The sequence below is a fragment of the Streptomyces kanamyceticus genome (genome assembly GCF_008704495.1).
GTDB lineage: Bacteria > Actinomycetota > Actinomycetes > Streptomycetales > Streptomycetaceae > Streptomyces > Streptomyces kanamyceticus.
In genome coordinates this window covers 9,472,466-9,587,808 of the sequence record NZ_CP023699.1, presented here as the reverse complement: position 1 = coordinate 9,587,808, position 115,343 = coordinate 9,472,466, and the positions used below count along the sequence as shown (strand labels likewise).

Below are 115,343 nucleotides of genomic sequence, written 5' to 3'. Positions count from 1 at the left end.
CTGCGGATTCGGCTTCGTCGAGCAGCGGCTGCCCGGCCCCAACCGGCCCAACGGCCTCAGCGGCCATGTGACCGGTGTGGTCACCGATCCGGCGTTCCGGCGGCGCGGGCACAGCCGCGCGATCATGCGGGGGCTGCTCGACTGGTTCCGGGAGCGCGAGGTACCGCGCGTGGACCTCTACGCGTCGCACGACGGCGAACCGCTCTACCGCGCGCTCGGCTTCGTCCCGCACCCCGACCCCGCCCTGTGCGGACGCCCGTGAGGCGGCGCCCGGGGCGTCGCCGCCCCGCCCGGCGGGCGGGGTGCGGATGAGCGCGGAGACCCTCGCGCACCGCGCCGCCCGCTACCGGTGGGTGATCCTCGGGATCGCCACGTTCGCCCAGGCCACGTCGGCGTTCTTCGTGCAGGGCATCGGGGCGATGGGCGTCCAGCTGCGGCGCGATCTGGACCTGAGCAACGCCGAGTTGGGGCTGCTGCTCTCGGCCGCACAGCTGGTCCCGCTGGTCGGGCTTGCGGTGGCCGGGGAACTCCTGGACCGCTTCGGCGAGCGCCGGGTCGTCGGTGCGGGATCCTGCCTGATCGCGGTGGCCCTGTGCGCGGGCGGCGCGGCGCCCGGGTACGTCGCGCTGCTGCTGGTCCTCCTCGTGGTCGGCGCGGGGTACAGCACCGCCCAGCCCGGCGGCAGCAAGGCGGTGGCGTCCTGGTTCGACGCGTCCCGGCGGGGTGCCGCGATGGGAGTACGACAGGCGGGGCTGCCGCTCGGCGGCGCGCTCTCGGCGGCCGTACTGCCCCTCGTCGCCGGGGCGTTCGGCTGGCGGGCCGCGCTGGTGACCGGCGGGCTCGTCGCATTGCTCGGCGGCGCGGTCTTCCTGGCCTGGTACCGGCCACCACCCGCCGACGCGCTCGCCGCGCCCGCCGAAGCGCCACCCGCCCCGACCGCGCCACGCGCCCCGGTCACCGCGCGGCTCGCCGCCCGCCTGGCCATGCTCCGCGAACCGTCCATGGTGCGGATCATGCTCTCGGGGACGAGCCTGATCTCCGTGCAGTGCGGTGTGCTCGTCCTGACCGTGCTGTACCTCCACGACACGACGAAGCTGGGGGCCGGTCCGGCGGCGCTGGTCCTGGTGGCGGCGCAGGCGGCGGGCGTCGTCGGGCGCGTCTGCCTGGCGGCGTGGAGCGACCGCGCCGCGTCCGGGCGGCAGGGTTCCGTCGTAACCTGCATGGCCGCCGTGATCGCCGGGATGACGGCGCTGATGACACCGCTCGGGCAATCCCCCGTGGCGGCCTGCCTGTTGTTCGTCTGGCTCGGGTTCTTCGGCTACGGCTGGTACGGCCCCTGGGTCGCCCAGGTCGCGGAAGCGGCGCCACCGGGCAGGACGGGCTTCGTCATCGGCCTTGCCATGTCCGTCAACCAGATCGCCATCGTCGTGGTGCCGCCCACGCTCGGCCTGCTCAGGGACGTCACGCACAGCTTCGCCCCGGCCTGGGGCCTGTTGTCCGCCCTGACCGCCACCGCGCTGACCGCCACGGCCCTCATGGGGCGAAGTCCCCGCCCGGGGCGAGCCCTTCGATCGCCCTGACGACGTACGCGGCGTGCGGCGCCACCTGGGGCAGCAGGTCGTCCCAGCGCTCCTCCTCGTCCCCCAGGTAGACGGCGCGGGCGCGCGCGAGCACGGGCCTGTGCTCGGCGGGCAGACGCTCCAGGGCCCAATCGGCCGCCGCGTCCTTGGACTTGATGTCGCCGGTCGCCAGGGTGGTCCAGATCCGGGCGAGGGTCAGCAGGACGTTGCGGGTGTCGGTGTCGCGTTCGGCGAGCAGTTCGGGGACACCGGCGGTCATCGCGCGGGCGAGGTCGGCCGTCGGGACCGGGTCGAGCACGTCGCCCGGCGCGGGGCCGAGCAGCGGGGCCCGGCCGTCGAGCACCATGGTGACCAGGAGCGCGAGGTCGGGACTGGGTCCTGGCTCGGGCATCACGCCGCGCAGATAGGTGTCGCGGAGCCATTCGCCGTACTGGAATTCGCATCGGGGCGGGTACATCCAGGGGCGGATGTCGTCCTGCACGGCGACGGTCAGCTCGACGGGTCGCAGGGGCGTGCCGTGGTCCGGATGGCCGGAGACCGCGAGCAGCCCTTCGGTGAGGGCCCGGCGCCGCGCGGCCGTCGTCGGCCGCCGCACGACGGCGAACACGTCGATGTCGCTGTGCGGTCGCAGGCCGCCGAGCACGGCGGATCCGTGCAGGTAGGCGCCGATGAGGCCGACCGGTTCGAGCACCTCGCGCACCAGGCGCACGACGTCGTCGGTCTGGGTCACTGCCCCTCCAAGTCGGGGTGTTTTCGTGGGGGACTTCGAGTCGTTTTCGGGTGGAGACGAGCAGTTTCTCATCCGCAACACCTGGCCCACGAACATCAGTTGAAGGGTTGACGGAGATCAGACAACGCGTAAGGTCTAGGCCAATGAGTCGACCGAGGCGCCCGGTTGTCTCTGCCCTCGTCCCCCCACCCAGAGGAAGCAGAGATGAATACAAAGCGGAAGCTGGCAGCCGTCGTCGGCGCGGGATTCGCACCCGTGCTCGTCCTCGCCTCGGTCACCCCGGCCGGTGCGCACGGCTACGTCTCCACACCGCCGAGCCGTCAGGCACAGTGCGCGGCGGGCACCGTGTCGTGCGGCGAGATCACCCACGAGCCGCAGAGCGTGGAGGGCCCCAAGGGGCAGACCACCTGCAGCGGCGGCAACGAGCGGTTCGCCGAGCTCGATGACGACAGCTTGGGCTGGCGGACCACAGACGTCGGCTCCTCCCAGGAGTTCAGCTGGAAGCTGACGGCCCGTCACAGCACCAGCACCTGGCAGTACTTCGTCGGCGGCAACAAGATCGCCGAGGTCGACGACGGGGGCGCCCAGCCGGGTTCGACCGTCACGCACACCGTCGACTTCGGCGGGCTCAAGGGCAAGCAGAAGGTGCTCGCGGTGTGGAACATCGCCGACACCACCAACGCCTTCTACGCCTGCATCGATGTGAACATCACCGGCTGAGGCCCCCGGCCGGGACAGCACCGGCGACCCCGAGGCGGCCCACCCCCCACACCTGCCGCCTCACCCGACCCGCCGGACCGCTCACGGTCCGGCGGGTCGGACCTTTTCCCCCTGGTCGGGCTCGTCCGGCCGCGGTCACCCCTCGTCGGCCGCGTCGTCGAGCAGGACGGTCGAGGCCAGCTCGCTCAGTGCCGCCCGGCTCGGCCTGCCCGTCTTGAGGATGAGGCTCGCCACGTGCTTCTCGACGGTGCGCGGTGAGATGTAGAGGCGGTCGGCGATGTCCCGGTTGGCGGGCCGCGGCGCCATCAACCGGAACACCTCGTACTCCCGTACCGTCACACCGAGCTGACGCAGCGGACGCGGCACCAGGTCGGCGCCCCTGCGCCGCTGCCGCACCGGCACGCCGTTCTTGCGCAGCAGGCCGCGGCAGGCGCCCGCCACCGCGGGGACCGACGCCTGGTGGAAGAACTCCTCGGCCCGGTGCAGCCACACCGTCGGCTCGCCCCAGCCGTCCCGGTGGGCGGCCTCCGCGACGAGCCGCAGACCCAGGTGGTAGGCCACGGGGAACGGCGCCGCGACGTTGTGCGCCGCCCCCATGACCGCTGCCGCCTCGTCGCCGTGGCCACTCCTGCCGAGACGGACCGCGCGGGCGAGCAGGACGAAGTGACGGTTCCAGCGGAGCTGGGCCAGGGGGGCTTCGTCGTTCCCCTTCCCGGTCGGCGTCGTCCCTTCTTCCCCCCACGTCGGCGCCCCCGCCGTCCACGTGGACTCGCCCTCGTCCTCGTCATCGTCCTCGCTCAACGCGTCGAGCAAGTGCAGGAGGCCGTGCCGCCCGTCCAGCGGGTGTCCCGCGCCGACCGCGCCCGGCGCGGCTATTCGGGCCAGTTCCTGGTGGGCCCTCGGCCGGTCCTCCTCCAGGAGCGCGCAGAACGTCCTGGCGAGCCCGGTGGTGAGTGTGGCCAGCGGCGAACGGTCGCCGTCCCAGCGGTGGAACTCGGCGACGGCCTGCTCCATCCGCGCCCGCTTGCCCCGGTGCGCGGCGAGCACGGCATCGGCGGCGAGCAGGTGCCTGGCCCGGTCGGCGTCGCGCTGCCCGGCACCCCGGGTCCAGCAGGCGTCGATGAGCTGGGCCGCGGTGCCGAACCTGCCGCTGAGCACCAGCCACAGCGCGAGGTCCGCCTCGGCGGCGCCGCCGATGTCCCCCGCGCCGAGCCTGGCCGCCTCGCGCCGCGCGTGTTCGAGCCGCGCCACGTCCCCTTCGGTGAGCCAGTCGTCGCCGCCGAGCCGGAACAGCGCGCGCAGCCGCCAGAACGGCATGCCGTGCCGTTCGGCGATGGTGCGCACCCGGTCGAAGCAGCCGGTCGACTCCGCCACGTCACGGGTCCTGGCCAGCACGCCGAGGACGTCCCAGGCCTGGCAGGCCGCTTCCGGGTTCCCGGCGCGCTCGGCCGCCGCCGCGGCCTTCCGCGCCCGCTCCTCCTCCCGCGCCGAGACCGCGCCCGACTGCAGGGCGAGCGCGGCACCGGCCGCGTCGACGGCGCCCTCGGCCTCGCCTTCTGGCCCCAACAGGCGTCGCCCCTCACTGAGTTGGGCGCGTGCCTCGTCCGTCCTGCCGGTCACGGAGGCGGCCCGCGCGAGGCGTACGTGCAGTGCGGCGGCGCGTTCAGGCCCTGCCGCGGCGGGGCACACACCGTCCACCGCCCCGGCGAGGTCCCACGCGCGTTCGCTCTCGCCCGCCTCGGTCAGCGCGGCAAGGAGCGAGTCGAGTACGTGGGCGTACAGGGGAACGTGCCGCGGGTCCGAACTCGCTCCGGCGGCCGCCGTGTCCTGCCCCGCGAGCAGGGCGCGGGCCCGGTCGAGCGCCTCGGCCGCGTCGACCGCGGCCCCGTGCGCCAGGGCGCGGGACCCGGCCCGCGCGTACAGCCCCGCCGCGGTGTCCCGCTCCCCCGCCGTCTCCCACAGGCGCGCCGCCACCAGGCACCAGTCGGCGGGGAGTTGGGGGTGCAGATCGGCCACGGCACCGGCGCAGTCGCGGGCGATCCGTGCTTGTTCCTTCGGGGCGAGCGTGCGCAGCAGGGCCCGTGCCGTCAGCGGGTGCCGGAACGTGAACCAGTCGGGCGCGGGCTCGGCGGCGCCGATCAGACCTCCGGCGAGGGCGGCGTGCAGATGGCCGAGCGCCTCGTCGTCGGCCATGCCGGTGGCCGCCTGCACCACCGGCGCGGGAAAACGGGTGCCGACGACCGCCGCGGCCGCGAGCAGTTCCCTGCCGCGCGGGCCGAGCCGGTCCACGCGGCGCGCGACACCGGCGACCAGCGCGTCGGGCACGGACGCGGCGCAGGGGCGGCCGGACAGACGCCAGCCGTCGGCGTCGTATCCGAGCAGCCCCTCGTCGACCAGGTGGGTCAGCAACTCCTGGGCCGCCCAGGGGTTCCCGTCGCTCTGCTCCCAGATCCGGTCGACCAGGCCCTCGGGCAACTCCTCTGTTCCCGAAGACAGTTGCCCCGCGATCAGTGCGCGCACCTCGGACCTGTCGAGCCGGTCGAGGCCGATGAGGGTGCCGCTGCCGCGCCGGGCCAGCGCACGGGCCAACTCCAGGGCCTGGCACGGCTCGTCGCGCAGGGTGAGGAGGAGGGTGACCGGCTCGCGCGCGATGTTGTCGGCCAGGAACTCGACGAGCGCCGGGGTGCCGGGGTCCGCGTCGTGCAGATCCTCCAGGACCACCAGACAGCCGCCTGTACGCCCGGCCTCCGCCACCGCGCGCAGCACGGCCTCGCCGAGTACCACGAGCGAGGAGGCGCAGGACGTGGCGTCGCGCGAAGGCCCCGGCTCGCGCAGCGCGGTCAGCCCGGCGAGCGCCGTCCCGCACAGTCCCGCCGCTTCGGGGCCGAGCCGTCGGTCGCGGGAGAGTTCGAGCAGTGCCTCGGTGAGCGGCCTGCACGGCACGCGCAGCCCGATCGCGCTGGCGCGTCCCCGCATGACGCGCATCCCCCGGGCCGCCGCCCGCTCGGCGACCTCCGCGGCCAGCCTCGACTTGCCGACCCCGTCCTCGCCCGTCAGGAGGACGACCCGCCCCGCGCCGGACCGGGCAGCGGCCAACGCCCTTTCCAGCGCGCCGAGTTCCCGTTCCCGTCCAATGATCGATGTCCGGTGTGTGTCCATGGCGTCCTGTCCCCCGTGCTCATGCCACTACGACCCTCGTCCGAGCCGCATCCGCGCCCGGACGCCTTTGGGTGGATACGCGCGAGGAGGCCCGCGCGTTCAGCGATTCCGGGATTTCCGACAGTGATTCCGACGGGGGCGATCGGTGGAGGTCAGCGGTCCGGTCGACCTGGGGAATCCGGGGGTCGGGCCCCCATGCCGCGGGGCGCCGCACCCCACCACTGTTGCGGCGGGCGGGCCTCTCCCGGAGGCCGCCCGTGAACACGAAGGGGACTCCCGTCATGAAGCTGATCACTCCGTACCGCCCGGGCAGCACGATCCGGCTCAGCTCGTACGCCGCGTACGTCCTGCCGCTGGCCTGAGCGGGGTGCCGGGCGCCGCGGCGGGCCCCGGCACCCCGTTTCTCTCGGGAATCACCAAGCGCCTCTCGGGAATCACCACGCGCAGACGCGATCGCTCCCGCCTCTCGGTGCGGAGCTCGGCAACAGGACTCACATCAGACCTGATCTGATCACGTCAGATCAGGTCAGGACAGATCAGGACAGGAACAGCGGGATGAGCACGACGAGCACACACCTGTGGCTCACCGGACCGGAATCGGAACCCTTGTCGCGGCCGCGACCGCAGCCGCAACCACCACTGCTGCCGCCATCACGACCGGAACCGCAGCCGGACATCACGGTCGACTGCCACCGGCGGCTGCGCGGCCCCTACACCGGAGCGGGCGGCCTGCTGCGCGCCCTGCTCCCCCTCATACGCCTGGCGCAGCCGGAGTTGCCCGACCGGCACCGCGTGGAGATCCACGCCGTCGCGCCCGAACTGCGCGGCCTGGTCGCCGACCCGCTCCCGACCCTCACCGACCGCGCGGCGCCCGCCGAGCGGACCCGACTGCATCCGCGTACGCGTACGCGGCGCCTGGCGCACGGCATCGTGGAGCTGCTCCTCTCCTACGCCAGGGCAGCGGACCGCACGCGGCCGCTGGTCCTCGGCTTCACTCGGGTCACCGACGCGGATCCGGCCGACCAGGAGTTCCTCGCGCTGCTGCTGCGCCGAGCGGCGCCCGACCAGATCACCCTCGTCGTCCACACGCGGGACGACGAACCGGAGTGCCTGGAGGAGGAGTTGGCGTCGGCGCTGCGCCGGTACGCGAGTCGCCGGGCGCTGCCCGTCGCTCCGCCGCTCCGCTTTCCGCACCGGACCCACCCGTACGCCCTCGTACGAGCCTTCGTCGCGAGTGACGGCACATCGACCGATCCCGCCGAGTCGGCCGCGTACGAGAGGGCCGACGAACACGTCCGCGCGCGCCTGCACGACGCGCGGGCCACCGAACTCCACGCACGGGTCGCACAGGGCGAGTTGACGCTCGGGCTCGGCGCGCTCCCCTACCACCTGGAACGCGGCAGCGACCCCGCGGCGGCCGCGCCGGTGCTCGCGTCCGCCGCCGAGCACGCCCTCGCGACGGGGTGCTACCACGCGCTGCTTGACCTCGCGCGGCGCGCGCAGGCCGTCACGCCCGACGACGCCCCCCTGGGCGCGGAGCTCGCCCTGCACACCAAAGTCACCACGGCACTCGCCCTGTTGGGGGACACCGCCGAGGCGGAGCGGTTGCACCTGCGGATGCGCGAGCGCCACACCGACCCGCTGGTGCGGCTGCTCGGCGACTACGCCCTCGCCATGCTGCACGCCCGCTTCCACCCGCCGGGGCGCCGCGACCTCAGCGCCGCCAAAGCCCTGCTCACCCGCACGGTCGCGCTGGCCGCCCGGCTGCCCGACCCCGGACAGCGCGCCTTTCACACCGCGTTCCAGGAGAACGGCCTCGCGCTCATCGAGCTGCGCCTGGGACATCCTGCCGACGCGCTGCGCCTGATCGAGAGCGGCCTCGGCCGGCTGCGACTCCATCTCCCGGACAGCGCCCATCTGTTGCACCGTTCGGTCCTGTTGCGCAACCGGGCCGAGGTGTACGCCGCACTCGGGCACCTCGACGCGGCGCTCGCCGATCACGACGCCGTCGTCGCGATGGATCCGCACCACCCGGAGCACTACTTCGACCGGGCCGACGTCCGACGGCGCCTCGGTGACACGGCAGGGGCACTCACCGACTACGACCGGGCGATCGACCTGGCCCCGCCGCACTGGGAGCTGCACTTCAACCGCGCCGATCTGCGCCTGGAGTCGGGCGACACCGAGGGGGCGCTCGCCGATCTGCGCCAGGCCGCCGCGCTGGAGCCGGACCGTGCCGACATCCGGGCGAGCCTGGTGGGGACGCTGCTCGGGATCGGAGACCTGCCGGACGCGCGGGCCCAGGTCACCGAGGGGCTGCGGCACCATCCCGACGACGCGCACCTGTTGTGCGAGCGGGGCCTGATCGCGTTGCGGGAGGGCGCGGACACCTCGGCACGGGCGGACTTCGACCGGGCGCTCGCCCTCGCCCCCCACCTGGTGAGCGCGCTCGCGGGCCGCGCCACGCTCGCGCACGCGGCGGGCGACGACCACGCGGCCGTCGCCGACCTCACCCGCGCCATCACCCTGGAACCCTCCGACCCCGACCTGCTCTACAACCGCGGCTACGCCCACCAGCAGGCGGGCCGCGTCGCCGCCGCCCACGCCGACTACACCGCGGCGCTCCGGCTGCCCGGCGCGGACGTGGCGGGACTGCGGGCACGGATCGAGGAGTGCGACCGGACGTCCTGAGCCCCGGCGCGTGGCGCGCCGGGGCCGCCACGTCCCCGGAAAGCCACGACCCGCGCGCGCCGCCCGCCGAAATCCGGCTGCGGATCCGCGGCCCGTGCTGGACACTCCGGACATGCCGATCATCGAATCCTCGCCCGGAGTGTCCCTCGCCCACGAGACCTTCGGCGACCCCGGCGATCCGGCCGTCCTGCTCGTCTCGGGCTTCAGCGCCCAGCTGATCTCCTGGCACGAGGACTTCTGCCGTGCCCTCGCGGCCCGCGGCCGCCACGTGATCCGCTACGACAACCGCGACTGCGGCCTGTCCACCACGTTCGACGAGCATCCGGTCGACATGGGCGACTTCATCGCCGCCGTGAGCTCGGGAGACGTTCCGACCGCCCTCGCGATGGTGCCGTACTCGCTGCGGGACATGGCGGACGACGGGCTCGGCCTGCTGACCGCGCTCGGCATCGAGCGGGCCCATGTGGTCGGCTCCTCGATGGGCGGCATGATCGCCCAGACGATGGCGATCGCCGATCCGGCGCGGGTGCTCACCCTGACGTCGATGATGTCCTCGACCGGCGAGCCCGGGTACGGCGGATCGAGCCCCGAGGCCCAGGCGGTGCTCCTCGGCCCGAGGCCCGCCGACCGCGCGGGGTACGTGGCGGCGGCGGAGCGGGAGATGGTGTGGGCCTCCCGGCGGTACGGCGACCCCGCCGCGCTGCGTGATCTCGCCGCCGCGAGCTACGACCGCGCCCACCACCCGGCCGGGGTCGGGCGGCAGATCGGCGCGATGGTCCTCGGCGGCTCACGCGCCGACGCCCTGCGCGAGCTGCGCGTGCCGACCCTGGTGATCCACGGTCTCGACGACACCCTGATCGACCCCAGCGGCGGCGAGCGCACCGCGGACCTGGTGCCCGGGGCGGAGCTCCTGCTGATCCCCGACATGGGGCACGACCGCCCCAGGGAACTCTGGCCCGAGCTCATCGACGCCCTGGTGGCGCACACCGGGCGGGCCGGGAGCGACGGCGACCGGGGCTGAGCCGCGACGCCCGTTCAGACGCCGGGCAGCAGCCCGACGTCCCTGGCGTGCAGCACCGTGGCGAGGCGGTCGGCCGTGCCGAGCTTGCGGTACACGTTCTCCAGGTGCTTGTGCGCGGTGCGCGGCGAGATGCCCAGTCTGCGGCCGATGGTGTCGGCGGTCAGGGACTGCGCGAGCAAGGTGAGGACCACCGTCTCGCGCGGCGTGAGCCCGTATTCGGCCGCCCGGTCCAGGGTGTCCTCGGGGCCCTCGCCGGGCACCGGCGGCAGCAGGCGGCTCGCGTGGGACATGTGGTCGACGACGGCCGCGAGGAGCGGCTGGATCCGCCGGGCGACCTCCAGATCGCGCTCGCCGTACAGCTCGCCCCGCCTGCCGAGCACGATCAGGTGGCTCGCCCCCTCAGGCGCGGGCAGCGGCAGCGCCATCTGGTGATCCGCCTCGAACGCCTCTTCAAACACGTGCCTCGCTGCCTCGTCGGGCCAGGGCGGCGCACCCCACACCTGACGGTCGGTGAGCGGCGACCTGTCGCCCGTGCGCCGGTAGTGGCACACCAGCGGATGTTCGTGCAGCGACTCGTCCAGGGCGCGCATCCTTGGGTCGACAGGCGCCGAGGGCGGCGGGCAGGGCACCGGTGTGTCCGGCCAGCCCCGCGACGCGAAGAGGATCTTCGCCGGGCTGTCCAGGACGTCGCCGAGCTCCGCTCTGACGAGTTCCCAGGGCAGCGTGGACTGACGGCTGTTGAGGATGGCGACGGTCAGGTCGAGCACCCGCTGGTAGTCGTGTGCGGACATGCAGGCCACGGAAAGCCCCCTCCCTCCGCACTCTCCGGATTAGAGGACCAGGCCCCGGCCTGTCAAGCGCGGGGACGGTTCGTCCGCTACGCAGAGGTACGCATATCGCCCACGGCCCGCCCGGCGGCACTCTGACAGGGCGGCCGAGAGCGCGCCGCGTTCCGTCTCGCGGGGGTGAGGGGCATGGACGAGTTCGGCTGTCTGCGTACGCCGGACATCGTGACGCCGGTCGTACGGCGCCACCCGGGTGCCTGGCTGCACTTCGGGGTGGCGCCCGCCCGGCGCGGGCAGCGCGAGCTCTACGCCGAACTGCACGACCTGAGCCGGGAGTTGCTCGCCGACGGCCGGGCGCAGGAGTTCTTCTTCCTGCACAAGCACCCCGGACTGCGGGTGCGCTGGCAGACGGCGCGGCCTCACCGCCCCGACGTCGAGGGCCTGTTGCGGCAGCGGCTCGTGGCCTGGCAGCAGGAGGGCCTGATCGAGGCGTGGCACGCCGGAGTGTACGAGCCGGAGGAGTATCTGTTCGGCGGTCCGGTCTCGATGCGCAGCGTCCACCGGGTCTTCACCGCCGACTCGCTTGCCTGGCTCGGCTTCCACAGCGAGCCCCATGACGGCCCCGCCGGGCGCAAGGACGCGGGAGTGCGCCCGGCGTGGGCCATGTCGCTCCTCATGGTGCGCGCGCTGCTCGACGCGTTGGAGGTCCTCGGCTGGGAGGACCTCGACGTGTGGGACCGGCTGCGCCGCCAGACGGGGCGCCGGTACGCGGCCGATCTGCGCGCGGCGGGCACGGCGGGCCCCGCGGCGCAGGTCGGCCGCATCGAGGCCGCGCTGCGCGCCGCGTGGGCGGACCTGGAGTCCCTGGCCGCCGCGCTGCCCGAGGCCGTGCGGCGCCACGCCGAGGAGTTCCGGGTGTCCGTGGCGCTCGCCGGGGAGCGGTGGCTGCGCTCGTACTTCACCGCGGGCGACGCGCTCATCGGACCGCGCGAGGCCGCCGCGTTCGCCATCGTCTTCCACTGGAACCGGGCGGGGCTCTCCGTGCTGCGCCAGGCGCTCATCGCGGAGGCGCTGACGGCACGACCGGGAGGGGAGCCGCGGTGACCGGGCGAGAGACACGGGGCCCGTTCGACGCCGAGTCGGCGCAGGGCGCGGAGTCGCCACAGGGCGACACGGTGCTGCTGCGCACGGCGGGGCTTCCGATGCGGCTGTGGTGCGCGGGCGGATCCCCTGGACTGTTCCGGCTCATCGCCGAACTGGAGCGTACTGAGGGCGACTTCGCCCGGATGAGCGCGCGGCTCGCCGACGCCGTCGGCGCGGTCCTTGTCCCCCACCCGGCCCTCACGGTCCCCGAGCGCCGTCTCGCGCTCTCCGCCCGGCGACGGCTGTACCGCGGCAGGCCCCTCCCTGACGCGGACCACCGGCGGCTCGTCGCCGTCGCCCGGCGCGTGGCGCCCGAGGGCTCCCTGGCTCAGGTGCTCGTGGGCGCCCACGCGTCGGCGGCGCAGCTCAAGCGCGCCAGGATCGCCGTCGGGCGCCGGTACGAGGAGGAGAAGCGCCGACTGGCCCCGGCGGGCCACGCGCTGCTGACCGGCTCCCCCGTCGGCGGCCGTGCCGTGCGCGACGGCACGTTACCGGTCGGCATCGAGATCGCCGAACGACTCGCCGCGGGACGTCCCTGGACGGACCGTCAGATGCGCAAACGCGCGGACTACCTGTGGCGCATGATCGCCCGCGGCGCGGTGAAGGTGACCCCGCGCGGCTGGCTGGGCCAAGTGGCCGTGGTGAGCGTGACGGACGACCCGGCCGCGCCGGATCGTCCGCTCACGCTCACCGACGAAGTGGCGACGGACTGGACGGAGAACATTCAGGCGGGGGCGGACGCGACGACCGCCGGAGGGCCGGAGGGCGCGCCGTCGGCACTGACCGGCACCACGGACGCCGCAGGACCGAAGAACGCACCATCGGCGCCGACCGACACCACGGACACCACAGGACCGAAACACGCACCATCGGCGCCGACCGACACCGCAGGACCGCAAGACGCGCCGTCGGCGCTGAGCGACACCAGGGACCCTCAAGCCGCCGTGCGCGCGGAGTCCGCGGGTGGCGGGCGTCCCCTCCCGCCCGCCACCCGCGTCTCCTTCAACCCGTTCCTGCGCGTGACACCGGACCGTCTGGAGGCCCTCGCACTGGAGACCGGCAAGGACACCCTCCTGACCCCCGTACGCATCCGGCGCACCCCGCTCGTGAACCGCCTGCGCGAGTTGCTGCGCGGCGGCGCGCTGTCCCTCGTCGAGCTGGAGGCCGCGCTGGCCCCGCCGTCCGGGGGCGGGATCCGGCCCGATGTGCTGCGTCAGTTCCTGCTGCGGCTCGCCGAGTTGGACGTCGTACAACTGCGGCGGCCCACCCCGCGGCGCTGGCACGGGTGGCACGGCCCGCTGAGCGGTGCCGGGCCTGACGCGTCGTCCGAGCGCGTCGACGGCGGCTACCTCGACGTGTACCGCCGCACTCCGGACGCGCTGCGCGCCACCGATCTGGCGATCCTGCGCGCGGCGATCGGGCAGGCACTGCGCCTGCACGCGCTGATCGACGAGGACGCGGCGACGGGCCTGGTCAAGGCCGCGCCCGCCTTCGTGTACGGGCAGGACAGGCCGGTCCTCGACATCCTGCGCGACCGGATCGACGCGCAGGGCGACACCCCGGTGAGCGTGCACGTCCCCGCCGCCGAGTGGCCCGAGCCCCGCTCGCCGGGATCGGGGTACGCCAGGCTCGTCGACTGGCTCGGCAGCCGGATCGACGCCGCGCCCGGGGCCCGCGCCATCGACATCGGCCCTGCGGTGCTCGACCGCTTCGGCGCCCCCGAGGCGCGCCCCGACTGGCCGCTCGACTGCGTCGTACGCACGTTGCCCGGCCGGAGCTGGGCCTTGGACATCGTGGCGCCCGCAGGGGTGTACGACGCCCGTTTCGTCGGCGCCCTGGAGCGGCTGCACGGCCCGCTGCCGCACGTCGACGCGTACCGCGACTTCCTGCGGCGCCTCGACCGCGAGAGCGGCGTGCCCTCCGTCGAGCTGCTCTTCCCCGCCCTTTCGCGGTTCGCCGCCAACGCCGTGCGCAGGCCCCTGTACACGAGCGCCTGGACCGGCGACCCGGATCTGCCGGGGTACTGCGAGGGGACGTACGGCGGCCACCCGCGCTTCGTACCGCTGGACGAACTGAGCGCCCGGTGGACGGGCGGCCGGGTCGTGGTCAGCGACCGCGCCGGACCCGTCCGCCCGCTCTACCACTCGGCCCGCAACGCACCGCTCCCCTGGGACCAGGTGGCCTCCCTGCTGCTGCGCGACGCGCCGCAGCACGCCGCGCGGCGCCGCAGGCTCCGGCACTCCCTGACGGCACTGCCCAAACGGGAGTACGTCCCCCGGATCACCGTCGCCGGATCACTCGTGCTGTCCGCCGCACAGTGGCGGCTGCCCGTCACCGCGCTACCCCTGAGGGGCGCCGCCGAACTGGAAAGGGCCGGGCAACTGACGCGGCTGCGTGCCCGCTTGGGGCTGCCGCGCTGGGCCTTCCTCTCGGCGGCGCCCGGCGCGGACTCACCGCTCCCGTGCGATCTGGCGAGCCTGGGGGCGCTGCCCGTCCTGGAGCGGACGGGCGACCTCGCCTTCGTCGCGGGCGCCGCGGCGGTGGTGGTCGAGGAGATGCTCCCCTCGCCCGCCGAACTGACCGTCGCCGACCTCTCCGACCCCGTCGCCGGGCCTGTGACCGCGGAGCTGCTCGTCCGCCTCCCCCGGTCCGCGTGAGCGGATCCCCGAACGCTGCCACGGCACGACCGGTGGCAGCCCGGCAACTCCACTCGCAGGGAAAGGAGGTGACAGGTGATGGACGGTGAGGTGACCGCCGCCGACGCGTACGTGGTCGACGAGCTCGACGACGTGGACGCGCTGATCGACCAGCTGGAGACGCAGTTCGACGACTCGCAGCTCCTCAAGGTCGGCATCGTGGGCACGACCCAGGGATGCACCCAGGTCGGCGGCTGCACGGGCAGTTGTCCGTGCAACCAGTAAGCACGTGAGTCCTGTTGACAGAAGGGAGGTGACAGCAATGGACAACATGACGGACGGCACCGAGGGCTTCGCGCCCGACAGCCTGGACAGCGTCGACCAGGTGGACGCGCTGATCGACCAGTTGGAGACGCAGTTCGACGACTCGCAGCTCCTCACGGTCGGCATCGTGGGCACCACTCAGGGGTGCACCGCGGCCACCAAGTGCACCGGCTCCTGTCCGTGCGCCCAGTAACGACAAGGTGACTTGTCCTCCATGTCGGGGTGACCCGTCGGCCCACGCCGGAGTGGCCGTCCGTACCTCCCCACCCCGCCCATGACGGGCCGCCGGAACCGCTCATGCCTGCGGCACCGGCGGCCCGTTCCCCTTCGCCGACCAGTCGACCGGTCGCCTCACCGACTCATCGACTCACCGGCTCACCGGCTCACCGACTCACCGGCTCACCGGCTCACCTGCTCACCTGCTCCGGAAACCGATACGCCGCCCGTCCGCCACCGCGAAAGGCCGCCGCCCCATGACCACCACCCACCGGACCCCGGCTCCGGCCACCGATCCGCAGCGCTCCCCCTCCCCCTCCCTCTCCGACTCCGTCGCCATCTCCACCCGCGTCCTGACGGCCTTCGCGGACCTCGCTCCGAAGGGCGCGCGGGGCGCGGAGTACAGCGTCGACTTCGGGCCCGCGGTCCTCGCCGCCCTCACCGTCGCCGCCCACGGCCCCCGACGGCCGCCCGAGGCCGCTCCGCGCGCTGTCGCGGCCTGGCTGCGGCAGTTGCGGCAGGGCTGCACCCATCCGGGCCTGTTCGGCTGGGGTCTTGGCGGCTATCTGCTCGGCCTGCGCACCGCGGCGGCGGCCTGGCCACGGCTCGGCGGGCTCGCGGACACCGCCTTCAGGGAACTCGCGGCCTGCTCGGGGAGGTGGCGTACGGAAGGTCTCGCCTGGTCCGACTACGACCTCGTGACCGGGACGGCGGGCAGCCTCCTGGCCCTCGCCGCGGACCCGGCGTGCACACGGCAGGACGTCGCGCACGCGGTGGGGCACCTCACCGCGCTGTGCGCGAACGCCGATCTGGGGCGGCTGCGAGTGGGCCGGTACAAGGACGAGGAGATGCGCGGCTGGAACCACGACCGGGTCAACTCCGGCGCCGCGCACGGCGCCGCCGGGGTCGCCACCGCCCTGTGCGGGGCGGCCGACGCGACCGGTCTGACGCAGGAGATCGCCGCGTCCCTGGAGCACCTGGCGTCCTGGTACCTGACGCGGTACGAGTCGGGGGCGCGGTCCGTCATCACCTGGCCGCCCGCCGGGGGCATGACACATCTGCCGAGCCGTCCCCTGACGTGGTGCTACGGCACGCCGGGGATCTCCTGGGCGCTCTGGGAGACCGGCCGGGTCCTCGACGACGCGCCGCTGCGCGAGTTCGCGCTGCACGCCGCCGCCTCGTTCCTGCGCGGATACGACGAGGAGGCCGACCGGCCCGATCTGAGCCTCTGTCACGGGATGCCGGGGCTCGCCTTGCTGTGCGACGCCTTCGACCGGCACGCGGGCCTGGCCGGGGCCGCGGCGCTGCGCGACCGGCTCGTCGCCCGTGTCCTGGCGCGGCTCGACGAGGTCACGGATCTCGCGGCGCACGACGGCACGCTCCTGACCGGCGCCACCGGGGCCTGCGCCGCACTGCTCACCCTGGAGTCAGGGACGTCGGGGGACCGGTCCTGGCTGGCCGCGTTCGGACTGCGGTGACCGGCGTGGCCGAGCAGCGGGGGGTACGGAGGACGAGGCCGAAGGACCGGGCAGGGCGCGGCCGTACCGCATCGCCGGTGGGCGCCCTGCTGCGGCTGCTGCCCCGGGCGTCGCTGCCGCTCACCGCCGCACTCACCGCACTCGCGCTGCTCGACGCCGCCCTGGCGCCCGCGCTGATGCTGAGCGTCGGTGTCCTCGCGGGGCGGCTGCCCGGGGCGGGCGCCGGGCTCGGTACGGCCGCCGGGCACGGCGTCCTGACCGCGTTCGCCGTGCTGTGCGGCGTCTATCTGGCCGGTCTGCTGGTGGAGCCAGCCATCGAGGCGACCGCGGGGCGGCTCGGCAGGCGGGTGGCCGCGTACACCGCGCGGCTCGTCATGCACGGTTCGCTGCGCCCCGCGGGGGTCGCCGCCCTGGACGATCCCGCGGTGGCCGACCGGCTCACCCTGGCGCAGGGGCAGGGCACCGGCATGCTGCCGGTGGCGCGGGCGGTGACGGCGCTGCCCGCGCTGTTCTCGGCCAGGGCCGCGGGGGCGACTTCGGCCGCGCTGCTCATCGGCTTCCACTGGTGGGCGCCGCTGCCGCTGATCGCCGCCTGGACGGTGTCGGGGGCCTGGCGGGACAGGGAGGTGCGGCGTGCGGTGGACGTCCAGGCGGGTTCGACGACCGAGCTGCGGCGCGCGGAGTACCTGCGCGCGGTGGCTCTCGACGGCGGGGCCGCCAAGGAGATCCGGGTCTTCGGGATGTCGCCGTGGCTGGTGGACCGGTTCACGCGCGCGTGGCTCGCCGGGGTGGGCAGGGTCGGCGGGAACCGGCGCCGGGCGGCGGTCCGTGACCTGGTCGCGGGCGTGTCGCTGGTCGCCGCGCACGCGGCGGTCCTGGTGCCGCTCGCCGTCCAGTCCGCGCACGGCGAGGTCGGGGTGGCCCGCACGACCGTGTACCTCCAGGCCGTCCTGGGCACCGCGGCCCTCGGCTGGCTGGGCGATCTGCAGTGGACGCTGGCCAGGGCGAGCGCCGCCGTGCCGCCCGCCCTCGAGGTGGCCGCGCTCCCGGAGCGGGACACGGTCGTCAGCGGCCCGCTTCCGGCGGCAGGGCTGCCCGCGTCCGGGATCCGCTTCGAGAAGACGGCGTTCGGCTATCCGGGCAGCCGTCGTCCGGTGCTCGACGGGCTCGACCTGTGGCTGCCCGCGGGCGGTTCGCTCGCCCTGGTCGGTGCCAACGGCGCGGGCAAGACCACGCTCGTCAAGCTCCTCGCCCGGCTCCACGACCCCACGGCGGGCCGCGTCACCGTGGACGGCACGGACCTGCGTGACCTCGACGTCACCGCATGGCGCCACCAACTCGCCGTGGTATTCCAGGACTTCGTCCGCTACGAGCTGCCCGCCAGGGACAACGTCGGCTTCGGCGCGGTGCGCGCGCCCCGGGACGACGAGGCCCTCGCGCGCTGCGCGCGGCTGGCCGGGCTCGATCCGGCCGTCGCCGGGCTCCCGCACGGCTGGGACACGCCGCTGTCGCGCCGCTTCACCGACGGCACCGACCTGTCGGGCGGTCAGTGGCAGCGCCTCGCGCTGGCCCGCGCGCTGTACGCGGTGGAGCACGGGGCACGCGTCCTGGTCCTCGACGAGCCCACCGCACACCTGGACGTGCGGGCCGAGGCCGAGCTGTACGAGCGGTTCCTCGACCTCACCAGGGGCCTGACCACCGTGCTGATCTCCCATCGGTTCGCGACCGTGCGGCTCGCCGATCGCATCTGCTACGTCGAGGGCGGCCGCGTCGTCGAACAGGGCGGCCACGACGAGCTCATCGCCCAGGACGGCCGCTACGCCCGGGCGTTCGCCCTGCAGAGTGCCGCGTACGCCGGAGGAACCCATGCATAAGCCCCATGAACCCTCAGCTGTCCGGGAGAAGCCCGGGCGCGCCCTGCTCGCCCGGGCGCGGGCCGCAGCCCTCCTGATCGCCACCGCGTTCCGTGCCGACGCCCGCAGGGCGCTGCTCGTCCTGGTCCTGGCCCCGGTCGTCGGCGGCTGCGGCGTCGTCAGCGGGCTCGCCATCCGCCAGGCCACCGACGCCGCGCTGCGACACGACTTCGGGGCCGCCCTGACGGCGGCCGTGCTGCTCGTCGCCGCGGTCGTCACGACGTACACGGCGGGCGCGCTCGTCTCCGTCCTGCGCATCCACCTCCAGCAGCGCGTCGGACTGCTCCTGGACCGGCGCCTGATGGAGCTGACCGGCGGCATCCCCACCCTCACCCATCACGAACACCCCGACTACCTGGACCGCATGGAGCTGCTGCGCACCCACCGCGGCGAGCTCGGCGGGGCCTTCGGCGCCCTGGTGGAGAACCTGCGGGCGCTGTTCGGCCTCGGCACCACCCTGGCGCTGCTCGTCACGGTCCATCCCGCGCTGCTCACGCTGCCGCTCTTCGCCCTGCCCACCGTCTTCGCGGCCCACCGCGGCAGCGTCCTGATCGGCCGCGCCGAAGGGGAGAGCGCCGAGCGGGAACGGCTGCGCCGCGCCCTCCTGGAACTGTCCTGCTCCCCCGCCGCGGCCCGCGAGATCCGCGTCTACGGCCTGGCCGACGAACTCACCCGGCGCCACGACGCCCTCCAGGACACCGTCCGGCGCGCCCGCGACCGGGCCGACACGCGGGCCGCCGTGTGGTCGGGCGGCGGCTGGCTGGTCTTCGCCACCGGATATCTGGGCGGCGTCCTGCTCTCCCTGATCGCGGTGGCGCGGGGCGAGGGCACCCCCGGCGACGTGGTCCTGACCCTGGTGCTCGGCGCGCAACTCCTCGGCTCCGTATCAGGGTTGGTCGCGCTCGGCTCGTGGCTGCAGCACGCCCTGCGCGCCGCGGGCCACTTCCTGTGGCTCTCCGACCACGCGGCGCTCCCGGAGAACTCCCCCGCCCGCCCCGGCGCCGACCCGGCACCGCCACCGGGGCCCGGGGCCGAACTCGTCCTGGACCACGTGTCGTTCACCTACCCGGGCACCCGGCACCCCGTCCTGGACGACGTCTGCCTGCGCGTTCCCGCGGGCACCGTCATCGCGCTCGTCGGTGAGAACGGCGCGGGCAAGACCACCCTGGTCAAGCTCCTGTGCCGACTGTACGAGCCGACGTCGGGCACCATCTCGTACGGCGGCGAGGACATCGCCACCCTGGACGTGGGCGCCTGGCGAGGGGCGCTCACCGCGTGCTTCCAGGACTTCCAGCGCTTCGAGCTGACGCTGCGCACCGCCGTCGGGCTCGGCGACCTGCCCCGCGCCGACGTCACCGACGCGGTCACCGGGGCGCTCGCCAGGGGCGGCGGCGCCGGGCTCCCCGGGCAGCTGCCGCACGGCCTCGACACCCAGCTCGGCCCGACCTTCCCCGGCGGCGTCGACCTGTCCACCGGCCAGTGGCAGCAGACCGCGATGAGCCGTACGACGATGCGGGAGCGGCCCGCGCTGCTCATCCTCGACGAGCCGACGGCGAGCCTGGACGCGGCGTCCGAGCACGAGCTGTTCGCCCGCTACACGGCCGCGGCCCGCGCCTCCCGCACGCCGCCCGTCACGGTCCTCGTCTCGCACCGCTTCGCGACGGTGCGCGCGGCCGACCTCATCGTGGTGCTCGAAGGACAGGGCGTCCGCGAGGCGGGCAGCCACCCGGAGTTGATGGCGCGCGATGGGCTCTACGCGGAGCTGTACCGGCTCGGCACGCGCGGCAACTCCTGACCCGGCGGGAGCGGCGGGGCCGAAGGGAACCACCGCTTGTCACCCGGATGCCAATTCCGCACGCGAGGACACGCATCCTCGGTCGTAGTGAGCGGTCCAGAGCTGAACTATGGTGCCGGGCCCCGGATCGCTTCCCGATCCCCGCCCGGAGGAGAACGCTCATGCGGATGCCCGCACAGCATCGCACCGCGGCGGCGGCCGTCGCCGCCGCCTCGTTCGCCGCTCTCGGCCTCGGCATCGGCACGGCACCGGCCGCCGCCGACACGGCGGACCCCCTGCGCTACGTCGCCCTCGGCGACAGCTACAGCGCGGGCTCCGGCGTGCTGCCCCTCGATCCCGGCGCGCCCCTGCTGTGCGCCCGCACCTCGAAGAACTACCCGCACCTCCTCGCCGCCTCGCTCGGCGCCACGCTCAAGGACGTGACCTGCGGCGGCGCCCAGACCAAGGACTTCGCCGAGTCCCAGTACCCGGGCGTCGCCCCGCAGTTCGACGCGCTGAGCGCCGACACCGATCTGGTGACGCTCACCATCGGCGGCAACGACAACGGCACGTTCATCAACGCGATCCTCGCCTGCGGCAGCGCGGGCATCGTCACGGGCGGTCAGGGCAGCCCCTGCAAGACCCTCCACGGGAACACGTTCAAGGACCAGGTAGAGACGAAGACGTACCCAGCGATCAGGACCGCGCTCAACACGATCAAGGCCAGATCCCCGAAGGCGAAGGTCGCGATCCTCGGCTATCCCTGGATCACCCCGGCCAAGGCGGTGCCCGGCTGCTTCCTGAAGATGCCGATCGCGCAGGGCGACGTGCCCTATCTCCGTGACCTCCAGGCCACCTTGAACGGCGCGGCCGAGCGGGCCGCGGCGGAGAGCGGCGCGACCTTCGTCGACATGGCGGCGGCCTCCGACGCCCACGACGCCTGCCGTCCCGCGGACCAGCGGTGGATCGAGCCCGTCCTGTTCGGCACCAACTTCGTGCCCGTGCACCCGAACGCCGCGGGCGAGGCGGGCATGGCCGCGCGCACGGCCGAGGTCATCGGCCGTCGCTGACCCGTCCCTGCCCCGTCGCCGACCCCGAACAGACCCTGGGCCACCCCGTCCCCCGGCCCGGCCCGGGGTCCTGCCGAAGGGTCCGCGCGGCGCGGCTGCGATCCTTGATCCGTGAACGGCATCAAGTGGCGTACCCGCACAAACCGCTCCGCGCGGATCCTTCGAGCAGGCGTCGGCGGCGCGCTGCTCCTCACCCTGCTCACCGCGTGCTCCTCCGACGGATCCGGCGGATCGGCCGGGTCCAGGGAGCCCGGCGCGTCCGGCGACGCGAGCGGCTCCGCGGGCGCGGTCCGGCAACCGCCGGTGGACGCGCCCTTCGACTACCAGCTGGGCGGCCCCTACCCGCCCCCCGCCAAGGTCCGCGCCGTCTCGCGCGACCGCACCGCGGACCCCGTGCCCGGCCGCTACAACATCTGTTACGTCAACGCCTTCCAGGCCCAGCCGGGCGCCGACGCCGCGCGCTGGTGGCAGCGCGAGCACCCCGACCTGATCCTGCGGGACGACGACGGCGATCCCGTCGTCGACGAGGACTGGCAGGAGCCGCTGCTCGACATCTCCACGAAGAAGAAGCGCGCGGCGCTCGCCGAGGTCGTCGGCCGGTGGATCGACGGCTGCGGCAAGGCGGGATTCGACGCGGTGGAGCCCGACAACCTCGACTCCTACGAACGCTCCGACGACCTGCTGACCAAGGATGACGCGGCGGCGTTCGCCCGGCTGCTCGCCGAGCGCGCGCACGCCAAGGGCCTCGCCATCGCGCAGAAGAACACCACCGACCTGATCGGCGAACACCGCGGGATCGGCTTCGACTTCGCCGTCACCGAGGAGTGCGCCCACTACAAGGAGTGCCCCGCGTACGAGAAGGCGTACGACGGCAAGGTCTTCGACATCGAGTACGAGACGAAGGACTTCGACGACGCCTGCCGCAGGTGGGGCGAGAAGCTCTCGATCACCCTGCGCGACCGTGATGTGAGCGCCAAGGGCGAGGACGGGTACGTGTACCGGCACTGCTGAGCGGCCGCCGGATATTCGGACGCGTCCGCCCGGAAGCGAAAGGTACGGTCTCCGGATGGCTGATGACGACGGTTACTTCGGAGAGAGCACCGCGGCCACCTACGAGGACTTCGTAGCGCACAGGTTCAGGCCGGAGGTGGTGAGCCCGACGGTCGATGTGCTCGCCGGGCTCGCCGGTGACGGGCAGGCCGTCGAACTCGGCATCGGGACCGGTCGGATCGCACTGCCGCTGGCCGCGCGCGGGGTACCGGTGCACGGCATCGACATGTCCCGGGCCATGGTGACCAGACTGCGGGCCAAGCCGGGCGGCGACGCCGTGGGCGTGACGATCGGCGACTTCGCGACGACCCGCGTTGCGGGCGCCTTCTCCCTCGCCTACCTGGTCTTCAACACCATCAACTGCCTGACGACGCAGGACGCCCAGGTGGCCTGCTTCCACAACGCCGCCGACCATCTGCTGCCCAGCGGCACCTTCGTGGTGGAAGCGGGGGTCCCCGAGCTCCGCAAGCTGCCCCCGGGGCAGACCGACGTGCCGTTCCACATCAGCCCGACGCAGTGGGGGGTCGACACCTACGACGTCGCCACGCAGGCGATGACTTCGCACTACGTCACGCTCGTCGACGGGCAGGCCGAGCACTCCTCCACACCCTTCCGGTACGTGTGGCCCGCCGAGCTCGACCTGATGGCCCGTCTCGCCGGACTGCGACTGCGCCACCGCTGGGCGGACTGGTCGCGGGCCCCCTTCACCGCCGAGAGCGGCGGACACGTCTCGGTCTGGGAGAAGCCGATCGACTGACGCGCGCGCCCGTGCTCAGCCCCTGTCGCCGTCCGGCGGCGGGGGCGGCGTGGGTGCCCCGCGCGGCGGCGCGATCTTCGCGTACGTCACCGGGGCGCCCTCGGCGCCGGTGCCCGTGGCGGCCGGGGTGAGCGTCTCGACGGGCGGCAGCAGCGCGTCGCGCCTGGCGCCGGGGTCCCAGCCCGTCTCCACGACCCGCTTCTGCACGACGATCGCGCCGAACAGGATGACCGCGCCGATCAGCAGCATCAAGACGATGCCGATCGCGTCGCCCGCCTTGGCGGAGTACCCGATGAGCGTGCCGAACCAGCCGAAGTCGGCGTCTCCGAAGGTGGTGTTCTCCTCGCCGAAGGCGCCGAGGACCTTGAGGAGCAGCGCGGGCAGGAACGTGATCAGGACGCCGTTGACGAACGCGCCGAGCGCCGCGCCGCGACGGCCGCCGGTCGCGTTGCCGTAGACGCCCGCGGCGCCGCCGGTGAAGAAGTGCGGGACCAGGCCCGGCAGGACGAGCGCGAGCCCGAAGGCGGGGTGGAAGACCCAGGCGAGGAGTCCGAGGCTGATCAGACCGCCGACGAAGCTGGAGATGAAGCCGATGAGGACGGCGTTCTGGGCGTACGGGAAGACGATCGGGGCGTCGAGGGAGGGGACGGCGCCGGGCACGAGCTTGCGCGCGATGCCCTGGAAGGCGGGCACGAGCTCGCCGAGGATCGTCCGGACGCCGAAGAGGATCACGGCGACCGCGATGCCGAACTGGAGTCCCTGCATGACGGACTGCATGACGTAGTCGCCGACGCCGCTCGCGCCCGCGGCGCCGTCCTCGCCGAACGCCTTGAACGCCGCTTCCTTGCCGACCTTGGCGAGGAAGACGAGCGACATGATCAGGTAGATGAGGACCATGGACAGGGCGGTCGCGACCATCGAATCGCGCAGGAAGCGCAGCCCTTCGGGCAGGTTCATCTCCTCGGTGCTGCGGCTGCGGCGGCCCACCAGCTGCCCGGTGGCGCCCGCCGCGATGTATCCGGCCGTGCCGAAGTGGCCGATCGCCACGCTGTCGTTGCCGGTGACGCGCTTGGTCCAGGGGTGCGCGAAGGCGGGCATGGCCACCAGCAGGATGCCGAGCAGCACGCCGCCGACCACCACGACGATCCACGAGGGCTGGCCCGCGATGGCGAGCACCATGGTCAGCAGGGTGGCCATGAACAGCATGTGGTGGCCGGTCAGGAAGACGTAGCGCAGCGGTGTGAAGCGGGCCAGGAGGAGGCTGATGGCGAAGCCGAGGATCATCAGCCAGGCGACGCGGGCGCCGTACTGCTCCTGCGCGATGCCGACGATGGCCTCGTTGGTGGGGATCACGCCGTGCGCCCCGGTGGCGCCCTGGATCATCTCGCCGAGCGGGGCGAGGGCGCCGACGACGAGCGTGGCGCCCGCCCCGATGAGGAGGAAGCCGAGCGTCGCCTTGATGGCGCCGCCGACGACCTGTCCCGCCGACTTCTTCAGGGCGATGAGACCCGCGGCGGTGATGAGGCCGATGAGGTAGGCGGGTTGGCTGAGGATCTCGTTGACGAGAAACTCGGCGATCGACACGAGCCAGTCCATGGTGGTGTTCTCCTTGCCCGCGCCGTCAGACGTCGTAGGTGTCTCTGAGCACGCGGTCGGCCTCCGCCGCGCTGGTGAAGTCCTCGACGACCTTCACCGGGACGCCGACGTCGCCGAGCGTCCGCGCGATCTCCCGGGAGGTGAGGATGGCCACGGCCTCGTTCGCCTTGCCCTTGGCGGAGATGGTGTCGGTGGCCTCGACGGTGACGTATCTGCCCCAGCCCCACCGATCCAGGACGCCCTCGACGGTCTGCTTCAGGAAGAGGCTGGTGCCGACGCCGTTGCCGCACACCGTCAGGATCTTATGGAGCTCGCCGCCCCCGCGTGCCGCGGCCTGCCGCGGGGCCCCGGCCTCCTGACCGCCCCTCAGGATGTCGTGCACCGCCTGCGCGGTGGGCGCCTCGCGCAGCGCGCGTGCCGTGTCCTGGTCGGCGAGCAGCCTGGCGAGCGCGCCCATCGCCGCCGTGTGTTCGGAGGCGTCCTTGGCGGCGAGGCCGACGACCAGCTCGACGGGGTCGTTGCTCTCGTGCCCGAACACGACGGGCCTGGCGAGCCGCACCCACGACATGCCGGTCTTCAGTACGGCCGGTGAGGGTCTGGCGTGCGCGAAGGCGAGTCCGGGCGCGATGACGATGTAGGGCCCGTTCCGCTCGACGTTCTCGATCATCTCGGCGGTGTACGTGTCCGTGGCGGCGCCCGTCGCGACCATCAGGTCACCGGCGCGCCGGACGGCCTCGCGCCAGTCGGCCGCAGGGGCGTCGACGGTCACGGCCGCCACGGGGAGGAGTTCGCTCAGCGCTGCCATGACCATGATTCTCGCGGACGCGCGCCGCTCGGCACGTCCTGGGCGCCGTTCGGGGGCCCGCGCGCCCGTCAGCGGACCGCGTGGACGTCCAGATCGACGTGGAGACGGCGGCCCGTCATGCCGTTGGCCTTGGTGACGCCGAGCGCGTACCGGTCGACGGTCGCCGTGCCCCGGACGGCAAGGCGTCGCTCGTCGACGGTGACCGCGTCGACGCTCACCTCGACGGGCCCGCTGACGCCACGGACCGTCAGCTCACCCTCCAGTACGGCCAGTGGACCGGTGAACCGGATCCGGTGGCCGCGAAAGACGATCTCGGGGTGCGCCGCCGCGTCGAGGTAGTCGGCGGACCTGACGTGCTCGTCGCGCCGCGCGAGACCCGAATCGAAGCTGTCCGCGCGGATCGCGACGTCCACGGTCGACTCCTCGACCGCGTCGGCGACGGTGACGGCGCCCCGCGCGACGGCGAAGGTGCCGCGCACCGGGACGAGGCCGAAGACCGAGCGGGTGCGGAAGCGCACCGCCGATGCCTTCGCGTCGATGACGTACGTACCGGGCTCGGGCGTCGGGCCACGCGCTTCGCCCCCGGAAAGAGTGACGCGCGCCGGTTGGATGGCCCCAGCCGTGATTGGCCGGGGGTCTTCGCGAGGTAGTACTGCGCCTGCCGCACCGCGGCGACGACCGGTTCCCCGCAGGGACCCGTACGGACACGAATGGAGACGCCGCGATGGCAGCAACGACACAGCGGGCCGCCCGCAGCACCCGGCTCCGCGCGACGGCGCTCGCGCTCGCCGCGACGGCCGCGCTCGCCGTGGGTGCCGTGGGTGCCCCTTCCCACGCGACCGCCCCCGCGCGAGGGGACGCGGCGCCGCACCGCGGCCCCTCCCCGTTCACCGGCCTGACGGCACCTCAGGGCCCGGTCCTCGCGGTGAAGTTCGACAACGCGCGCGGGGCCCGCCCGCACACCGGTCTCGACAAGGCGGACATCGTCTATGTGGAGAAGGTCGAGGGCGGCATGAGCCGTCTGATGGGCGTGTACTCCAGCAAGCTGCCCAAGACGGTCGGTCCCGTGCGCAGCGCGCGCGAGTCCGACATCGAGCTGCTCCGGCAGTTCGGCCACCCCGCCCTCGCCTACTCGGGGGTGCGCAGTTCGCTGCAGAAGGTCCTCAGGGACTCCCCGCTCTACGCCCGCCCGCACGGCCGCGCCCCCGGCGCCTACTTCCGCAACGGCTACCGGACCGCCCCGCACAACCTCTTCCTACGACCCGCCGCACTGCTGCGCACCGCGCCCAGGGCCTCCCGCCCCACCGACATCGGCTTCCGCTTCGGCCCCGCCCCCAAGGGCGGCACCCCCACCGAGCGGCGCACCGTCAGATACGCCTCGGCCAGCCACACCTTCCGCTGGTCGCCCCGGCAGGGCCGCTGGCTCGCGTCCTTCGACGGCGCCCCGGCCCGCAGCACGTCCGGGTCCAGGCTCGGGGCGAGAACCATCGTGATCCAGTACGTCACCATGCGTCCCTCGCGCTACAAGGACGTCAACGGCGCGGTGACGCCGTACATCGAGACGGTCGGCAGCGGCAAGGCGCTGGTGCTGCGCGACGGCAAGAGGTACGCCACGCACTGGAAGCGGTCGGCGGCCACCGGAGGCACGTCCTTCACCCTCGCCAACGGCCGCCCGATGCCGTTCGCGCCCGGGCAGGTCTGGATGGTGTACGCGGACCGGCGCTGACTCAGGCGCCCTCCTCGTGGCACGCTGACACCTGCTGGAGAGTGCTCAGCCGCAGAGTGACGGCCATGGGGGGCTGCTGTGGGACCGCGCAGACTGCTGTCGTTCGGAGACGCGTTGGTGCTGCTCGGCGGGGATCCGCCCGCCATGGCGGCGCTGGACCGGGTGCTCAGCGGAGCGCTCAACCTGGCGACCGGCGGCCTGAGCGGCGAGTTGCTCACCATGCTCGGCGAACGCGGGCGGATCCTCGGCCTGGGCCGCACGGCCGCCCGTGGCCTCGGCGAACGTCTGGGTCGCGCCGAGGGCCGGGCCGACCGGGCCCACGTCCTGGAGGCGGCGCACACCGTCATCGTCGTGCTCGCCTTCTTCGAGGCCCTGGAGCAGGCGGAACTCCCCGTATCCCTGGACGACTTGGAGCTGACCCGCCGGGAGCAGATCACCCTGGCAGGCGGTCGGCTCCCCGCCGACGAGGGGTTCGTGCCCGCCATGATCCAGGTGGACGCGCCGCGTCCGGCGCCCCACCTCCCCTACGAACTCCACATCGCCGAACTCCGCGACTGGTACCGGCACCTGGCGTCCCGCACGCACGACTTCCTGCAAGGCCTCGCCGTGTGGGACCAGTTGGACGACGCCGCTCGCACGGCTGCGGCGGACACCGTGCGCGAGGCGGTCCCCCGGCACGCCGTCGAGCAGTACGAAGCCCTGTACGCGCGGCTCGCCACCGAAGCACCCGAATTCCGCTTCTGGTCCGAGCAGACGGAGCACCAGGCCACCCGCGGCGAGATGCGCCGCGCCCTCGCCGGGCTCGAGGCGCACCTCGCCGCGTCCGCCGCGCTGCGCCGCCAGCCGGTGAGCATCGCCGACGCCCTGTCACGGGCCCACCGTTCGGCGCTGACCCGTCGCGTCCTGGACGCCGAATCGACCCCTGAGGGGATACGCGTCCCCACGCTGGCCGAGGTGTATCTGGACCCGGACTTCCGCGTGCGCCCCGTGGACGGGCAGGGCGGCCCGGCGAACGAGGAGTGGTGGGCGGGGGCTCCGGTGCGCCAGGACCTCACGGACTATCTGGCCGGGGCGCTGACCTCGGAGGGATTCACGTCGGCCCCGCTGCTGGTGCTCGGGCAGCCGGGAGCGGGCAAGTCGGTGCTCATCCGCATTCTCGCGGCGCGTCTGCCGGCCGCCGGATTCCTGCCGGTGCGGGTCGCGCTGCGCGACGTACGCGCGGACGACGAGATCCAGGACCAGATCGAACAGGCCATCCGTGACACCACCGGGGAGCAGACCACGTGGCCGGAGGTGGTGCGGTCCGCGGGCACGGCCATGCCGGTCGTCCTGCTCGACGGCTTCGACGAACTGCTGCAGACCACGGGGGTGCACCAGAACGACTTCCTGGTCCGGGTGGCCCGGTTCCAGGAACGGGAGCGGGAACAGGGACGTCCGGTCCTCGCGGTCGTCACGAGCCGCACCGCGGTCGCCGACCGGGCCCGCTACCCGGAGGGCACGGTGGCGCTGCGCCTCGAACCCTTCCGGCCGGCGCAGATCCAGGCGTGGCTGCGCTACTGGAACCTGGCCAACGCCCTGCACTTCGCCGCGGTGGGCCTGTCATCGCTCACCTGGGACGCGATCGGGCCGCACCGGTACCTGGCCGAGCAGCCCCTCCTCCTCACGATGCTCGCGCTGTACCACGCGGCGGGGAACGACCTGCGCGGCGCCGACGAACGCCCGCTGGACGAGGCCGACATCTACGAGGCGCTCCTCAGCTCGTTCGCCCGCCGCGAGGTGGGCAAGGACGCCAGGGACACGGCCTCGGCCGCCCAGCTGGACGAGCGCGTCGAACACGAGCTGGAGCGGCTCTCGTTGGTCGCCTTCGCGATGCACAACCGGCGGCGCCAGTGGGTCTCGACCGCCGAACTCGACGACGATCTGGCGGCGCTCTTCGGCCGGACCCCGACACGGCATTCCGGATTCCGCGCCCCGCTGGGGCAGGCCGAAGTCGCCCTGGGGCGCTTCTTCTTCGTCCAGCGCGCGCAGTCGATCCGGGACGGGCAGCGGCTGTCCACCTATGAGTTCCTGCACGCCACGTTCGGTGAGTACCTGACGGTCCGGCTGACCGTGCAGCTCGTGAACCAGCTCCTCGGCCACCGGCCGGTGCTTTCCCTGGGCCGCGAACCGGTCAACGACGATCTGCTGTTCGCCCTGTTGTCCTTCGCGCCGCTCTCCTCCCGGCAGTTGCTGCGCTTCGCACGGGCCCGCGTCGGGCAGATCGCCGACGACGAGCGGGAGCGCCTGGCCGAGCTCGTCATCCGGGTACTCGGGGAGCGGGAACTCCGCGCCGAGCAGCCGCACTCGGCGTACCTTCCCCGGCGGATCCGCACCGCTTCCCGGCACGGGATCTACAGCGCGAACCTGGTCGTCCTCGCCCTGCTGCTCACCGGCGGTACGACGGCCGGTGCGCTCTTCCCCTCCGCGAGTGATCCGGGCAGCGCCTGGCACCGGCACGCGCTGCTGTGGCGGTCCTCGTTCGAGGAGTCGCAGTGGACGGACTTCGCACTGTCGCTGACGGTGCGGCACACGAGGGACAGTCGGCAACGCGACGTAGAAATCGCGCTCAGGGACGGTGAGCGGACCGCTCCCGAGCTGGTGGACGGCCACTGGCTCTACCGCATCCCGCGGGAGGAGCGGGAGGTCTTCTGGTACCGCCCCTACTGGGAGGAGATATGGCACAAGATGGATATCTCGTCCGGGACGAACGACGGGTCGGCGCTCCAGGCGTTGCGTCCGCTCTTCGAGCACCTGGGGCCGCTGGTCACCCTGTTCAACGGCGGCGGAAGCCGCAAGGCCACGTCCGCCGCACACGATCTGCTGCGGCTGTGGCTGGACGAAGGTGAGGGGACGTCCGCGGAGGACCTCGCGGAGCTGTACCGCCGGGTCGGCATGGCCTTCAACGTCCTCGAACGGAATGACCCGATCGCTCAGCGCCTCGGTTCCCTGTTGCTCGACCTGCTCGACCGCGACCTGCCCCGCTTCAGCCTGGAGGAAGCCGTCAACGTCATTGCCTCGTTGTCCTACGAGGCGGGTGCCGAGTTCGGGGAACGGATGCTCCAGCGCGTCGAGTCCCACTCTCCCGACCTGTACGAGCGCCTCACCGACGACCGCTGAGCGCCCGCGCGTACGCCTCCACCGCGGACCGCGGCGCCCGCCCGAGCAGCGCCCGCAGGGCGTTGTCCCCGACGGACGTGCCGTCCAGGAACCCCCCGGCGATCGCCGAGTACGTGCTCAGCAGCATCGGGACCTGGAAGGGCAGCGCCTGGCCCGCCCCGGCGATCGCGGCGCGGGTCTCTTCGAAGGTGCCCGGTTCGTACGAGCCGCCGGTCGCGGCCGCAAGGTCGGCGCCGCCAAGGCCATCTTCGCCGACGAGCTCGTAGGTGCGGCCCGCGTGCGCGTCCGGCGCCGTCGCCACGCGCACCGCGACCTCGGCGAGGTCCTCGCGGGCCACCGCGGCGAGGCGGCCCCTGCCAAGCGGCGCCGCGATCGTCCCGTCGGGGCCCGGCGCGGCGATCGCGGCCAGGAACTCGGCGTACAGGCCGTTGCGCAGCACGGTCCAGCGCAGCGCGGAGGCGCGCAGCCTGCGCTCGGTCCAGCGGTGCGCCAGGGCGTACGTCAGGTGGTCGCCGTCACCGCTGAGGCTGGTGTAGACGAGGTGGCGCACCCCCGCCTTCTCCGCGGCGGATATCGCGGCCTCGTGGCGGGCGATGACGGTGTCGTCCTCGGCGGCCCCCGCGGAGATCATCAGGAGCGTGTCGACGCCGGTGAAGTCCAGGGACGCCGGGTCGTCGAAGTCGACGCGGCGCTCGCCGGGCGCCGGGTGGCGGGTGGCGAGGACGACGTCGTCGCGGTCGGCGACGCGGGCGGTGACGAGCGTGCCGAGGGCGCCCGTGGCACCGGTGATCATGAGCATGGGAAGGTTCCCCCGTGGTGGATGGTTGCGCTGTGGCGGCCCCGCGGATCGGGCGGCGGCCTCGGAACCATCATGATCGGCGGCGCCCGGCCGCATAAGGAGGCACTTTCATGTCAGCAGGGCACACCGCGGTAACCACCGTCGGCGCGGCGGCCGACGAGCCGGTGATCAGCTGCGAGACGCCGCAGGACGAGTGCGGGGTCAGGGACGTCCTGGACCGGCTCGGCGACAAGTGGTCGGTGTACGTGGTGGTCGAACTCGCCTCGGGCGTCCTGCGGTTCAAGGAGTTGCAGCGCAGGATCCACGGCGGGATATCGCAGCGGATGCTCACCCTCACCGTGCGCCGCCTGGAGCGGGACGGCCTGGTGAAGCGCACGGTGTACCCGACCGTTCCGCCGCAGGTCGAGTACGAGCTCACCGAGATGGGGCACAGCCTCACGCATCTGGTGAAGGCGCTGGCCGACTGGTCGATCGCGCACCGGCCCGCCATCACGGCCGCCCGCGCCTCCTACGACGAGACCCAGGACGCATAACCGCCCGCAGGCCCGGAAACGGCCGAGCGGGCCGGGCAGGACCGCCCCGAAGGGTGTCCCGCCCGGCCCGCTCGACGCTCGGGGGCCGCAGGCGCGTCAGCGCACGCCCTCCAGCTCCCGCTCCTCCTTGACACCCGGCGTCATGTCGTCGCCGAGGTCCTTGTGGAGCTTCTCGCCCTCCACGTCGACGTTCGGCAGGATCTTGTTCAGCCAGCGCGGCAGCCACCAGGCGGACTGGCCGAGCAGTGCGAGCACCGCGGGCACGATCGCCATGCGGACCACGAAGGCGTCGAAGAGGACGGCGATGGCGAGACCGAAGCCCATCATCTTGATCATGTCGTCGTTCTCCATGATGAAGCCGGAGAAGACGCTCATCATGATGATCGCGGCAGCGGCCACGACCCGGCCGCCGTGCGTGAAGCCGGTGACGACCGCCTCGTCGGGGCTCGCCCCGTGGACGTACGCCTCACGCATCCGCGTGACGAGGAAGACCTCGTAGTCCATCGCGAGACCGAACACCACGCCGATCATGAAGATCGGCATCATGCTCATGATCGGTCCTGGCTGGTCGACGCCCACGATGTCCGCGAGCCAGCCCCACTGGAAGACCGCGACGACGGCGCCGAGCGCGGCGGCCACCGAGAGCAGGAAGCCGAGCGCGGCCTTGAGCGGCACGAGGATCGAGCGGAAGACCAGCATCAGGAGCAGGAACGCCAGGCCGACGACCAGGCCGAGGTAGGGCAGGAGCGCGTCGTTCAGGGTCTGCGAGAAGTCGATGGTCATCGCGGTCTGGCCGGTGACCAGGACCTCGGAGTTCGTCTCGGCGCCGACGCCGTCGGCGGTCGAGCGGAGCGACTTGACCACTTCTTCGGTCTTGTGGTCGCTCGGCCCGGTCTTCGGGACAACGTTCATGATCGCGGTGTCGCCCGCCTTGTTGGGCTGGGCGGGCGTCACGGCGGCGACGCCGTCGACCTTGGCGAGCTCGGCGCCGACGGTCTTGGCGGCAGCGGCCACGTTGGAGTCCGTGCTGACCGTGACCATCAGGGGGCCGTTGAAGCCCGCTCCGAAGGACTCGGACAGCATGTCGTACGCCTTGCGCTGGGTGGTGTCCGGCGCGGAGGTGCCCTCGTCGGGCAGGCCGAGCTCCAGGCTGGCGGCGGGGACCGCCACGGCGCCGAGGCCGACGACGGCGACGAGCAGGACGGCCAGCGGGTGGCGCAGCACGTAGCGGGACCAGCGGGTGCCGAGCTTGGGCTTGGCGTTCGGGTCGTTGAGCGCGCCCGCGGGCTTCTTGCGGTCCTTGCGGCGCAGCACCTTGCGGCCCGCGAAGCCGAGCAGCGCGGGGATCATGGTGAGCGCGATGAGGACGGCGATCACGACGGTGCCCGCCGCGGCGAGGCCCATCTTCGTGAGGATCGGGATGTTGACGACCGCGAGGCCGGAGAGCGCGACGACGACGGTGAGACCGGCGAACACCACGGCGGAGCCTGCGGTTCCGGTGGCCCGGCCCGCCGCTTCCTCCGGTTCGCGTCCCTCGGCGATCTCCGCCCGGTAGCGGGAGACGATGAAGAGGGCGTAGTCGATGCCGACGGCGAGGCCGATCATCATCGCGAGGGTCGACGTCGTGCTGGAGAGGTTCAGGACGCTGCCGAGGGCACCGATGGCGGAGATGCCGATGCCGACGCCGATGATGGCGGTGAGCAGCGGCATGCCCGCGGCGACCAGCGAGCCGAAGGTCACGATCAGGACGACCGCGGAGATGGCGATGCCGATGAGTTCGGCGCTGCCGCCCATCTCCTGCTCGGCCATCACCGCGTCGCCGCCGGTCTCGACGGTCAGGCCCGCGTCACGGGTCGTGTCGGTGGCCTTGGTCAGCGCGTCGTGCGACTTGTCGGTCAGCTCGGTGGAGGGCACCTTGTAGGTGACCGAGGCGTAGGCGGTGGTGCCGTCCTTGCTGACGGTCTTCGCCTTGTACGGGTCGTCGACCCCCGCGACCTGCGACCCCTTGCCGATGGTCGAGATCATCTTCTCGACCTCGGACTTGGACTTGGCCGAGGTGATCTTCTCGCCCTCGGGGGCCCGGATGACCACGCGGGCGCTCGCGCCTTCGGCGCTGGCGGCGGGGAAACGCTTCTCCAGGACGTCGAAGGCCTTCTGGGACTCCGTTCCCGGCATCGAGAAGGTGTCGGCGGGCGGTGCGGGAGCGGCCGAGGCGGCGACACCCGCACCGACGAGCAGCGCTATCCAGAGCAGCGCCACATAGCGGCGTCGCCGGAAGGCGAGGCGGCCTAGTTTGTACAGGAACGTAGCCACGGCGAAAGGGACTCCCGTCGGGTTGAGCAGGCAGGGGCGACCTCCCGGCTGTGCGAACGTGCACGTCAGGAGGTCCAGCAGGATTCCCCTCAATAGTCACTGCCGATGTGGGTCGGGAAGTCAGCCTGCGAGCCGGAGTCTTGGCCCACGGCCGGTGTACTGCGCCGCGCGGGGTGTCATCCTCCGGGAGGAGAGCGAATCGCCCTGTCTAGTTCACAAGGTGCAGGCACGTGTCAACAGTTGCGTCGTCATTAGCGCGGAACCTTTCGATCCCTTTCACCGCCCGCCCTCCCGCGACCCGGTCGGGGGCCGCGGGAGGGGACGCGTCAGCCCGCCACGTACTCGCGCAGGTGCTGGGCCGTGACGGTCTCACCGCCCGTGACGAGCTCGGCGGGCGTCCCGGTGAACACCACGCGTCCGCCGTCGTGGCCGCCGCCGGGCCCGAGGTCGATCAGCCAGTCCGCGTGTGCCATGACGGCCTGGTGGTGCTCGATGACGACCACCGAGTTGCCGTCGTCGACGAGCCGGTCGAGCAGGGCGAGGAGCTTGTCGACGTCGGCCAGGTGCAGTCCGGTGGTCGGTTCGTCCAGGACGTACGTCGAGGACTTCTCCGCCATGTGGATGGCCAGCTTCAGTCGCTGGCGCTCGCCGCCCGAGAGGGTGTTGAGCGGCTGGCCGAGGCGCAGATAGCCGAGGCCGACGTCGGCGAGGCGGCCGAGGATCGTGCGCGCCTGCCCGGTGGGGAAGAAGTCGTGCGCCTCGGCGACCGACATCCCGAGGACCTCGCTGATGTTCTTGCCGCGAAGGCGGTAGGTGAGCACCTCGGCGGTGAACCGCTCGCCGTCGCACTTCTCGCACACGGACGCCACCCCGGCCATCATCGCCAGGTCGGTGTAGATGAGCCCGAGCCCGTTGCAGGCCGGGCAGGCGCCCTCCGAGTTGGCGCTGAACAGGGCCGCCTTGACGCCGTTGGCCTTGGCGAAGGCGGTCCGGATCGGGCCGAGGAGCCCGGTGTACGTGGCCGGATTGGAGCGCCGCGAGCCACGGATCGGCGACTGGTCGGCGACCACCACGCCGTCCCTGCCGGAGAGATAGCCGTGGATCAGCGAGCTCTTGCCCGAGCCCGCGACGCCGGTCACCACGGTGAGCACGCCGAGCGGCACGTCGACCGCGACGTCCTTGAGGTTGTGCAGGTCCGCGCCCTTGATGGACAGCTGCCCCTTGGGCGTACGCACGGTCTCGCGGAGCCGGGCGCGGTGTCCCAGGTGGCGCCCGGTCAGCGTGCCGGACGCGCGCAGGCCCGGCACATCGCCGCTGAAGCAGATCCGCCCGCCCGCCTCGCCCGCGCCGGGGCCGATGTCGACGACGTGGTCGGCCCGCTCGATGACCTCGGGCTTGTGCTCGACCACCAGGACCGTGTTGCCCTTGTCGCGCAGCCGGAGCAGCAGGTCGTTCATGCGGCGGATGTCGTGCGGGTGCAGCCCGATCGTCGGCTCGTCGAAGACGTACGTCACGTCGGTGATGCTGGAGCCGAGGTGGCGGACCATCTTGACGCGCTGCGCCTCGCCGCCGGAGAGCGAGCCCGATGTGCGGTCCAAACTGAGATAGCCGAGGCCGATCTCGACGAGGGATTCCAGGAGCTCGCGCAGGCTCGCTATCAGCGGGGCGACGGCCGGGTCTTCGAGGCCCCTGACGAACGCGGCCAGGTCCCTGATCTCCATCGCCGAGCACTCGGCGATGTTGCGCCCGTCGATCCTGGAGGAGAGCGCGGCCCGGGTGAGCCGGGTGCCTTCGCAGACGGCGCATCGCGCGAAGACCACGGCCCGGTCCACGAAGGTCTTGATGTGCGGCTGGAGCGACGCGCGGTCCTTGGCGAGCCAGGTCCGCTGCATCTTGGCGACGAGGCCTTCGTACGTGAAGCCGTTGGACCCCACCTTCACCTTGACCGGGGCCTTGTGGAGCAGGTCGGCCCACTCCTGCTCGGTGAAGTCCCTGAGCTTCTTGTCGGGGTCGTAGAAGCCGGAGTTGACCATCACCTGCCAGCTCCAGGAGTCCACCGCGTAGTACGGCACGGTGATCGCGCCCTCGTTCAGGGAGAGTTCGCGGTCCACGAGCTGGTCGGCGTCGACCGTGGAGACCTCGCCGGTGCCCTCGCACTCGGGGCACATGCCGTCGGGCAGGTTGAAGCTGAAGGCCCCCGACGTACCGATGTGGGGGACGCCGAGGCGGCTGAAGATGATCCGCAGCATGGTGTACGCGTCGGTGGCGGTGCCCACCGTGGAGCGCGAGTTGGCGCCCATCCGCTCCTGGTCGACGACGATCGCGGCGCTGAGATTGCGCAGCGCGTCGACGTCGGGACGGCCCAGGCTCGGCATGAACGACTGGATGAACGCCGTGTAGGTCTCGTTGATCAGACGCTGCGACTCGGCGGCGATGGTGCCGAAGACGAGCGAGGACTTACCGGATCCCGAGACTCCGGTGAAGACGGTGAGCCGCCGCTTGGGGATGTCGACGGAGACGTCCCTGAGGTTGTTCTCGCGGGCTCCGCGCACCTGGATGACGTGGTGACTGTCGGCGGGGATGGCCGTCACTGAGCACTCCTTGTCGGTGGGGCGAAGGAAAAGCGTACACCGTACCCAGTGTGGTTCCCGACCGTACGGAGGGACGGCGGAGACTGCGCGGAGACGCGGACGCCCCCGCGGTCGGTGACCGCGGGGGCGTCTGGTGTGCGGATCGGCCCTGCGCCTCGGGGCCTCAGCGCTTCTACCTCAACGGGCGGAAGAACGCGCGCAGTTCGCGCGCGACCTGCTCGGGCTCCTCGTGCGCCATGAAGTGACCGCCGTTGCGCGGCGTGCTCCAGTGCCGCAGGTCGGTCAGGACCCGCTCGGCCAGGCTCTTGGGGTAGTGCGCGAAGGCCGGTTCATGGCTGAGGGTGACGGCGCCGGGCACGGTCACGGGCGGCACCCTCCGGTTGTGCCGTACGTAGTCGTAGTACTGCCGGAAGGACGAGCCGATGCTGCCGGTGGCCCAGTAGAGCGTGGCGACGGTCAGCAGGGTGTCCCGGTCCCAGCGCGCCTCCAGGTCGCCGCCGCAGTCGCTCCAGTCGCGGTACTTGTCGCTGATCCAGGCGAGCAGGCCCGCCGGGGAGTCCCGCAGCGCCGCGGCGATCGTGTCGGGCCGGGTGCACATGATCTCGCTGTAGCCCTGGTCATCGGCGTCGTACGCGGCGAGGTGGTCGAGGTAGGCCTGCTCCTCGGCGGTCGGCGGCGCGGCCTCGAAGTCGGCGGAGACCACCGCGGACGTGAGGTGCACACCGGCGACCTGACCGGGGTACAGCGCACCGAGCCACTGCGTCACGCCTCCCCCGATGTCCCCGCCGAAGGCGCCGAAACGCCGGTGGCCGAGGTTCCCCGTCATCAGCTCGTGCCAGATCCCGGCGACGCGCTCGCGGGTGAACGGCCCGTCGGGCAGCCCGGAGTGGAGGAATCCGGGCAGCGAGGGGACGACCACGTCGAAGGCGTCGGCGGGGTCGCCGCCGTGGCTCCCCGGGTCGGCCAGCAGCCGGGCGACGGGCAGCATCTCGACGTAGCTGCTGGGCCAGCCGTGGCTCAGGACCAGCGGCAGCGGCGCGGGCGCCCCCTCGGGACGTACGCCCCGCACCTGGACGAAGTGCACGCGCGTGCCCGCGACGTCGGCGATGTGGTGCTCGAAGCCGTTGAGCATGTCCTCGGCGGCGCGCCAGTCGAAGCCGTCCGCCCAGTAGGAGACGAGGTCGCGCAGGTGGTCGGGGTCGGTGCCCGCGGCCCAGTACGTCGGGTCGGAAGCGGAGGTGAAGAGGGTGCGCCGGAGCCGCGCGCGCAGGTCGTCCAGGACGTCGTCGGAGACGGAGACCTTGAAGGGTGTGGTGTTCACGGGTGGTTCGGATCCTCTGTTCAGGAGTGCTCGGCTCTGCTGGTCGGGCACTCCTGAGCGGCGGCGGCGTCGATTCAGCCGTGGGCCGCGGTCAGGAGGGCCCGGAAGGGGTACTGCTCACGCATCGGGCTCACCTCCTCGAAAATCCCTCGTACCGTGCGACATTGGCCGCACGACGGGCCGTGCGGCGCGTCGTCGGCGACTATATCCACGCGGGCATCCGGGTGTCACCCGTGATGTCGACTCCGGCGGGTGAGCGCGGGAGTGGGCGGCCCCGTCGCCGTGGCCCCACCGCCCCACCAGACTGGTCGCATGCACTCCGAACAGCTCGACGCCTATCTGCGGCGCATCGAGGCCGACCGCCCCGCCGCACCCACCGCGGGGGCCCTGCGCGACCTGCACCTAGCGCATCTGCGCGCCGTCCCCTTCGAGAACCTCTCCATCCACCTCGGCGAGGAGATCGAACTCACCGAGAAGGCCCTGGTGACGAAGGTCGTCGACGCCCGCAGGGGCGGCTTCTGCTACGAGCTCAACGGCGCCTTCGGCGCCCTGCTCGGCGCGCTGGGCTTCGACGTCGCGCTCGTCCAGGCCCGGGTGTACGGCGACACGGGACAGCCCGGCATCCCCTACGACCACATGGCGCTGCGCGTGCGCACCGATGACGGCGGCGACTGGCTGGCGGACGTCGGCTTCGGGACGCACAGCCAGCTGCCGCTCGCCTTCGGCGACCGGGGCGAGCAGAGCGACCCCGGCGGCGTCTTCCGGCTCCACGACACCCCGGAGGGCGATCTGCGGGTCGTCAAGGACAACAAACCGCAGTACCTCCTGGAGACCCGCCCGCGCGAGCTGGCCGACTTCCGGGTCGGCGCCTGGTACCACCGCACCTCGCCCGCCTCCCACTTCACCCGGTCCCTGGTCTGCTCGCTGCTCACCGGGAACGGCCGCGTCACCCTCAGCGGGCGCACGCTCACCACCACCGCGGACGGCGAGCGGCAGGTCACCGAGCTGGTCTCGGCGGCGGAGGTGCTCGCGGCCTACGACCGGCACTTCGGCATCCGGCTCGACCGCGAGCCGACCGTCGGCGGGACCGGATGAGATGTGGCGATGAGTTCCGGGCGGTGCGACGGTCCTACTGAAGAGCGGACAGGACCGCCGCACCGACGACAGGAGTCAGTCATGCCCCGGATCACGCCCAACCTCTGGTTCGACACGCAGGCGGAGGACGCCGCCAAGTTCTACGTCTCGGTCTTCCCGAACTCGGAGATCAAGAACACGTCGTACTACGGAGAGGGCAGTCCGCGCCCGGCGGGCTCCGTCCTCACGGTGGAGTACGAGCTCGACGGCAACCCGTACCTGGCGCTCAACGGCGGCCCCGAGTTCACCTTCGACGAGGCCGTCTCCTTCTCGATCTCCTGCGCCGACCAGGACGAGGTCGACTACTACTGGGACAAGCTCTCCGAAGACGGCGAGGAGGGCCCCTGCGGGTGGCTCAAGGACAAGTTCGGGCTGTCCTGGCAGGTCGTGCCCACGGCGCTGGTCGAGCTCCTCGCGGACCCGGACCCGGGGCGTGCGCAGCGCGCCATGCAGGCGATGTTCGGCATGAAGAAGCTCGACGTGGCCGCGCTCAGGGCCGCCGCCGACGGCACGGCGTAGCCAGGCACCTGCCCGCAGCAACAGGGGGGCCGAATTGGCACACGGCCGCGGCTGGTGATTGGCCCAGCCACGGCCGGTACCGCCTGCCTACCGTCGACGCGTCGGACCAGGGGCGGCCGCGTGGCCGCCGACACCGGGGAGCGTCGTGTCGATTCGTATCCTTCTGCCGCGCGGGGCACCGCGCGTGCTCGCCGCCGCGCAGCTGAGCAACTCCGTCGGCGACGGCGCGTACTACGTGGCGTCGGCGCTGTACTTCACCCGCGTCGTCGGCCTCTCGCCCACCCAGATCGGCCTCGGCCTCACCGTGGCCTGGGCGGTCGGCTCGGTGGCGGGGGTGCCGCTCGGCGCGCTCGCGGACCGGCACGGGCCGCGCGGCACCTCCGTGCTGCTCGCGCTGGCCACCGGCTTCGCGGTCACCTCGTTCCTCTTCATCCGCACCTTCCCGCTGTTCCTCGTCGCGGCGGTCGGATACGCCGTGGCCCAGTGCGGTCTCGCCGCGGCCCGCCAGGCCCTGCTCGCGGGGCTCGTGGCCCCCGCGGACCGTACGGGCGTGCTCGCCCACCTCCAGTCGACGCTCAACGCGGGCCTCGCGGTCGGCGCGGCCCTCGGCGGCCTGGCGCTGCGCTTCGACACCGCCGGGGCGTACCGCGCGGTGTTCGCGCTGGACGCGGCGGGCTTCCTGCTCTGCGCCGCGTCGCTGCTGCGGCTGCCCGCGGTGGCGAAGGTCCCGGCCGCGCGCGACGGCGGCGAGCCCCGGCTCGCGGTGCTCCGAGACCGCCCGTACACGGTGATCACTCTGCTCAACGCGGTGCTCCTGCTGCGCATGCCGCTGCTCAGCCTGGCGATTCCGCTGTGGATCGTGGAGCGCACCGGGGCGCCGGGCTGGCTGGTGTCCGCGCTGTTCGTCCTCAACACCCTTGCCGTGATGGCCTGTCAGGTCCGGCTGGCCCGCGGCGTCACCGGGCTGCGCACGGCCACCCGCGCCGTGCGCCGCTCCGGTCTCGTCATGTTCGCCTCCTGCGCTGTCTTCGCGCTGTCGGCGGCCGGGCTCTCGCCATGGGCGGCCGCGGCGGTCCTGGTCGCGGGTGCGGTGCTGCAGGCCGTCGCCGAGATGCAGCAGTCCGCGGGCTCGTGGCAGATCGGCTTCGCGCTGGCCCCCACCCATCAAGTCGGCCAGTACCAGGGCTTCTTCGGCACGGGCGTGCCCCTCGCCCGCACGCTCGGCCCGCTGCTCCTGACCTGGCTCCTGGTGGTGTGGGGCATACCGGGCTGGCTGCTGCTCGGCGCGGTCTTCCTGGCGGCCTCGCTGGCCATGGGGCCCGCGGTGCGGTGGGCGGAGGGCGTCCGCGCCCGAGGAGCCGGAGGGGCCCGGGGAGTGCGACACAGCGAAGGGTGATCGATAGGCTCCGCTGTGTGACGAAATTAATCATGGTCGTACAGCGCCAGCTGCTGGGGCTGATGATCGGCTGCTACGTACTGGCGGGCGTCTGCCCCGCCCCCGGCGAGGCACTTCGCGCACTGACTCTGCGGATCCCGGGGAGTACGGCCGAACTGACGCTGCCCATGGCCCTGTTGGCGGTCATGCTGTTCAACGCCGGGCTCGGCGTGCGCATCGCCGATCTGCGCGTCGTGCTGTCCCGGCCCTGGCGGCTGGCCCTGGGTGTCGCCGCCAACGCCCTCCTGCCCCTGTTCCTGCTCCCCTGCATCGCCCTGATCCTGCGGGGCTGGCCCGATCCGGCGGAGACCGAGGGCCTGGTGATCGGGCTCATGCTCGTCCTGGCGATGCCGATCGCGGGCGGCGCCGTCTCCTGGGGCCAGAACGCCGGGGGCAACGTCCCGCTGGTCGTCGCGATGGTGATCGGCTCCACCCTGCTCAGCCCGCTCACCGTGCCCCTCGGCATGCGCATGGCCGGTCAACTGGTCGGCCCCTACGGCGCGGGCGCCCTGGACGACACGACCACCGTCGACACCATCGCCGAGACAGGGGCGGGGCTTTTCGCGCTGGTGGCCGTGGTGCTGCCCTGCCTCATCGGCATCGCCGTACGGACCGTGCTCAGCGAGGACCGGGCCAGCCGGACCCTGCCCACGGTCAAGGCCGTCAACCTGGTCAACATCCTGTCACTCTGCTACATCAACGCCGCGGGCGCGCTGGGGCAGGCACTCGCCCACCCCGACCCCGACCTGCTCGCCGCGGCGGTCGCGCTGTCCGGCGCGGTGTGCGCTCTGACCTTCTTCTGCGGCCGTTGGCTGTCCCGCTGGACGCGGTGCGACCGGCCCGACGGGATCTCCCTCACCTTCGCCACCGGCATGAACAACAGCAGCGCGGCGGCGGTGCTGGCCGCCGGGTCGTTCGCCCACCGCGCCTCGGTGCTGCTGCCGATCCTCTCCTACAGCCTGCTCCAGAAGGTGGTGGCGGGCACGGCGGGACGGCCGCCCCGGCTCCCGCCCGGCGTCACCGGCGTCGCCCCGGTCCGGGAGTGAGCAGCGCCCCGCCGCACGCGATGACCACGAGCACCATGGCCAGCCACTGCAGGAGGGTCAACGACTGGTCGAGGACGAGCAGTCCGGCCAGCGCCGCGGCGGGAGGCGCGAGGCTCATCAGGACGGAGAAGACGACCGGCCCGATCGTGCGCAGGGCGATGAGTTCCGACGCGGTGGGCACGACCGAGGACAGTACGGCCACGGCGAGGACGAGCCAGACGTCCCCCGGCTCCGGCAGGGTCACCCGCCCGAACAGCAGGCCCACGGGAACGCTCGCGGTGGCGGCGACCGTCATCGCGACCGCGAGCCCGTCGAGCCGCTCGAAGCGCGCGCCGGTCCGCGCGCTGAGCTGGATGTAGCAGGCCCACAGGACGGCGGCGCAGAGCGCGAAGGCCACCCCGGCGGGCTCCAGGCCGCTGAAACCGTCCTTGCCGAGCAGGAACACGCCAGCGAGAGCCAGCAGCGCCCACAGCGGGTCGGCGGCGCGCCGGGAGCCGAGCAGCGTGAGCGCCAGCGGGCCGAGCAGCTCCAGCGTCACGGTCGGCCCCAGCGGCATGCGCAGGATCGCGAGGTAGAAGCAGCTGTTCCAGGCGCACAGCGTCAGACCGAGCAGGCCCGCCACCGCCCAGTCCTTGGAGGTGTGGCCCCGGAGCGTCGGACGGCAGATCGCGAGCAGCAGCACCGCGGAGACCGTGAGGCGCAGGACGAGTACGCCCCAGACGCCCACTTCGGGTATCAGCAGCGCGGCCGCCGCCGACCCGAACTGCACCGCCACGTCGGCGCCGAGCAGCAGGGCCAGGGCGCTCGCCCTGCCCCGGACGGGCGTGGCGCGCTCGCCCAATTCGGTGGCGTCCACCGTCACGCCCGACCGACCACAAAGACACGCCCGAGTGAACACATAGTGACGTCCGTCTCGTTGTTCCGAACCTGCGAGTCGAGGCCTCGGCAAAGGGGAATTCGGTGACGTCTGCGGCTGATGATGGCATGGACATGTGTTGGGGCTGATGACACTATCTGACGGATGGTCGACGACAGTAGAAAGCATTCCTCGATCTGGCGCAATCGCGAATTCCTGCTCTTATGGAGCGGGCAGACGGTCAGCGAGATGGGGACGCAGATCACCGTTCTCGCCCTGCCGTTGGTCGCGGTCGTGCTGCTGGATGCCACCCCGTTCCAGGTCGGCCTGTTGGCGGCCGCGGAGACGAGCGCGTACCTCCTGGTCGCACTGCCGGCCGGAGCCATCGTGGACCGGGTCGCCAAGCGACGGCTGATGATCTGGTGCGACGTCGGACTGTTCCTGGTGATCGGCTCGGTGCCCCTGGCCCACGTCCTCGACTCCCTGACACTCGTCCACCTCTATGTCGTCGCGCTGGTCTCCAGCGTGCTCTCGGTCTTCTTCGCGGTCGCCTACCAGGCCTATCTGCCCGCGGTCCTCGAACACAGTCAACTCCTCGACGGCAACGGCAAGATCGCCGCTTCCCGGTCGGTCGCGCAGGTCGCGGGCCCCAGTTCCGGTGCGGGTCTGGTGACGCTGATCGGCGCCGCGGGGGCGATGGCGGCCGACGCGGTCTCCTTCGCCCTGTCGGCCAGCGCGCTGTCGGCGATCCGCACCCCGGAGCCGCGCCGCAAGGCCGATCCGGGGCCGCGGCCGACGATGCGGTCGCAGATCCGTGAGGGGCTCGACTACGTCCTGCGCGACCGCATCCTGCGGAACTCGGTGGCCTTCAACGGCACCGCCAACTTCTTCGTGATCATCGTGGAGACCCTGGGCCCGGTCTTCCTGATCCGCACGCTCCACCTGCGACCCGGCCTGGTCGGGCTGCTCCTCGCGCTGGGCGCCGTCGGCGGTGTGGCGGGCGGCGTGGCGGCACGGCACCTCGCCCGGCGCTTCGGCTCCGCGCGGATCAGCTGGATCGCGATGACCGTCCTCTCGCTGCCCGGACTGCTGATCCCGATGGCCGGATCCGGCTGGTGGGTGCTGCTCTTCGGCTTCGGCTGGATCTCGTGGACCTTCTCCTCCACCGTCGCGGGCATCTCGCTGACCAGCTACCGCCAGGCCGCCTGCCCGCCGGAGCTGCTCGGCCGGGTCAGCGCCGCCGCGCGCTGGATCACCTGGGGCACCCTGCCGGTCGGCGGCCTCGTCGGCGGCGGACTCGCCACGGTCTTCGGCGTCCAGACCACGTTGTGGATCGCCGTCATCGGCGGTTGCTGCGCGGGTCTTTGGCTGTTCTTCTCGCCTTTGCGGGGCATGCGCGACATTCCTCTCAACGAGCCCGAGCCGAGGCCCACGGCCGAAACCGAGGCCGTGGCCGAAAAGCCGTAGGAAAGAACGCGCCAAGAGGACCAGGCGTCATATCGCCATCGGATGGGGGAACCAATGATCCCGCTTTCCTACGCCCAGCGCCGACTGTGGTTTCTGTCCCGGCTCGAGGAGCACGGCGCGGCCTACAACGTGCCGCTGGCCCTCCGGCTGACCGGAAGCCTCGACCGCGATGCGCTGATACGCGCCTTCACCGACGTCGTCGAGCGGCACGAGGTGCTGCGCACCGGCTATCTGGAGGTCGACGGCGAGCCCTACCAGCAGGTGCGCGAGGGCGATCTCGCCCGGCCCGTCTTCCTGGTGCGGGAGAGCGCTCCGGAGCGGCTTGCCGCCGACATCGACGACGCGGCCCGCCATGTCTTCGACCTCGCCGCCGAACTCCCCGTCCGCTGCTGGCTGTTCGTGCTCGGCGAGCACGAGCACGTGCTGCTCGTGCTGCACCATCACATCGCGGCCGACGGCTGGTCGATCGGCCCGTTGACCACCGATCTCGCCACGGCGTACGAAGCGCGATGTGACGGCGAAGAACCGGAGTGGGACGAACCGCTGCCCGCGCAGTACGCGGACTACGTGGCCTGGCAGCGCGACTTCCTCGGCGATCCGGACGCCCAGGACAGCGTGCAGGCACGCCAGTTGCGGTACTGGACCGACGCCCTCGCCGGACTGCCGCCCGAGTTGGAGCTGCCCTACGACCGGCCGCGCCCGCCCGTCTCAGCCCACCGCGCGGGCAGCGTCCAGCTCCGGCTCGGCACCGCCGTGCAGGCCCGCCTGGTCGCGCTGGCCAAGGAGAGCCGGGCGACCCTCTTCATGGTGCTGCAGGCCGCGGTCGCGACGCTGTTCACCCGGCTCGGCGCGGGCACTGACATTCCGCTGGGCTCGGCCGTCGCGGGCCGCTCGGAGGAGGAGTTCGACGAACTCGTCGGCTTCTTCGTGAACACCGTCGTCCTGCGCGCCGACCTGTCCGGGGACCCGACCTTCCGGGAGGTGATCGACCGGGTGCGCGCGACCGATCTGGCGGCCTACGAGCACCAGGACCTGCCGTTCGAGCGGCTGGTGGAGGCGGTCAACCCCGACCGCTCGCTGGGCAGGCACCCGCTCTTCCAGACGATGCTGACCTTCGAGGTCCGCTCCACCGCGCCCTGGCGCCTGGGCGCGGTGGAGGCGGCGCCGGTGGAGACGGTGACCAGTGCCACCAAGTTCGACCTGCTGTTCCAGGTGGAGGAGGAGTACGGAGTGGCGGGCGCGCCGCAGGGCATCCGCTGCGTGATCGACTACGACACCGAGCTGTTCGACCGGGACACGATCGAGTCCATGGCCTCCCGTCTCGTCCGGCTCGTCAACACGGTGGTGGCCGATCCGGACGTCGCCGTCCACAGCATCGACCTGCTGGACACCGCCGAACGCCGCAGGCTGCTGACCGACTGGGGCGGCGTAGGAGACGACGTCCGTCCCGGCGGCGCCGCCGCGGCGTCCTCCGTGGCCGAACTCGTGGCGCACCAGGCCGCACGCACCCCCGCCCTGCCCGCCGTCCGGTGCGGCGCGGACGTGCTCGACTACGCGGAGCTCAACGCGCGGGCGAACCGGCTCGCCCGCCGTCTGGTGGACTTCGGCATCGGGCCCGAGGACGTGGTGGCCGTCGCCGTGGACGGGTCCGCCGAGCTGCTCGTCGCCCTGCTCGCCGTGGGCAAGGCCGGTGGCGCCTACCTGCCGCTCGACGCGGACTACCCGGCCGACCGCCTCTCCTTCATGCTGGCGGACGCCCGTGCGGCGCTGCTGCTCACCACCACTTCCGTACGCGCCGGTCTGCCCGATGCCGACGTGCCCGTCTGGCACCTCGACCTGGCGGCTCCCGCGGTGCCGGGCGCCGACGCCGACCTCACCGACGCCGACCGCCGCGCCCCGCTGCGGGACCTCCACCCGGCGTACGTCATCTACACCTCGGGATCCACCGGCAGGCCCAAGGGCGTCGTCGTCACCCATCGGGCGATGATCGACTACCTCGCCTGGACGGCCCAGGAGTACCCCGGCGCGCGCGGCGTCGCCCTCCAGCACGGCTCCGTCTCCTTCGACATCGCCATCACCGCCCTGTTCACCCCGCTGATCCTGGGCGGCTGCGTCCTGGTCGCACCGCTGGAGCACGACCCGCGGTTGGAGGCGTGGCTCGCGGAACACCCCTGCACCCTGCTCATCGCGACCCCGAGCCATCTGGCGCTGCTCGACGCCCTGCCCCCGGTGTTCCTGCCCACCGAGGACCTGATGCTCGCCGGTGAGCCGCTCACCGGCGAGGCGCTGGAGTCGTCACGGCGCAGGCGCCCGGAGGCCAGGGCCCACAACCTCTACGGCCCCACCGAGATCACGGTGGCCTGTACCGAGTACCGGATCGATCCGGGGCGGCGACCGGCGTCCGGCCAGGTGCCGATCGGCGCGCGGCAGCCCGGCAACCGCCTCTACGTCCTCGACGACCGGCTGCGTCCCGTCCCGGTCGGGGTGAAGGGCGAGTTGTACGTGGGCGGCACCGGTGTGGCACGCGGCTATCTGCGTCGCCCCGGCCTGAGCGCACAGCGGTTCGTGGCCGATCCGTGGGGCCCCGCGGGATCCCGCATGTACCGCACCGGGGACGTGGTCCGGTGGCGGGCGGACGGCGACATCGAGTTCCTCGGCCGTACCGACGACCAAGTCAAGGTGCGCGGGTTCCGCATCGAACTCGGCGACGTCGAAGCCGCGTTGACCGGGCATCCCGGCGTGGCCCGCGCGGTCGTCACCACGCACGCCGCGGCCTCCGGGGACGTACGCCTGGTCGGCTACGCCGTGCCCACCGAGGACGCCCGCCTCGACCCGACGGAGCTGCGCCGGTTCGTGGAGCGCACCCTGCCGGGCCACATGGTGCCCGCGGCGCTGATCGTGATCGACGAGGTGCCGCTCACCACGAACGGCAAAGTCGACCGCGGGGCGCTGCCGCGCCCGGAGTTCACCCCCTCGTCCGCGTCGTCAGCCGCCCGCGCGCCGCGCGGAGCCACGGAGGAGCTGGTGTCCGCTCTCTTCGCGGCGGAGCTCGGGGTGGACGCCGTGGGGGCCGACGAGAACTTCTTCCAGCTCGGCGGCCACTCCCTGCTCGCGGCGCGCCTGGTCGGCAGGATCCGCTCGGCCACCGGTCGCCAGCTGGGGATCAGGGCGCTGTTCGAGGCGCCCACCGTGGCGGAGCTCGCGCTGCGGCTGACGGAACCGGGCGGGGACCAGGAATCCCAGGAGCACGACGCCTTCCGTACCGTGCTGCCGCTGCGCGCGTCGGGGCAGGGGCCCGCGCTGTTCTGTGCGCATCCCGGCGGCGGACTGGCCTGGTGCTACTCCGCGTTGCTCGCCCACCTCGCGCCCGAACAGCCGGTCCATGGCGTACAGGCGCGCGGCATCTCCCCGGCGGGTGAACTCCCCGCGAGCATCGGGGAGATGGCGGCGGAGTACGTCGAGCGGCTGCGCGAGGTCCAGCCGGTCGGCCCCTATCACCTCCTGGGCTGGTCGTTCGGCGGCCTCGTCGCCCACGCGATGGCGGTCCTCCTCCAGGAGCAGGGGGAAGAAGTGCCGCTGCTGCTGATCCTGGACGGCTACCCCGGTGACGTGGAGCTGCTGGCGCCGGAGGGCGGTGCGGATCAGGCGGCCGGAACGGAGGAGGCGCTCGCCGCGGTCTCCGAGGCCCTGGGAGTGGACGGCGCGGCGCAGGACTCCGGGGAGCGGGGCGCGGCCCTCGGACTGACCGAACCCCAACTGGCCGCCATGGTCAGGGTGTTCGAGAACAACCGCGAGCTCGCCAGGGGCTTCGACCCCAAGCCGTTCCGCGGCCCGGTGCTGTTCGTGACCGCGGCCCTCGACCGGGGCGACGGGCTGCCGTCCGCCGCCGAGGCCTGGGGACCGTACGTGGAGGGCCCCATCGAGGACGTGCGGCTCGACTGCACCCACCACCAGTTGCTGTCGGGCGAGGCCGCGCGGGCGGTCGCCGAGCTGGTCTCCCGGCGACTGCGCGCTACCTCCTGACGATCACCGCGCCTCAGCGACGGGAAGCAGTGCCAGGTGTTCGGTCCACACCAGCCGGAACCGCAGCGCGGTGGAGACGACCGCCTGGCGCAGCCAGTTGCCGCCCGAACGCCCCGACGGCGGCTGCTGGTTGCGTACGCCCAGCTTGTTCCGGGCGATGTACTCGATGTGGAAGTTGACCGCCGCCGGGCTGATCCTGCGACAGGAGGCGAGGGGGCTCAGCCTGCGGACGATCTCGGCGGTGCTGGGGATGGCCATCGTGGCGGGAGTGCGCAGCTGGGGCTCGCACAGCGCGACGAGGACCAAGAAGTACTTGGACCGGGGATCGAGGGCGAACGCCGGGTCGGACTGCGCGGCGGGGTCCGCGTCGGCCGCGTACGAGGTGGCCGCGTACGCGTTGGCCGGGGTCGGCGCGCGCACGGACATGTACGTCGAACCGGAGGACGACGGCAGGCTGATCCTGGCGTGCGCGAACGGGACGGGCATGTCGAGCCGGCCCGGCGGCACGCAGACGTATTCGCCGCCGCCCTCCTCGTTCTCCACCACGTAGGTGCGGGCCCGGCTGAGGTTGGTGATGAACCACAGGCCGTCCTCGGCGGCCCTGATCCGTCCCGCGATGGGCTCGCCGGTGGGGTCGTCGACGGAGATGTCGGCCGGGGCACCAATCAGGCCCCGGCCGAAGGTGACCTCCTGGTTGCTGCGCACCTCGACGGTGCCGGTGCCGGTGCCGCTGTCCGCGCCGGGCAGGGCGATGCGCAGGTCGGACGAAGTGCCGCTCGATGACGCTCCGTTGACCGGGCCCGGTCCTATCTCCGGGCCCGGTCCTACCTCCGAGTCCGAGCGCGGCTCCGGGTCCGAGCGCGGGCCGCATCCTGAGCGCGGGCCGGTCCTTCGGTCCGGCGTCAGGCCGATCCGGAGGTGGGACAGTCCCTGGAGGAAGTTGGAAGGGCGCCGTACCGCTTCGCCCTCGACCTCGATCTCCGCGACCCGCTCGACCGCGGCCGCCAGCACGCACTTCACCTCGAGGCGGGTCAGGGTGGCGCCGACGCAGTAGTGGGGGCCGCCGCCGAAGGCGATGTGCGGATTGGGGCGGCGGTCGATCCGGAAGGTGTCGGGGTCGGCGAAGACCTTCTCGTCACGGTTGCAGGAGGGGTACCAGATCGCGACGCGGTCGCCCGCCGCGATCCTGACGTCGCCCAGCACGGTGTCCTCGGCGGCGGTGCGCAGGGCGTGCAGGGCCGGTGAGGTCCACCGCAGGATCTCCTCCACCGCCGTGTCGATCAGCCCCGGATCTTCCCTGAGCCTGCGCCACACGTCGGGCTGGCGCGCGAAGACCAGCAGGGCCCCGGCCAGCGCGTGCGACGTGGTCTCCAGGCCGCCGTTCATCAGGCCGTCGCAGTTGAGCAGGATCTCGTCGTCGGTCAACGGGACGCCGTCCGGGGCGGCTTCGGCGAGCGCGGAGACGATGTCGTCGCCGGGCTCCTCCCTGCGCAGGTCGAGCAGGTCACCGAAGTGGCCGAAGATCCGCGTGTGCGCGGCGGTGCGGGCGGCCTCACCCGCGGGGCCCGGGTCGGAGTCGTCGAAGGCGGCCTCCATCGTGCGGGCCAGCTCGTCCTGGTCCTCGTCGGGAACGCCGAGGAGGTCGAAGAGCGCCCACCGCGGCACCTCCGAGGTGAGTTCGGCGATCGCGTCGAAGGCGGTGCCGCGGGCCAGCAGGGCGTCCAGGCGCGCTTCGACGCGGGCGCCGAGGGTGGGCACGAGAGCGGCGACGGAGCGCGCGTTGAACCATGCCTGGTGCACGCCGCGCAGCCGCCGGTGCTCGGCGCCGTCGGAGACGACGAGCATGCGTCCCGCCGCGGCCCGCACGCCCGCGGGGTTGGCCTGGAGCCGCATGCCCTGGTCGGAGACGAAGCTCGTGGGGCGTCTGATCACCTCCGAGCCCTCGGCGTGGGTCACGACCGACCAGAAGCCACCGGCCAGCTCCGACTCCGTCCACGCCACCGGATGCTCGCCGCGCGCCTGCCGCCACATTTCCCGATGGGCCTCATCGGTGTACAAGTAGGGATCGGCCAGGTCCGCATCAACTCGGCCGGCCGTCCATCGAGGAGTCCGAATTTTCATGGTTTCCTTTCTGGAATCCATACGTAGCCTCCGGCTATTCGCCATGAGTATCGGCTACCTATAACCCTCCAGGGGTGACACTCACTCAGCGACCCGTTAGCCTACGTTGAGCGCTTCAACCATCGTCATCCACCAGGCGGTTCTGATGTTCAAGGAAGCCACCCTTTACTCTCCGGTCATCAATAATGAACACGGGCGTGTGTCCGTGATCTTCGCGAAGGACCACCCCGGATACCAGGACCGGCCGTATCAGGAGCACCGGGCCCGCATCGCCGATCTCGCTTTACAACACAGGGTGGGCGAACCGGCACCCGACATTCCTTATACGGAGGCCGAGCACGAGACGTGGCACACGGTGAGCACGGAATTGTCCGCCAAGCACCGTGTGCACGCCTGTCGTGAATTCGTCGAGGCGAGCGAGCTGCTCGACCTGCGGCACGACCGGCTTCCGCAGCTCAGCGACGTCTCAGCGCGCGTACACCCGCTCACCGGATTCACCTTCGGCCCGGCCGCGGGACTGGTGGCGCAGCGCGATTTCTACGGCTCGCTGGCCGATCGAAGGTTCCAGGCGACCCAGTACATACGCCATCCCTCGTTCCCGCGCTTTTCGCCGGAACCGGACATGATCCATGAGGTGGTGGGGCACGGCACACACCTTTCAAGTAATCGATGGGCGACGCTGTACGAACTCCTCGGGAAGACGGTCCGCCGTCTTGAGTCCGACGAGGCGGTCAGCCTCGTGTCCCGGGTCTTCTGGTTCACCATCGAATACGGACTGGTGAGGGAGGACGGCAGGACCAAGGTCTGCGGAGCGAGCCTGCTGTCTTCGTGCGGAGAAATGGAATACTTCCTCGGCGCGGACATCTTCCCGTTCGACGCGGCGGCCATGGGGCGCCAGGGCTACCTGGTGGAGAAATACCAACCGGTCCTTTTCAGGGCCGAGTCCTTCAACCATTTCGAGGACTTCCTCAGCGAATTCCTGACCAGTATCGACGACGACAGCGAGCTCGTCGCGGCCTAGCGGGACCGGGTCCCGGCCCGGCCGGTTCACGACCGGCTCCGGCCGGGGACCTTCGGTACGCCGTCGGGGCCCTTCGGCAGGACGCCTGCCGGGCGGCTCGCGGGAGCGAGCACCCGGAGCAGGTTCTCGTGGAGCAGCAGCGCGCGATCGCGCCGGGGCACGCCGTCGAAGACGGTCGGCCCCTCGACCACCTCGCGCATCGTGCGCTGCAGCCCTCCGGACATCCGCCCGAGCGGCCAGTCCGTACCGAAGATCACCTTGTGGTTGATGCCCATCCGGAACAGCCGGTTGAGGTGGTGCGGCCAGCTCCGCAGGGTGGCCGAGCTGGCGAACCCGCCGATGTCCAGGTACACGTTGGGCCGGTGCGCCGCGAGATAGGCCCCCGTCTCCAGGTTGGTCACCCCGGCGTGCCCCAGGACGAAGTCGACACCGGGGAAGTCGCGGGCCGCCTGGTCGATGTGGAGCGGATGGGCCAGTTCCGTGTCGAGGCTCGGCACGCTGGGGCCCGTGTGCACGAAGACCGGCAGCGACCGGGCCGCGCAGATCTCGTAGTAGGGATACAGGCTCCGGTCCGAGGGCGAGTAGCCGCACGGCGGGTAGAGCTTGATGCCGTCGAAGCCGTAGTCGTCCAGGGTCTTCTCGAAGAACCGGAGGTTGCCTGGGCCGTGGCGGGGATCGATCCCGATGTAGACCCAGAACCGTCCGGGATGCCGCAGCCGGATCCGGTGGTGCCGCTCGGCCATCTCCTCGGGGGTCAGCGGGCAGGCCATCCGGTGGCTGAAGTCGGGCACCAGGAGCACCGAGCGGTCGACCCCCGCCCGGTCCATCTCGGCGACCAGGCCGTCGGCCAGATGGTCCTGGTGCTGCGCCTGGTAGCCGTCCGCGATCCGGCCGGGGTCCGGTGCGGGGCCTCGTGCGGAGAGCCTGCTGTGGACGTTGACCGCCACGCCTTCCACGAAGGCCAGCGGGACGAAGTCGGTGGATGCCACGTGGCAGTGGCCGTCGTAGACGATCACCGCAAGCAGTGCTCCACCAGGCCCCGGATGCTGACGCCGTCACCCGGTTCGAAGGTCGAGTAGTCGAATTCCCGGTCGCTGCGCTCCTCCAGGTAGGAGATGAGGCCGACCAGCGCCATCGAGTCGAGCAGCCCGGAGTGGGTCAGCTCCGTCTCGGCCTTGACGTCGGTGGCCTCCGCCTCCCCCTCGTTCCAGTTCTCCACCCACGCGACGAGATCCTTCTCCACCGCCGAGACGTCCTCGTTCACGGCCGACCACCCCTTTGTTCCGTGGATTTCCGCTGTTCCGTGGATTTCCGCCCCAGCAGGCGGAGGCTGTTGCCGCTCATGATCATTTTGCGTTCGGCCTCCCGCAGCCCGGCCACGGCCGGGGCCCCGCGGGAGAACTCCTTGAGCAGGCCCCCGAGCGACTCCGAAAGACGGAAGGACGGCCAGCAGGTACCGAAGAGGATCTTGTGGGAAATCCCGGCCTTGAAGAGCCGGTTGACGTGGGTCTGCCAGCCGTCGGCGCTGAGCACCGAGTGGAACTGGCTGATGTCCAGGTGGACGTTGGGCCGGTGGGCGCAGAGGTACGCGGCCTCGTCGACGTGCGTGACCCCGCCGTGCCCCAGGATGAAGTCGACGCCGGGGAAGTCCCTGGCCGCCCGGTCCACGAGCAGCGGGCTGCCGAAGCTGAAGTCCAGCGGCCCCCAGCCGGGGCCCGTGTGGGTGAGCACCGGGATGCCGTAGTGGGCGCAGCGCTCGAAGTACGGGTACAGGCGCGGGTCGCTGGGCTCGTATCCGCAGGGCGGGTAGAGCTTCATCCCGGCGAATCCGTACTCCGTCACGCACCGCTCGAAGAGGTCGATGCCGTCCTGCCCGCCGCGGGGGTCCACGCCCCAGAAGACGTGGAACCGGCCCGGGTGACGGCGGTTCACCCGGTCGTGCAGCGCGGCGAGTTCGGGCTGGGACAGCGCGCAGTCGGCCGCGTGCGAGTAGTCGGGCGCCACGAGGAACGCCTGGTCCACCCCCGCCTCGTCCATCTCGGCGACCAGCTGGTCCGCGTCGTCGTCCGCGTACAGGGAGAAGACCTGGTTGCGTACGCGGTCGGGTCGGCCGCCGAGTCCGTAGGCGTCGAGCCGGTGGTGGACGTTGGCGGCCTGGTGCTCGACGAAGGAGCGCGGGATGGCGAGCAGGCTGGCCAGGTTGACCTGTGCGTCGACGATCGGGGGCGCGGCGGGTGCCGTCCGCGGGGCCGGGTTCGGGTTCATCGGGCCTCCGCCTCCTCTGCGGCCGTGCCCGCGCCGCGCACCGTGTCGGCGAAGTGCCGCGCCACGGTGGCCCTGCTCAGCTTCATGTTCCCTGTCATGAAGCGTGCGTCGGAGCGCAGTTGCTGCGGAGAGAAGATCACGGATACGACCCGCTGGTGGGTGTCGAGCCGCCGGTTGACCTCGTCCATGCGGGCCCGCACCTTGGCGGGCAGCGCGGAGTCGGCGGGGTCGGTGGTGGTGACCAAGGCGCCGAGCCTGCCGCTCTCGGGGGTGGGCACCACGATGATCTCCGCGAGTCCTTCGATCCCGACGAATGCCTCCTCGATCTGGGCGGGGTGCACCTTGCGCCCGTTGCCCAGGACGATCACGTCCTTCTTGCGGCCGACGAGGGTGAGGAAGCCGTCGTCGTCGAGCACGCCGAAGTCGCCCGTGGCGATGCTCCCGTCGGGGCGGTACGTCTCGTCCGCCCCGTCGTCGGGAACCTCGAAGTAGCCGCTGCTCTGGGGAGCGGGGCGCTTCAGGATCACCTCACCGTCGTCGAGGAACCGGACGTGGCTGGGATCGAGGAGCCTGCCGACGGTGCCGAGCCGGTGCGCCTCCTCGGTGTTCCAGGCCACCATGCCGGTCTCGTTCAGGCCGTAGACCTCCAGGAGCTTCACGTCCCCTTCCCAGAACGCGTCCAGCGTCTCCCGCCTGATGGGAGCCATGCCCGTGATCAGGAAACGGATGGCACCGCCCAGGAATTCACCGAGCGTGGCAGTGCCGCCGGTCTTGCGGTACAGCTGCAGCGCCGTGTCGTAGAAGACCGGGGGGCCGATCAGGAAGGTGGGCCGTTCGCTGCGGATCGCGTGGAAGACGCGCTGGTAGGGGGCGAGCGTCAGGTCGGCGCCGAGCCACAGGCAGCAGTAGAGGGAGAGCCGCTGCTGGTAGTTGGAGAGCGGCAGGAAGATCAGATGGCGGTCGCTCGCGGTGACGTGGTAGGTCTCCATGAACTGGTTGACCACGTACTCGGTGCCCTTGGCGGTGATGTTGAGGCCCTTGAGCTTTCCCGAGGTGCCCGAGGAGTAGACGAGGCTGTGGACCCGGCCGGGGTCCACGCGTCCCGCCGTGTCCGGCACGACGTCGGGTCCTGGCAGTCCGTCAGGGGCGATCGCCGCGGGGCAGTCGGCCGTGAGCCCGTCGGCGATCAGCAGGGCGAGCTCGTGCCGGGCGACGAACCCGGCCGGGTCCGCTATCTCGGTGTCCTCGGGGAACGCCTTGACGACCGCACCGCGCATCAGCGTCGCGAGGTCCCAGATCGCCCAGTCGATGGTGCTGGGCGCGCGGATGCCGACCAGGTGCCCCGGCTCCACCCCGGCCGCCGCCAGTCGCTCCGCACGTTCCGTGGCGAGCTCGTGCAGCCTGCTGTACGTGACGACACGGCGCTTACCGGAGAGGTCGATCTCGGTCAGCCGTGCGTCGGTGTGCTCGCGGTAGCGCTCGCCGAGCTCCGCGATGGTCATGCTCACTCGTTCTCCAACTCCTTCTCCAGACGGGTCAGCAGATGGGTGAGGCGCTCCTCGGCGAACAGGGCGATCCGGCCGCCGAGCATCTCCTCGTAGCCGCCGCTGCCGGTGTCCCAGGCGATCTCGACCTCGACGGTGCAGCCGCCGCCCGGCGCCGGGCGCACCACGGCGGTGCGGGCAAGGTCCTGCCACAGCCAGCACGGGTCGGCCCGCAACGCGACGCCGTCGTCGCGCCGTTCGATCCGGTCGGACCAGACCACTTCGTCCTGTCCGATCCGGCCGCTGAAGTCCGCCGCCGATTCCTGCCGGTCGGCCTGGTTGTCCAGGGCGAACGGGTCGAGGAGCCGCGGCCGTTCGCGCAGCAGCCGGAGTACGGCATCGGCGGACCCGGCCAGGGGGACGGTGCGGGTGAGCGGGGACACCGCCGCCGTCGGGCGTACGCGCCCACGGGCCGCGTCGGCCTCGGCCAGGACGCCTTCGAGGACGCTCAGCCCCCGTTCGAGGTCGGCGTCGGAGATGACCAGGGGCGGCTGGACGCGCAGCACCCGGGGGTTGTAGAGCGAGTACGTGGAGGTCACGCCCTCCTCGATGAGCCGTCCCAGGACGAGCCCGGTCAGGGCTTCGTCCCGCAGTTCGAGGCCGTGCATCATGCCGACGCCGCGGTGCTCCGCGATCACCTCCGGGTACCGCTCGGCGGCGGCGGACAGCCGGGCGGCGATCCGCTCCCCCTTGGTGCGCACGTCCGCCAGGAACTCCTCGTCCGACGCGATGGCGATCGTCTCCAGGCCCGCCCGGCAGGCGAGCGGATTGCCGCCGAGGCTGGAGCCGAAGGTGGAGGGCAGCTCGCGCAGGACCTCCCAGACCGCCTCGGTGCCCAGCACGGCGGAGAGCGCGAGCATGCCGCCGCCGAACGCCTTGCCGACGCAGAGCAGGTCCGGGGTGATGCCGTACCGCTGGTAGGCGAAGAAGGTGCCGCAGCGGCCGAACGCGGTCTGCATCTCGTCGAGTACGAGCAGCGCGCCTGCCTCGGTGCACAGCCGCCGGACCTCGCGCAGATAGTCGGGCGGCGGCGGGACGACACCGGCCTCCGCCTGGACGGGTTCGAGCAGCACCGCGGCCACCGAGTCGTCCAGGGCCGCGGCAAGCGCGTCGAGATCACCGAAGGGCACCTGCTCGAACTCGGCCATGAGGGGGCCGAGGCTCGCCTGGTGTTCGGGCCTGGCGGCCGCGCCGAGCGTGGCGAAGGTCTTCCCGTGGAAGCAGCCGAGCGCGCTGATGAACCGCGGCCTGCCGGTGGCCGCCCTGGCCAGCTTCAGGGCGTTGTCGATGGTCTCGCCGCCGCCGTTGGCGAGATAGGCGAACGGCAGCTCCTGGTCGGTGACTTCGGCGAGGCGTTCGGTGAGGCGGATCTGCACCTCCTCGAACATGATCTTGCTGCTGTTGAGGACCCCGGAGTCGAGCTGGTCGCGGAGCGCGGCGATGATCCGGGGGTGGGAGTAGCCGAGTGACTGGTTGCCGTACTGATCGAACATGGCCAGGAAGGACTGCCCCGCGTCGTCCAGGACGGCGGATCCGCTCCCCTCGCCCTGGACACCGCATCCCATGACGAAGGCCATCTTCGCGTAGGTGGGGTGGTTGTGGGCGGCCTTAGCCTCGGCCAGTACCTGCCGGTACGTCCGCATACTCGGAGGATCCCCTCGCGTAGGCTTCGAAGTCCTGGAAGAAGTACCTGAGCAACCCGTTGGCGTCGGCCCCCAGTTCCTTGCAGAGGCGCACCGACTCCGGTACGTCGAGGGCGGCCACCATGCTCAGCGGCGCGCCGGTGAAGCGGGGGTCCAGGTAGGGGCCGTGGACCGGTACGAAGCCGATGTCGGTGTAGAAGTCGCGCAGCTTGCCGTCCCGGTCGTCGATGAAGAAGTCGCCGAGGATGCACGTCACTTGGTGCACCTGGGCGCTGTGCACCAGCGCCTCGCGCATCAGCCGCATGCCGATCTTCTGATTGCGCACGCCCGGCAGCGTCATCAGGTGGCCGAACTCCACGAGCCGGTGCCCGGCGGCACGCAGCTCACCGATGTCGGCGACGTCCTCGCAGGGAATTCCGGCCGGTGAGTCGGGGACGATCTTTATCGTGCCGACCGCCTCGGTCCCGGCGTACGCGAGGAGGTAGTAGGCCTGGGCGTCGAACTTGTCGAAGGTGTCGGCGGTCTGCGCGGTGTCGGTGAGCCGCTCCTGGTCCTGCACGTACACCGCTTCCCGCAGCCGCAGCACATCCGCGTCCTCGGCAGGTGTGCGTGCCCTGCGGAAGGTGATGTCGTCGACCATGGTCCCTTCCCTCCGTCCGTCCACGTGCTTCCGTGTTCTTCCGTCCGTCCACGTGCGAGGGCTACTTGCCGCCCAGGAAGCTCCTGAAGTAGGCGAAGTAGCCGGGGTGGTAGTGGCGCAGGCTTTCGCGCACCTCGACATGGAGGTCCGGCAGCCGCTCGATGGGAAGGTTGGGCATCAGATGGTGCTCGACGTGGAAGTTGTTGCCGTTGGTGTACCAGGTGAGCAGCCAATTGGACTTGATCGTCCGGGTGTTGGCGAACGGCGAGCGGTCGAGCGTTTCGCAGCGGAAGTGTTCCGGCAGCTCGATCAGCGCGTGCATGGGCGCCGCCACCACGACCATCGGAAGGAGCCAGAGCCAGAGGGCCGCGGGGCTGGCGAACACCACCGAGAGCACGGCCCCGACGACGAGGGCGGACACGGCGAGCAGGTGCTCGGCGCGGATGCGGCGGGTGTTGACGGCGCTCTCGCCGTCGAAGCGGCTGCCCCGCAGCGCCTTCCCGACGCCGACTCCGAACTGCCAGTAGTGGTACGCCATGGTGAAGCGGGCGAACCAGGTCAGCGCGGTGCCGATCCGGCTCCCGCCCTCCCCCTTGCCGTACTGGTCCCCGTAGTCGAAGAACTCGCGGTTCCCCGGGGTGCCGAGGTCACGGTGGTGGCGCATGTGGGCCACGCGGTAGGCGGTGTACGAGATCAGCATCGGCAGACCGAGCAGCACGCCCACCACGCGGTTGGCCCGCCGGCTGCGGTAGGCGAGACCGTGCAGGGTCTCGTGCTGGAGTTCCGCGGCGTGCGCGAACATGAGCCCGATCAGCAGGACTCCGCACAGTCGCAGGGACAGCTGCGGCTGGAGTGCCAGCCAGCATCCCGCAGCCGTGATCAAGGCGCAGACCAGCACTTTAAACGTGAATAATCGGCCGCGAATCTCGCCCCGAATTGCGTTTCGGACTTCACGGATGGCTACTGCATCCATCGACGTCCGGGCATCGCATCCCGCCGCTCCGTCCGCTGGGCGTCCCATTAATCCCCCTTATCGACCGACCGCTGCCGGGAGCAATGAAGTGCGGGGCTGCGGTGGACGACTGCAGCCGTCTGCATGGAAATCGCCACTGCCTCAAGGCAGGGTCCTGTGACGGAGATCTGCTTCATCTCTCCGGCGTTCCGAATACGCTCGAACCGTGTCGCGCCATACGCTCGAACCGTGTTGCGTCGGGAATCTCTACGGCCAGGACAGCTGTATCTCCGGTGCGCCAGCGGCGCACCCGCATGCCATCTTCATTGCGGGCGGCACCCCCAGTCAAGGCCCCCTTTCCGAACTCCGACATTCCGGCGGTTCGGCACGGGAGCAGGTCCCGAAGTCGGTGCAAAATGGGGCCGATCCGGTGTCTCGGGCAGGTTCCGACGCCCACCGGAAATCATCACTCCGGCATGTATAGTCTACGATTGCCCGAGCCGGATTCGTCACTCTCGGTATACCGAGCGGAATCGGAACACCCCCCGAGGGGTCGCCGTACGGTTCCGTCTCTCCCCACGCAAAGCGCATCCGCGGACACCCCGTCCCGCATCAACGACGCCCCCCGCCGCAGGAAAGCGGAAGGCGGACGTCAACGGCTTGCTGGAGGATTCTTGGCTGCTGAACCATTACGCGACGTCGCGGCGTTGTTGGACGCCTATCAGCAAGGGCTCGTCTTTCACAGCCTCTGCGCCGTGACCCGGCTGTCCATCCCCGACCGGATGGCGGACGGCAGACGCGACATCGCCGCTCTCGCCGAGGAGACGGGCACGGACGAGGACGCCCTGCGGCGGATGCTCGTGCTCCTCGCGGGCAGCGGGATCGTCGACGTCGACCCGGGCCGCGTCAGCGCCGAACTCACCGAACGGGGCAAGGTGCTGTGCCGCCGTCACCCGATGTCACTGTGGGCGACGTTCGCCACATTCGGCATCCCGGACGTCGGCAACGCGCTCACCGAGACCCTCAAGGACGGCGGGCCCGCCACCCGGCACGCCCTGGGCGTCGACTTCTGGGAGCACCTGGCGAAGCACCCCGACCAACAGCTCGTCTTCGGCCAGGCGATGGCGGAGCAGGCGCGGTTGCTGACGCTGCCGTGCGTGCCGCTCCTGGACTGGCCCGCCGAGGGCACCGTGGCCGACATCGCGGGCGGCATCGGGGTACTGCTCGCCGACATCCTGGACGAAGTACCGGACGCGCGGGGCATTCTCGTCGACCAGCCGGAGGTGCTCGGGCGCGCCCGTACCTATCTGTCGGAGCAGGGCGTCGACGACCGCTGCACGGTGCGGACCGGCGATCTGTTCGTCCCGCCGCCGCGCGCGGACGTCTATGTGCTCTCCCGCGTCCTGCACGACTGGGACGACGACAGCGTGGCAGCGATCCTCGCCGCCGTGCGGCGCGGCGGCGACGACACGGCCGTGCTGCGGATCTTCGAGGACGTCCTGCCGGACGACGCCGTTCCGTCGGCCATCCAGGCCTGGGCCGACGTCGCCATGCTCGCCCTCTACCACCGTGCGAAGGAACGGACGCTGCCGGAGTACCGGCGACTCCTGGAACGCGGTGGCTGGCGACTGGAGCGGGTGGTGCAGGGGCCGCCCGGGATGTGCGTCATCGAAGCACGTCCGCTCGCCACCCCCTGAGCGTGGTGACCGGGGAACCACCGTCGGCGGACCGCAGACAAGGAGCCAGGCCGTGATCGATCGAGACACCTATCCGCTGTGGAACAGCCCGAGCATGGGCGCCTACCTCACCACCTTGTCCCACGAGAACATGCTGGTCGAGGGGCGCGGCGTACGGGTGCGCGATGCCGCGGGGCGTTGGTTCCTCGACGCCCGCTCCGGTCTGTGGAACGTCACCCTCGGATATGACCACCCGAAGGTCACGGAGGCCATCGAACGGCAGCTGCGCACCCTGCCGTTCGCCAACCTGGTCGGCTACGGAAGGCCGGGGGCGATCGCCGTGGAGGCCGCAGAGGCGCTCCTCCCCCACCTTCCCGTACACATGAACAAGATCCGGTACTGCAGCAACGGCTCGCAGGCGGTGGAGACGGCGGTACTGCTCTCGCGCTTCCTGCACCACAGCGGCGGGGACCGGGATCGGCTCGCGGTCTTCGGCATGTGGCACGGCTACCACGGCCTCGGCTCGGGTGCGGGGGCCGTGACCGGCATGTCGTACGTGCACGACCAGTCGGGGCCGCTGCTGCCGGAGGTCCATCACGTCTCCGGTCCCTTCGAGGGCGCGGCCGCCCCCGGCGCGGGGCTCGAACAGACCATCACCGCGTACGGCCCCGAGCGGGTGGCGGCGGTGGTCGTCGAACTCGTCGTGGGCGAGGGCGGGCACGTCCTTTCCGACGACTATCTGCACTCGCTCGAACGGTTCTGCCGCGGCCACGGCATCCATCTGATCGTCGACGAGGTCAGCACCGGCATGGGCCGCACCGGCGCGTTCACCCGCACCGAACAGGTCGGCATCCGCCCCGACATCCTCACCCTGGGCAAGGGGCTGAGCGCCGGGTACGCGCCGTTGTCGGCCGTGGTGCTGTCCGACGAGGTCTCCGCCCGCCTCTTCGACCTCGACTTCGAGCAGAAGTTCCTGATCGGCTCGACCAACGACGGGCACCCCCTCGGGCTCGCCGCGTCGATGGCCGTCATCGACACGCTCGCCGACGGCGACGTACTGGAGAACGTCGATGCCATGGGCGCGCTGCTGCGCAGCGGCCTGGACGAGGTGGCGGCGCGGCATCCGCACGTGGCGGCAGTGCGCGGCGCCGGTCTGATGCAGGCCGTCGAGATGGCGTCCGCCGGGGACGGGGCGCTGGCGGGCGGCGCGACGGCCGATCATCTGCGGCTCGCCCTGGAGGAGCGGGGCGTGCTCGTCTCCTCGCTCGCCATGGCCCCCGCCATCATGATCATCCCGCCGTTGGTCGTCGCCCCCTCCGACGTCGAGGAGATCGTGACCACGCTGGACAAGGCGCTAGCGGAGATCCGGTACTGACCGGCCCCGCCCCAGCCGTACCGAAGCGGCCCGGGCCACCGCCTCTCGGCGGTGGCCCGGGCCGCTTCGCGCGTACGGTCAGGCGTCCGGCCCCGCGGTGATGACCTGTGCCACCACGGCCAGCGCCGAGGCGTGGGTCAACTCGTCGTGGGCGCAGTCGATGTCGTGCCGCGTCAGGCGGCCGCGTACGAAAGGATCCCAGGACTCGGCGTGCGGAGTCGGCGCGGCCCCGCCCCGCGTGGCCGTGAAGAACACCGCGTCCCCGTCGAAGGGTTCGGGGCGGTGGGCCCCCAGCAGGGCGCTGGTGTGCCGGTACGTCCGGACGAGCGCCGCGACCCTGCTCTCGTCGAGCTCCGCCAGGTCGGCCGGTTCTTCGGAGACCGCACGCAGGGCCCCGGTGGCCCGCGCGATCGTCAGGGGCTCACCGGCGGTGTCCGGCGCGGGGCAGTCGAAGCGGGCGAGGAGCGCTCGGAGCGCGTCCGGCTCCGACATGCCCTGGCCCGCCGGATCGTGGTCCGTCGGCGCCGGGTAGCCGTCCAGCATGGCCAGCAACTCCACCTCCTCCCCCTGCTCCCGCAGCCGCACGGCCATCGCATGGGCCGCGGCCGCGCCGAAGGACAGCCCCAACAGGCGGTAGGGGCCGGCGGGTTGAACGGTGCGCACGGCGTCCAGGTACTGGGCCGCCAGCTCGTCCAGGGTGCCCGGCAGACCGTCCTGCGCGGTCAGGCTGTGCGCCTGGAGTCCGTACAGGGGTATGTCGGCCGGAAGGTGGCCCGCGAGCCGCACGTACACCCAGCTCTGCCCGTCGGCGGGGTGGACACAGAACAGGGGCGGCTTCTTGCCCGTCCCGCGCAGGGGAACGAGGACGTCGTCGCGGTTGCGTACGGCGCCGTCCCCGAGCTGCCGTGCGAGACCGGCCACCGTGGGGCTCGCGAACAGTTCACCGACCGACAGTTCCCTGCCCAGCGTGGACCGGATCCGGCCCAGGAGGCGGGTGGCGGAGAGCGAATGTCCGCCCAGGTCGAAGAAGTTGTCGTCGATGTTGACCTGGGGAACCTTGAGGATGCGGGCGAAGAGTCCGGCCAGGATCTCCTCGACAGCGGTGCGCGGCACCTGGTTGCGGTCCGCGGCGGCCGCCGTGGGCTCGGGCAGCGCGTTGCGGTCCAGTTTGCCGCTGGCGGTCAGCGGCAGTTCGTCCAGGCACACCAGCTGGCTCGGGGTCAGATAGCCGGGCAGCCGGTCGCCGACCTCGGAGCGTACGGCGGCCGGGTCGAGGCGCCTGCCGGGCTCGGGCACGGCGTAGCCGATCAGGCGTCGGTCGCCGGTCGCGTCCTCGATCACCGTCGCCGCGGCCCGCGCGACACCCGGCACCTCCCGGATCGCCGCCTCGACCTCGCCCAGCTCGATGCGGTAGCCCCGCAGCGAGACCTGGTCGTCGTTGCGGCCGACGAAGACCAGGTCGCCCTCGGTGGTCCAGCGGACCAGGTCGCCCGTGCGGTACATCCGGGAACCCTCGGGTCCGTAGGGGTCGCGGACGAAGCGCTCCGCGGTCAGTTCGTCCCGGCCGCGGTAGCCCCGAGTCACACCAGCCCCGGCCACATACAGCTCCCCCACCGCCCCGACGGGAACCAGTTCGAGGTGCTCGTCGAGGGCGCGGACGCGGACGTTGCGCAGGGGCTTGCCGATCGGCGGCGCCTCGGCGTCGGCCGGTGAGAGCGGCAGGCTCATCGCGGTGGAGATGGTGGCCTCGGTGGGTCCGTAGCCGTTGATCAGGCGGCAGACCGGCGACCAGCGCCTGACGACGTCCGGTGACGACGCCTCGCCCACGATGGTGATGGTGACGCCGGGGGGCAGGTCGTCCGGTGACATCACTTCGAGCACCGAGGGGGCGAGGACCAGGTCGTTGATGCCCGCCTCGTCCAGGACCCTGGCGAGGTCGGGGCCCGGCGCGAGACGGTCACTCGGGGCGATCACCAGCGTCCCGCCGACCAGCACCGACTGGGTCATCTCCCCCACGGACGCGTCGAAGCTCGCGGAGGCGAACTGCAGCGTACGACCGCCGGGCCCGGAACCGAGCCGGTCCAGCATGGCTCCGGTGATGTTGACGACGCCGCGGTGCGGCACCACGACTCCCTTGGGGCGCCCGGTGGATCCCGAGGTGTAGATCAGATACGCCGGGAGCCCCGCGTCGAAAGGACCGGTGCGCTCGTCGTCGGTGAGGTCGTGCCCGGGCAGTCCGGCGAGCGTCCGCCGCAGGCCCGGGTCGTCCAGCAGGAGGCTCTCGGTGTCGAGGACCTCCGCGAGGTGGGCCGTCGAGGAGTGCAGCAACAGCAGCGCGGGCGCCGCGTCGGCCACCATGAAGGCGAGCCGGTCCACCGGATAGGCCGAGTCGAGGGGCAGGAAGGCGGCGCCGGTCTTCAGTACGCCGATGACGGCCGCCACCAGGTCCGGGGACCTGGGCAGGGACAGGCCCACCACGCTGCCGGGGCCGACGCCGCGGGAGACCAGGTACCGCGCGAGCCTGGAGGACCGCTCGTTGAGCTCGCGGAAGCTGTGCGTGGCGCCGCCGTGCAGTTCGACCGCCGCCGCGTCCGGGGTCCGTTGCGCCCACTGCTCGACCAGGGTGTGCATCCCGACCTCGGGGATGTCCTTGACGGGCCCGGCGCCCCAGACGAGCAGTTGCTCGCGTTCCTCGGCGCGCAGGAGGGGCAGGGCGCCGATCGGTGTCCCCGGATCCGCGGCGGCGACGCCGTCCGCGAAGTGCAGGAACCGGTCGAGGTGCGCGTCGAGTTCGCCCGGCTGATGGAGGTCGGTGTTGGCGGCGGCGATGAGGTCCACGGAGCCGTCGGCGGACGTCTGGAAGAAGGTGAACATCAGGTCGGCGACGTGACCGTGGGAGAGCGTCCGCACGCGCGCCGTCGCCCCGGCGAAGTCGAGGTCGTAGGAGAAGCCCATGACGTTCAACGCGGGGCCCCACAGGCGCCGGTCCGTGCCGAGCAGTCCCAGTTCCCTGCTGAGTTCCTCCGAGGGGAACCGGCTGCGCTGGAACGCGGCGCGCGCCTCGGCCCGGGTGTCCTTGAGGAAGTCCGCGAGCGAGGTCCCCGCGTCGGTGGCGATGCGCAGCGGCACGGGGTTGGTCAGCATGCCGGGGGTGTCCCGCTCGACCTTGGTCAGCCGTGCCGCGACCGGCATGCCGATCGTGACCTCGGGCGCGTTGGTCATCCGCGCGGTGTAGGCGGCGGTGATGCCGGTCGTCAACTCGACCCAGCTGACGGCGAATCGCTCGGCTGCCGCGCGCAGCCGTGCGAGGCGCGCCGGTTCCACGGCGGTCTTGCGCACCAGCACGTCCGCGCCGCCCGCCGTGCGCCGGGTGGTCAGGCGCACCGGTTCGGGCCGGTCGGCGAGCCGCTCGAGCCAGTACTTGCGGTCCCGCTCGCGGCGCGTGGAGGCGAGGTAGGCCGTCTCGCTCTCCACCAGCATGCGGAAGGGCCGGAAGGGGTTGTCGCCGACGGTCCGGCCTTCGGCGAGCGCCGTGTACACCTGGGCGGTGCGGCGGTGCAGCATGCCCAGAGAGCCGCCGTCGAGGAGCAGGTGGTGGACGCGGCGGAAGAGCGTGAACCGGTCGGCCGCCAGCTTGAACAGCGCCGTGGTGAACGGCGGGGGCTCCGACAGTTTCACCTCCTTGGCCATGTCGGCGCGCATCCAGGCCTCTGCCGCGGCCCGCGGGTCGGCGTCGGAACTGACGTCGAAGTAGTGGGCGGGCGGCCGCGCGGAATCGTCGACGTACTGCACGGGGCCCTCGGGGCCCTCCACGAAGCGCAGGCGCAGCGCCTCCATTTCCGTGGTCACCCGCCGGTGGGCCTCCTGGAGGAGCGCCGGGTCCACGGGTCCTTCGATGTCGAGGCAGTCGGAGATGCTGTGGTGCGTGACGGTGGGTGCCAGAGCCTGCGCGAACCAAATTCCCCGTTGGGCGGCCAACAAGGGCAAAAACTCGCTTGGGTGATCCGGAGTTACTTTGTCGTGCGGCCCCGGCATGAAGTCCCTCGCATTCGTCGTGATGCGGTCATGAGAAACATGTGGCACGTTTCCTGGGAACCCGAAGGCGAACGAAATCGGACTCTAGCAAGCACGGTCGCCGCCTGGGAAGGGGGCGAGATCGCTACAAACGCCAACCTGCCTGGCATGTCGGCCAATAGGGGCAGTCACCAGCGTTTGGCAGCCGCTACGAAGCCGTGTGCCACGGTCGCCGGATGGTTGCTGCTGTTCTGGAGGGCAGGTTAGGATCCCGGCGTTCCACGGCTCTGACATATCTGTCCGCACTATGTCTGCACGAAGCGTCTTCGGACCGGAATATCGTCGGCCGGATGAGGCGGTTTCAGCACCGCGACGCGGACCGTTTCCGCGAAATCAGCGGATGTGGAATCTCATGGCCCGCGGTAGCTCCCGTCCTTTCCGCCTCGATGTCTTCGGGCGTCGGTTTCGACCACGAGGGGCACGCCATGAGTGACGCCACGAGTGAGCAGTACTCGACGAGGGAACGGCTGTACCGAACCATGCGGCTGATCCGCCGCTTCGAGGAGTACTGCGTCAAGTTGGTGCGTTCCGGGGAAATCGCGGGCGGCATCCATCCCTACATCGGCCAGGAGGCCATCGCGGCCGGGGTGTGCGCGGCACTGCGCCCCGACGACTACATCACCAGCACGCACCGGGGCCACGGCCACGTACTGGCCAAGGGTGCCGATCCGGCGGGCATGATGGCCGAGTTGACCGGCCGGGTCACCGGTCTCAACAAGGGCCGTGGCGGCTCCATGCACGCGGCGGACGTCAGCCTCGGCATCCTCGGCGCCAACGGCATCGTCGGGGCCGGTGCCCCGATCGCGACCGGTGCCGCCTGGGCGGCGACGCGCGCGGGCGAGGACCGGATCGCGGTCAGCTTCTTCGGCGACGGCGCGGTCAGCCAGGGCGTGGTCCTCGAATCGTTCAACCTGGCGGCGCTCTGGCGGCTTCCGGTCCTCTTCGTCTGTGAGAACAACGGATACGCCTCCACCCTCACCGTGGACGACGCGGTGGCGGGCACGATCGTCGGCCGGGCCGCCGCGTTCGGGATTCCCGCCGCGCGGATCGACGGTACGGACGCCGAGGCCGTCATGGCCGCCACGCGGGAGTACGCGGAGCGGGCCCGGTCGGGCGGCGGCCCCGCGCTCCTTGAGTGCGCCGCGTACCGCTTCGACGCCCATCACACCTGGGAGCACAAGTCGTTCGTCCGCTACCGGACGCGGGAGGAAGTCGCCGAAGGGCGCTCCCGTGACCCGCTGCTCGTCCAGGCGGAGCTCATCGCGCCCGAGGCCCGGGAGCGCATCGACCGTGAGGTGGAGGAAGTGCTGGAGTCCGCGCGGCAGTTCGCCCTCGAAAGCCCCAAACCCGACCCCGCCGACGCCCTCGATTATCTGTACGCGACAGGGCTGCGTCCGCGGGCGGGGGTGGCGGCCCGTGCCTAAGCTCTCCTACCTCGGCGCGCTCTCCCGGGCCCTGAACGACGAACTGGCGCGCGACCCCGGCGTCTGCGTCTTCGGCGAAGACGTACGGGTGGGCGTCGCCAACATCACCAAGGGTCTCGTGGACCGGTTCGGTCCGCAGCGGATCGTCGACATGCCGCTGTCCGAGCAGGCGTTCACCAGTTTCGCGACCGGTGCGGCTCTCGTCGGACAGCGTCCGGTGATCGAGTTCCAGATCCCGTCCCTGCTGTTCCTGGTCTTCGAGCAGATCGCCAACCAGGCGCACAAGTTCTCGCTCATGACGGGTGGTCAGGCGAAGGTGCCCGTCACCTACTTGGTGCCCGGGTCCGGCTCCCGCGTGGGCTGGGCGGGTCAGCATTCCGACCAGCCGTACGGACTGTTCGCCCATGTCGGACTCAAGACCGTCGTCCCCAGCACCCCTTCCGATGCCTACGGGCTGCTCGTCTCGGCGATCCGGGACGACGACCCGGTGGTGGTCCTGACCCCGGCCGCCTCGTCGACGGACCGCGAGGACGTGGATCCCGCCGAGCTCGGTCCGATCCCGCTCGGCGTGGGCCGCGTGGTGCGCCCGGGCTCGGACATCACGGTGGTGGCGGTCGGCCATCTCGTGCAGGAAGCCGTCGCGGTGGCCGACGAGCTCGCCCCCGAGATCTCCGTCGAGGTCTTCGACCCGCGCACGGTCTACCCGTTCGACTGGGCGGGGCTCGCCGCCTCGGTGGGCCGTACAGGGCGTCTCGTCGTCATCGACGACACCAACCGCTTCTGCGGCTTCGCGGCCGAGATCGTCAGCACCGCCGCCGAGGAGCTCACGCTGACCGCGCCGCCCCGGCGCGTCACCCGGCCCGACGGCACGGTGCTGCCGTTCGCCCTGGAACTCGACCGCGCGGCCCAGCCGCACAGGGACCAGCTCATGGACGCGGTGAGGGGAGTGTGCGGGGTCGCGAGGAAGGACCGCTGACCGAGTCGGGCGGATCCGCGTCCCCGGAGCCCCTGCCCCTACCCCGCCCGGTCCTGTTCCGGCTTCCTCGCCACGACCAGGCGCCAGTGCGGGCTGCCGTCGGGGCGCCGCCCGAACTCCTCCAGGGGCCGCGTCCGTACGTCGAAGCCCGCCGCGGCCAGGTCCGCGCGCACGCCGCCCAGCGGGAAGGTGCGGTAGTACATGACGAAGCTCGGGCGCCACAGCAGGTTCCTGACGCGCATCGCCCCGTCGAAGCCGAGCATCGCCCAGTACCAGCGGGAGCCGAACGGCTGCGGCGCGCCGACCGGGAACGCGAACAGGCCACCGGGGCGCAGCGCCCGGTACACCCCGGCGAAGAGCGCGGGCCGCTCGGCGGGCAGGAAGTGACCGAACGCCCCGAAGCTGACGGCCACGTCGAAGGCCTCGCGGAACGGCAGCGCACGGGCGTCCGCCCTGACCCAGTCGACCGCGGGTCCGCCGCGCTCCGGCACGGCCTGCGCCGCGGCGGCCAGCATCCCCGCGCTGAAGTCCACACCGGTGACCCGCTCCGCACACAGGGGCAGCAGCGTCTCGACGCCCGCGCCCGTTCCGCAGCAGACGTCGAGCCCCGCGGCGAAGGGGCCGAACGGCCGAAGAGCGTCGGTCGTCACCGTCAGGAACCGGCCGGGCGTCTGGAAGGGGGTGTGGTCGAACTTGGGGGCGAGCAGGTCGTACCCGTGCTCGATGGAGGAGAGGGCCTGAACGGCCAGCTCACGCAGCGTGGGACCCTGGGAGGTGAACATCGGCTCCAGGGTAGTCAGGGAGCGGCGGGGAAGCGCCCCGACGGGGCGCCGCGGTGGCCGGTAACCGCCATGAGGTCTACCGGGGGCGCCAGCGGTCGGGTAGAGCTGCACATCACCCCTTACCCGACTTCCTTCCCGGAGGTACCCCATGGCCACAGAGCGGCACAGGACACGGACCGCATCGGGCAAGACGCGCTTCGACGACATCTACGACCAGCCGGACCCGCGCTCCTACTTCCGGACACTCGCGCCCTTCGAGTACGAGATTCCACACCACGCGCAGGCGGTCTTCCGCCGCACGCGCGAGCTGCGCTCGCAGTCGCTCGGCGGCGTGGGGCCCGTGACGGTCCTCGATCTGTGCTGCTCGTACGGGATCAACGCGGCGCTGCTCAACCACGACCTGACGCTCGCCGACCTGTACGCGCACTACACCTGCGAGGAGACCGCGGGGCTCTCCCAGCCCGAACTCATCGAGCACGACAAGGAGTTCTACGCCTCGCGCCGACGCGCCGACGCCACCCCGGTCATCGGGCTCGACACCGCGGAGAACGCCACCCGCTACGCGCTGGACGTGGGGCTCCTGGACGAGGCGTATGCCGAGAACCTGGAGCGGCACCCGCCCAGCTCCGCGCTGCGGCGCGCGGTCGCCCGCACCGGTCTGATCACGGTCACCGGCGGCATCGGATACATCTCCCACCGCACGTTCGACGCCCTGCTCGACTGCGCGCGGCTCCCGGTCTGGGTGAGCGCGTTCGTGCTCAGGACCGTCCCCTACCAGCGGATCTCCACCACGCTCGCCACGCACGGCCTCACCACGGTCACGGATGCCTCGCGCACGTATCCGCAGCGCCTCTTCACCAGCTCCGACGAGCGGCGTGACGCCGTACGCCAGGTGATCCTGGCCGGGGAGGATCCGACCGGGTTCGAGTCGGAGGGCCGGTACCACACGCGGCTGCACGAATCCCGGCCGCGCTCGGACTGAGCACGCGACCGTGCGGGCCGCTTGGGCCGTGTGAACCCGTGTGATCGGGGCGGCCAGGGGCTCGACCGATGGGCATCTGCGGGCATATCGTGAAATAGGTGGCCGACTCGGACGTCAGGGGGTCGCCATGGTTCAGGAACTGCTGACAGCAGGCGCAGCGGTCGCCTCGGGCTGCCTCGTCTATCTGATGGCCGCGGCTCGCGTGATCAAGCAGTACGAGCGTGGTGTCGTCTTCCGCCTCGGCCGGCTCTCGGGCGACGTGCGCACCCCCGGCCTCACCCTGGTGGTCCCCGGCGTGGACCGGCTCCGCAAGGTCAACATGCAGATCGTGACGATGCCGGTGCCCGCACAGGACGGCATCACCCGCGACAACGTCACCGTGCGCGTGGACGCCGTCATCTACTTCAAGGTCGTCGACGCCCCCAATGCCGTCATCCAGGTCGAGGACTACCGCTTCGCGGTCTCGCAGATGGCGCAGACCTCGCTGCGCTCCATCATCGGCAAGAGCGACCTGGACGACCTGCTCTCCAACCGCGAAAAGCTCAACCAGGGCCTTGAGTTAATGATCGACTCCCCGGCGATCGGCTGGGGCGTGCAGATCGACCGCGTCGAGATCAAGGACGTGTCCCTGCCCGAGACGATGAAGCGCTCCATGGCCCGCCAGGCCGAGGCCGACCGGGAGCGGCGCGCCCGCGTCATCAACGCCGACGCCGAACTCCAGGCGTCCAAGAAGCTCGCCCAGGCGGCGCACGAGATGGCGGAGGAGCCCGCGGCCCTGCAACTGCGGCTGCTGCAGACCGTGGTGGCGGTCGCCGCCGAGAAGAACTCCACGCTCGTCCTGCCCTTCCCCGTCGAACTGCTCCGCTTCCTGGAACGGGCGCAGCAGGCCCTGCCGACACCGCAGCAGGACTCAGAGGGACAGCACGAAAGCGGTCCCCGGCCGCCCGTCCAGCGTGATGTCGCCGGTGGGCACGAAGCCGGTGCGGGTGAGCACGGCCCGTGAGCCGGGGTTGTCGAGCGTCGTGGCGGCACGGAGTTCCTTCAGGCCGTACGCGGACACCGCCAGGTCGCGGACCTGCCGCACGGCACGGGTGGCCAGGCCCTGCCCGGTCGCCCGCTCGGCGATCCGGTAGCCGAGATCGGCGCTGCCCGCCGCCACGTCGACCAGGTTGACCCGCCCGAGGATCTCCCCCGTCCCGCCCACCAGCACGTGGAAGAAGCAGACGCCGTCGGCCTGTTCGGCGAGGAGGGCACGGTGCCGCGCGTCGAAGTCACGGAAGTAGGCGTCACCGCGGTCGGGCACCGTCGCCGCGAAGTACGCCCGGTTCGCCTCCTCGAAGGCGAGCAGGGCGGGGGCGTGATCGGGGCGCAGGAGCTGCAGTTCGGGGGCTGTCGAGGGAGCGGTCATGGGGGAACATTACGTAGGCGCGCACTCGGCGCCCCACGACGGGTACCGGTCCTGGCGGCGGCCACACGCACGGAGCGGCCAACTCCACCTCCCACAGGCAGAGTTGACCGCTCCTCTCACGGTTCGTGCGGCGCTACGAAGCGTTCCGTACCGTTCCCGTGAACACGGGGCCCTTCTGCGGCTCCCAGTTCTCGTCGTAGACGGACAGCTGAGCCTTCAGGGACTCGTCCGGCTCCCGTACGTCGTCCTTCACCGTCGGCACGCGGACCTCGACGCTCTTCTTGCCCGCGGGCACCGAGACGTACAGGGCCGAGCCCTCCGCCATCTTGGACAGCGCACGGCCCGGACGGGGCTTCGCGTCGAACTCGTCCTTGAGCCAGCGCGGGTCCACGTCCAGGGTGGAGAGTTCCGCGCCACCGGTGACCGGCAGGAAGGCGATCTCGCCCTGGATGTCCACGTCGACGGCTTCCGACAGCGTCAGCCGCCACTTCAGCGGCTTGCCCTCGGTGACCCGGTCGGCGACCGGCTCCATGGTGACCTTGGGCATCGGGTCGTCGTTCTGCGCCGTCACTCCGCCGTGGTGGGAGCCGACGACGGCGCCGCGCACCGCCTTGACGAACGCGTCGTGCGCGACGTCGTAGCCGTAGCGGGTGTTACCGCGCACCTCTACGGGTACGTCGATGCCCGGCCCGCCGGGCCGTACCGTCACCAGCCGGGAGACGAACTCGCCCGTGCTGCCGGGCTTGGGCTGGAAGAGCCTGACCTGGCCGCTGCCCTTGCCCGAGACGCTCACCGGCACGTGGTAGGTCTTCGTCCCGGAGTCGCCCTCCTTCACCTTGAGGCGGCCGATGTCCACGCGGGGCAGCTCGGCGGGCTTCACCTCGGGGGTCCCGGGGCGCCAGCCCCAGGCGTCCATCAGCCAGGCCTTGCCCGAGCGGGTGCGCGGGGTGAGTTCCAGGCTCCGTACGTTCTTCAGGTCGAGCCCCGCGCGGACCGCGGCCGACATCGGCACGCGGAGTTCGCGCGCCCAGTAGGACGTGGTCATCTCACTGCCCGGCAGCCCGTCGACGCCGACCTTGCCGAGCTTCGCCCGGTGTCCCGCCTTGTCGACGACGCTCACATCGAGCGCGGTGCCCTTGGTGTTGGGCGGCACGATCACCCGCAGCGCGAGCTCCTTGGCGCCCGCCAGGGAGACGGGCCGTGCGGGGGTCACCCGCACCGGGGCCCCGGACCGGGACCACTTCATGGCGACGGCGTCACGGCCCGGTTCGGGCGAGGTCTCCCAGCCCGCGAAGTGCGGTGAGGCGCCGTTGTCCCGGGGTGACAGACAGGTGCGGGACGTGTCGGTGTCGACCTGCGCGCAGACCCGGCCGCCCTTGACCTTGGTCGAGGGATCCGGCAGGAAGGCGGCGGTGCGGCCCGCGCCGACGGCGTGGGTGAGCACCTGTGCGCGGCCCGCCGAGGGCGCGCGCCGGCCGGAGCCGTCCAGGAGGGGGCGCACCCGGTCGTCGCCCGCGACGAACAGCCGGGCCGCCGCGGCTATGTAGGTGGCTCCGGCCTGCTGCTGCTGCGGCGCGGTGAGACGGGTCTTGGTGCCCGGCGTGCACACCGGGTCCGGCCCGTCGGACCCGAAGTCGTCCGTGGCGGGCGCCTTCGCCTGCCCCGGAGTCCACTCGCTGTTGAAGAAGTTGTGGTTGGCGCCGACCATGTACACCGCGCTGTGCAGGGCCTTGCCGCGGCTGACGCCGCGCGTCCCGTCGACGAATATCTCGCCCTGCAGGTCGGAGACGTCTCCGTCGCAGCCGGGCAGGATCGTCGCGGAGGGCACGTCGGGCACCGGGTTCTGCCCGAAGATCGTGGGACCGATCAGGACGTTGCCGCGGATCTTCCAGCGCACCGGGCCCCGGTAGCCGTCCTGTTCGGCGGGCGGCGGGGAAAGGCTGTCGAGCGCGGCCCTGTTGACGCCCTCGCCGCCGCGGGAGTGACCGACGAGGAGGACGCGCGAGAGGTCGGCGGGCGCGACGGCGCGCACCGCGGCCGGGGCCGTGGAGCGGTTCTTGGCCCAGTCCGCCCACTGGGCGAGGTGCAGCCGCACCAGCGACGAACGGGCCTGCGCGCCGCCGTCCTCGGCGAGGTGGTCCTGTCCGTTGATGCCGTTGGCGGCCACGGACACCGTGACGTAGCCCTGGGAGGCGAGGAGCTTCTGGGTGCGGAGGTAGCCGTCCTGGCTCGGCACCGGCTTCGTCCCCGCCGCGCAGGGCCACCCGCCGCCCTCGTCGTCGCTCCCGCCGTAGCAGGTGTAGTGGCGGCCGTGCAGGAAGAGCGCGAGCGGCCGATTGCCCGGCGCGTCGACGGGGCCGACCACCTTGGCCCGCATCTCCACCAGCTCGGGGAAGCCGGGCAGCCGTACCGACTTCAGCGTGTACTCGCCGCTGACGGTGCGGTAGCTGCCGGGCTTTCCGGGGTCGACCTGGGCCTCGGGAAGCGGCTTGCCGGGGCTCGTGGGTGCGGCGGGGCGCCGGGTGTCCTGCCGCTGCCCGTTGCCCGCCTCGTCCAGGCGGCGCCCACCGGCCAGCACCCGCAGTTCCTTCGCCTCGCCGACGCGTGCGCCGTGCAGCGGCAGCCGGAACGACCGCCGGTCCTGCGCGGCCACCGGTCGGCCGAGAAGCTTGTCACCGGAGTAGAACTCGACCCTGGCGTCCCCCATGGGGACCGCCTCGGGCGAGTCCCACACGAGTTCCTTGCCGCCGCCGTCACCGGCCAGCCGCCAGCCTTCCGGAAGGCCGTCGTCCGCATCGCCGGTCACCGTGGCCGGTGCGGGTGGCGGCGCGTCGGCGGACGGCAGCGCGTGCGCCGCCCCGGGTGACACCGCGGCCAGCGTGAACGCCGCGAGCGCCGTGGTCACCACTCGTGAGACACGTCTCAAAGTGGTCCTCCTCGTCATCACTTTCCACGGGACACGAAACCGAACTCACGTGCCCCACTTGCCCCTTCGAGGACGGAAATCGACGACCTTGAGTTGCCTCCCGGCGGAACCGAACGGTGAAAGGGCGAAAAGAAGGCCGCAAAAGAGCGGCGGGAGCGGCGAGATGGGCGCGTTCCCTCGGGAACCCCCTGCCGGAACCGGCGGGCCGTCCTGCCAGGATGCGGACATGCACATCTACGAAGAGCGGCTCAGCGTGCCCCGCTCCTGGTGGGCTCTGGTCGTGCTCGGCGGAGTCGGTCTCGGGCTCGGGGCGTTCCCCTTCGGGGTGTTCGCCGCGGTGACGGCGGCCACGGCCGGCATCGCGGTGTCCGCCGCGATCGTCCACGCGCATGGCAGCGTCCGCATCCTCGTGACGCCGGGCTCCCTCGTCGTCGGCGGCCGGAAGATCCCGATCGAGGCGCTCGGCGCGACGGAGATCCTGGACGAGCGCGAGGCCTTCGAGTGGCGCACCGTCAGGGCGAATCCGTACGCGCTGCTGCTCCTGCGCTCCTACGTCCCCACCGCGCTGCGCATCGAATTGCGGAACGCGTACGGCGGCGCGCCCTACGTCTACCTCTCGACGCGCCGCCCCATGAACCTGGCCACGGTCCTGGCGTTCACGCGGGGCTGACCGTGCTCGTCGCCGGTCGGGGACACGCGCTGGACCAAAGGCAGTGGTCCGCCGCAGGCTGATCCCGTGATGGATCAAGAGACTGACTCCCAGGCCGGTTCCGCCCCTCCCCTGCCCTGGTACGCGCGTCCCGCGGCGCGCTCCTGGACCTGCGCCCCCGCCCCGTCCGACGCCCGCGACTTCCACGCGTCCCTGCCCGGTTACGCCCGGACTCCGCTGCACGAACTGCCCGCCCTCGCCGGGGGCCTGAGGGTCGGCCGGGTCTTCGTCAAGGACGAGTCGGAGCGGCTCGGCCTGCCCGCCTTCAAGGCACTCGGCGCGTCCTGGGCGATCCACCAGGTCCTCGCACGGCGCCCGAACGGAGGGTCGACGGACGCCGCAGCGCACCCCCTGAACCTGATCGCCGCGACCGACGGCAATCACGGTCGCGCCGTCGCCAGGATGGCGCGGCACCTGGGCCAGCGCGCCCACGTCTTCGTCCCCGACGGCGTGCACGCGGTGGCCGTCGACGCCATCCGGGGCGAGGGTGCCGAGGTCACGGAGGTGGCCGGATCGTACGACGTCGCGGTGCGCAGGGCGGCGGACGCGGCCGCCGCGCCGGACGCGGTGCTCATCCAGGACACCGCGTGGGACGGCTACGAGGAGATCCCCTCGCTGATCGTCGAGGGGTACTCGACGCTCTTCACCGAGATCGACGCCCAACTGGCCGAAAACGGCGTGGAGTCACCTTCTCTGGTCGCCGTCCCGGTCGGCGTCGGAGCGCTCGCGCAGGCCGCCGTCACGCACTACCGGGGGCGACCGGCGGGCGGCGCGGCTCCCGCGCTGCTCGCCGTGGAACCCGAGGCGGCGGCCTGCGCGCTGGCCAGTCTGCGCGCGGGGCGCCTCACCAGCGTGCCGACCGGGGTCACGGCCATGGCGGGGCTGAACTGCGGCACGCCGTCCTCGCTCGGCTGGCCCGCGCTGCGCGACGGCCTCGACGCGGCGGTCGCCGTCACCGACGCGGCGAGCGCCGCGGCCGTGCGCGACCTGGCGGACCTCGGCGTCTCCTCGGGGCCGTGCGGCGCGGCTCCCCTGGCGGGTGTCCGGGCCGCGCTGACCGGCCCGGGCGCCGCCGAGCGCCGCGCCGCGCTCGGCATCTCCCCCTCGGCGACCGTCGTCCTGCTCAGCACCGAGGGCGCGGCCGCCAACCCGCATCTGCGGGAGGAGAGCGCCAAAGAGCCCGTGCAGCGGTGATTTCCGGTCGATGCAGATCGTCGAAGAAAGAACCAATTCTGGATTTACGCAGGTCAGGAGTTAGTCAGCGCTTACACCAATGCCGTGCGTCCACATGCTGGACAGCTCGCGCGTGACCACGCCACCACCCCTGAGCTGCCCGAACGAGCGTACGGTCACCGAACACCGGACGGGCACATCCGGAAATCGACCATCCGTATGGCGCTCACTCTCCGCACAGGTAAGACTCCTCACCGCAGTCACCAACCGCATCCACTGAAGGAGAGTCCACCATGCGTCGCACCCTCAAGGCGATGGCCGCGGCCGCCGCCGCGGCGGTCTGCGTCCTCACCACGACGGCAGGCACCGCGCAGGCCGAGGCTCCGAAGCCGACGAGCCTCTACGCGCCGTCCGCCCTCGTCTTCACGGTCGGCCACGGCGAGGACACCGCCACGGCCACCGTGGAGCGCGCGGTGACGCTGACCTGTGCGCCGCGCCCGGCGGGCAGCCACCCGGCCGCGGCGGCCGCCTGTGCCGAACTGGCGACGGTGGACGGGCGGTTCGCCGAGCTGGTCGGCACCGAGTCGAGTGTGGCGTGTACCAAGGAATGGCGGCCGGTCGTCGTGACAGCCGATGGCGTCTGGGGCGGCAGACACGTGCAGTGGTCGGCCACGTTCTCCAACGCCTGCATGATGAAGGCCGGTCTCGGGGAGGGTGTCGCACTCACCTTCTGACGAGACCTGCCCCCGAACCACACTCAGGGGAGTCCCGGCACCTTTCGTGGGGGAAGGCGGTCGGGACGCGGGGCGGCCCCCGGTGTCCTTGGACACCGGGGGCCGTAGTGTTCTCGTGTTCTCCCGTCCGCTGTTCTCCCGTCCGCGCGCCACGAAGCGAGGAGTCCCCGGTGAACCAGCCCGACGCACACGAGTCGCGCGAGACGTACGCGGGGCTTCCCGGCGGCATCGGAGTGTCGCGCCTGCGCGTGTACGACTGGCCCACGACGGACGGGCTTCGCGGTGGAACTCCCCATCTGCACCTGACCTGTTCGGAGGGGTACGCGGTGACCGGAGGCCGCGGCGCCGTGCAGACCCTGACCGCGTCCGGCTTCCGGCGGACACCGCTCGCCCCCGGCGCACTGGTGTGGTTCACCCCCGGCACCATCCATCGCCTGGTCAACGAGGGCGAGTTGGAGATCACCGTCCTCATGCAGAACTGCGGCCTCCCCGAGGCCGGTGACGCGGTGCTCACCCTGCCCCCTCCCCTGCTGAAGGACCCCGAGACGTATCGCGCGGCGGTCACGCTGCCCGCCGAAGCCACCGAAGCTGAGCAGGCTGCTGCCGCCCGGCGCCGCCGCGACCTGGCCATCGAGGGTTTCACCGTGCTCCGCGAGGCGACCGAGTCCGGTGACCCCGAGCCGCTCGCCGCCTTCCACCGGGCGGCCGTCGCGCTCGCCCGCCCGCTCGCGGCGGGCTGGCGCGCACGCTGGCGCGACGGCGCGGCCGCCGCCGCCGGGGCGACCGGCGCGCAGCTGGACCACCTGGAGCAGGGCGACGCCGGTTATCTGTCCCGGGCCTCGGTGCGCGCCGAACAGCCCGCGGCACACGGCAGGTTCGGCATGTGCGGTCGGCTCGACGTCTATGACGTGGCCTGAGCCGCCGACCGCGCGGTCCGCTCGGCGGCCAGGGCGCCGAGTCTCGTCAGGACCCGGGAGCGCAGCAGTTCGTACTCCGCGCGGCAGCGGCGTATCTCCGGCGGCCTGGCGATGACCTCGCCTTCCGTCACGATCTCCGTCGGTGCGAACTGCTCGCGGGTCAGGTCGATGTCCACGCCCGCGCCCAGGCGGTTCCACCAGTGGTAGTCCGTGCGGACCCCGTCGACATGCACCTCGCCGCGCACGAGGTCACCGCCGAGCAGGTCGTGCAGGACGAGCGCCGTGACACCGCACTGGTCCCTGGCCGGGTTCTCCGGGGGCCAGGGGTCCTTGGAGTCGGGCGGGCACGTGTCGGCGCCCCAACTGTCGCGCACGGCGGACTCGATGTCGGTGAGAAGCAGAGGTGTCATGCCGATCACCTTCGCACCCGCCACTGACAATCACGCGTCGTCGCAGGTCACCCCGGGATCGGGGCCCCGCACGACGCCGCTCGCCAACGCCTCCTCGACGGCCGCGTCGTCGTAGCCCACCGCACCGAGCACCTCCCGGGTGTCCGCACCGGCGCCCCGCACCACGGGGCGCTCCCGCGCCGGTGTGCGGGAGAGGGAGACGGGCGAGGCGAGCCCCCGGTAGTCGTCGTGCTCGATCACCAGGCCCCGGTGGCGGACTTGGGGCGCGGTGAGGGCCTCGGCGACGTCGTGCACGGGCGATGCGGGGATGCCGCGGGCCGTGAGGAGTGCGGTCAGTCCGGTGCGGGAGTGGGCGGCGATGGGCTTCTCCAGGGCCGCGCGGAGCTCCTGTTGGTGGCGTACGCGGTCCGGGTTCGTACGAAAGCGCGGGTCGTCCGCGAGGTCCGGGACCCCCAGGACCTCGGTGAGCGCGGCGAACTGGCGGTCGTTGCCCACCGCGACGAAGAGGGGCCCGTCGGCAGCGGTGAACGCGTCGTAGGGGGCGATGGTGGGGTGCGCCGAGCCGGTGCGCCGCGGCACCGTGCCGTTCGCGAGCCAGGTCGCCGAGTGCGGGTGGAGCAGGCTGACGGCGGTGTCCAGGAGGGTGCAGTCGACGAGTTGGCCGAGCCCGGAGCGGTGGCGTTCGTTCAGCGCGAGCAGGATTCCGGAGAACGCGAGGATTCCGGTGACCTGGTCGACGACCGGCACACCGACGCGCAACGCCGGTCCCCCGGCCGCTCCGTTGACGCTCATCAGGCCGCCGTACGCCTGGAGCACGGCGTCGTAGCCCGGCTGTCCGCCGAGCGGCCCGTCCGTGCCGAAGCCGGTGATGCGGCAGTGGATGAGCGAGGGGAACCGGGCGCGCAGCTCGTCGTCGGAGTAGCCCCACTTCGCGAGGGTGCCCGCCTTGAAGTTCTCGACGAGCACGTCGGTGTCACGCAGCAGGGCATCGAGGATGTCCCGTCCTTCGGGCACGGACAGGTCGATGACGGCGTTCTTCTTGTCGCGGTTGAGGTTCCGGTAATACGCGGAGGTACCGGGCTCGACGAACGGCGGGCCCCATCCCCGCGTCTCGTCACCGGCAGGTGGCTCGACCTTGATGACATCGGCTCCGTGGTCGGCGAGCAACTGCGCGCAGTAGGGCCCTGCGAGGACCCGCGACAGGTCGAGCACCTTGAGCCCGTCGAGGGCACGGATCGGCGTGTTCGTCATCAGGATGACCTCGGCAATCAGTACGACTTCGGCAGGCCAAGCACATGGCTGGACACGTAGTTCAGGACCATCTCCTGGCTGATCGGTGCCAGCCGCAGCAGTCGCGCCTCCCTGAAGTACCGCTCGACGTGGAACTCCCTGGCGTACCCCATCCCGCCGAGCGTCTGCACGGCGCGGTCGGCGGCCTGGAATCCGGCGTCGGCGCACAGCCACTTGGCCATGTTGGCCTCCTTGCCGCAGGGCAGCCCCTGGTCGTAGCGCCAGGCGGCTTCGCGCGCCATGAGTTCGGCGGCGTCGAGCCGGGTCGCCGCCTCGGCGAGCGGGAAGGCGATGCCCTGGTTCTGCCCGATGGGCCGGTCGAAGACGACACGCGCGCGTGCGTAGTCGACGGCTCCGCGCAGTGCGGCCCTGCCGATCCCGAGCGCCTCGTGGGCGAGCAGGATCCGCTCCGGGTTCAGCCCGTCGAGGAGGTACCGGAAGCCCTGCCCCTCCTCTCCCACCCGGCAGGACGCGGGCACCCGCAGTCCGTCGATGAGGACTTCGTACGAGGCGACGGCGTTGCGGCCCATCTTGGGAATGGCCCGCAGCCGTACGGCGTCGGACGCGAGGTCGACGAGGAACAGCGACATGCCGTCCGTGGGCCGCTCCGCGCGGCGCCGCGCGGTCCTCGCGATGAGCACCATCTTCTGGGACTCGCCCGCCTTGGTGATCCACACCTTGCGGCCGTCGATCACGTAGTCGTCGCCGTCGCGCCGGGCGACGGTGGAGATGCGGGTGGTGTCCGTGCCCGCGTCGGGTTCGGTGACGCCGAAACAGACGTGCAGCGAACCGTCGGCGGCGCGCGGCAGGATCTCCTGGCGCAGCTCCGGACTGCCGTGTTTCACGATGGTGTTGAGCCCGAAGATGGTCAGGTGCAGGGTGCTGCAGCCGTTCATGCCCGCCCCTGACGCGGCGATCTCCTGGAGCAGCAGGGACGCCTCCAGGATGCCTAGTCCGCCGCCTCCGTACTCCTCGGGTATCGCCATGCCGAGCCAGCCCGCATCGGCGAAGGCGTCGTAGAACTCCCGGGGAAACGCCGCCCTTTCGTCGTGGTCCGCCCAGTACGGGTCGGGGAACCGGGCGGCGAGCGCGGCGACGGCGCGGCGGATGTCCTCCTGCTCGTCGGACAGCGCGAAGTCCATGGCTTCCAGCCCCAGTTCGTATATACGATCGCCGAGTCGGATATACGTGAGGCTATGAGTCGCGTGATCGGTGGGTCAAGAGTCACCGGGGAGATCAGGGGGACGGCGTGAGTGATGGGGCCATGCCCAAGGAGCACAGGACCGTCAGCCGTGTGACGGGCATCCTGGAGTACGTCTCGCGGCACGGCGGCGCCCGCGTGCAGGAGCTCGCCGATGCCCTGGGCGCCCCCAAGTCGTCGGTGTTCGGCCTGGTGAAGGGTCTTGTCTCGACCGGCTATCTGGTCGAGGAACGCGGCGTCCATCGGCTTGGCCCCGCCCTCGGCAGTCTCCTGCCGAGGGCCGCGCAGGACCTCGCGGGTGCCGCGCTGCCCACACTCGAAGCACTGCGAGACCACTTCGGGGAGACGGCCATGCTCGGCACGGCTGTCGGCGATTCCCTTGTCTACGCGAGCGCCGCCGAGTCACAGCAGCTGATCCGCTATTCGGCGCCGCTGCGCACCCGCCGTCCTCTCTATCCGCCGAGCGCGGGCAAGGTGCTGCTCGCCCACCGCCCCCGGACCTGGAGCGACGCCTACCTCCGTACGCTGGTCCATGACCCGGCGGACTTCGAGGCAGCGCGCGACGAGCTGACCCAGGTCCGCGCCACAGGGGTGGCGTTCAACCGCGGCGAGACACTCCCCGACGTGACCGCCGCCGCCCGCCCGGTCCTGGTGGGCGGCGAGGTCCGTGCCGTGATCGCGGTGGCGGGCCCCACGCCACGCACCGCGGAGCGGCTCCTCGACATCGCGGACGCGCTGGTCGAGGCAGTGGACTCGGTCGCGGCACGGCTAGACGGGAGGGAGCTGGGCTGAGGGGGCCCTGCGCCGGAAAATCCTCGCGCCGTCCCAGCCACAGGCAGGCACAATGCGCTCATGTCCCCCTCCTCCCCCGGCCCCGCGCTCGCGCCCGACCGGATCCGCACCGCCCGCCTCGACCTCGTGCCGCTGCGCGTCGAGCACGCCGAAGAGATGGCCGCCGTGCTCGGCGACCCCGCCCTGCACGCCTTCATCGGGGGCGCCCCCGACGACGTGGCGGCGCTGCGCGCCCGCTACCGGCGGATGCTCGCGGGGTCGCCGGAACCGGAAGTCTCCTGGCTCAACTGGGTGGTCCGGCTCCGGACGGGGCAGCTCCCGTGCCTGGTGGGGACGGTGCAGGCAACGGTCACCCCGGGCGGTCCCGGCGGCGGCCCCGCCGCGGAGATCGCCTGGGTGATCGGAACACCCTGGCAGGGCCGCGGCTTCGCGTCGGAGGCGGCCCGCGGCCTGGTGGACTGGCTGACGGCGCAGCGGGCCGTCCGCACGCTCGTCGCGCATGTCCATCCCGGCCACGGGGCGTCCGCGGCCGTCGCGAGGGCGGTGCGGCTCACCGCGACCGACGTGGTCCAGGACGGCGAGATCCGCTGGGAGTTGACGGTCGAGGGCCGAGTCGAGGGGTAGGGGGCGCCGCCCGCGCACTGCCCGTCGTCCGAGCTTCCGCTTCGCCGCACCGCACAGGTGATTCGTACGCATAGCGGCGGCATGCCGCTGTCATCCCTGCTGTGCTGGATATAGCCCTCATAAGAGGCACAGTGGAAATCACCCGGTTTCGGGAAAGGGGTCCTCTATGCACATGTGGAAACGGCTCGCCAGGATGACCGTCGTCGCAGGCTCGGCGTTCGTCCTGGTGGCGGCGGTGTCGACCAGCGCCCAGGCGGCATCGGGCACCTTCTTCTACAACCGGGCCGACACGGGCTTCCGGGTACCGATCGCCGATCCGCCGGACGACACGTGTGTCCCGCTGGACGGCGGGGCGGGCATCGCCGACAACGGCACCGACACCCGGGCCGTGCTCTTCCGTGACACGGAGTGCCTGGTCCCGCAGGACTCGCTGGCGCCCGGCGGGAGCGGCGCCTACGGCGGAGCCACGGTTCCGCACGCGGTCATCTTCACCAACGGCTAGCGAGCGCGGCAGCGGATCACCACCTTGGGGCGCTCTCGGCGCCCCAAGGTTCCGCTTACCCCCCTGCCCCGCCCGATCAGTACGGCCGGTCGCCCGCGATCGCCACCCGCTCCGCGACGCGCCGGTGCGGGGCGTAGTCGTCGACGGCGTAGTGCTGTGTGGCGCGGTTGTCCCAGAAGGCGACGTCGCCCGCCTGCCACGTGAAGCGCACCTGGTACTCCGGCACATGGGCCTGGCGCACCAGGAAGCTCAGCAGCCGGTCGCTCTCCGCCCGGTCCATGCCGACGATGTGCGTGGTGAAGGAGGTGTTGACGAAGAGCATCCGGCGCCCGGTCTCCGGATGCGTGCGCACCACGGGGTGGGTGACGGGCGGGAACCGGTCCTGATGCGGGGCGAGTTGCTCGGAGCCGTAGAAGCGGGCGAAGCCGGGGATGAAGTCGTGTACCGCTCGCGCCCCTTCGACGCGTTCCTTGACGTCGTCGGGCAGGTTGTCGTACGCGGCCGCCATGTCCGCCCACATCGTGTCGCCGCCGTACGGGGGCACCTCGCGCAGCTGCAACACGGCGCCCAGGGCCGGTCGTTCGCGGAAGGTGACGTCCGCGTGCCAGACGTTCTCGTACGTCGGTGTGGCGCTGCCGCCCTTGTCGAAGCGGACGACGTCGTCGGCGGAGCCGCGCGCGAGCAGCGGATTGGTCTCCAACTCGCCCCAGTTCAGGGCGAAGGCGCGCTGCTGCTCGGCGGTGATGTGCGCGCCGCGGAAGAACAGCACCTTCCATTCGAGCAGGGCGCGGTTCAACTCCTCGCGCAGCGCGGGCGTCAGGGGCCTGGCGAGGTCGACGCCGCGGATCTCGGCGCCGATGAGGCGGCCTCGCGGGACGATGTCGAGCAGCTCGTAGGGCCGCTCCTCCCAGCCGTCGGGCAGTCGGCGCAGCACGCGGCGGCCTTCGTACATGCCGTCGGCGGGAACGCGGGCCGCACGGAGCGCGGGCGGGGTCGGCGTCGGAGTCGGGGAAGGAGTCGGCGTAGGGGTCGGTTCGGTGACCGTCATGGGGATCTGATCCTCAGGGGTGCGGAAGCGGGCGGGTGGCCGTGCGGAGATAACTCCGGACAGCTAGCGGCCCGATCGCTCGCACCCGCACCGCCACGGGACGTTGAACGTCCGTACGGCGGCGGTCAGGTGCTGGATCATGGTCGCCATTGTGGAACGCCGATCGCTCCTGGTCAACCGCCCGCGGGGCGACTGCGGCTACCGCGGCTTGCGCAGCACTCCCCCGTACTCGTAGATCCCCTTGTTGAGGTCGGTGGCGCCCAGGTACGGGAGCAGGTCGTCGTGGACCGGTGCGAGCGGGGGCTGGTCCGTGTCCGGGCGCCAGTCGACGAGGTTGACCAGGCCGGGCGCCAGGGGCTCGAGGCCGTCGAGGAGCGCGTCGACCTCGGCGGGGGTGCGGGTCTGCCACGGGACTCCGCCGCCGGAGATGTGCGCGGTCATCGCCGCGCCCCGCTCGGGGTCGTCGGCGACGACCTGCGAGAAGCCGAGGAGGCTGCCGGGCGCCGCGCGGTCGATGATGGCGCGCAGGACGCGCGAGGGTCCTTCGGCGTCGGTGAGGTGGTGGCCGACGGAGAGGAAGAGCACGGCGACCGGTTCGTCGAAGTCGATGAGGCGGACCACGTCGGGGTGGTCGAGGATCGCCTTCTGGTCGCGCATGTCGCCGGTGATCACCGTGGTGGAGGAGTCGTCGGCGAGCAGGGCCTGGCCGTGCGCGAGGACGATCGGGTCGATGTCCACGTAGACGACGCGGGCGTCCGGGGCGAAGCGCCTGGCGACCTGGTGGACGTTGTTGTCGGTGGGCAGTCCGCAGCCCATGTCGATGAACTGGCGGATGCCCGCCTCGTGGGTCAGGTGGCGCACCACGCGGTAGAGGAACTCGCGGTTCTGGCGGGCGATGTCGACGCACTCGGGGAACGAGGGCAGGGTGGAGAGCAGGAAGCTCCGGTCCACCTCGTAGTTGTCCTTGCCGCCCAGCATCCAGCCGTAGGCGCGGGCCGAGGTCGGGATGTCGAAGGGAATGGCCGTCGTCCCGGGCCGGTCGTCACTGTCCACCGCGCGCTCTCCGCCTCTCCCAGGGGTCCCACAGGGCTCACCGAACGTGTTCCGTTGCGGTGACACTATCCGGTGATCCACGTTCGGGTGAACCGCATGCGCCATCTCCAACACCCGGACAGGAGAGGGTGGTTGGTGGCGCCCGGGACCCCGCGCTCACCCTCCCGCCTCCGTCGGCCGCGGCCCTGTCGCCCACCATGGACTGTGGCGTGCCACACCCACCCGCCGTCCGGGCCCCCGCATGGCGCATGATCGTGACACAGAGCCATCCGCACCACTGGATCCGTTCCACCCAGAGAGGACCTCCCCATGGAAGACCGCTTCGACGTCGTCGTGCTCGGAGCAGGACCCGGCGGCTATGTGGCCGCCATTCGCGCCGCCCAGCTGGGCAAGCGCGTAGCGGTCGTCGAGGAGAAGTACTGGGGCGGTGTCTGCCTCAACGTCGGCTGCATCCCGACGAAGGCGCTGCTGCGCAACGCCGAGCTGGCCCACCTCTTCACGCACGAGCAGAAGACGTACGGCATCAAGGTCGACGGGCAGGTCTCCTTCGACTACGGCGAGGCGTTCAGCCGCAGCCGCCGGGTCGCGGAGGGACGGGTCAAGGGCGTCCACTTCCTGATGAAGAAGAACAAGATCACCGAGTTCGACGGCCGGGGCACGTTCGTCGACGCGAACACGCTGCGGGTCGAGGGCTCGGACGGCACGACGAGCACGATCTCCTTCGAGAACTGCATCATCGCCACCGGCGCCACGCCCCGCCTGCTGCCCGGCACGAGCCTGAGCGAGCGCGTGGTGTCGTACGAGGAGCAGATCCTCGCCGCCGAAGTGCCGCAGTCCATCGTGATCGCGGGCGCGGGCGCCATCGGCATCGAGTTCGCGTACGTCCTGCACAACTACGGCGTGAAGGTCACCATCGTCGAGTTCCTGGACCGTGTGGCGCCGCTTGAGGACGCGGACGTCTCGGCGGAGCTCGCCAAGCAGTACCGCAAGCTCGGCATCGACGTGCGCACCTCGACCCGGGTGGAGTCGATCGACGACTCCGGGCCGCAGGTCAAGGTCACGGTGACCGGCAAGGACGGCAAGCAGGAGGTCCTGGAGACCGACAAGGTCCTCCAGGCCATCGGCTTCGCCCCGAACGTCTCCGGCTACGGCCTGGAGGCGACCGGTGTGGCCCTCACCGAGCGCGGCGCGATCGATGTCGACGGCCGCTGCCGTACGAACGTCCCGCACATCTTCGCCATCGGCGACGTCACCGCGAAGCTGATGCTCGCGCACACCGCCGAGGCCATGGGCGTGGTCGCCGCCGAGACCCTCGCGGACGCCGAGACGATGGAACTCGACTACCCGATGATCCCGCGCGCCACCTACTCGCAGCCGCAGATCGCCAGCTTCGGCTGGACCGAGGCGCAGGCCAAGGAGAAGGGCTTCGACGTCAAGGTCGCGAAGTTCCCCTTCCAGGCCAACGGCAAGGCGCACGGCCTGGGCGACACCGTCGGCTTCGTGAAGATCATCAGTGACGCCCGGTACGGCGAGATCATCGGCGCCCACCTGATCGGCCCGGACGTCACCGAGCTGCTCCCCGAGCTCACCCTGGCCCAGCAGTGGGACCTCACCGTCCACGAGGTCGCGCGCAACGTCCACGCGCACCCGACGCTCGGCGAGGCCGTCAAGGAGGCCGTGCACGGCCTGGCCGGGCACATGATCAACTTCTGACGCGCCCCGGGCGCCCCGCCGCGGACGGGCGAGCGACACCGCTCGCCTCGAGTGGCGGGGCCGTCCGGTCCGGCCGATCCTTGCGAACAGGACTGTTGTGCCTCGGGGGCGAGGAGAGGCAGTAGCAGATGTTCTCTGGCCTGGGCCGATTCGTGGTCCGCCGCGCCTGGTGGATCATTCTCGCGTGGGTGGTGGCGGCGGGCGCCGTGATCTCACTGGCCCCGAAACTCACGTCGAGCAGCGACGAGGCGAGCTTCCTTCCCGATCACTACGAGTCCATTCGCGCGGCCGACGTGCAGGAGAAGGAGTTCCCCAAGCAGCAGAACATCGGCGCGATCATCGTCTTCCAGCGCTCCGACGGCGGGAAGCTGACCGTCGCCGACTCCGCAAACGTCGTACGGATCTCCAAGGACCTCCAGGCACGGAAGATCGACGAGGTGCGGGCGGTCGTACCTGGCGAGGTGTCGCCCAACAAGCTCGTACAGACGTCCGTCGTGGCGATGCCGAAGATCACCAACCCCGAGGACACCGCCCAGCAGGACGCGGTCAAGCAGCTGCGGACCGATCTCAAGCCCGAGCTGAAGGGCACCGACCTGACGGCCGGGATCACCGGTTCCGCGGCGCAGGCGCTCGACGAGAGCGACGCGTCCAAGAAGGCGGGCATCCTCGTCGGCGTCGGCACGATCGTGATCATCATCGTGCTGCTGCTCGTGATCTTCCGCAGCCCCATCATCGCGCTGCTGCCCGTGGTCCTCATCGGCCTGATCTCGCCCATGGCGACGGGCCTGATCGCCGCCGCCAACAAGGCGTTCGACATGAAGGCTGACTCCTCCATCCAGGAGCTGCTCACCGTCGTCCTGTTCGGCGTCGGCACCGACTACATCCTCTTCCTGCTCTTCCGCTACCGGGAGGCGCTGCGCGCGGGCGAGGATCCCAAGGGCGCCATGACGCACGCCGTCGAGCGGGTCGGCGAGGCCATCACATCGGCGGCGGGCGCCGTCATCGTCGCCTTCGCCGCGCTCACCCTCTCCTCGCTCGGCATGCTCCGGTCGATGGGCCCGGCGCTCGCGATCGCCGTGTTCGTGACGCTGCTCGCCGGGCTCACCCTGGTCCCCGCCGTGGTCTCGCTGCTCGGTACGAAGGTGTTCTGGCCGTCGAAGTCCTGGCAGCGCGAGCCGCAGGGCACCGGGTTCGCCAAGCTCGGCGGCGCCATCGCCCGCAAGCCCGCGGTGTGGGCCGTGGTCTCCGCCCTGTTCATGGGCGCGCTGGCACTCGGCGCGCTCGGCTACAAGGCGAACTTCGACCTCGCGGGGTCCTCGCTGCCCAAGGACAAGGAGTCGATGGTCGCCCTGGACAACCTCCAGAAGGGCTTCCCCGCGGGCTCCACCGACCCCACCTCCGTCTACCTCACGTCCACCACCGACAAGCGCGTCACCGAGGCCGAGGCGAAGGCGTTCCGGGGGCAGCTCGCCGATGTCCCCGGCGTGGGCGAGGTGGCTCCCGCCCGGCTCAGTCCCGACCGCACGACGGCCTCGTACTCCGTGGTCCTGGCCGATCCCCCCGCCTCCGACAAGGCGCTCGCCACGGTCAAGGACCGGCTGCGGCCTGCCGCCCACGAGGACGCGCCGCCCGGCACGCAGGCGCTCGTCGGCGGCACCACGGCGGTCTACGTCGACATCAACAAGGCGGTGGACCGCGACTATTCGGTGGTCTTCCCGGCCGCCGCGCTCGCCATCATGGTGATCCTCGGCCTGCTCCTGCGCAGCCTGGTGGCGCCCTGGTTCCTCATGCTGTCCGTCGCACTCGGCTTCGGCGCGACGCTCGGCGCGACGTCGCTGCTCTTCCAACAGATCGGGAGCCAGCCCGGGCTGATGTTCATGCTCCCCGTGATCATGTATTTGTTCGTGGTCGCGCTCGGCACGGACTACAACATCCTCATGGTGTCCCGGCTGCGCGAGGAGGCCCGCGAGGGCCGCGACCCGCACGACGCGGCGGGCACGGCGGTACGCCACTCGGGGCCCACCATCGGCTCGGCGGGCGTGATCCTCGCCGGTACGTTCGCGACGCTGATGCTCGCGGGCAACTCGACGCTCTCGCAGATGGGTTTCTCCCTCTCGTTCGGCATCGCGATCGCCGCGTTCGTGATGGCGATGATCTTCACGCCCGCGCTGACGGCGCTGATCGGGCACGCGGCGTGGTGGCCCGGGCACGGGGACGAGAAGCGGAACAGGGGCGACGGGGCGGCGACACCGCCGCCGGACGGCTCGGACGAGCGGGTTCCGTAAGGGCGATCAGGTTCAACTTCTCACGTCGCAGAGCCCGTTGGGCCGCGCACGATGCCCGTGAACGTCCCGACCACGGCCACGCACACCACGCCCGCGCCCACGGCGAGACAGACCGCGGGAACGCCGAACCCGGCCGCCGCGGCGGTGACGGCGGCGGCGCCGAGCGGACCCAGCGAGTAGTGCGTGGTCCAGAACGCCGCGGTGACCCGTCCCAGGAGGTGACTCGGCGTCACTTCCTGGCGCAGGGACATCGAGCAGATGCCGGACACGCCGGTGGCGAGGAGCATCACCGCCGACGCGAGCCCGGTCAGCGGCACGCTCTCGGTGAGCCCGAGGCAGGCGACGGCGACACCTGCCACGGCGATGGCGCCCGTCCAACTGCGCCCGAACCCCAGCCTCTTGCGCAGCCGTGTGACCACGAAGGCCCCGAGCAGCGTGCCGATGGTCCCCGCGCTCAGCACATAGCCGACGGTGCTGTCCGCGTGCCCGAGGTCCTCCTTGACGCGGTAGATGATGACGTCGGTCAGGCCGTGCGTGAGGAAGATGAAGACGGAGAGCAGCACGGTCAGCGGCCGCAGCACGGGATGCGCCCACAGGAAGCGGACCCCGGCGAGGAACTCCCCGCGCACTCCGCCGCGTCGGGCACGCCCGGCCTCCTCGACCGTGGGCGGCGGTGCGGGCCGCAGCTTGACGAGCAGCAGCCCGGCCGCCGACGCGGCGAAGGTCCCCGCGTCGATCCCGATGGCGGCGACGGGCCCGAACGCCGCGGCGACGAAGCCCGCGAGGGTCGGTCCGCCGACCGTCGCGACGGCGAACGCCCCGAAGAGGTGGGCGTTGGCCCGGGTGATCTGGTCGGGCTCGACGAGGGCGGGGACCACGGTCACGTACGTCACCTGGAAGAGCATCGAGAAGACACCGGCGAGCGGCACCACCGCGTAGATCAGCCACATGGGCGTGGCGTAGAGCCAGACCAGCGGGATCAGCGCGTACAGGAGACAGCGCGCCACATCGCTGAGCATCAGCAGCCGCCGTCGGTCGAAACGGTCGGCGATCACCCCGGCGAAGAGCCCGGTGACGATCGAGGAGACGCCGGTCAGTCCGGTGACGAGCCCCATCTGAACGACCGAGCCCGTGCTGTGCAGGACGAGCAACGGGATCGCCACGAAGGAGAATGAGTCGCCGAGGGCGGAGAGGGTCTGGATGACCAGGAAGGCGCGGTAGTTGGCATTGGCCCACAGGGAGGGCGACGCCGCCCCCGAGACATGATCCTGCTCGGTCACTTCCGCCCCCACTCCCCCGTCCGCCCCTGTGGTCACGCTAGTCCAGCGGCAACCGTTCATGGTCCGTTCGCGGAAGATTCTCCGACCATCGACCGCGCCGCGCGATTTGCTTTTCCGGCGAAAGTGTGGACCCACAAGGGTCCAGACAATCGCCCGTTGCTCACACTTCCGGCGGGAAATCAAGCGGAATTGATAAACCCTCATCAGGTCGCCTGTCTACGCCCCAAAGACGAATGTCAAGCCGAATGAATCATGACCCAGAACCCCTTCCACAGGGCCGCCACCAGGCGCTATCGGGTGCTAAAGTCTTCACTCGTCCCGAGCCCAGGCCGCATTCCGTCGGCGCAGCGCTCGGATTGCATTACGGTGATCCAGCTCTCCGAAGCAGGTCACCATGCCTTTACCGCCGAAATGGAAGCCGACCTTCCACGCCCGCATCCCGTTCCGGCGAATTGTGTCCACGTCTGATGTCTTGCCCTGGAGCTCTTTCATGTCTGCTGACAGCACGGCTGTCACCGCCCCCGCACCGGCGGACACCGCCGGCGCCCCCGACGCCTCACCCCGAGGCCACCACCTCGGCCTCGCCCTGTTCGTGATCGCCGCGGCCCAGCTGATGGTGGTCCTCGACGGCACGATCACCAACATCGCCCTGCCCAGCATCCAGACCGCCCTGGACGTCTCCGACGCCAACCTCGCGTGGATCGTCAACTCCTACGCGCTCGCCTTCGGCGGTCTGCTGCTGCTCGGCGGCCGGGCCGGAGACCTGTTCGGGCGGCGCCGGATGTTCCAGGTGGGCATCGCACTGTTCACCCTGGCCTCCCTCCTCGGCGGTCTCGCCCCGAACGAAGGGCTGCTGATCGGCGCGCGCGTCCTCCAGGGCGTCGGCGCGGCCATTGCCGCGCCCAGCGCGCTCTCCCTGATCGCCACGACGTTCCCCGAGGGCAAGCCCCGCAACAAGGCGATGGGCGTCTACGCCGCCATGGCGGGCATCGGCGCCACCGTCGGCCTGCTGCTCGGCGGCATCCTGACCGACGCCCTCGACTGGCGGTGGGTGTTCTTCGTGAACATCCCGATCGGCCTCGCGGTCCTCGCCGGTACCAGGACGCTCGTCGAGGCCGAACGCCACCGCGGGCGCCTCGACCTCCCCGGCACCGTGACCGGCACCGGCGGCCTGATCGCCCTGGTCTACGGCATCACCCGCGGCGGCGAGCACGGCTGGACGGACTCCCTGACCCTGACCTGCTTCGCCGTCGCGGCCGTCCTGCTCGTGGTGTTCCTGCTCGTCCAGAGCCGCACCGCGCACCCGATGATGCCGCTGCGCCTCTTCAAGGACCGCAACCGCTCCGGCTCCTACGCGACCATGCTGTTCATCGGCGCGGGCATGATGGCCACGTTCTACTTCCTGACCCTCTACCTCCAGCTGATCCTCGGCTACAGCGCGGTGAAGACCGGCTTCGCCAATCTGCCGTTCAGCCTCGGCATGGGCGTCGCGGCCACCGTCAGCGCCAAGCTCGTCACACGCCTGGCTCCCCGCCTGATCGCAGGGCCCGGCCTGCTCATCGCCGCCGTCGGCATGTTCTGGTTCGCCACGCTCACGCCCGATTCGTCGTACGCCGGGCATCTGATGCCCGCGATGTTCGTGACCGCGCTCGGCCTCGGGATGAGCTTCGTGCCCATGACGCTCGGCGCGGTCAGCGGCGTCGGCCACCAGGAGACGGGCATCGCGTCCGCGCTCCTGAACACCGCCCAGCAGATCGGCGGCGCCCTCGGCCTCGCCGTCCTCGCGACGATCTCCACCTCGACGGCGAACGACCGGCTGCCCGACGCGGCCGCCTCCTTCTACCGTGCGGCGGCCACCCAGGACCACGGCCTGCTCGCCCGGGCGGCCGACGCGATGACGCACGGCTACACCATGGCCTTCGTCGGGGCGGGCGCCATGTTCCTGGCGGGCCTGGTCGTCACCGGCCTCGCCGTCACCGCGGGCAAGCAGCGTACGGACGAGGGCGCGGCCCCCGTCCACCTGGGCTGAAGCCCCGGTAGCGAGGGGCCCGGCGCTTCACCAGGAACCCGTCGCCGTCCGTCGATAGGATTTCCTCGGAACTCTTTTCCGCGAGGTGTCGAGAACGTGCCGCCCGCTCCGACGTTCCCTGTGAGCGTCGCCCACGAGGGGTGACGGCGCAGCCGAGGAGCGAAGTCATGAAGTATCTGGTGATGGTCCAGGGTTCTCAGGCCGACTACGAGGCGATGTCGGGCAAGCCCTCCGGATCCGCTCCGGCCTGGAGCGAGAAGGAACTGCAGGCGATGTACGCCTTCATGGGCGGGATCAACAACGACCTCGCGGAGACCGGTGAACTCATCGACGCGCAGGGCCTCACGGAGCCCGCGCAGACGCGCTTCGTCAGCAGGGACAAGGACGGTCGCCCGGTGATCACGGACGGCCCCTACGGCGAGACGAAGGAAGTGCTCGCGGGGTACTGGCTCCTCGAATGCGAGAGCCTGGAGCGGGTCACCGAGATCGCGCAGCGCATCACGGAGTGCCCGGGCCCCGAGGGCCTGGTCGAGCCGCCCGTCGTGATCCGACCCGTAGGGGAAGCCGGAGGCGAGTGCTGAAACGTACGACCGAGGTCGAGGACCTGCTGCGCCGTCACGCGCCGCAGGTCCTCGGCGCGCTCGTACGCCGGTACGGACACTTCGGCGCCGCCGAGGACGCCGTGCAGGAGGCGCTGCTTGCGGCGGCGCGGCAGTGGCCTGACCAGGGGGTGCCCGATAATCCGCGCGGCTGGCTGATCAAGGTGGCGTCGCGCCGTCTCGTGGACCAGCTGCGCGCGGACGACGCACGGCGGCGGCGCGAGGAGGAGGCGGCGCTGCTCACCCCGCGCGACGCGTTCACCGCTCCTCCGCCGGGCGAGGGCCGCGCCCCTTCGGACGACGACACGCTGACGCTGCTGTTCCTGTGCTGCCACCCGCTGCTCGGCCCGCCCGCGCAGGTCGCCCTCACGCTGCGGGCCGTCGGCGGCCTGACCACCGCGGAGATCGCCCGCGCCCATCTGGTGCCCGAGGCGACCATGGCGCAGCGGATCAGCAGGGCCAAGGCGAAGATCAAGGGCGTCTCGTTCCTGCCGCCCCGCCCCGAGAACCGGGACGGGCGGCTCGCCGTCGTCCTGCAAGTGCTCTACCTGATCTTCAACGAGGGCTATACGGCGACGTCCGGCGAGGCCCTGCACCGAGCGGACCTCGCCCGCGAGGCGATCCGGCTCACACGTGCGGTGCGGCGGCTGCTGCCCGCCGATGGCGCGGTGACGGGCCTGCTCGCGCTGATGCTGCTCACCGAGGCGCGCAGCGCCGCCCGCACCGGGCCGCACGGCGAGCTGATCCCGCTCGACGAACAGGACCGCACCCGCTGGGACCGGGCGGCGATCGCCGAGGGCACGGCCCTTGTCGAGGAGGCGCTGTCCCAAGGCCCCGCGGGCGCGTACCAGTTGCAGGCGGCGATCGCGGCGCTGCACGACGAGGCGGCGGACGGGGGCAGCACGGACTGGCCGCAGATCCTCGCGCTGTACGACCTGCTCGTGCGGCGCGCGCCGGAGCCGATGGCCGAGCTGGGCCGGGCCGTGGCCTTCGCGATGGTGCACGGACCGCTGGCCGGACTCGGTGAACTCACCGCGCTGGAGGACCGGTTGAAGGGCCACTACCGCCTCCACGCCGTGCGCGCCCACCTCCTGGAGAAGGCGGGCGACATCGAAGGGGCCCGCGCCGCCTACCGGTTGGCGGCGCGGGGCACGCTCAGCCGCCCCGAGGCCCACTACCTTCAGACGCGCGCGGCCAGACTGCCGTCCTGAGCCGGCCGCGGGCCGAGCGGCGCGCAGTGCTCGGCGACGGTGTCGGCGAAGGCGCGCGCCGACGGGCTCAGCGCGTCCCACCTGCGCACCGCCCACCCGACCTGTAGCGGCGGCAGATCCGGGACCGGGACGAGTCGCAGCCCCGCGGGCCCTTGGTCGCGCCAGCCGGGCAGCGCGGGCACCACGGCGTGGCCGAGCCCGAGTTCGGCGAGGAGGACCGCCGTGTCCCAGTCGGCGACACTGGTGCCCGTCGGCAGTTCTGCCCCCGACTCACCGAGGTGCACGTCGAGTTGGCCGCGCGAGGTCGAGTTCCCCGGCGGCGTGATGAGCCGCCCGGCGGCCAGGTCGGCGAGTTCGGCGCGCTCGCGTCCCGCGAGCGGGTCGTCGGCGCGGACCGCGAGCACCCACGGCAGTTCGACGACGGGCCGCAGCTCGATGCCGCGCACCGGCGTCCCGATCGTGATCCAGGCGAGGTCGAGGTCGTCGGCCGCGAGCGCGTCGAAGCAGGCGCTGCTGGAGCTCATGGTCTGGAACTCCAGGGTGACCCGCGGACAGCGCTCCCTGAAGTCGACGACGGCCTCCGCCATGAAGTGCCGTACGGAGGTGGCTCCGGTGGTGACCCGCACCGCGCCGCCGTCGCCGCGCGCCAAGTCGCGCAAGCGGCGCACGGCGAGGTCGATGCCGCCGATGCCGTCGGCCGCCGCGGCCCACAGGACGCGCCCGGCGGAGGTGGGTACGACGCCTCGCGCATGTCGCTCCAGGAGGCTCACGCCGAGCTCCCGTTCGAGGCGTTTGACGTGCTGGCTCACGGCGGACTGCGTACAGGAGAGGTCGCGGGCCACGGCACTGAGGCTGCCCGCGCGGCAGACGGCCGTGAACACGCGGAGGTCGTCGAGGGTCACGAGGGGCGAAGGTATCGCTTGGGGGCGGGCAAGGAAAGCCGAGTATTGACTTGGGTTTTGGCCGTACACCAAGATCGAGTCCGGCCCGGACGGGGATCCGGTGCGCGGGTCATGACCCCCGCCGCACCGGCGCGCGGGCCGAGACCGCTCCGGAAAGGTGTGCTGTGGAAGCGCTTGAGATGGTGGCCGTCGGCGCCGCCGGTGTCGCGGCCGGCGGGCTCAACGCGGTGGTCGGGTCCGGCACCCTCATCACCTTCCCCACCCTGCTGGCCTTCGGGTTTCCACCGGTGCTCGCCAACGTGTCGAACAACCTCGGCCTGGTGCCGGGCACGCTGAGCGCCGCGTACGGCTACCGCCGGGAGATGAAGGGGCAGTTCGGGCGCCTGGTGCGATTCGGCACCGCCTCGCTCGTCGGCGGCCTGATCGGCGCGCTGCTCCTGCTCGAACTGCCCGCCGACGCCTTCCAGGCGGTGGTGCCGGTACTGATCCTGACCGCCTGCGTCCTGGTGCTGCTGCAGCCCCGGCTCAACCGGCGCCTGCGGAACCGCGAGGAGCCGGGGAAGAAGGACGGCGGCATCCTCCTGTGGTGCGGGGTGCTCGCCACCGGCGTCTACGGCGGCTACTTCGGCGCGGCCCAAGGGGTCCTGCTCATGGGCCTGTTCGGCGCCACGCTCCTGGACGACCTGCAGCGCCTGAACGCCGTGAAGAACGTCCTCGCCTCGATCGTCAACGGCGTCGCCGCGGTCCTCTTCATCGTGGTCGCGGACATCGACTGGACGGCGGCCGGTCTGATCGCGGCGGGTTCCACGGTGGGCGGCCTGGTCGGCGCCCGCTACGGCCGCAGGCTGCCGCCGACCGTGATGCGCGGCTTCATCGTCGTCGTCGGAGTGACGGCGTCCGTGCTGATGCTGCTGCGCTAGCCGGTCACCGAACGCCACGATGGCACCGGCGCGCCGACCGGGACACGGGACCACGGGCCCCGCGCCCGCGGCCCGGCGCCACGTAACGCAGGTCACACCGACAGGCCGCTCACCTGGGAACACCACAGAGTGGTTCACCGTTGAACATGATGTGGCCCCGACCGCGATTCCCCCGTCCGGCCGGGGCCACACCCCTGCCTCAGCACTCCGCCCTCACTGTCCGTGGGTATTCCGAGCGGATTTCACGCCTTCGAGGGCGAATATGCCAACCGCACCGCGTCACACCCGCCCGAGCGGCATCATGCGTCCATGGACGGTGCCAAGCCTGTGCAGGTCTTGTTCACGCCCGAGGAGTACGACGCGGTCCTGGGACTCGCGGAGCAGCTCGGAGTGCCGGTAGCCGAGTTCATCCGCCGCGCCGTCACCCTGCGCCCCGAGGAGTATCCGGACCCCGGCCGCCGCGCCGAGACCCGGCGCGGGGCCGCGGTGCCGCCGGTCAAGCGGGACCTTGGAGCGGACGGGACGCCCGCGCTCCAGAGGTTCCTCGACACCCTCGCGGCCTCGGCGGATCCGGCTGACGGCGTGACCGCGGCCGGTCAGGACAGCGCGAGGTCCGGCTTGTAGAGGTCGAGCCAGATCGCGAGGTCGAGGGTGCGTTCCAGGCCACGCCGGGAGGCCTGGGTGATCTGCGGCGCGTCCCGCCCCGCGGCCCGCTCCGCCCCCTCGCGGTCCACCAGGTCGAAGACCGGATGCCCGGGCGTCGCGAGCAGGTCCTTGACGTGGCCCTGGAGCGCGACGGCGTACTTGGGGTCCTGGGTGGAGGGGTAGGGGCTCTTCACCCTGTCGTACACGGACCGCGGCAGGACGTCCGCGGTCGCCTCGCGCAGCAGACTCTTCTCCCTGCCGTCGAACGACTTCAGCGCCCACGGCGCGTTGTACACGTACTCGACGAGCCGGTGGTCGCAGAACGGAACGCGCACCTCAAGACCGACGGCCATGCTCGCGCGGTCCTTGCGGTCGAGCAGGACGCGTACGAAGCGGGTCAGGTGCAGGTGGCTGATCTTGCGCATGCGGTACTCGAAGTCGCTCTCGCCGTCCAGGCGTTGGATGCCCGCCACGGCCGTCGCGTAGCCCTCCTTGACGTACGCGTCGAGGTCGAGGGTGCCGCTCAGGTCAGGGCGCAGCACCGAGGCGTCGTCACCGAAGTGGTCGGCGAACTTCACCAGCCAGGGGAAGGTGTCGGCAGTGCGGGCCCGCTCGTCGAAGAACTGCAGGTAGCCGCCGAAGACCTCGTCCGCCGACTCGCCCGAGAGCGCGACCGTGGAGTGCTCGCGGATGGACCGGAAGAGGAGGTAGAGGGAGGCGTCCATGTCGCCGAAGCCCATCGGGATGTCCCGTGCGCGGATCATCTTCGCGCGGACCTCGGGGTCGGCGAGGGCGTCCGAGTCCAGGACGATGTCGCGGTGTTCGGTGCCCGCGAGCTTGGCGACGTCGTGCACGAAGGGGTGTCGGGGGTGCCGCGCAGCTCGTCGGCGACGAAGTTGTCGGTCTGCCCGACGAAGTCGACGGCGAAGCTGCGCACCGTCTCGCCCGCCTCGGCCAGCTGGCGCGCGGCGAGCGCCGTCATCGCCGAGGAGTCGAGGCCGCCGGAGAGCAGGGTGCAGCGCGGGACGTCCGAGACGAGCTGGCGGCGCACGATGTCGTCGAGGAGCTCCCGCACCTTCGCGATGCTCGTGTCCCGGTCGTCGGTGTGCGGCCGGGTCTCGAGGGTCCAGTAGACGTGCCGCCGAAGGCCCGAGCGGTCGACGGTCACGACCGTGCCGGGTTCGACCTCGCGCATGCCCTCCCACACGGCGTGCCCGGGCGTCTTGACGACGGTGAACAGCTCCCGCAGTCCGTCGACACCGACGCGGGCGCGGGCCAGCGGGTTGGCGAGGATCGCCTTGGGCTCGGAGCCGAAGAGGACGCCGTCGGACGTCTCGTAGTAGTAGAAGGGCTTGATGCCCATGCGGTCGCGGATCATGACGAGCTTGTCGTGCCGCCCGTCCCAGATCGCGAAGGCGTACATGCCGTTGAGCCGCTCGGCGAGCGCCTCGCCCCATTCGACGTAGCCGCGCAGGACGACCTCGGTGTCGGACTCGGTGGTGAACCGGTGGCCGCGGGCGGCCAGTTCACGGCGGAGCTCGGTGAAGTTGTACGTCTCCCCGGAGTAGACGAGGGCGACCGTGCCGGTCGGCGTCTCGACGGTCATGGGCTGGCGTCCGCCGGGCAGGTCGATGATCGCGAGTCGGCGGTGCCCGAGCCCGACGGGCCCGTCGTACCAGGTACCGCGGTCGTCCGGGCCCCGGCAGGACATCGTCTCCGTCATGGCCTCCAGCGTCCCTGACGCGGCCCTGAGATCACGGTCGAAGGAGACCCAGCCGGTGATGCCACACATGCGCTTCCTCCTGTTTGGCGAACTAGATGTATCTAGCACCTACTTAAGGAGCGTGCGCCCGCGATGGCGTACGGTCAACGTCCGCGAAACCCGGCGGCGGCCCGCACCCCCACCATTTCGGCCGCCTTTTGCCAAGGCCAGACACCCTCACCCACCGGCCCCGGTCCCGTCACCACACCCCGGCGGACACCCGGCGCATCACGGAACGAATCATTCCGGCCACGCGCAAAGACTTGTCAACGATCCGCGGACCCTCGCGCCACGGCGGTCCGCAGCAGTGCGTCGGCGTCCGCGCGGGCCTGGTCCACGGCTCCGGGGAAGACGTGCAGGCCGTGCGCGACGAGAGCGCCCTCGTGCAGCAACATCAGGGTCCGGCCCAGGCGTTGGGCCCCGCGCGGAGCGATCTCCCGCGCGAGATCGGTGAACAGCGCGAGCATCCACGCCTTCTGACCGGTGATCACCTGGTACGCCGGGTGGACGGGGTCGCTGATCTCCGCATGCGCGTTGACCATGCCGCACCCCTTCGCCAGGTGCGCCCCCGCCCAGTCCCGCGAGGCGTCGAAGACGGCGAGGATCCGGGCGCGCGCCGTGCCCGCGCCCGCCACGTACGGGGCGAGGAAGGCCCGCCAGCGCTCGTCGCGGTCCGCGAGGTACTCGACGACGATCTGCTCCTTCGAGCCGAACCGGTCGTAGAGGGTCTTCTTCGTCACCCCGGCCTCGGCCGCGATCAGGTCGACTCCGACGGCATGGATGCCGCGCTCGTAGAAGAGCCGCCCCGCGGCGTCGAGGGCACGCCGCGCACCCGGCGTCATGGCGATGCGACGCGGCCCTTCGACCGTCGCGCCGCCCTTCTCGGACTCGTTCCCGCACTCAGCCTCACGCTCGCTCATGCCTCCATAGTAAACCGATCTGTATAGTCTCCCCGGAGTAGACCGATCTGTATACCTAACCCGGCGGGAGGACCACCGTGAACGTCGTGCTGTCGATCGCCTTCGTGCTGACCTGGAGCTCCGGATTCATCGGCGCCAAGCTGGGCGCGGGGAGCGCGTCCGCGGTGACGGTCCTGATGTGGCGCTTCCTGCCCCTCGCCGTCGTCCTCGCGGTGGTCGCCCTCACCCTGGCCAGGGCGTCCTGGCGCGGTGTGACCCCGCGCGACGTCGCCAGGCAGTCGGTCGTCGGGGCACTGTCCCAGAGCGGCTACCTGCTCACCGTGTACTACGCGATCCAACTCGGCGTCTCCAGCGGCACGACCGCTCTGATCGACGGCACCCAGCCGCTGGTCGCGGGCGCGCTCGCCGGGCCGCTGCTCGGTCAGTTCGTCTCACGCACCCAGTGGCTGGGCCTCGGACTCGGCGTCACCGGCGTCGCCGTGGTCACCGCGGCCGACTTCGCCGGGGGCGGCGACGCCCCGTGGTGGGCCTACCTCGTGCCGTTCCTCGGCATGCTGTCGCTGGTGGCGGCGACGTTCCTGGACCGGCGGACGCGCCGTCCGGTGCGTCCCGCGGCGGCGATGACCGTCCACTGCGTGACCAGCGCCGTGATCTTCACGGCGCTCGCGGCGGCCACAGGCGGGGCCGCGCCGCCCGCCGAGGCGTCGTTCTGGGTGGCGATCGGCTGGCTCGTGACGCTCTCCACGTTCGGCGGGTACGGCCTGTACTGGCTGATCCTGCGCCGCTCCGGAGTCACCCAGGTCAATACGCTGATGTTCCTCATGGCGCCGGTGACGGCCCTGTGGGGCGCCCTGATGTTCGGCGAGCCCTTCGGCGGCCAGACGGCCCTCGGCCTCGCGGTCGCACTCTCCGCCGTGCTGGTCGTGCGGCGCGGCCGTGACCGCGGGGATGCCGCGGCCGCCGTGACGGAACCGGTCACTGAGGCGTCAGCAGCGCCTGCACCGCGGGCGCGTACCGGCCGGTGACCTCGTCGATCCCGGTGCCCCGCAGGCACGGACCCCGGGCGATGCCGTACATCACGCCGAGCCCGATGAGCATGCCCACGGCCAGCTCGGCGCGCAGGCCCGCGTCAGGACCCGGCAGCCGTTCGCTGAGCCGGTGGGCCACCTGCGTACGGAAGTTGGCGCGCAGGATGTCGCCCTGTTCGCCGTGGAGCGGGGCGAAGACGATCCGCAGGATGGGGTCGGCGCCCCGCTCGGCCTGACCGGTCAGGACATGGCGGACCATGTGTGCGCCGAGACCGTCCACGGGCGCGTCGAAGAACGCGTCCGCGTCCACCTCGAACGACATGACGTGCGAGAACAGCGCGTCCTTGTTCCCGAAGTACTTCAGGATCAGCGGGGGACTCACCCCGGCGCGTTCGGCCACCGCCTTGAGCGTGATGTCGCCGTGCGCGTGCCGCGCGAGGAGGTAGCGGGCGGCGCGGATGATGGCGGCCTTGGTCGCCTCGGCGTCCCTGCGGCCGGAGGGAGTCGGTGGCGCGGACCGGTCCGACTGGGCCGATGTCACGGCAGCGGCCCGAGCCTCGGTCGCGGGTGAAGGCGTCGTCGAGGACGAGGCGGTGGTCGCCATGGTCACGTTCCTTCCAGAGCCGTCTCCTGGGTGGACCCCCCGCGCCCCGCGCGCGGCCGCCCGCCCTTCGGCACCGTGTCCGAGGGTATGGCCAGAGCGGCGGCGCAGGCGACGAGCGCCACCGTTCCCGCCAGGGCGAAGGCCATCTGATAGCCCCGCAGGGTGGGGACGTGGGCCGCGCCGACGGCGCTGGTGTGATGTACGAGCACGGCGGCCACCGCCGCGCTGCACACGCTCTGCCCGATGGTCCGCATCAGGACGTTCACGCCGTTCGCCGACGCGGTCTGGGCGACCGGCACCGCCCGCAGGATCAGCGTGGGCAGCGCGGAGTACGCGAAGGTGGTCCCCGTCGACACGATCGCCGCACCCACGACGATCACCCACAACTCCCGGCTGTCCACGATGCGTACGACATAGCCGAGGGCGATGACGGCCGACCCGATCGCGAGCGTCACCCTGGGTCCGCGCGCGGCGGAGATGCGGGCCGAGACCGGCGAGAGGACCAGCATGACCACACCGTTGGGCAGCAGGCACAGGCCGGTCGCCACGATGGACAGCTCCAGGCCGTAGCCGCTGGCGGCGGGCGCCTGCACCAACTGCGCCGTCACGAGCGAGTTGGCGTAGAAGGCGAACCCGGCGAGCAGCGCGGCCACGTGCGGCAGCGCCACCTTCCGCCCGGCCGCGAGCCGCAGGTCCACCAGCGGCTGCTCGGTGCGCAGTTGCCGGTGCCACCACGCGGCGAGGATGACGACCGCGCCCACGCCGAGCCCGATCACCGCACCGCTCCCCCACCCCCACTGGCCGCCCTGCGACACCGCGAGCAGCAGACAGACGAGGCCCCCCGCGAGTCCCAGCGCACCCCACGAGTCGAACCGGCCGGGGGAACACACCGGTGATTCCCGGACGACCCACCAGGCGAGCGCGAACCCGACGGCGCCGAGGCCCGCGGTCGCCCAGAACATGACGTGCCAGTCCGCGTACTGCACCACGAGCGCGGCGAGGGGCAGGCCGAGCGCGGCGCCGATCCCGACCGTGGAACTCATCAGGGCGACCGCCGAACCGGTGCGCTCCGGCGGGAGTTCGTCGCGCAGGATGCTGATGGACAGCGGCACCACGGCGGCGGCCGCGCCCTGCAGCGCACGCGCCGCGATCAGCAGCCGGATGTCGGAGGTCAGCGCGCAGAGCACCGAGCCCGCGGTCATCAGGCCGAGGGCGATGAGCAGGACGCGGCGCTTGCCGTACATGTCGCCCGCGCGGCCGAGCACGGGGGTGAGCACCGCGCCCGCCAGCAGGGTCGCGGTGACCAGCCAGGAGACGGCCCCGGCGGAACTGCCGGTCAGCCGGGGCAGATCGGGCAGCAGCGGCACGACCACCGTCTGCATGACGGCCATGAGGATGCCGCCGAAGGCCAGCACGGGAACGGTCAGCCGGGCCCTGAGGCCCTTCGTCTCACCGGGTATCGGTACGGACTTCATGCGGACTCCCCCGCGAGCCTGAGGTGAATTGAAATTCACCATAGCGGGTGAATGGGTATTCACCATGAGGAAATGGCATGTGCCATGAGAACATGCGCTGCCGCCCCTATTCAGGAAGGGGGCACGACGACCCATTTAGGATGATGCGCGAAGACCGTCGCGTGACGGAATGCACCCACTGGTGGGGAATGTCCGACAACGGCCTGTACGGCGAGCCCAACCGCCGCCACCGAACGGTCACTTCGGTCGATACTTCCGCCCGGGAACAGCCCGGGAACCGGTCCGAGTTCGGGCATACTTCGGTCAGGACAGGTCTCGTCCGGGCACTCTCGGTCATACTGCCGCCCATGAACCGACTCCGCATCGGCCTGGTGGGCACCGGCCCCTGGGCCAGCGCCACACACGCTCCCGCACTGGCCGGGCACCCGGGCGTCGAACTGGGCGGCGTCTGGGGCCGCCGCCCGGAAGCCGCCGCCGCGCTCGCCGCGACGCACGCCACGACGGCGTACGCGGACGTGGACGAACTGTTCGCCGCCTGCGACGCCGTGGCGTTCGCGGTGCCGCCCGACGTGCAGGCGCCGCTCGCCGCGCGGGCCGCCGCGGCGGGCTGCCACCTGCTGCTCGACAAACCGGTCGCCACCTCGGTCGAAGGGGCACGGGACCTCGTGGCGGCGACCGAAAGGGCCGGAGTGGCGTCCGTGGTCTTCTTCACACTCCGCTTCGCCCCCGCCACCTCGGCCTGGGTCGCCCAACAGGCATCCGTGGGCGGCTGGTTCACGGGCCGCGCCGACTGGTACGGCTCGTTCTACGCGCCGGACGGCGGCGACGCCGCGTTCTCCTCGCCCTGGCGGGCGGGCCGCGGCGGACTGTGGGACGTCGGCCCGCACGCCCTGTCCGTGCTGATCCCGGTGCTCGGCGACGTCACCTCGGTGACGGCGGCACAGGGTGCGGGTGACACGACCCATCTGATCCTGCGGCACACGGGCGGGGCCTCCAGTACGGCGGCACTCAGCCTGACGGCGCCGGTGAAGGGCGCGGGCCTGACCGTGGAGCTGCGCGGCGAGATAGGCACGGCACTGCTGCCCGGCTGGGACGGACCCGGCGAAGCGTTCAGGACAGCGATCGACGGACTCGTCGAGGGGGCGCACGGTGGCGGGCCGCACGCCTGCGATGCCCGTTTCGGACTGCGGGTCACGGAGATCCTGGCGGAGGCCGAGGCTCAGATCGCGCGGGCGTGACGTGATCCGCCCGGGGACAACCACGGGCGGCCGGTACCGTGGCCGCTACGTAATGGCGAGTGACGGCACCGACCGCAGCCAGTGGACCCACAAGACCGGTCAGGGAAGAACCGCTGTGCGATCCTGAGTTGCCCGGTTTCCGACCACACCGATCGAAATACGAACAACAGTCCCACACGCTTCCCGCAACGGCCCGATAGGCCTAGGGGGTACCCAATGCCGGGGAATTTCAGCCATTCTCAGGCTCCCCGGACAAGATGCCCCACAGTTGTGCCCGCGTGCCCGTCGACGATCAAAGCTGCAGGTCGACGAGCTCGCGCACTCCATGATGCCGTAGAGACTGATCGTTTTCTTCGGGCAATGTTTACTACCAAAGCCGATGCGAATATTTAGACTGATCGCGCTCCAACTCGGCGTGCACCAAGAGGGATTACCCACCATGAACAAGACGGCGCTCCGCGCTCTGCTCCGCGAACGACGCGCCCTCATAGCCCCCGAATCACACGGCTTCGCCCGGCCGACCGGTCAGGGCAGACGCGCACCGGGCCTGTCACAGCATCAGGTCGACCAGTTGCTGCACCGGACGTTCGGCACGTACCACCGACTCGAATCCGGCAATTACCCCAACCCGCCGACCTCGCTGCTGCGCGACATCGCCCGCCTCTTCGGCCTCAACGAGCAGGAGTGGGTGTCCCTTTGCCGGTACGCGCTCCTTCAGGACCCCCCTGGGCCGCTGCACCTGTCATCGGGCAAAGAGGTGCCGGGGGTGTGGCAGGAGGCGGTCGACGGGATCCGGCACATGGCCTACGTGACCGACGCCTCCTGGGAGATGCTCGCCTACAACGAGCGGTTCGCCACCATGTTCCCCAACGGCAAGGTCCCCGCGAACACCCTGCGCTGGATGCTCCTGGACCCGCACGGCCGCCAGACCCTCCTCGAATGGGACACGGCCTGGGCGCCGATGGTGCTGCCGCAGCTGCGCGCCGCGCTCGCCGCCCGGCCCGACGACGACATCCTGCGGCAGATCGAGAAGGAGGTCCTCGCCGAATCGCGGACCGCCGATCTCTACGCCGCGGGCAATTCCCATCCCCATCCGGACGGTGACGAGCGCCCGCTGCTGCACGCCCAGGAGGGGAGCGGCTGGGTCACCATGTGCGCGGCGCAGCCCCTGACGGCGCCCGGCTCCCGCCTGATGATCCTGGTGTTCCATCCCGGCGAGACGCGCACCCACCCGCGCGCGGGGATCCTCCGGGCGACCTGAGGGCTGCCCCGCCGCTCGAAAAGAGGTTCCGCCCCGGTCCTGGCACCATGGGTAACAGGCACGGCGAGGTGCAGTAATTTGGCCATCACCCCGCCCGCCCTTTGCCTGTTCTTGAGGGAGCCGCCCCGTGACCGCCCACGTGCTCAGACCTCAGACCGTCCTAGGCGACCACAAGGTCACCACGGCGGAGATAGCCGACGACATCAGCGCCCACCACGCCGACCACCCCCGCCTGCGCGCGATCCTCCGGGTGATCGGCAACTGCGGCGTGGACACGCGGCACTTCTCACGCCCACTGGACTCCCCCACCGTCTCGGGGACCGGTGACGTCGGCGAGCGGGCACGGGCCGCGTTCACGGACTCCCTGGTCATGGCCGAGCGCGCCGCCGTCACGGCCCTCGACTCGGCCTCTCTCGCCGCGCGGGACATCGACGCGATCGTCACCACGCACACGACGAGCTGGTCCGTGCCCAACCTGGACATCCACCTCGTCGCACGCCTCGGCCTGCGCCCCGACGTACGCCGCGTCGCGCTCACCACGGTGGCCTGTCCCGGTGGCACCCAGGCCCTCATCCGGGCCGCCGATCTGGTCGCCGCCCGTCCCGGCAGCAAGGTCCTCGTGGTCGCCGCCGAGGTACTTTCGGCCATCTACCACCACGACGACACGTCCATCGAGTCGATGGTCTACAAGGCCCTCTTCGGGGACTCGGCCGCCGCCACGATCGTCACCGACGCACCGTTGGGCCCCGGCCTCGCGCTCGAGGACAGTTTCGAGTACGTCCTGCCGGACAGTCTGGACCGGCAGCGCGGGCGGATCAGCGCGGCCGGGATCCACTTCGACTCCACCAAGAAGGCGTTGGCGGCCGCGGGGGACGTCATGCCGCGGCTGCGGGAATGGCTCGGCACGCGGCCCCTCGACTTCGCCGTCATCCACCCCGGCAGCCCCCGCATCATCACCGACACCGCGGCCGCGCTCGGCCTGGACGACCACGCGGCCCGGCACTCCCTGGACACGCTCGCCCACGAGGGCAACCTCGGCGGCGTGAGCATCCTGCGCGTCCTGGAGCGCACGCACGCGGAACCCCCGGCCACCGGTGCCCCGGGCGCCATGGTCGCCTTCGGTCCCGGCTTCGCCACCGCCGCACTGCGCTGCCGCTGGCACGCGTAGGCCGGGCCACCACGGCCGCACGTGCGGATATTGGGTTGCCCCGCCGGTGCCGCCCTGTTGAAGTGACGCGCATGGATCATGAGAAGGCGCTGGCCGCGTACGACCGGCAGATGCGGCGCGACGCGCACAGCGACAGTGCGACCTCGCGGATCGAGCGGATCGGCGGCGTCGTACGGCAGGTCGGTTCCGCGTACGACTGGAACGGTGTCCTGTGGGCGGACATCGACGCGGCGACGGCCGATGCCGTGATCGCCCGCCAGGTGCGCGACTACACCGCCGCCGGGCGGGAGTTCGAGTGGAAGCTGCACTCCCACGACCGCCCCGCCGACCTCGCGGACCGCCTCGTCGCGGCCGGTTTCGTGGCCGATCCCACGGAGACGGTGATGGTCGCCGAGACCGGCGCCCTGCCCGCTGGCCCCGAGCTGCCCGAGGGCATCAGCCTGCTCCCCGTGACGGACGCGGAGGGCGTGCGGCTCATGTCCCGCGCGCACATCGCCGCGTTCGGCGAGGGCGACGCCGCCCTGGGCGAGCGGATCGGCAAGCGGGTGCTCGCCCAGCTCGCGGAGGCTCCCGACGACATCGTCGCGGTCGTCGCCATGGCCGGTGACCTGCCGGTGTGCGGCGCCCGGATGGAGCTCTGCCCCGGCACCGAGTTCGCCGGGCTCTGGGGCGGCGGAACCGCTCCTCAGTGGCGCGGCAGGGGCATCTACCGCGCCCTCGTCGCCTACCGCGCCCGCATCGCGGCCGAGCGCGGCTATCGCTACCTCCAGGTCGACGCGTCGGACGACAGCCGCCCGATCCTGGACAGGCTCGGCTTCGCGACGCTGTGCACGACCACGCCGTACGTGTACCAGCCGTAGGCGGCCCGCTCAGCCGAGGAGCTCGGCGATGGCATCCGCCGTGTCGGTCTCGCCGAGCCTCGGGAAGATCTTCTCCACGCTGTTGCGGTGGGCGTCGGCGTCCATGTCGGTCACGGCGTCGACGGCCACGGTGACGTGATAGCCATGCTCGTGCGCGGCGCGCGCCGTCGACTCCACGCCGATGCTCGTCGCGATGCCCGCGAGCACGACCTGGCTGACGCCCCCGCGGCGCAGCCGCAGGTCCAGATCGGTGCCGTGGAAGGCCCCCCACTGCTGCTTGGTGACGACGATGTCGCTGTCCACGCGGCCGAGTTCGGGCACGAGCTCCGCCCAGTCGGCGGGCGGCCGGCCCTCGCGCGCGGGAGCTTCGGTACGCCCGGGGGCGCCACCGGTCACCCGCACCAGGACCACGGGCAGACCCCGCTCGCGGAAGGCGTCGGCGAGCCGCGCGGCCCGCTCGACGATCTGGTCGGCCGGGTGGACCGTGGGCAGCGCGGTGATGCCCTTCTGGAGGTCGACGAGGACGAGGGCGGTGGTGGGGTCAAGGACGGTGGCGGTCATGGGTGGTGCCTTTCCGGTGCGGGGTGGTGCGCAGTGCGCGGTCGGTGACGGTGAGGACGATGAGGGCCAGTGCGAGGACGCCGCCGACCACGGCCATGAGGTGCAGGCCGCCGTCGTCGGCCTGACTGCCGTAGGCGAGGCCGATGAGCCCGGAGGCCGTGATGGCGCCGATGTACTGGGCGGTGCGCTGGAGCCCGGCGGCCGACCCGATCGCGTCGGCGGGGGCGAACTGCTGCACGGCGGCCTGGTTGCCGGTGCCCATGAATCCCTGCGGAATGCCGAAGCAGGCGCCCGCGAGCAGCAGTACGGCGAGCGGGGTGGATCCCGTCGTCACCAGGAGCAGCGCGCTGCCCGCGGCGAGGAGCACGGCGGAGACGGTGAGCGGCGCGCGGATGCCCTTGGTGCGGGCGCCGAGGAGTGAACAGGCCAGCGCGGCGAGGGACATGGGCAGCATGACGAGCCCGGTGTGCAGCGAGCCGTAGCCGCGGGCCTCCTCCAGCCACTGGGTGAAGCCGTACATGACGCAGTAGACGACGAGGTAGCTGAGCCCGTGGCGCAGATAGGTGCGGGTGAGCGCGCGATTGCCGCCCAGCATCCGCAGGTCGATGAAGGGGTGCGGGTGGCGCAGCTGCCACCAGGTCAGGGCGGCGCCGAGCAGGACGACGGGGGCGAGCAGCCACCACAGGGGGTGGCGCAGGTCGAGCAGGAAGACCACGAGGCAGCTCAGCGCGCCGGTGAAGAGCAGCGTGCCCAGCGGGTCGAGGCCGCCCGCGGTGCCGTGTCCTGTGCGCTCCCCGCGCGGCGCGTCCTTGGGGATCCAGCGCAGCGTCGCGCCGTACGCGAGGAGGGCGACGGGGACGTTCACGGCGAAGATGCCGCGCCACCCCGCGGTCGCGACGAGGAGCCCGCCGAGCGTGGGGCCGATGGCGGCGCTGCCGAGCGCGGCGAAGGAGAGCCTGCCGAGGACGGTGCGCGGGGTCGGCGTGCCGAGCCTGCGTGACTCGTCGCGCAGGACGGCCATGGCGGCCGGGTAGGCCGCGGAGGTGCCGATGCCGAGCAGCAGCCGGGAGACGAGCAGCCAGCCGAAGCCCGGGGCGAGCGCGCCGACGAGCCCGGAGGCGATGACGACGACGAGCCCGCCGAGGAAGACCCGCCGCGGCCCGATGCCGTCGGCCAGCTTGCCGAGCACGGGCTGGGCGACGGCGCTCGCGAGGTAGAGGACGGAGACGAGCCAGGCGGTGTCGGCGGCGCCGACGCCGAAGTCGTGACCGATCGCCACCAGGCCTGTGGAGATCATCGTGGTGTTGAGCGGGTTGAGCAGGGAGCCGAGGAGGAGGGGCGCGGTGAGCCGGGCCCCGAAGGCCGGACGGTCGCCCGCGGCAGACCGGGACGTCGCGCGCGACGCCGTCCTCACTTGCGCACCAGCCGCTCCAACAGCACGACGGCATCCGCCAGTTGGCGACGCTCGGCCGGGTCCAGCTCGTCGGCGAGCGCCGCGGCGAGCCAGTCGCGCTTGGCGGCTCGCATCTCGGTGAGGGTGCGCCGCCCCTGGTCGGACACGGAGACGACGGACTGGCGCCCGTCGTCGGGATCGGGGGCGCGCTCGACGAGCCCCAGATCCTCCAGCGCGCTCACGGTCATCCGCATCGACTGGGGCCGCACGAGCTCCGCGCGGGCCAGGCCCGCGGTGGTGTCGGGTCCCGCCCCGTCGAGGCGGGCGAGCACGGAGCGCTGCGATGGGCTGAGGCCGGAATCCGGCGACACACCGCGAAAGCGTCGTACGAGCCGTCGGACGGCGCCCGAAAGGTCGGCGGCGAGCTGTTCGGGGGCGGGGTCACCACTGTGTGCGCTCATGCTTCGCACCGTACGAGTTAGACAGGTAAACTTGCAAGTCTTACTGCGCAGTCCTCCTGTCGAACTTCTCCCTACACAGAGAACCGCCCCTGCCGCAAAAGCGACAGGGGCGGACGTTTCACGTGCAACATGCGCGCTAGCGGATCGGCATGCCCGACAGCGTGCGCGCGATCACCAGGCGCTGGATCTCGCTCGTGCCCTCGAAGATCGTGTAGATCGCGGCGTCCCGGTGCATGCGCTCCACGGGGTACTCGCGGGTGAAGCCGTTGCCGCCGAGGATCTGCACGGCCTGCGCCGTGACCTTCTTGGCGACCTCGCTCGCGTACAGCTTGGACATGGAGCCCTCGGCCGACTCGAACTTCTTGCCGGTGCTCGCCATCCACGAGGCACGCCACACAAGCAGCCGGGCCGCGTCGATCTGCGTACGCATGTCGGCGAGCTGGAAGGCGATGCCCTGGTTGTCGATGATGGGGCGGCCGAACTGGGTACGCGTCTTGGCGTACTCCAGCGCCTCCTCGTACGCCGCGCGCGCGGTGCCCACGGCCATCGCGCCGACCGCGGGGCGGGACGCCTCGAACGTGGCCATGGCCGCGTTCTTCACGCGCTCGCCGCCGGACTTGGCGCGCTCCCTGGCGCGGGCGAGCCGCTCGTCCAGCTTGGCCTTGCCGCCGAGGAGGCAGTGGCCGGGGACGCGTACGCCCTCCAGGACGACCTCGGCGGTGTGCGAGGCGCGGATGCCGTGCTTCTTGAACTTCTGCCCCTGCGACAGACCGGGGGTGTTCGGCGGCACGATGAAGGAGGCGTGCCCCTTCGAGCCGAGCTCCGCGTCGACGACCGCGACGACGACGTGGACGTTGGCTATGCCGCCGTTGGTCGCCCAGGTCTTGGTGCCGTTCAGCACCCACTCGTCCTTGGCCTCGTCGTAGACGGCACGGGTGCGCATCGCCGCGACGTCCGAGCCCGCGTCGGGCTCGGAGGAGCAGAAGGCGGCGACCTTCACGTCGTCCGCGTCGCCGTACATCTGCGGGATCCAGGTGCCGATCTGGTCCTCGGTGCCGTTCGCGAGGACGCCCACGGCCGCCAGGCCTGTGCCCATGATGGACAGGCCGATGCCCGCGTCCCCCCAGAAGATCTCCTCGGTCGCCATCGGGATGCCGAGCCCGGTGGGGTCGAAGAACTGCTGGGCGTAGAAGTCCAGGGAGTAGATCCCGAGCTTCGCCGCTTCCTGGATGATGGGCCAGGGGGTTTCCTCGCGCTCGTCCCACTCGGCGGCCGCGGGGCGGATCACATCGGCGGCGAAACCGTGGAGCCAGTCCCGGACCTCCTTCTGTTCGTCGTTGAGCTCCATGGTGAACTCGGCCATGACCCCTCCAGGACCAGCGATCAACTGCGGCGTTACTTGCGGTAACCGAAGTCTGTTACTGGCCAGTAGTCCATGTCAACTCCCGGCAGCCCGTTCGATGCGCACAGCACGCCGGGTGTTACGTTGCGCGTGCGTCACCGAATCAGCACGGGCGGGGAGAAGCCATGGAGACCACGCAGCGGACCGATCAACAGCGGTCCGCCGAGCACCGGCGACGGGAACTGCTCGAGGCCGCGGACCGGGTGGTGCTCCGCGACGGACCCGGCGCCTCGATGAACGCCATCGCCGCGGAGGCGGGCATCACCAAGCCGATCCTCTACCGCCACTTCGGCGACAAGGGCGGACTCTACGCCGCGCTCGCCAAGCGGCACACGGACGCGCTTCTGGAGGCGCTGCGCGCCGCGCTGGACGCGCCAGCCGAGCGCAGGGAGCGGGTCGAGGCGACGCTCGACACCTACCTCGCGGCGATCGAGGCCCGCCCGCAGGTCTACCGGTTCCTGATGCATCCCTCGGAGGCACCCTCCCCCGGCGAGCAGGGCTTCGACGTCGGCCTGCACTCCGCTCCGCTGCTCCGCCGCCTCGGCGAGGAGCTCGCCGAGGTCATCGAGGAGCGCGTCGACCTCGGTCCGCGGAGCGCGGAACTCGCCCGCGTGTGGGGTCACGGCATCGTCGGCATGATGCACGCGGCCGGTGACTGGTGGCTCGGCGAACGGCCGTGCTCGCGCGCCGAGTTGGTGAGCAGCCTGGCGGACCTGCTGTGGGGCAGACTCGCCGCCGCGGGCAACCGCGTGGGCGGGCCCGGGTTCTGAGCCCAGCCCCCTCCCGTAGTCGTCAGTTCACGTTCCAGGAGGCCTTGGCGGCGGCCCGCAGCACCCTGCGCCGCCGCCAGCCGGTGACGCGGTCGGTGTAGACACCGCCCTCCAGGTGGTCGCACTCGTGCTGCAGGCAGCGCGCGAACCAGCCGGAGCCGTGCACCGTCACGGGCTCCCCGCGCACGTCCACGCCCTCGACCACGGCGTGGTCGAAGCGCGGTGTCCCCGCTTCGAGACCCGGCAGCGACAGACAGCCCTCGGGGCCGCGCACCGTCACGCCGTCCGCCTCGACGAGACGCGGATTGACCACGTGGCCCAGGTGTCTGACATCCTCGTCGTCGGGGCAGTCGTAGACGAACACCCGGCGCGCGACGCCGATCTGGTTGGCGGCGAGGCCCACGCCCTGGGCCGCGTACATCGTGGCGAACATGTCCTCGACGAGCCGCGCCAGTTCGGGTCCGAAGTCGGTCACCTCCTCACAGGGGGTGTGCAGCACGGGGTCACCGAGCAGGGTCAGGGGTCGTACGCGCCCGGAGGCGCCCGGGATCAAGCCGTGTCGCATGGCGGCAAGAGTACGGTCCAGGGGAAGGAGCGGTGCCGAGGTGGTGCCGCGGTTCGGGCTTGTCAGTGGATCTCGATAGGCTGAGGTCGAAACGATGCCGGGGGCAGGCGCGGCGCCGTACGCAAGGAGGATCTCGACAGATGTCAGGCAACACGGACCCGCTGTCGCCGCGGGCCAAGCTGGCCGTGACGGCGGGCAAGGCGGCCGCGGCGGTGTCACGCGCGGCGGGCCGCGGCAGCGGATCGGTGATCGGCGGCAAGGTCGCGCTCAGGCTCGACCCCGAACTGCTCGGTCGGCTCGCCACTCACCTGGACGTTGTCCTCGTGTCGGCCACCAACGGCAAGACGACCACCACGCGTCTGATCGCCGAGGCGCTGCGGGCCAGCGGCCCGGTCGTCTCGAACGCGCTCGGTGCGAACATGCCCGCCGGAATCACCTCGGCGCTCGCCGGCGGATCCGACGCGAAGTACGGCGTGATCGAGGTCGACGAGAAGTACCTCGCGGGCGTCGCCCGTGACGTCGCCCCGAAGGTGATCGCGCTGCTCAACCTCTCGCGCGACCAGCTGGACCGCGCCGGTGAGACCCGCATGCTCGCCGAGAAGTGGCGCGAGGGCCTGTCCGGTTCCAAGGCCGTGATCATCGCCAACGCCGACGACCCGCTGGTCGTCTGGGCGTCCTCCTCCTCGCCGAACGTGGTGTGGGTGGCCGCCGGCCAGGAGTGGAAGGACGACGCCTGGTCGTGCCCGTCCTGCGGTGGCGTCATGCAGCGCCCCGGGGACGACTGGTTCTGCGGCGAGTGCGGCTTCCGCCGCCCCGCGCCGAGCTGGGTGCTCTCCGGCGACCACGTCCTGGACCCGCACGGCTCGGCCTGGCCGATCCATCTGCAGCTGCCGGGCCGGGCGAACAAGGCCAACGCGACCTCGTCGGCCGCCGTCGCCGCCGTCTTCGGAGTGCCGCCGCAGGTCGCCCTTGAGCGCATGTACCAGGTGCAGGCCGTCGCGGGCCGCTATGACGTCGTGCAGTTCCAGGGCCGCGACCTGCGGCTGCTGCTCGCGAAGAACCCCGCGGGCTGGCTCGAGACGTTCTCGCTGATCGACCCGCCGCCCACCCCGGTGATCCTCTCCGTCAACGCCCGCGGCGCGGACGGCACGGACACCTCCTGGCTGTGGGACGTGGACTACACCCGCCTCGCGGGCCACCCGATCTTCGTCCTCGGCGACCGCAAGCTGGACCTCGCCGTGCGCCTGGAGGTCGCGGGCCTGGACTTCCGGGTCTGCGAGACCGTCGACGAGGCCGTGCAGCTCGCCCCGCCGGGACGCATCGAGACCATCGCGAACTACACCGCGTTCCAGGACCTGCGCCGCCGCGTCGGCAACTGACCCGCCCGGATAAGGACATGAGCATGAGCGACAACAGCCTGCGTCTGGTCTGGGTCTACCCCGACCTCCTGAGCACGTACGGGGACCAGGGCAATGCCCTGGTCGTGGAGCGCCGCGCCCGCCAGCGCGGCCTCCAGGTCGAGCGCTACGACGTACGCAGCGACCAGCCGGTGCCCACCTCCGGCGACATCTATCTGATCGGCGGCGGCGAGGACAGGCCGCAGCGTCTGGCGGCCGAGCGCCTTCGCCGCGACGGCGGCCTGCAGCGGGCCGTGGGCAACGGCGCGATCGTCTTCTCGGTCTGCGCCGGATACCAGATCATCGGCAACGAATTCATCAACGACCTCGGCCAGCGCGAGCCGGGCCTCGGCCTGCTCGACGTGGTCTCCACGCGCGGCGAGGGCGAGCGGTGCGTCGGCGACGTCCTCGGCGACATCGACCCGCGGCTCGGCCTGCCGCAGCTGACCGGCTTCGAGAACCACCAGGGCGTCACGCACGTCGGCCCGAACGCTCGCCCCCTCGCCCAGGTCAGGCTCGGCCGGGGCAACGGCACGGGCGACGGCACCGAAGGCGCCTACAACGGCACGGTGTTCGGGACGTACATGCACGGCCCCGTCCTCGCCCGCAACCCGCTCATCGCGGACCTGCTCCTGAAGCTGGCCCTCGATGTGAACGCGCTGCCGCCGACGGACGACCGGTGGTACGAGGCCCTGCGCAACGAGCGCATCAACGCCGCGCAGCAGCAGCCCGCCTGAGCAGCTTCCAAAGAGCCCGCTTGACGCCCCGCCCGCACATGTGAGCGGGGGCGTCCAGCAGGCGGACGCCCGGTACGGACCAACCCCCTCACGCCTATAGGGTGGCGGGGATTCCAGCCGGACGACGTGGTCCGGACCTCGGCCCACGTTGCAAAGGTATTCCGGGCTATGCGCATTGGTGTCCTGACCTCCGGAGGCGACTGCCCCGGACTGAACGCCGTCATCCGCTCCGTCGTGCACCGCGCGGTGGTGGACCACGGCGACGAGGTCATCGGCTTCCACGACGGCTGGAAGGGCCTCCTGGAGTGCGACTACCGCAAGCTCGACCTCGACGCGGTGGGCGGCATCCTCGCCCGCGGCGGAACGATTCTCGGCTCGTCGCGCGTCCAGCCCGCCCATCTGCGTGACGGTGTCGAGCGCGCCAAGGGGCACCTCGCCGACCTCGGCCTCGACGCGGTCATCCCGATCGGCGGCGAGGGCACGCTGAAGGCGGCGCGGCTCCTCTCGGACGGGGGCCTGCCCATCGTCGGCGTCCCCAAGACCATCGACAACGACATCGCGGTCACCGACGTCACCTTCGGCTTCGACACGGCCGTCGGCGTCGCGACCGAGGCCCTCGACCGTCTCAAGACCACCGCCGAGTCGCACCAGCGCGTGCTCATCGTCGAGGTCATGGGCCGTCACACGGGCTGGATCGCCCTGCACTCGGGCATGGCCGCGGGCGCGCACGCGATCGTCGTCCCCGAGCGCCCCTTCGACATCGAGGAGCTGGCGGCGAAGGTCGGTGAACGCTTCTCCGCGGGCAAGAAGTTCGCGATCGTGGTGGCCGCGGAGGGCGCCAAGCCCCGCGCGGGCTCCATGGAGTTCGACGAGGGCGGCAAGGACGTCTACGGCCACGAGCGGTTCGCGGGCATCGCCCGGCAGCTCTCCCTCGAACTGGAGCAGCGCCTCGGCAAGGAGGCGCGTCCGGTGATCCTCGGCCACGTCCAGCGCGGCGGCACCCCCACCGCGTACGACCGCGTCCTCGCGACCCGGTTCGGCTGGCACGCGGTGGAGGCCGTGCACCGCGGCGAGTTCGGCAAGATGACGGCGCTGCGCGGCACGGACATCACGATGGTGCCGCTCGCCGAGGCCGTCGAGACGCTGAAGACCGTGCCGGACGAGCGGTACGCCGAAGCGGAGTGCGTGCTGTAACTCATCGCTTGTTGAACTATCTGCCCCCGGTCGCGCCAGCGGCCGGGGGCAGTTCTACTCTGGTGCCGAACACGTCGCACAATCCGCACGAATCAGGAGCCACTGGATGGATCACAGCGGGCACGGCATGAACATGGATCTGCCGCCGTTCACGCTGGGGCGAGGCCTCGAACTGTCGGCCGACCCCTTCTTCCTCATCGGCTGCCTGGTGGCCCTCTCCCTGTACGGGTGGGGCGTGGCGCGGCTCGTGCGGCGCGGTGACAAGTGGCCGGTGGGCCGCACGATCTCCTTCGTGATCGGCGTCCTCACCATCCTGCTGGTGATGTGCACCAAG

Annotated in this window: 93 protein-coding genes and 1 pseudogene (2 of these 94 running past the window's edge); 55 read left to right on the top strand and 39 right to left on the bottom strand. The window is 71.8% G+C overall.

Annotated elements, in window-relative coordinates; all coding sequences use genetic code 11:
• Positions 1-262 carry the 3' portion of a GNAT family N-acetyltransferase gene (locus CP970_RS41450; protein WP_055544024.1) on the top strand. The gene continues 254 nt to the left of window position 1, outside the view, so 262 of the gene's 516 nt are visible here — the last part of the coding sequence; its start codon lies off the left edge, out of view; the stop codon is at positions 260-262.
• 46 nt (positions 263-308) lie between these two features.
• Positions 309-1,580 (top strand): MFS transporter, encoded by a 1,272-nt coding sequence (locus tag CP970_RS41445; RefSeq protein WP_055544023.1) that lies wholly within the window; start codon positions 309-311, stop codon positions 1,578-1,580.
• On the opposite strand, the gene CP970_RS41440 is transcribed toward CP970_RS41445, so the two are convergent.
• On the bottom strand, positions 1,534-2,310 hold the full coding sequence (locus CP970_RS41440; protein WP_055544022.1) for an aminoglycoside adenylyltransferase family protein: 777 nt from the start codon (positions 2,308-2,310) through the stop codon (positions 1,534-1,536). The two genes, CP970_RS41445 and CP970_RS41440, sit on opposite strands and share 47 nt — an antisense overlap.
• 204 nt (positions 2,311-2,514) lie before the next feature.
• On the opposite strand from CP970_RS41440, the gene CP970_RS41435 reads away from it, so the two are divergent.
• Positions 2,515-3,030 (top strand): lytic polysaccharide monooxygenase auxiliary activity family 9 protein, encoded by a 516-nt coding sequence (locus CP970_RS41435; protein ID WP_055544021.1) that lies wholly within the window; start codon positions 2,515-2,517, stop codon positions 3,028-3,030.
• Positions 3,031-3,165: 135 nt separating this feature from the next.
• Here the strand turns inward: CP970_RS41435 and CP970_RS41430 are convergent, their stop codons facing one another.
• Positions 3,166-6,189, bottom strand: a complete 3,024-nt coding sequence (locus CP970_RS41430) for a helix-turn-helix transcriptional regulator (RefSeq protein ID WP_063805990.1) — start codon at positions 6,187-6,189, stop codon at positions 3,166-3,168.
• Between the two features lie 555 nt (positions 6,190-6,744).
• On the opposite strand from CP970_RS41430, the gene CP970_RS41425 reads away from it, so the two are divergent.
• Together CP970_RS41425 and CP970_RS41420 are read left to right on the top strand one after the other, a co-directional pair.
• Positions 6,745-8,880, top strand: a complete 2,136-nt coding sequence (locus CP970_RS41425) for a tetratricopeptide repeat protein (protein ID WP_055544019.1) — start codon at positions 6,745-6,747, stop codon at positions 8,878-8,880.
• A 112-nt stretch (positions 8,881-8,992) separates the two neighbouring features.
• Positions 8,993-9,901, top strand: a complete 909-nt coding sequence (locus CP970_RS41420) for an alpha/beta fold hydrolase (protein ID WP_055544039.1) — start codon at positions 8,993-8,995, stop codon at positions 9,899-9,901.
• Positions 9,902-9,915: 14 nt separating this feature from the next.
• Here CP970_RS41420 and CP970_RS41415 read toward each other — a convergent pair whose 3' ends face one another.
• Complete coding sequence (locus CP970_RS41415; protein WP_055544018.1) at positions 9,916-10,692, bottom strand: helix-turn-helix transcriptional regulator; 777 nt, start codon at positions 10,690-10,692, stop codon at positions 9,916-9,918.
• A 183-nt stretch (positions 10,693-10,875) separates the two neighbouring features.
• On the opposite strand from CP970_RS41415, the gene CP970_RS41410 reads away from it, so the two are divergent.
• From CP970_RS41410 to CP970_RS41365, 10 genes are all read left to right on the top strand, one after another.
• Positions 10,876-11,790 carry a thiopeptide-type bacteriocin biosynthesis protein gene (locus tag CP970_RS41410; RefSeq protein ID WP_055544017.1) on the top strand — a complete coding sequence of 305 codons (915 nt, stop codon included), beginning with the start codon at positions 10,876-10,878 and terminating at the stop codon, positions 11,788-11,790.
• Positions 11,787-14,486 (top strand): lantibiotic dehydratase, encoded by a 2,700-nt coding sequence (locus tag CP970_RS41405; RefSeq protein WP_055544016.1) that lies wholly within the window; start codon positions 11,787-11,789, stop codon positions 14,484-14,486. Before CP970_RS41410 ends, CP970_RS41405 begins: the two co-directional genes overlap by 4 nt.
• A gap of 78 nt (positions 14,487-14,564) precedes the next feature.
• Positions 14,565-14,750 carry a hypothetical protein gene (locus tag CP970_RS41400; protein ID WP_055544015.1) on the top strand — a complete coding sequence of 62 codons (186 nt, stop codon included), beginning with the start codon at positions 14,565-14,567 and terminating at the stop codon, positions 14,748-14,750.
• Positions 14,751-14,787: 37 nt separating this feature from the next.
• The gene (locus CP970_RS41395) at positions 14,788-14,982 is read left to right on the top strand and encodes a hypothetical protein (protein ID WP_055544014.1); all 195 of its coding nucleotides are present in this window, start codon (positions 14,788-14,790) and stop codon (positions 14,980-14,982) included.
• Between the two features lie 280 nt (positions 14,983-15,262).
• Positions 15,263-16,483, top strand: coding sequence for a lanthionine synthetase LanC family protein (locus CP970_RS41390; RefSeq protein WP_150494623.1), 1,221 nt, complete (start codon positions 15,263-15,265; stop codon positions 16,481-16,483).
• A gap of 5 nt (positions 16,484-16,488) precedes the next feature.
• Positions 16,489-18,357: an ABC transporter ATP-binding protein gene (locus tag CP970_RS41385; RefSeq protein ID WP_150494620.1), complete on the top strand. Its 1,869-nt coding sequence runs from the start codon at positions 16,489-16,491 to the stop codon at positions 18,355-18,357.
• Positions 18,350-20,191: an ABC transporter ATP-binding protein gene (locus CP970_RS41380; protein ID WP_055547121.1), complete on the top strand. Its 1,842-nt coding sequence runs from the start codon at positions 18,350-18,352 to the stop codon at positions 20,189-20,191. Before CP970_RS41385 ends, CP970_RS41380 begins: the two co-directional genes overlap by 8 nt.
• Positions 20,192-20,352: 161 nt before the next feature.
• Entirely contained in the window at positions 20,353-21,240 is an 888-nt protein-coding gene (locus tag CP970_RS41375) for an SGNH/GDSL hydrolase family protein (protein ID WP_055547123.1), read from the top strand.
• Positions 21,241-21,360: 120 nt separating this feature from the next.
• The gene (locus tag CP970_RS41370; protein WP_055547183.1) at positions 21,361-22,251 is read left to right on the top strand and encodes an endo alpha-1,4 polygalactosaminidase; all 891 of its coding nucleotides are present in this window, start codon (positions 21,361-21,363) and stop codon (positions 22,249-22,251) included.
• A gap of 55 nt (positions 22,252-22,306) precedes the next feature.
• Positions 22,307-23,047, top strand: a complete 741-nt coding sequence (locus CP970_RS41365; protein ID WP_055547125.1) for a methyltransferase domain-containing protein — start codon at positions 22,307-22,309, stop codon at positions 23,045-23,047.
• 15 nt (positions 23,048-23,062) lie between these two features.
• Here CP970_RS41365 and CP970_RS41360 read toward each other — a convergent pair whose 3' ends face one another.
• From CP970_RS41360 to CP970_RS41350, 3 genes are all read right to left on the bottom strand, one after another.
• Positions 23,063-24,643: a PTS ascorbate transporter subunit IIC gene (locus CP970_RS41360; protein ID WP_055547127.1), complete on the bottom strand. Its 1,581-nt coding sequence runs from the start codon at positions 24,641-24,643 to the stop codon at positions 23,063-23,065.
• A gap of 25 nt (positions 24,644-24,668) precedes the next feature.
• Positions 24,669-25,448 carry a PTS sugar transporter subunit IIA gene (locus CP970_RS41355; RefSeq protein WP_055547185.1) on the bottom strand — a complete coding sequence of 260 codons (780 nt, stop codon included), beginning with the start codon at positions 25,446-25,448 and terminating at the stop codon, positions 24,669-24,671.
• Positions 25,449-25,516: 68 nt separating this feature from the next.
• Complete coding sequence (locus tag CP970_RS41350) at positions 25,517-26,188, bottom strand: YceI family protein (RefSeq protein ID WP_398656711.1); 672 nt, start codon at positions 26,186-26,188, stop codon at positions 25,517-25,519.
• On the opposite strand from CP970_RS41350, the gene CP970_RS41345 reads away from it, so the two are divergent.
• Entirely contained in the window at positions 26,173-27,174 is a 1,002-nt protein-coding gene (locus CP970_RS41345) for a DUF3048 domain-containing protein (protein ID WP_055547129.1), read from the top strand. The two genes, CP970_RS41350 and CP970_RS41345, sit on opposite strands and share 16 nt — an antisense overlap.
• A 78-nt stretch (positions 27,175-27,252) precedes the next feature.
• Positions 27,253-30,330 carry an NACHT domain-containing protein gene (locus tag CP970_RS41340; RefSeq protein WP_055547131.1) on the top strand — a complete coding sequence of 1,026 codons (3,078 nt, stop codon included), beginning with the start codon at positions 27,253-27,255 and terminating at the stop codon, positions 30,328-30,330.
• Here the strand turns inward: CP970_RS41340 and CP970_RS41335 are convergent.
• Positions 30,314-31,129 (bottom strand): NAD(P)H-binding protein, encoded by an 816-nt coding sequence (locus tag CP970_RS41335; RefSeq protein ID WP_055547133.1) that lies wholly within the window; start codon positions 31,127-31,129, stop codon positions 30,314-30,316. The two genes, CP970_RS41340 and CP970_RS41335, sit on opposite strands and share 17 nt — an antisense overlap.
• A 110-nt stretch (positions 31,130-31,239) precedes the next feature.
• Between CP970_RS41335 and CP970_RS41330 the strand changes: the two genes are divergently transcribed.
• A complete protein-coding gene (locus CP970_RS41330; protein WP_055547135.1) occupies positions 31,240-31,662 on the top strand; it encodes a winged helix-turn-helix transcriptional regulator in 423 nt (140 codons plus the stop codon).
• Between the two features lie 96 nt (positions 31,663-31,758).
• Here CP970_RS41330 and CP970_RS41325 read toward each other — a convergent pair whose 3' ends face one another.
• The 3 genes from CP970_RS41325 to CP970_RS41315 all read right to left on the bottom strand — a co-directional run bounded on the left by CP970_RS41325 (position 31,759) and on the right by CP970_RS41315 (position 37,887).
• A complete protein-coding gene (locus CP970_RS41325; RefSeq protein WP_055547137.1) occupies positions 31,759-33,975 on the bottom strand; it encodes an MMPL family transporter in 2,217 nt (738 codons plus the stop codon).
• 326 nt (positions 33,976-34,301) lie between these two features.
• Complete coding sequence (locus CP970_RS41320; RefSeq protein WP_055547139.1) at positions 34,302-36,566, bottom strand: ATP-binding cassette domain-containing protein; 2,265 nt, start codon at positions 36,564-36,566, stop codon at positions 34,302-34,304.
• Positions 36,567-36,738: 172 nt separating this feature from the next.
• The gene (locus CP970_RS41315; protein WP_055547142.1) at positions 36,739-37,887 is read right to left on the bottom strand and encodes an epoxide hydrolase family protein; all 1,149 of its coding nucleotides are present in this window, start codon (positions 37,885-37,887) and stop codon (positions 36,739-36,741) included.
• 312 nt (positions 37,888-38,199) lie between these two features.
• On the opposite strand from CP970_RS41315, the gene CP970_RS41310 reads away from it, so the two are divergent.
• The 4 genes from CP970_RS41310 (at position 38,200) to CP970_RS41295 (ending at position 42,021) form a co-directional block, all read left to right on the top strand.
• Entirely contained in the window at positions 38,200-38,982 is a 783-nt protein-coding gene (locus CP970_RS41310) for an arylamine N-acetyltransferase family protein (RefSeq protein WP_055547144.1), read from the top strand.
• An 81-nt stretch (positions 38,983-39,063) separates the two neighbouring features.
• Complete coding sequence (locus CP970_RS41305; RefSeq protein ID WP_055547146.1) at positions 39,064-39,540, top strand: VOC family protein; 477 nt, start codon at positions 39,064-39,066, stop codon at positions 39,538-39,540.
• A 145-nt stretch (positions 39,541-39,685) separates the two neighbouring features.
• Positions 39,686-40,936 carry an MFS transporter gene (locus CP970_RS41300; RefSeq protein WP_055547148.1) on the top strand — a complete coding sequence of 417 codons (1,251 nt, stop codon included), beginning with the start codon at positions 39,686-39,688 and terminating at the stop codon, positions 40,934-40,936.
• Between the two features lie 17 nt (positions 40,937-40,953).
• Positions 40,954-42,021, top strand: coding sequence for a bile acid:sodium symporter family protein (locus CP970_RS41295; RefSeq protein ID WP_150494618.1), 1,068 nt, complete (start codon positions 40,954-40,956; stop codon positions 42,019-42,021).
• On the opposite strand, the gene CP970_RS41290 is transcribed toward CP970_RS41295, so the two are convergent.
• Positions 41,993-42,877: an EamA family transporter gene (locus tag CP970_RS41290; RefSeq protein WP_157877705.1), complete on the bottom strand. Its 885-nt coding sequence runs from the start codon at positions 42,875-42,877 to the stop codon at positions 41,993-41,995. The genes CP970_RS41295 and CP970_RS41290 overlap by 29 nt on opposite strands.
• 165 nt (positions 42,878-43,042) lie before the next feature.
• Between CP970_RS41290 and CP970_RS41285 the strand changes: the two genes are divergently transcribed.
• Both CP970_RS41285 and CP970_RS41280 read left to right on the top strand, forming a co-directional pair.
• Complete coding sequence (locus CP970_RS41285; RefSeq protein ID WP_055547154.1) at positions 43,043-44,344, top strand: MFS transporter; 1,302 nt, start codon at positions 43,043-43,045, stop codon at positions 44,342-44,344.
• A gap of 54 nt (positions 44,345-44,398) precedes the next feature.
• A complete protein-coding gene (locus CP970_RS41280) occupies positions 44,399-48,367 on the top strand; it encodes a non-ribosomal peptide synthetase (RefSeq protein WP_055547156.1) in 3,969 nt (1,322 codons plus the stop codon).
• A gap of 3 nt (positions 48,368-48,370) precedes the next feature.
• On the opposite strand, the gene CP970_RS41275 is transcribed toward CP970_RS41280, so the two are convergent.
• Positions 48,371-50,398, bottom strand: coding sequence for a cytochrome P450 (locus tag CP970_RS41275; RefSeq protein WP_063806077.1), 2,028 nt, complete (start codon positions 50,396-50,398; stop codon positions 48,371-48,373).
• A 196-nt stretch (positions 50,399-50,594) separates the two neighbouring features.
• On the opposite strand from CP970_RS41275, the gene CP970_RS41270 reads away from it, so the two are divergent.
• On the top strand, positions 50,595-51,509 hold the full coding sequence (locus tag CP970_RS41270) for a phenylalanine 4-monooxygenase (protein WP_224059000.1): 915 nt from the start codon (positions 50,595-50,597) through the stop codon (positions 51,507-51,509).
• Positions 51,510-51,535: 26 nt separating this feature from the next.
• Here CP970_RS41270 and CP970_RS41265 read toward each other — a convergent pair whose 3' ends face one another.
• The 7 genes from CP970_RS41265 to CP970_RS41235 all read right to left on the bottom strand — a co-directional run bounded on the left by CP970_RS41265 (position 51,536) and on the right by CP970_RS41235 (position 58,484).
• Positions 51,536-52,525, bottom strand: a complete 990-nt coding sequence (locus CP970_RS41265) for an amidohydrolase family protein (protein ID WP_055547160.1) — start codon at positions 52,523-52,525, stop codon at positions 51,536-51,538.
• On the bottom strand, positions 52,522-52,773 hold the full coding sequence (locus CP970_RS41260; protein WP_055547162.1) for a hypothetical protein: 252 nt from the start codon (positions 52,771-52,773) through the stop codon (positions 52,522-52,524). The genes CP970_RS41265 and CP970_RS41260 overlap by 4 nt, the downstream gene beginning before the upstream one ends.
• Positions 52,770-53,774 (bottom strand): amidohydrolase family protein, encoded by a 1,005-nt coding sequence (locus tag CP970_RS41255; RefSeq protein WP_055547164.1) that lies wholly within the window; start codon positions 53,772-53,774, stop codon positions 52,770-52,772. The genes CP970_RS41260 and CP970_RS41255 overlap by 4 nt, the downstream gene beginning before the upstream one ends.
• Entirely contained in the window at positions 53,771-55,276 is a 1,506-nt protein-coding gene (locus CP970_RS41250) for an AMP-binding protein (protein WP_055547166.1), read from the bottom strand. Before CP970_RS41250 ends, CP970_RS41255 begins: the two co-directional genes overlap by 4 nt.
• A gap of 2 nt (positions 55,277-55,278) precedes the next feature.
• Positions 55,279-56,961 carry an aspartate aminotransferase family protein gene (locus CP970_RS41245; RefSeq protein WP_055547168.1) on the bottom strand — a complete coding sequence of 561 codons (1,683 nt, stop codon included), beginning with the start codon at positions 56,959-56,961 and terminating at the stop codon, positions 55,279-55,281.
• The gene (locus tag CP970_RS41240; RefSeq protein WP_055547170.1) at positions 56,927-57,601 is read right to left on the bottom strand and encodes a GNAT family N-acetyltransferase; all 675 of its coding nucleotides are present in this window, start codon (positions 57,599-57,601) and stop codon (positions 56,927-56,929) included. The genes CP970_RS41245 and CP970_RS41240 overlap by 35 nt, the downstream gene beginning before the upstream one ends.
• Positions 57,602-57,662: 61 nt before the next feature.
• Complete coding sequence (locus CP970_RS41235) at positions 57,663-58,484, bottom strand: fatty acid desaturase family protein (protein ID WP_157877706.1); 822 nt, start codon at positions 58,482-58,484, stop codon at positions 57,663-57,665.
• A gap of 824 nt (positions 58,485-59,308) precedes the next feature.
• Here CP970_RS41235 and CP970_RS44495 point away from each other — a divergent pair.
• Positions 59,309-60,250, top strand: a complete 942-nt coding sequence (locus tag CP970_RS44495) for a methyltransferase (protein ID WP_157877707.1) — start codon at positions 59,309-59,311, stop codon at positions 60,248-60,250.
• 52 nt (positions 60,251-60,302) lie between these two features.
• Positions 60,303-61,604 carry an aminotransferase family protein gene (locus CP970_RS41225; protein WP_055547176.1) on the top strand — a complete coding sequence of 434 codons (1,302 nt, stop codon included), beginning with the start codon at positions 60,303-60,305 and terminating at the stop codon, positions 61,602-61,604.
• Positions 61,605-61,682: 78 nt separating this feature from the next.
• Here the strand turns inward: CP970_RS41225 and CP970_RS41220 are convergent, their stop codons facing one another.
• On the bottom strand, positions 61,683-65,585 hold the full coding sequence (locus CP970_RS41220; protein WP_169801227.1) for a non-ribosomal peptide synthetase: 3,903 nt from the start codon (positions 65,583-65,585) through the stop codon (positions 61,683-61,685).
• 518 nt (positions 65,586-66,103) lie between these two features.
• On the opposite strand from CP970_RS41220, the gene CP970_RS41215 reads away from it, so the two are divergent.
• Positions 66,104-67,102 carry a thiamine pyrophosphate-dependent dehydrogenase E1 component subunit alpha gene (locus CP970_RS41215; protein ID WP_055547180.1) on the top strand — a complete coding sequence of 333 codons (999 nt, stop codon included), beginning with the start codon at positions 66,104-66,106 and terminating at the stop codon, positions 67,100-67,102.
• Positions 67,095-68,078, top strand: coding sequence for an alpha-ketoacid dehydrogenase subunit beta (locus CP970_RS41210; RefSeq protein ID WP_150494614.1), 984 nt, complete (start codon positions 67,095-67,097; stop codon positions 68,076-68,078). Before CP970_RS41215 ends, CP970_RS41210 begins: the two co-directional genes overlap by 8 nt.
• Positions 68,079-68,116: 38 nt before the next feature.
• Here the strand turns inward: CP970_RS41210 and CP970_RS41205 are convergent, their stop codons facing one another.
• On the bottom strand, positions 68,117-68,860 hold the full coding sequence (locus CP970_RS41205) for a class I SAM-dependent methyltransferase (RefSeq protein ID WP_055546703.1): 744 nt from the start codon (positions 68,858-68,860) through the stop codon (positions 68,117-68,119).
• Positions 68,861-69,008: 148 nt separating this feature from the next.
• Here CP970_RS41205 and CP970_RS41200 point away from each other — a divergent pair, with 148 nt between their 5' ends.
• Both CP970_RS41200 and CP970_RS41195 read left to right on the top strand, forming a co-directional pair.
• On the top strand, positions 69,009-69,842 hold the full coding sequence (locus tag CP970_RS41200; protein WP_055546705.1) for a hypothetical protein: 834 nt from the start codon (positions 69,009-69,011) through the stop codon (positions 69,840-69,842).
• 127 nt (positions 69,843-69,969) lie between these two features.
• Positions 69,970-70,845, top strand: coding sequence for a slipin family protein (locus tag CP970_RS41195; protein ID WP_079043442.1), 876 nt, complete (start codon positions 69,970-69,972; stop codon positions 70,843-70,845).
• Here CP970_RS41195 and CP970_RS41190 read toward each other — a convergent pair.
• Together CP970_RS41190 and CP970_RS41185 are read right to left on the bottom strand one after the other, a co-directional pair.
• A complete protein-coding gene (locus CP970_RS41190) occupies positions 70,753-71,250 on the bottom strand; it encodes a GNAT family N-acetyltransferase (protein WP_079043443.1) in 498 nt (165 codons plus the stop codon). The genes CP970_RS41195 and CP970_RS41190 overlap by 93 nt on opposite strands.
• A 133-nt stretch (positions 71,251-71,383) precedes the next feature.
• On the bottom strand, positions 71,384-74,176 hold the full coding sequence (locus CP970_RS41185) for an alpha/beta hydrolase (RefSeq protein WP_055546707.1): 2,793 nt from the start codon (positions 74,174-74,176) through the stop codon (positions 71,384-71,386).
• A 226-nt stretch (positions 74,177-74,402) separates the two neighbouring features.
• Between CP970_RS41185 and CP970_RS41180 the strand changes: the two genes are divergently transcribed.
• From CP970_RS41180 to CP970_RS41165, 4 genes are all read left to right on the top strand, one after another.
• Positions 74,403-74,846, top strand: a complete 444-nt coding sequence (locus tag CP970_RS41180) for a DUF3093 family protein (RefSeq protein WP_055546709.1) — start codon at positions 74,403-74,405, stop codon at positions 74,844-74,846.
• Between the two features lie 69 nt (positions 74,847-74,915).
• Positions 74,916-76,079 (top strand): diaminopropionate ammonia-lyase, encoded by a 1,164-nt coding sequence (locus CP970_RS41175; protein ID WP_055546711.1) that lies wholly within the window; start codon positions 74,916-74,918, stop codon positions 76,077-76,079.
• Positions 76,080-76,351: 272 nt separating this feature from the next.
• Positions 76,352-76,792, top strand: coding sequence for an SSI family serine proteinase inhibitor (locus CP970_RS41170; RefSeq protein ID WP_055546714.1), 441 nt, complete (start codon positions 76,352-76,354; stop codon positions 76,790-76,792).
• Positions 76,793-76,962: 170 nt separating this feature from the next.
• Positions 76,963-77,709: a cupin domain-containing protein gene (locus tag CP970_RS41165; protein ID WP_055546715.1), complete on the top strand. Its 747-nt coding sequence runs from the start codon at positions 76,963-76,965 to the stop codon at positions 77,707-77,709.
• On the opposite strand, the gene CP970_RS41160 is transcribed toward CP970_RS41165, so the two are convergent.
• From CP970_RS41160 to CP970_RS41150, 3 genes are read right to left on the bottom strand one after another with little or no spacing between them, the layout of a single operon-like run.
• Positions 77,694-78,119 (bottom strand): YunG family protein, encoded by a 426-nt coding sequence (locus CP970_RS41160; RefSeq protein ID WP_055546799.1) that lies wholly within the window; start codon positions 78,117-78,119, stop codon positions 77,694-77,696. The two genes, CP970_RS41165 and CP970_RS41160, sit on opposite strands and share 16 nt — an antisense overlap.
• A gap of 30 nt (positions 78,120-78,149) precedes the next feature.
• Positions 78,150-79,370, bottom strand: coding sequence for a CaiB/BaiF CoA transferase family protein (locus CP970_RS41155; RefSeq protein WP_055546718.1), 1,221 nt, complete (start codon positions 79,368-79,370; stop codon positions 78,150-78,152).
• A gap of 17 nt (positions 79,371-79,387) precedes the next feature.
• Positions 79,388-80,551: an acyl-CoA dehydrogenase family protein gene (locus CP970_RS41150; RefSeq protein ID WP_055546719.1), complete on the bottom strand. Its 1,164-nt coding sequence runs from the start codon at positions 80,549-80,551 to the stop codon at positions 79,388-79,390.
• 107 nt (positions 80,552-80,658) lie between these two features.
• On the opposite strand from CP970_RS41150, the gene CP970_RS41145 reads away from it, so the two are divergent.
• From CP970_RS41145 to CP970_RS41135, 3 genes are all read left to right on the top strand, one after another.
• The gene (locus CP970_RS41145; protein ID WP_224058998.1) at positions 80,659-81,402 is read left to right on the top strand and encodes an IclR family transcriptional regulator; all 744 of its coding nucleotides are present in this window, start codon (positions 80,659-80,661) and stop codon (positions 81,400-81,402) included.
• Between the two features lie 60 nt (positions 81,403-81,462).
• On the top strand, positions 81,463-82,026 hold the full coding sequence (locus CP970_RS41140; RefSeq protein ID WP_055546724.1) for a GNAT family N-acetyltransferase: 564 nt from the start codon (positions 81,463-81,465) through the stop codon (positions 82,024-82,026).
• A 166-nt stretch (positions 82,027-82,192) separates the two neighbouring features.
• Entirely contained in the window at positions 82,193-82,528 is a 336-nt protein-coding gene (locus CP970_RS41135) for a hypothetical protein (RefSeq protein WP_055546726.1), read from the top strand.
• A gap of 76 nt (positions 82,529-82,604) precedes the next feature.
• Here the strand turns inward: CP970_RS41135 and CP970_RS41130 are convergent, their stop codons facing one another.
• Together CP970_RS41130 and CP970_RS41125 are read right to left on the bottom strand one after the other, a co-directional pair.
• Positions 82,605-83,480, bottom strand: a complete 876-nt coding sequence (locus tag CP970_RS41130; RefSeq protein WP_055546801.1) for a TauD/TfdA dioxygenase family protein — start codon at positions 83,478-83,480, stop codon at positions 82,605-82,607.
• A 294-nt stretch (positions 83,481-83,774) separates the two neighbouring features.
• Positions 83,775-84,629, bottom strand: coding sequence for an SAM-dependent methyltransferase (locus tag CP970_RS41125; RefSeq protein WP_055546728.1), 855 nt, complete (start codon positions 84,627-84,629; stop codon positions 83,775-83,777).
• 309 nt (positions 84,630-84,938) lie between these two features.
• On the opposite strand from CP970_RS41125, the gene lpdA reads away from it, so the two are divergent.
• Both lpdA and CP970_RS41115 read left to right on the top strand, forming a co-directional pair.
• Entirely contained in the window at positions 84,939-86,342 is a 1,404-nt protein-coding gene (lpdA, locus tag CP970_RS41120; RefSeq protein WP_055546730.1) for a dihydrolipoyl dehydrogenase, read from the top strand.
• A 128-nt stretch (positions 86,343-86,470) separates the two neighbouring features.
• Positions 86,471-88,627, top strand: a complete 2,157-nt coding sequence (locus CP970_RS41115) for an MMPL family transporter (RefSeq protein WP_055546732.1) — start codon at positions 86,471-86,473, stop codon at positions 88,625-88,627.
• 20 nt (positions 88,628-88,647) lie between these two features.
• On the opposite strand, the gene CP970_RS41110 is transcribed toward CP970_RS41115, so the two are convergent.
• Entirely contained in the window at positions 88,648-89,907 is a 1,260-nt protein-coding gene (locus CP970_RS41110; RefSeq protein ID WP_055546734.1) for an MFS transporter, read from the bottom strand.
• A 490-nt stretch (positions 89,908-90,397) separates the two neighbouring features.
• Between CP970_RS41110 and CP970_RS41105 the strand changes: the two genes are divergently transcribed.
• The 3 genes from CP970_RS41105 (at position 90,398) to CP970_RS41095 (ending at position 93,746) form a co-directional block, all read left to right on the top strand.
• On the top strand, positions 90,398-91,936 hold the full coding sequence (locus CP970_RS41105) for an MFS transporter (RefSeq protein WP_055546736.1): 1,539 nt from the start codon (positions 90,398-90,400) through the stop codon (positions 91,934-91,936).
• Between the two features lie 167 nt (positions 91,937-92,103).
• Positions 92,104-92,517 (top strand): YciI family protein, encoded by a 414-nt coding sequence (locus tag CP970_RS41100; RefSeq protein ID WP_055546738.1) that lies wholly within the window; start codon positions 92,104-92,106, stop codon positions 92,515-92,517.
• Positions 92,514-93,746 (top strand): RNA polymerase sigma factor, encoded by a 1,233-nt coding sequence (locus tag CP970_RS41095; RefSeq protein ID WP_191095103.1) that lies wholly within the window; start codon positions 92,514-92,516, stop codon positions 93,744-93,746. The genes CP970_RS41100 and CP970_RS41095 overlap by 4 nt, the downstream gene beginning before the upstream one ends.
• Here CP970_RS41095 and CP970_RS41090 read toward each other — a convergent pair.
• A complete protein-coding gene (locus CP970_RS41090) occupies positions 93,716-94,648 on the bottom strand; it encodes a LysR family transcriptional regulator (RefSeq protein ID WP_055546742.1) in 933 nt (310 codons plus the stop codon). The genes CP970_RS41095 and CP970_RS41090 overlap by 31 nt on opposite strands.
• A 164-nt stretch (positions 94,649-94,812) precedes the next feature.
• On the opposite strand from CP970_RS41090, the gene CP970_RS41085 reads away from it, so the two are divergent.
• Positions 94,813-95,568, top strand: a complete 756-nt coding sequence (locus CP970_RS41085; RefSeq protein ID WP_055546744.1) for a sulfite exporter TauE/SafE family protein — start codon at positions 94,813-94,815, stop codon at positions 95,566-95,568.
• A gap of 309 nt (positions 95,569-95,877) precedes the next feature.
• A complete protein-coding gene (locus CP970_RS41080) occupies positions 95,878-96,192 on the top strand; it encodes a hypothetical protein (RefSeq protein ID WP_055546746.1) in 315 nt (104 codons plus the stop codon).
• Here CP970_RS41080 and asnB read toward each other — a convergent pair.
• Together asnB and CP970_RS41070 are read right to left on the bottom strand one after the other, a co-directional pair.
• Positions 96,165-98,005, bottom strand: a pseudogene (gene asnB / locus CP970_RS41075) (asparagine synthase (glutamine-hydrolyzing)). The gene CP970_RS41080 and the pseudogene asnB overlap by 28 nt on opposite strands.
• 236 nt (positions 98,006-98,241) lie before the next feature.
• Positions 98,242-98,817: a TetR/AcrR family transcriptional regulator gene (locus CP970_RS41070; RefSeq protein ID WP_055546803.1), complete on the bottom strand. Its 576-nt coding sequence runs from the start codon at positions 98,815-98,817 to the stop codon at positions 98,242-98,244.
• A 155-nt stretch (positions 98,818-98,972) separates the two neighbouring features.
• Between CP970_RS41070 and CP970_RS41065 the strand changes: the two genes are divergently transcribed.
• Positions 98,973-99,920: a DMT family transporter gene (locus CP970_RS41065; protein WP_055546750.1), complete on the top strand. Its 948-nt coding sequence runs from the start codon at positions 98,973-98,975 to the stop codon at positions 99,918-99,920.
• Here the strand turns inward: CP970_RS41065 and CP970_RS41060 are convergent.
• Together CP970_RS41060 and CP970_RS41055 are read right to left on the bottom strand one after the other, a co-directional pair.
• Positions 99,871-100,527, bottom strand: a complete 657-nt coding sequence (locus CP970_RS41060) for a TetR/AcrR family transcriptional regulator (RefSeq protein WP_079043446.1) — start codon at positions 100,525-100,527, stop codon at positions 99,871-99,873. The two genes, CP970_RS41065 and CP970_RS41060, sit on opposite strands and share 50 nt — an antisense overlap.
• 2 nt (positions 100,528-100,529) lie before the next feature.
• Positions 100,530-102,002 (bottom strand): MFS transporter, encoded by a 1,473-nt coding sequence (locus tag CP970_RS41055; RefSeq protein ID WP_055546751.1) that lies wholly within the window; start codon positions 102,000-102,002, stop codon positions 100,530-100,532.
• A 347-nt stretch (positions 102,003-102,349) separates the two neighbouring features.
• On the opposite strand from CP970_RS41055, the gene CP970_RS41050 reads away from it, so the two are divergent.
• From CP970_RS41050 to CP970_RS41035, 4 genes are all read left to right on the top strand, one after another.
• Positions 102,350-103,240, top strand: coding sequence for a Gfo/Idh/MocA family protein (locus tag CP970_RS41050; RefSeq protein WP_055546807.1), 891 nt, complete (start codon positions 102,350-102,352; stop codon positions 103,238-103,240).
• Between the two features lie 439 nt (positions 103,241-103,679).
• Positions 103,680-104,501 carry an MmyB family transcriptional regulator gene (locus CP970_RS41045; RefSeq protein WP_079043447.1) on the top strand — a complete coding sequence of 274 codons (822 nt, stop codon included), beginning with the start codon at positions 103,680-103,682 and terminating at the stop codon, positions 104,499-104,501.
• A gap of 127 nt (positions 104,502-104,628) precedes the next feature.
• Complete coding sequence (locus CP970_RS41040; protein ID WP_055546752.1) at positions 104,629-105,669, top strand: beta-ketoacyl-[acyl-carrier-protein] synthase family protein; 1,041 nt, start codon at positions 104,629-104,631, stop codon at positions 105,667-105,669.
• Positions 105,670-105,740: 71 nt separating this feature from the next.
• The gene (locus CP970_RS41035; RefSeq protein WP_055546754.1) at positions 105,741-106,529 is read left to right on the top strand and encodes a GNAT family N-acetyltransferase; all 789 of its coding nucleotides are present in this window, start codon (positions 105,741-105,743) and stop codon (positions 106,527-106,529) included.
• Positions 106,530-106,538: 9 nt separating this feature from the next.
• Here the strand turns inward: CP970_RS41035 and CP970_RS41030 are convergent, their stop codons facing one another.
• The 4 genes from CP970_RS41030 to CP970_RS41015 form a co-directional block, all read right to left on the bottom strand.
• The gene (locus CP970_RS41030) at positions 106,539-107,090 is read right to left on the bottom strand and encodes an isochorismatase family protein (RefSeq protein WP_055546756.1); all 552 of its coding nucleotides are present in this window, start codon (positions 107,088-107,090) and stop codon (positions 106,539-106,541) included.
• Complete coding sequence (locus CP970_RS41025) at positions 107,071-108,504, bottom strand: MFS transporter (RefSeq protein ID WP_055546758.1); 1,434 nt, start codon at positions 108,502-108,504, stop codon at positions 107,071-107,073. Before CP970_RS41025 ends, CP970_RS41030 begins: the two co-directional genes overlap by 20 nt.
• Positions 108,501-108,944: a MarR family winged helix-turn-helix transcriptional regulator gene (locus CP970_RS41020; protein ID WP_055546760.1), complete on the bottom strand. Its 444-nt coding sequence runs from the start codon at positions 108,942-108,944 to the stop codon at positions 108,501-108,503. The genes CP970_RS41025 and CP970_RS41020 overlap by 4 nt, the downstream gene beginning before the upstream one ends.
• 136 nt (positions 108,945-109,080) lie before the next feature.
• Complete coding sequence (locus tag CP970_RS41015) at positions 109,081-110,307, bottom strand: acyl-CoA dehydrogenase family protein (protein WP_055546762.1); 1,227 nt, start codon at positions 110,305-110,307, stop codon at positions 109,081-109,083.
• Positions 110,308-110,471: 164 nt separating this feature from the next.
• On the opposite strand from CP970_RS41015, the gene CP970_RS41010 reads away from it, so the two are divergent.
• Complete coding sequence (locus CP970_RS41010; protein ID WP_055546764.1) at positions 110,472-111,116, top strand: TetR family transcriptional regulator; 645 nt, start codon at positions 110,472-110,474, stop codon at positions 111,114-111,116.
• Positions 111,117-111,138: 22 nt separating this feature from the next.
• On the opposite strand, the gene def is transcribed toward CP970_RS41010, so the two are convergent.
• Complete coding sequence (gene def, locus CP970_RS41005) at positions 111,139-111,681, bottom strand: peptide deformylase (RefSeq protein ID WP_055546767.1); 543 nt, start codon at positions 111,679-111,681, stop codon at positions 111,139-111,141.
• A 140-nt stretch (positions 111,682-111,821) separates the two neighbouring features.
• Here def and CP970_RS41000 point away from each other — a divergent pair, with 140 nt between their 5' ends.
• The 4 genes from CP970_RS41000 to CP970_RS40985 form a co-directional block, all read left to right on the top strand.
• Positions 111,822-113,060 carry a Mur ligase family protein gene (locus CP970_RS41000; protein WP_055546769.1) on the top strand — a complete coding sequence of 413 codons (1,239 nt, stop codon included), beginning with the start codon at positions 111,822-111,824 and terminating at the stop codon, positions 113,058-113,060.
• A gap of 23 nt (positions 113,061-113,083) precedes the next feature.
• Positions 113,084-113,815 (top strand): type 1 glutamine amidotransferase, encoded by a 732-nt coding sequence (locus CP970_RS40995; RefSeq protein ID WP_055546771.1) that lies wholly within the window; start codon positions 113,084-113,086, stop codon positions 113,813-113,815.
• A gap of 168 nt (positions 113,816-113,983) precedes the next feature.
• A complete protein-coding gene (locus tag CP970_RS40990; RefSeq protein WP_055546772.1) occupies positions 113,984-115,009 on the top strand; it encodes a 6-phosphofructokinase in 1,026 nt (341 codons plus the stop codon).
• 106 nt (positions 115,010-115,115) lie between these two features.
• Positions 115,116-115,343, top strand: partial view of a cytochrome c oxidase assembly protein gene (locus CP970_RS40985; RefSeq protein WP_055546774.1) — the start only. It continues 723 nt past the right edge of the window; the window shows 228 of its 951 coding nt (coding positions 1-228); it begins with the start codon at positions 115,116-115,118; its stop codon lies off the right edge, out of view.

Bases quoted from the DNA above. Each gene is read 5' to 3' on its own strand.
- CP970_RS41030 (WP_055546756.1), bottom strand. From the start codon at position 107,090: ATGACCGCCACCGTCCTTGACCCCACCACCGCCCTCGTCCTCGTCGAC.
- CP970_RS40990 (WP_055546772.1), top strand. From the start codon at position 113,984: ATGCGCATTGGTGTCCTGACCTCCGGAGGCGACTGCCCCGGACTGAAC.
- CP970_RS41250 (WP_055547166.1), bottom strand. From the start codon at position 55,276: ATGACCATCGCGGAGCTCGGCGAGCGCTACCGCGAGCACACCGACGCA.
- CP970_RS41360 (WP_055547127.1), bottom strand. From the start codon at position 24,643: ATGGACTGGCTCGTGTCGATCGCCGAGTTTCTCGTCAACGAGATCCTC.
- CP970_RS41420 (WP_055544039.1), top strand. From the start codon at position 8,993: ATGCCGATCATCGAATCCTCGCCCGGAGTGTCCCTCGCCCACGAGACC.
- CP970_RS41390 (WP_150494623.1), top strand. From the start codon at position 15,263: ATGACCACCACCCACCGGACCCCGGCTCCGGCCACCGATCCGCAGCGC.
- CP970_RS41435 (WP_055544021.1), top strand. From the start codon at position 2,515: ATGAATACAAAGCGGAAGCTGGCAGCCGTCGTCGGCGCGGGATTCGCA.
- CP970_RS41115 (WP_055546732.1), top strand. From the start codon at position 86,471: ATGTTCTCTGGCCTGGGCCGATTCGTGGTCCGCCGCGCCTGGTGGATC.
- CP970_RS40995 (WP_055546771.1), top strand. From the start codon at position 113,084: ATGAGCGACAACAGCCTGCGTCTGGTCTGGGTCTACCCCGACCTCCTG.
- CP970_RS41215 (WP_055547180.1), top strand. From the start codon at position 66,104: ATGAGTGACGCCACGAGTGAGCAGTACTCGACGAGGGAACGGCTGTAC.
- lpdA (WP_055546730.1), top strand. From the start codon at position 84,939: ATGGAAGACCGCTTCGACGTCGTCGTGCTCGGAGCAGGACCCGGCGGC.
- CP970_RS41195 (WP_079043442.1), top strand. From the start codon at position 69,970: ATGGTTCAGGAACTGCTGACAGCAGGCGCAGCGGTCGCCTCGGGCTGC.
- CP970_RS41255 (WP_055547164.1), bottom strand. From the start codon at position 53,774: ATGAACCCGAACCCGGCCCCGCGGACGGCACCCGCCGCGCCCCCGATC.
- CP970_RS41130 (WP_055546801.1), bottom strand. From the start codon at position 83,480: ATGTACGAAGGCCGCCGCGTGCTGCGCCGACTGCCCGACGGCTGGGAG.
- CP970_RS41275 (WP_063806077.1), bottom strand. From the start codon at position 50,398: ATGTGGCGGCAGGCGCGCGGCGAGCATCCGGTGGCGTGGACGGAGTCG.
- CP970_RS41015 (WP_055546762.1), bottom strand. From the start codon at position 110,307: ATGGCCGAGTTCACCATGGAGCTCAACGACGAACAGAAGGAGGTCCGG.
- CP970_RS41000 (WP_055546769.1), top strand. From the start codon at position 111,822: ATGTCAGGCAACACGGACCCGCTGTCGCCGCGGGCCAAGCTGGCCGTG.
- CP970_RS41245 (WP_055547168.1), bottom strand. From the start codon at position 56,961: ATGCGGACGTACCGGCAGGTACTGGCCGAGGCTAAGGCCGCCCACAAC.
- CP970_RS41365 (WP_055547125.1), top strand. From the start codon at position 22,307: ATGGCTGATGACGACGGTTACTTCGGAGAGAGCACCGCGGCCACCTAC.
- def (WP_055546767.1), bottom strand. From the start codon at position 111,681: ATGCGACACGGCTTGATCCCGGGCGCCTCCGGGCGCGTACGACCCCTG.
- CP970_RS41310 (WP_055547144.1), top strand. From the start codon at position 38,200: ATGCACTCCGAACAGCTCGACGCCTATCTGCGGCGCATCGAGGCCGAC.
- CP970_RS41180 (WP_055546709.1), top strand. From the start codon at position 74,403: ATGCACATCTACGAAGAGCGGCTCAGCGTGCCCCGCTCCTGGTGGGCT.
- CP970_RS41155 (WP_055546718.1), bottom strand. From the start codon at position 79,370: ATGACGAACACGCCGATCCGTGCCCTCGACGGGCTCAAGGTGCTCGAC.
- CP970_RS41415 (WP_055544018.1), bottom strand. From the start codon at position 10,692: ATGTCCGCACACGACTACCAGCGGGTGCTCGACCTGACCGTCGCCATC.
- CP970_RS41140 (WP_055546724.1), top strand. From the start codon at position 81,463: ATGTCCCCCTCCTCCCCCGGCCCCGCGCTCGCGCCCGACCGGATCCGC.
- CP970_RS41400 (WP_055544015.1), top strand. From the start codon at position 14,565: ATGGACGGTGAGGTGACCGCCGCCGACGCGTACGTGGTCGACGAGCTC.
- CP970_RS41105 (WP_055546736.1), top strand. From the start codon at position 90,398: ATGTCTGCTGACAGCACGGCTGTCACCGCCCCCGCACCGGCGGACACC.
- CP970_RS41395 (WP_055544014.1), top strand. From the start codon at position 14,788: ATGGACAACATGACGGACGGCACCGAGGGCTTCGCGCCCGACAGCCTG.
- CP970_RS41285 (WP_055547154.1), top strand. From the start codon at position 43,043: ATGGTCGACGACAGTAGAAAGCATTCCTCGATCTGGCGCAATCGCGAA.
- CP970_RS41175 (WP_055546711.1), top strand. From the start codon at position 74,916: ATGGATCAAGAGACTGACTCCCAGGCCGGTTCCGCCCCTCCCCTGCCC.
- CP970_RS41050 (WP_055546807.1), top strand. From the start codon at position 102,350: ATGAACCGACTCCGCATCGGCCTGGTGGGCACCGGCCCCTGGGCCAGC.
- CP970_RS41060 (WP_079043446.1), bottom strand. From the start codon at position 100,527: ATGGCGACCACCGCCTCGTCCTCGACGACGCCTTCACCCGCGACCGAG.
- CP970_RS41010 (WP_055546764.1), top strand. From the start codon at position 110,472: ATGGAGACCACGCAGCGGACCGATCAACAGCGGTCCGCCGAGCACCGG.
- CP970_RS41305 (WP_055547146.1), top strand. From the start codon at position 39,064: ATGCCCCGGATCACGCCCAACCTCTGGTTCGACACGCAGGCGGAGGAC.
- CP970_RS41330 (WP_055547135.1), top strand. From the start codon at position 31,240: ATGTCAGCAGGGCACACCGCGGTAACCACCGTCGGCGCGGCGGCCGAC.
- CP970_RS41425 (WP_055544019.1), top strand. From the start codon at position 6,745: ATGAGCACGACGAGCACACACCTGTGGCTCACCGGACCGGAATCGGAA.
- CP970_RS41150 (WP_055546719.1), bottom strand. From the start codon at position 80,551: ATGGACTTCGCGCTGTCCGACGAGCAGGAGGACATCCGCCGCGCCGTC.
- CP970_RS41430 (WP_063805990.1), bottom strand. From the start codon at position 6,189: ATGGACACACACCGGACATCGATCATTGGACGGGAACGGGAACTCGGC.
- CP970_RS41335 (WP_055547133.1), bottom strand. From the start codon at position 31,129: ATGCTCATGATCACCGGTGCCACGGGCGCCCTCGGCACGCTCGTCACC.
- CP970_RS41070 (WP_055546803.1), bottom strand. From the start codon at position 98,817: ATGACGCCGGGTGCGCGGCGTGCCCTCGACGCCGCGGGGCGGCTCTTC.
- CP970_RS41355 (WP_055547185.1), bottom strand. From the start codon at position 25,448: ATGGCAGCGCTGAGCGAACTCCTCCCCGTGGCGGCCGTGACCGTCGAC.
- CP970_RS41135 (WP_055546726.1), top strand. From the start codon at position 82,193: ATGCACATGTGGAAACGGCTCGCCAGGATGACCGTCGTCGCAGGCTCG.
- CP970_RS41380 (WP_055547121.1), top strand. From the start codon at position 18,350: ATGCATAAGCCCCATGAACCCTCAGCTGTCCGGGAGAAGCCCGGGCGC.
- CP970_RS41020 (WP_055546760.1), bottom strand. From the start codon at position 108,944: ATGAGCGCACACAGTGGTGACCCCGCCCCCGAACAGCTCGCCGCCGAC.
- CP970_RS41160 (WP_055546799.1), bottom strand. From the start codon at position 78,119: ATGACACCTCTGCTTCTCACCGACATCGAGTCCGCCGTGCGCGACAGT.
- CP970_RS41100 (WP_055546738.1), top strand. From the start codon at position 92,104: ATGAAGTATCTGGTGATGGTCCAGGGTTCTCAGGCCGACTACGAGGCG.
- CP970_RS41240 (WP_055547170.1), bottom strand. From the start codon at position 57,601: ATGGTCGACGACATCACCTTCCGCAGGGCACGCACACCTGCCGAGGAC.
- CP970_RS41190 (WP_079043443.1), bottom strand. From the start codon at position 71,250: ATGACCGCTCCCTCGACAGCCCCCGAACTGCAGCTCCTGCGCCCCGAT.
- CP970_RS41445 (WP_055544023.1), top strand. From the start codon at position 309: ATGAGCGCGGAGACCCTCGCGCACCGCGCCGCCCGCTACCGGTGGGTG.
- CP970_RS41045 (WP_079043447.1), top strand. From the start codon at position 103,680: ATGAACAAGACGGCGCTCCGCGCTCTGCTCCGCGAACGACGCGCCCTC.
- CP970_RS41205 (WP_055546703.1), bottom strand. From the start codon at position 68,860: ATGTTCACCTCCCAGGGTCCCACGCTGCGTGAGCTGGCCGTTCAGGCC.
- CP970_RS41280 (WP_055547156.1), top strand. From the start codon at position 44,399: ATGATCCCGCTTTCCTACGCCCAGCGCCGACTGTGGTTTCTGTCCCGG.
- CP970_RS41080 (WP_055546746.1), top strand. From the start codon at position 95,878: ATGGACGGTGCCAAGCCTGTGCAGGTCTTGTTCACGCCCGAGGAGTAC.
- CP970_RS41345 (WP_055547129.1), top strand. From the start codon at position 26,173: ATGGCAGCAACGACACAGCGGGCCGCCCGCAGCACCCGGCTCCGCGCG.
- CP970_RS41410 (WP_055544017.1), top strand. From the start codon at position 10,876: ATGGACGAGTTCGGCTGTCTGCGTACGCCGGACATCGTGACGCCGGTC.
- CP970_RS41200 (WP_055546705.1), top strand. From the start codon at position 69,009: ATGGCCACAGAGCGGCACAGGACACGGACCGCATCGGGCAAGACGCGC.
- CP970_RS41035 (WP_055546754.1), top strand. From the start codon at position 105,741: ATGGATCATGAGAAGGCGCTGGCCGCGTACGACCGGCAGATGCGGCGC.
- CP970_RS41170 (WP_055546714.1), top strand. From the start codon at position 76,352: ATGCGTCGCACCCTCAAGGCGATGGCCGCGGCCGCCGCCGCGGCGGTC.
- CP970_RS41375 (WP_055547123.1), top strand. From the start codon at position 20,353: ATGCGGATGCCCGCACAGCATCGCACCGCGGCGGCGGCCGTCGCCGCC.
- CP970_RS41055 (WP_055546751.1), bottom strand. From the start codon at position 102,002: ATGAAGTCCGTACCGATACCCGGTGAGACGAAGGGCCTCAGGGCCCGG.